Source organism: Salinicola endophyticus (genome assembly GCF_003206575.1).
GTDB lineage: Bacteria > Pseudomonadota > Gammaproteobacteria > Pseudomonadales > Halomonadaceae > Salinicola > Salinicola endophyticus.
The window spans coordinates 56837-171566 of sequence record NZ_PZJO01000005.1 but is presented as its reverse complement, the minus strand read 5'-3'; the positions used below and the strand labels follow the sequence as shown (position 1 = coordinate 171566).

Genomic DNA, 114730 nt, shown 5'->3' with positions numbered 1-114730 from the left:
GTCTGGGCCAGGGCATGGCGGCGCTGGTGGCGGCCAGGATCATCCAGGGCGGCATGACCGGGCTGATCCGTCCGGTGGCGATGCAGGCGCTGTTCGCCGCCTACCCGCCCGAGGGGCGCGGCATGGCTACTGCCATGTACGGCATGTGCCTGGGGCTGCCGCTGACCCTGGCCACGGTGATCGGCGGCTGGCTGGTGGAGCACTTCACCTGGCGCTACGTGTTCTTCGTCACCCTGCCGATCTGTCTTGCAGCGATCGCCATGGGCGCGGTCTTCCTGCCCCGGCGCGAGCACCAGGGGCCGCCCCCGCCATTCGACTGGGCCGGCGTGGTGCTGCTGTTCGTGGCCGTGTTCGCGCTGCTCGCGGCGCTCTCCAACGGCCAGCGCTGGGGCTGGTTCGACCCGCGCGTGCCGAGTCTGGTGGGGCTGGCCGCGGCCTGCGCCATCGCCTTCGTGAGCTGGCAGCGGCGCATCGCCCATCCGTTGCTCGACCTGGCGATCTTCACCCACCGGGCGTTCGTCGTCGGCACCCTGGCGATGTGCCTGTTCGGCGGCACCTTCTACGGCATCATGTATCTGCTGCCGCAGTTCGTGCAGTCGGTGCTGCACTACAGCCCGATCAGCGCCGGCCAGATCTTTCTGCCCTCGACCCTGGTGCTGGGCGTGCTGGTGCCGCTGGTGGGGTGGCTCAGCGACCGCTATCCACCGCACTGGATCACCCTTCCCGGGCTCGCCTGCGCGCTGCTCTCAGTGTGGTTGATGGCGGGCATGGACTGGAACACCTCCTTCGCCCACCTGGCGCTGGCGATGGCGATTCTCTCGATCGGCATGGCCGCCTTTCCGCCGCCGACCCTCTCCAACGCCATCACCAGCCTGCCACCACGGCTGATGGGCCACGGGTCAGGGGCGATCAACTTCTCGATGCAGCTCGGCGGCGCCCTGGGCACCGCCGGTCTGGTGATCCTGCTCGATCGCCATACCGCGATCCACGGCCAGCTGCTCAACGCCGGAGTCAACGCCGGCAACGCGCTGTCGCAGCAGGCGCTCGGCGACTACGCCCACCTCGCCGCGCGGCTGGGCATCGCGGCGCCCCAGCAGCAGGCCGTGGCCGGCTACCTGCTGGGCCGGGTCGAGGCGCTGTGGGCGTCGATCCTGGCCTATCAGGACGGTTTCTGGACCCTGATCGCCAGCCTGCTGGCGGTGGTGGTGCCGTCGCTGCTGCTGAGCCGCTGGCGGCGGCACGCGTGAAGCCGCCGTGCGTTCTCCACTCTCCGACCGAGGAAGATCCGACACCATGACTGCCGACGCCCCCGCTCGCTCCCCCCGCCTGTCGCGGCGCCTCAAGCTGGCGCTGCTCGCGCTGCTCCTGCTGTTGGGGCTGATCTGGCTGGGGCTGGCGATCGCCCACCGCCTGACCCATGTCAGCGTGCAGGATGCGCGGGTGATGGCGGATCAGGTCACCGTCAGCAGCCGCCTGGATGGCTGGGTCACCGACTTCCACCTGACCGAGGGCGATACCCTGCAACGCGGCGCTGCCGTGGCCACCCTCTACAGCAAGCCGGACCGGCGCAAGCTGGCGGCGCTGGCGGCCGGCGTCGGCACCCAGCAGGCGCGCCTCGACTACCAGCAGGCTCGCCTCGACCTGGCCCAGCGCCAGTACCAGGGCGGCCTGGATATCTCGCGTGAGGAGCTCGACGCCAGCAAGGCGGCGGAGCAGGCATCGCAGGCACGGCTGACCCAGGCCCAGCGCGACTATCAGCGCTCGGCCAAACTGCTCGAGAAGCACTCGATCTCGCAGCAGCGCCGCGATCAGGACTACTACCGCTACCGCGCGGCGGTTGCCGAGCACAAGCAGGCCAAGCAGGAGGTGGCGGTCAATCAGGCCCAGGCCGATAACGCCCGGGTCGGTTTCCTCAACGGCGTGCAGGTGCCGCTGCCCAATCCGACGATCCTGCGCCAGCAGATCCGGATCGCACGCCAGGAGCTGGCCGAGGCCCAGGCCAAGCTCGACGAGGAGCGCCTGCGCATCGCCGATCTCGAGGTCAAGAGTCCGATCTCGGGGGTGGTCAACAAGACCCTGATCGACCAGGGCGAGTATGTCAGCGCGGGCCAGCCGATCCTGATGATGCACGACCCCTCGAAGCTGTGGGTCGAGGCCAACGTCAAGGAGACCGACATCGGCCAGCTGCGCCCCGGGCAGCCGGTGGCGATCAGCGTCGACGCCTTCCCCGACCGCCACTTTTCCGGCCATGTGGCGATCATCGGCCGCGCTGCCACCAGCCAGTTCGCGCTGCTGCCGGACCCCAACCCCTCGGGCAACTTCACCAAGATCACCCAGCGCCTGCCGGTACGCATCTACATCGACAAGGGCCCGACCGAGCTGATCGGCCCGGGCATGATGGTCGAGGTGGATATCGACGTCGGGGCAGACACCGTCTCCCCCGACGTCGCCCACACCCGGAGCGAGAAGGATGCGCAGGGTAAGAGGGGCACGGCCGGCTGAGAGATCAAGATCGTTCAATCCTGACGCGCCCTCCCCAGGCTAGGCTGCCGGCGACCTCTTTCGCTCAGGAGTGCGCTGCGTGTCTCTCTCCCTTGCCCTCTCGATGGCGGCCTTCGCCCTGGCCGCCTCACTCTCGCCCGGCCCGGTCAATCTGGTCGCCTTCAACCTGGGGCTCAACCGCGGCCTGGGGCCGGCGCTGCGCCACGTCAGCGGCGCCACCTGTGGCTTCAGCGTGCTGCTGCTGACCATCGGCGGCGGCCTGCAGTGGCTGGCCCAATGGACAGCGCTGATGCATGCGATCCGCCTGGGCGGCGTACTTTTCCTGCTCTATCTGGCGTGGCGTCTGGCGGGCAGCGACGGCGCGCTCGTGCAGGAGACTCCCGGGCGCCCGCCCTCCTTCGTTGCCGGGGCGCTGATGCAGTGGCTCAATCCCAAGGCGTGGATCGCCTCGAGCGCCGGCATGGCCGCCTACACCGCCGGTGATCCGGCGCGGGTCGTCCCCTTCGCGCTGATCTTCTTCGGCATCTGCTATCTGAGCGTGGGCAGCTGGGCCCTGCTGGGTGCCAGGCTGCGCCGACGGCTGCCGAGCCCCGCTTGGGTGCGCCGGCTCAATCGCGGCATGGGGCTGGCACTGCTGGTGAGTGCGCTGATGCTGGCGACGATGCCACTGAGCGGTAGCGGTGCGGCGTGATCGCGGTCAGCCGCTTGAAGGCGCGCTGGAAGTGGGCCTGATCGGCGAATCGACACGCCAGCGCCACCTCGGCGATCGGCTCGCCGCGCTTGAGCGCGATCTGCCCCTGGCGCACCCGGCAGTCGGTCAGATAGGCGTGGGGCGTGATGCCGTAACTGCGCTTGAAGCAGCGCACCAGATGCGCCGGAGAGACCCTCGCCACCGCAGCGAGATGTTCGAGCGTCAGCGCCTCGCTGCAGTGCTCGCGGATGTACCTCACCAGATCGGCCAGCGGTGGCGTATCCACCGGGGCCTGCTGACGGAACAGCTCGCCCCGCGCCATCAGTGCGCCGAACAGCCTTTCGCACTCGCCGGCCAGGGTGGCGGGACTCGCCTCCGCGGCGAACAGGCGCCGGCTCAGCGCCACCAGCGACCCGTGCAGCGCGGGGTCGCGCCAGTGATGCCAGGCCAGCGGCCGCCACCCACCAGCGAGATCGGTAGCGTGACGACACTGCAGCGCGGCGAGCCAGTCCGGGTCGAGATAGAACATGACGTAGGACCAGGGGGCGTCACCGCACGGATTGCAGGCGTGGACCTCGCCCGGATTCATGGCCACCAGGGCACCGCGCGACACCGGCAGCGTGGTGAAGGCCTCCCCCGGCACCTGATATTCGTAGAGACTGCGCCCGCCGGTGACCGCGCCCAGCGAGACGCTGTCGTGGCTATGGCGGGCATAGCTGACCTCGCGCCCGTCGCGGGTCTCGCGCAGTTCGAGAAAGCCGAGCGCCGGATGGCGCCAGAAGCGCCGACTGTCGCGCTCGGCCGGGATCGGCTTGGCAGGCATGCTCATCTCCGCGATCGATGCTGTCTGGCGCCAGCATACACCGCCGCGAGTCTCGCCGCCGGGCCGAGGGCCCGGTCACCTCGGAGGGGGTTTACAAATTCGGCGAGCGAAGGCAAGACAAGGCAAAATCGGTCGAAAAAGCGGAGTTTACACGGGGTAAATGAGCTTTTTGAGGCCGATTTTAACGCCGTATTGCCGAACACAGACATTTTGTAAATACCCTCTCAGGGTGTGAGCGCGCGACAGTGGCGCTGCACCGATTCGGCGACCACGCGGTCCGCCTCGAGCAGAATCTCGCGTCCGGCGAAGGCCGAGTAGAGGCTATCGAACTCGAGCCGGGAGAGACGCTCACCCATCGCCGCGACACAAGTGGCATCCAGCGGCACGTTGTTGGGGTAGGACCACATGAACGAAGCCATCCGATCCGGGGTCACCAGCAGAGTGTCACCGCTCAGCAGCAGACGGCGGGCCGGCCAGTGCAGCACGCTGGCACCGGGGAAATGCCCGCCCAGGCAGTGCACCTCCAAACCCGGCAGCGGCGCGAACTGCTCCCCCTCCCAGCAGTGCAGCCGCTCGCTGGGCAGAGTGACCCAGTCACGATCCGCCGCGTGCACGTAGACCGGACAGTCGAAGGTCTCGCCCCAGGCGGCCATGGTGCTGAAGTAGTGCGGATGCGAAAGCACGATGGCATCGACCCCGCCGAGCCCGTCGAGAATGTCCCGCGTCGCCTCGTCGAGCAGCGAGAGACAGTCCCACAACAGATTGCCGTGGGGTGTGCGCAGCAGGAAGGCCCGCTGGCCGATGGCGAAGCGCGGCGTGGTACTGATCGCCAGCAGCCCCTCGGCGAGATAGCGGAAGGTATTGCTGTGCCCCGCCGCCAGGCGCCCCGGCGTGGTCCACTGCTGCCCCTCCACCGGCACGAACTGGCGCTCGTCCTCGCAGATGTCACAGTGTGCCGGCGGCGTTTCGCTGGCGGGATACTGAATGCCACAGGTGGCGCACAAGAAACCCTGGTGATGCATCGCGACCTCCTCTTCGTCTCCATGAGCGATGACGACATCCTCTTCCCTCAACTGAGGGCCTGTCGAGGCTCCCATCGCGGCCGCGACATAGTGTCATGAGGTGCAAGACAAGGCGCAGCGAGTGAAGTGTAGTGGTTCTACAGTCGCGAGCTGTAACGCCGTATTGCCACCTCATGGCCAATGGCCCTTCGGGTTGGGCCGACCGTCGCGCCATGCTGCGTTGCTCGCCTGGCATGCCGGGCGGCACCAACGCGGCTCGTGCGGGGAGTCTCGACAGGCCTCAGCTCGAGGTCAAACCCACGCCAGCCTGGATAGCGATCAGCCACCGCGGCGCGTGAGTGCCAGCCCGCCGGCACTCAGGATCGCCGCCATGCCCACCAGCGTCTGGGCATCCGGTACTTCGTCGAAGAGCCAGAAGCCCCAGCCGGCGGCGAACGGCAGATAGGCATAGTCGAAGATACCCACCAGCGCCGAAGGCGCGACCTGATAGGCCCGGGCGACCCACGTATTGACCGCGACCATCAGCAGCGCATAGAGCCCGATACGCCAGATGAGAGAGAGGTCGAGCGGTTGCCAGCCCCGGCGCAGAAAGCCATCGGTCTCGGGGGATAGCGCGATCACACCGAGCGTTCCTATGATGCCCATGAGCAGGAACCCCAGGTTGAGCCCCAGTGCCAGCAGCCACGGCGATACCGCCCGGCAGTGGTGCCGGGTCGCCACCATCGCCAGCGCGTAGCACAGGGCCGCCAGCAGGGGCAGCAGCATCGCCGGGGTGAATGACGCGCCGCCGGGGCGCAGCACGACCAGCACGCCGGCGAAGCCGAGCAGCAGCGCCACGCCCTGCCGCCACCGCAGGGCCTCGCCGCCGAGCCTGGCGAGCAGGGCGATGAACAGCGGCGTGGTGTAGATGCCGACCGCCGCCACGCTCAGCGGGATCCACGGCAGCGCCGCATAGAAGGCGATCCACATCGCCAGCAGCAGTGCGCTACGCACCCCGATCCAGCACCAGACCGGAACCTCCCGGGGCAGCCCCCACCCCTGCCGCCACCAGCCGACGCTCAGCAGGGGCAGCGACACCAGCGGTGCCATCACCAACAACTGCCACAGCGATAGCGCATGTCCCAGCGATTTGACCAGGGCGTCGGCCAGCGACAGCAGCATCACCGCGACGACGATCAGCGCCACGCCCTGGCCAGGCTTGTCTTTCTCGCCGACGTTGGGGATGGTGGCAGTGACGCTGCCGCGCGGCGCCGCTCTGCGCGCGCTCGTCTCATGTCGGGTCTGCATGGCAACGGCCTCATCTGGCGGATGAGCGGGCAGGATCACCCACGCCAGCCCCGGCCAACAGCGATCTTTACGTCACCATCCATGAGTCTGGATTATGCATGCCTTGAGCCGATCGCTACCGCCCCTGGCCGCGCTGCTGCCGTTCGAGGCCGCCGCCCGCCTGGAGAGCTTCACCCGTGCGGCCGCGGAGCTCCACCTGACCCAGGCGGCGATCAGCCGGCAGATTCGTGCGCTCGAGCGCGATCTGGGCGTAGCCCTGTTCGAACGTCGCAATCGCGGCGTCTTCCTCACGCCCGAGGGCCGCGAGCTGGCCCGCACGCTCGCCGAGAGCCTGGGGCAGATCGCCCGGCACGCCGAGACGATTCGCGGCGGCGAACGCGGCCAGCGGGTGATTCTGTTCTGCCAGCTATGCGAAGCGTTCTACTGGCTGATGCCACGCCTGGCCGACTTCCATCGGCGTCATCCAGAGATCGATCTGAAGCTGATCACCTCCACTCGCCCCCTGAGCGAACAGCGCGACCCCTTCGACGTGGCGCTGCAGACCCATGGCCGCCCCAGTGGCGGCCATGCGCTGGCATTCACCGCCAGCGACACCATCCTGCCGGTGTGCAGCCCGGACCACCCCGCCGCGCAACAGGCCCCGCTCGCCCCGGCGGAACTTGCGACTTTCGAGCTCCTGCACCATCACGTAGCGCCGGCCGAGTGGATGGGGTGGCATGACTGGTTCGAGGCCATGGGAGAGACGCCAGCGACCGATCTCGGCGGCAGGCGCTTCGACAGCTACCCACTGCTGCTGCAGGCGGCGCTCTCCGGACACGGCATCGCCCTGGGCTGGGCGCGCACCACCCAGCGGCTGATCGCGGCCGGCGACCTGGTCGCCCCGGTCGATGAGCGTTTTTTTCAGCCCGAGGCGATTGGCGTCTACGTGCACCGGAACGCCACGCAGCGCCACGCCAGCCGAGCCCTGCTCGACTGGCTGGAGGCCGCACTGCAACAGGAGGAGTGAACGGTATCCGACGCACCGTGCCCCGTTGGAGTGACTCGGTGCGACACCACGGCCGCTCAGCGGCTGTCGTTGCGCTCGCGCCAGGCCGCGACGAAGGCCTCGCTGGGCAGTGCGCGGAACAGCTCAGTGGAACGGATCGCGGCCTGGAAGTAGCGATCGCGCTCCGGCGCGAAGGTGGGCACGAAGCCCGCCCGCCGTGCCCGCCGGTGCCGCTGCGACCAGTCGGCTCGGGGCGAGAGATCGCTCATCGCATCCAGCAGCAGCGCCTTGTGCTTCTGCATCGCGGGAGAGAGTGGCCACGCCAGCGGCGTCGGCGCCGACGCAAACAGCCGTTCGATGGCGATCTCCGCCGGCGGCATCCACGCCGGCTGGAACGCCGGGCCGGGGGGAAAGGCGTCGCGATAGTGGTTGGCGTAGAGCAGCACCGTGCGCGGCCGGTGGCGGCTACCGTCGAGGGCCAGGGCGAGGGCCAGCGACGCGGCGCGGTGATCCGGATGCGGGTCGAACTCGGGATCGGTGACCAGCAGCGTGGCCGGCTTCAGGGTGTCGATCAGCTGACGCAGCGCCGCGACCACGTCATCGCGCTCGAGCCGCTCGCCGCGGCTTGGCGGCAGCGCAATACGGTTGAAGCGGCGGACATCAGACAGCGGAATGGGCAGGCGCTGGCCGATGCCATCATGCATCAGCGCCCAGCCAGCGCCGTCGGGCACCCCGACCAGGGTCGAGCGCTCCGGCGGGATGCCCGACAGCAGCGGCGTGGCAAACACGTTCCAGCGCCGCCACTCGGCCTTGCGCCGGATCGCACTGTCGAGGTCGTCGTCGAGCCCGCTCAGATACTGGCGCTTGAGCCCCTTGAGCTGCTCGCCGCAGGAGAGCGTGACCAGATGCACCGACTCGGCATGATCGGTGTAGAAACCGCCAGCGGCGATCTCGGCATCATCGGGGTGTGGGGCCAGAATCAGGATCGGCCCCTCGATCGCCGGCTGCGCGTGGCATCGCGCCTGCGGCGCCTGAGTCAGCCGGGCGCCGGAGAGCGTCAGGCTCAGCGTGATGGCAGTGGCGCAAGGCGGCAGCCGCCAGGCGATGCGCTGATCGCGACGCCGCGCCTCCAGCGAGTAGGTGAGCGTCGCCTGCCCCGCGCCGGAAAGGGTCACGCTCGGCAGACCGCGGCGCCAGCGCGACCGCGGCGCCAATGCCAGCGAGATCTCGATCAGCCGGGTCCGCGCCGGGGCGGCGGGGAGCGTCAGCGTGGCAGCTTGACGCTGCCAGTCAGTGGCCGTGATCGTCTGCTCCCTCGTCGCCTCCCCCGTCATCGACTGCCACATCAACCTCTTCCTCCCGCGTGATGATCGCACGCCCTCTCCGCGCGCTCGGGGCATGTTAAGGCAAGCACGCGCAGGGGCAAGCGCTATCCACGCTGCCGTGCCGATCCCGAACTCACACGCGGATGTCCTCGGGCCCGCGGATCTCCGCTTCGATGCGAGTGCCGGTGGCACTCTCCTCCATGGAGAAGCCGTCGAAACGCGAGAGTTCGCCGAAATCGAGCTGGGTCAGCGCCTCAATACGGGCGATGCTGCGCTGGTAGGTGCGGTACTGGCCGAACAGGAAACCGGGTCCCAGCTCGTCGAGCTCGTCGGCCTGATCGATCATGTAGGCCGTGGCCGAGGGGCGGCCATCCTCGCCGCGGAAGGCGATCACCTTCCAGTAGGCTTCGGGGATGCGTACGCCGCGATAGTGCCGATCACTGGCGCGGAAGACCGGCCCGGTGAAGATGCACAGCCGCTGGTCATCGGCGCGGGCGTGTTCGAGCAGATAGTCCTCCAGCCCCAGCCAGGTACGCTGGTTGAATGCCGCCATCTGCGGCGTGCAGTTGGTGAAGTGGAAGGTGTCGGCATTGGCCTGCTCGGCCAGCTCCCCCCAGTTGGCCGAGGTGCGCCGCACCAGATGGCCGCGATCCAGCGGATTGCGCGCATAGAGATCCTCCCCCGCCTGCAGCGCAGGGTCGATGCGCGGATCAAAGCGCCAGTTGTCGTTCTCGCGTGGCACCGAGACCAGCCGGCTGCCGTCGAGATTGAGCGCAGTGAAGATCGCCAGCCGCCGCGAACGCGACATCACCAGCGAGAAGTGGGTGTAGTCGAGACGCCCATCGTCGCGCCCTGGCACCGGGGTGACGTCCTCGGCGCGCGTGCCCACCGGCGTGGGCAGCGACACCGCGAAGTCGTTCAGGAACGTTTCCGTGAACCCCTGGCGGTCGGAGAGATCCTCGCGTGCCGTCGCCGCCGCCGGAGCCATGGCGGCCCGCCGCGCTGTCACCAGCGGGCGCATGTCGCGCAGCCCGCCTCTCGCACTCTGGCCAGGCCTGGTATCGTCGTTCATCGCTGCCTCCTATCGCAGCCGTGGCTCTACAGGCGCGCGGCCGCGGCGTCTGCCGCAGCCGCGCTCTCGTCCACTCCTTTCGTTCACACCCTCTCGCTCATTTCCAGAAGTTGTTCTTGACCAGATCGACCACATCGCTCAGGCGCCCGTTGAGTACCGCCTTGCCCGAGTAGAGGGCAGTGGAGGCGACCTGGCCCGGCTCGATCTTGGGCGGCATCACCAGCTCCATGCGGTTGACCTTGACGTCGAGCAGCGCCGGACCGTCGTGGGCCAGCCATTCGGCAATCGCCCCTTCGAGTTCGTGGCGCTTCTCGACCCGACCGCCCCACAGCCCCATCGCCTGCGCCATCTTGCCGAAGTCGGGATTGTCGAGATCGGTGTAGCTGTCGAGCAGCCCCTCGACCTTCTGTTCCAGTTCGACGAAGCCGAGCGAGCCGTTGTTGAACACCAGCACCTTGACCGGTACCCGCTCCTGCTTGAGCGTGAGCAGATCCCCCAGCAGCATGGTCATGCCGCCGTCGCCGCACATCGCGATCACCTGGCGCTCGGGGAACGCCTTCTGAATCCCGATCGCCTGGGGATAGGCGTTGGCCATGGTGCCATGGACCAGGCTGGAGAGCGTGCGCCGCTCGCCGCGGGCGCGGATATGGCGCAGCATCCACACCATCGGACTGCCACCGTCGGCGGTGAAGAAGGCGTCATCGGCGGCGGCGGTATCCAGCGCCAGCGTCAGCTCCTGGGGATGGATCAGCGTATCGTCCTGGCTCTCGGGCTCGTCGTGGGCCAGCGCCTTGTGGTACTGATCGCGGCATTTTTCCAGCCAGCGGGTGTCGCTCTGGGCATCGACGATCTGTGCCAGCGCCGCGCAGGTGTCGCGGACACTGCCGACCAGGCCGATGTCGACCGGATGGCGCTTGCCGATCTGCTGCGGGTCGATGTCGACCTGGATGATGGTCGCCTTCTCCGGATAGAACTGGGTCCAGGCGAAGCTGCAGCCGAGCAGGATCAGGGTGTCGCAATCGGCCACCGCGTGATAGCCGCCGGCCAGCCCGAAGACCCCGGTCATGCCGACCTCGAAGGGGTTGTCCGGCTCGATGAAATCCTTGGCCCGAGAGGTCCACGCCACCGGCGCATTGAGCTTGGCCGCCAGCGCCAGCACCTCGGAACGCGCGTGCTCACAGCCGAAACCGGCGTAGATCGAGATCTTGCCGCCGGCGTTGATCCGCTTCACCGCCGGCACCAGCTCCTCGGCGTTGGGGCGCACCACCGGATCGAAGCGGTGGGCGCGGTAGGGTAGATCCTGGCTCGGCGTCTGGGTGAACAGGTCGCCGTGTACCACCAGCACCGCCACGCCGTTCTTGGCCAGCGCCGTCTGTGCCGCCAGGGCCGCCATCCGGCGCGCCTGATCGGGATTGACGATGGTTTCGCAGAAGACGCTGTACTGGGCGTAGATCGGCTTGGGATCGACATCCTGGGGAAAGCCGACGCCACTGTCGCCGGTGGCCACCTGGGAGGCGATCATCACCACCGGAGAGCCGTTGCGGTGCGTCTCGAACAGGCCGTTGACGAAGTGCAGCGAGCCGGGCCCGCAGGTGCCGGCACACAGGGTCAGCTCGCGGGTCATGTAGGCCTCGCCCCCGGCAGCAAACCCACCCACCTCCTCGTGACGCACGTGGACCCACTCCAGCTCGCTGCGACGAATGGCATCGGTGAAGTGGTTGATGGTATCCCCGACCACGCCGTAGCAGCGCTTGGCACCGGCCTCGGCAAGGGTTTCGACGATGATTTCGGCGACGTTCTGACTCATGGGATCACTCCTTCGCAACGACGTGGGCGGCGCTTTCCGCCATGACGCAGGGTAAGACCCGGCTCACCGGGTGATGACGGTTCTCTGTCGCGGACGCAATAGCGCGGGCCGTTCCTTGGCACCCTGCTTAAACCGGCCCGCCTTCGGCCTGCCGGTTTAAGCGTAGTCGCTGGCCGTGCGACGGCTAGCGCTGAAGCGCGCCAGGCTCCGCCGGTGGGCCCCAGCGGCGCGTTCCGGCAGAGAGTTCCGGTGGAGAGTCCCGCGATATGCTGGAAAGGCCGCGGGCCGTCAGCCGCTCACGCCTGGATCGCCGGGTCCGGCACCCGCGGAAAGCGCGGCGGATGTGCCTGCAGATAGGCGTGGCAGGCACGCAGCACGCGGGCATCGTCGTGCTTGCCGCCGGCGAGCTGGAAGCCCACCGGCAGCCCCGACTCGGTAAAGCCGCACGGCACCGAGGCCGCCGGCTGCTGACTCAGATTGAAGGGATAGGAGAATGGCGCCCACTCCTCCCAGTCGCGCATGTCACTGCCGGGGGGGACCTCGTGATTCACCGCGAACGGCGCGATCGGTACCGTGGGGGTCATCAGCAGGTGGTAGTGCTGGTTGAAGCGCTCCAGACCCTGGGTGAGGCTGGCGCGCTCGCGCAGCGCCTGGAACAGATCGAGTGCACTGAAGCGCTCGGCCCGCTGGGCGTTGGCCGCCAGCCCCGGGTCGAGCTGTTCGCGCTGGCGCGCATCGCAGTGGTTCCAGAAGTCGAGGGAGGCGGTGAACCAGAGCTTCTGAAAGATCTCGATCGGTGATTCGAACCCGGGATCGAGCTCCTCGACCTCGGCCCCCAGCGCTTCGAGATTGTGCGCCGCCTCGCGCACCCGGGCAGCGATCTGCGGGTCGACCTCGGCATAGCCCAGTGTCGGCGAGTAGGCGATACGCAGCCCGCGCAGGTCGCCATTCAGCTCGGCGCCCCAGTCGTCGGGCTGGCCGCGGGTGGCATAGGGGTCGCGATAGTCGTAGCGGCCGATCACGTTGAGCATGCGCACCGCATCTTCGACGCTGCGCGTCAGCGGCCCGATATGCGACAGCGACGGCTCGGTCGCCGGCGGCCACTGCGGAGTCCAGCCGTAGGTGGGCTTGAAGCCGAACACCCCAGTGAAGGCGGCCGGGATACGGATCGAGCCCCCGGAGTCGCCGCCCTGGTGCAGCACGCCCAGGTTGAGCGCCGCGGCTGCCGCGGCACCGCCGGAGGAGCCGCCCGGCGTCAGTCGGGTATCCCAGGGGTTGCGGGTGGCGCCGAAGACCCGGTTGTCGGTCACCGCCTTCCAGCCGAACTCCGGCGTATTGGTCTTGCCCAGAATCACCGCCCCCGCCTCACGCAGCATGCGCGCCGGCGGGCAGTCGTGCTCGCAGAGCGCGCTGGAGGTGGTCAGCGAGCCCTCACGGGCCGGCATGCCGGCGACCTCGGCCAGGTCCTTCATCGAGACCGGAATCCCATCGATCGCGCTCAGCGGCTTGCCCTGCCCCCAGCGCCGCGCCGACGCCTTGGCCGCCGCCTCGGCGCCCTCCCGGTCGACATGGACATAGGCGTTGACGGCGTCGTTGAAACGCTCGATGCGCGCCAGCGCCGCCCGGGTCGCCTCCAGCGGCGAGGCCTCGCCGCTGGCGAACAGCCGCTGGAGGGTACCGGCATCCATATTGCCCAGGTCGCTTCCCAGATCGCTATCGTGATTCGCGCTGCTCATCCTGAACTCTCCGCTTGCGTCGGTGACATCCTGTGGACGTTCAGGCTAGCAGCGCAGCGCCGGTGGCGCCGGGTCAGAAATCGTGCTCGGCCTCGGGCGGCAACTGCGGCGCCTCGCGCAGGCGCCGGATGTGGATGTGCCGCATCAGGCGGATCACCGGCCGGATCAGCATCTCGATACTGCCGATGAAGAACAGCCAGGTCCCGTAGTAGGTCAGCGCCTCGGAGAAGAAGAACAGGCTGCCGATCACGAACCAGATGCCGATCAGAATGTCGTTGATGATACTGACGACCTCGTAGCGCTTACGGATCACCAGCTCCTCATGGCCGATCCGCAGCGTCAGTGGCGGCAGAGTTGGCGGGTTGCTCTTATGCTTGTATTGGGTCTGCGCGTCAGGCATGTCTTTCTCCTCGTGACCAGGTTCGTGTCGCCGTCGGGCCGCGGATCGCGGCGCCCGCCCTGCGGCGGTGACGGCAGCACCCCGGCGTATGACGCTGACAGCAGCGTAGTGAATTGTAAACGCCGGCGCGTCCGGCACCGCATGGAGACGACTTTCATGGCAGCATCCGCACAGCGCCAATCCCGCGACATCCCGGTCGCCGACGACACCACCCTGTTCATCTTCGGCGCCAGCGGCGACCTGGTGAAACGCCTGCTGATCCCATCGCTCTACCATCTCGACCGCGACGGCCTGCTCGACGATGCCATGCGCATCGTCGGGATCGATCTCGCCGAGCACGACGACGCCAGTTTCCGCGAGCATCTCCAGGCCTTTCTCGCCGACAAGGACGCCGCCAACCACGCCGAGGGGCGAGATGCCGATCTCGACCCCGACACCTGGGCCGCCTTTGCCCAACGTCTGCACTACCGTCAGGGCGACTTCACCCAAAGCGACATCTATGCCGAGATCGCCACGTTGATCGAGGCCGGCACCAGTGCCAACGCGGTCTTCTACTGCGCCACCGGCTCGCGCTTCTTCGGCGCTATCGCCACCCGCCTGGGCGAGGCGGGACTGCTCGCCGAGCGCGACGGCCAGTACCGCCGGCTGGTGGTGGAGAAGCCCTTCGGCCATGACCTGGAGTCGGCGCGCACGCTCAACGCCCAGCTGCTGGAGGTGATGCAGGAGCGTCAGATCTATCGGATCGATCACTTCCTGGGCAAGGAGACGGTCCAGAACATCCTGGTCGCCCGCTTCGCCAACGTGCTGTTCGAGCCGTTCTGGAACAACCACTACATCGACCACATCCAGATCACCGCCGCCGAGACCGTCGGGGTCGAGAAGCGCGCCGCCTTCTACGACCGCACCGGGGCCATGCGCGACATGGTGCCCAATCACCTGTTCCAGCTGCTGGCCATGGTCGCCATCGAGCCGCCGTCGGCGTTCGGTGCCGATGCCCTGCGCAACGAGAAATCGAAGGTGCTAGAGGCGATTCGCCCCTGGACGCCGCAAGAGGCCGCCGCCAACTCGGCGCGCGGACGCTATACGGCGGGCAGGATGGGCGACGCCGAGGTGCCCGGCTATCTCGATGAAGAGGGCGTCGATCCGGACAGCCAGACCGAGACCTATGTGGCGATGAAGGTGATGGTCGACAACTGGCGCTGGATCGGCGTGCCCTTCTATCTGCGCACGGGCAAGCGCATGAGCGCCCGCGACACCGAGATCGCGATCTGCTTCAAGCCGGCGCCCTACGCCCAGTTTCGTGACACCGATGTCGAACGCATGGCGGCCAACTGGCTGATCATCCAGATCCAGCCCAACGAGGGCATGTGGTTCGACTTCCAGGCCAAGCGACCCGGGCCGGAACTCGAGATGGACACGGTCAAGATGGGCTTCGCCTACAAGGACTTCTTCGAACTGCCCGCGGTCACCGGCTACGAGACGCTGATCTACGACTGCCTCACCGGCGACCAGATGCTGTTTCAGCGCGCCGATACCATCGAGAACGGCTGGCGCGCGGTGCAGCCGTTCCTCGACGCCTGGACCGAAACCGCCGACCTGGCGGACTACCCCGCCGGCGAGGATGGACCGCAGAGCGCGCATGACCTGATCGAGCGCGACGGGCGCCAGTGGCACCAGGTCGGCTCCCCCACCGGCCCCGGCGTGGCGCCGACACCCGGAAAGTCCTGAGTGTCTCGTCCGGGTTTCGTGCGCACCTGGAGCGCCGTTGCCGCCATGTTCTTTCTCAATGGCGGCCTGTTCGGCACCTGGGCGTCGCGCATTCCGCGGGTCACCGAGCTGCACGGTCTCGACGACGCCGGGCTCGGCCTGCTGCTGCTGGGGTTGGGGGGCGGCGCGCTGATCTCGTTTCCGCTGGCCGGGCGCGCCGCCGACCATTTCGGTGCGGTACGCACCACCCGCGCCCTGGCCGTCGCCTGCGCCCTGGCACTGGGTCTGGTCGCCGCGGCGCCTGGGGTGTGGACACTCGCCCTGGCGCTGGTGCTGTTCGGGGCCGTGCAGGGGGCCATGGACGTGACCATGAACGGCTGGGCCGGCGAGGCCGAACGTGCTCTCGCCAAGCCGGTGATGGCCTCCTTCCACGCCCTGTGGAGCCTGGGCGCCGGGGCGGGCGCGGCGCTCGGCTACCTGGCGACCCACCTGGCGCTCCCACTGCCATGGCACTTCCTCATGGCGGGCGGTCTGCTCTACGCGGTCACCGCGGTGGTGGCCACCGTGCCCTGGCCCGGCGAGCGCCGCCAGTCACCGCCCAAGGCCGCGACCCGGCGCCTGCCGTTACCGCGAGGGGCGCTGCTGTGGGTCGGCGTGGTCGCCCTGTGCGCCTCCCTCGGCGAAGGCGCCGTGGCGGACTGGAGCGCACTCTTTCTGCTCGATGCCACCTCGGCCAGCGCGGCCCAGAGCACCCTGGGCTACGCCATCTTCTCCACCGCCATGGTGATCATGCGGCTGGTCGGCGCGGGGCTGATCCTGCGTCTCGGTACCACCACGGCGACGCGCCTCGCCGGCCTCTCGGCCGCCCTGGGCGTGGTCCTGGCGGTGCTTTCCGGCACGCTATACCCCGTCCTGGCCGGCTTCTTCCTGATGGGAATCGGCTATGCCCTGGTGATGCCGCTGGCGTTCTCGCGCGCGGCCAACGACCCCGAGATGTCACCCGGCGCCGCGATCGCCAGCGTCGCCACCCTGGGCTACGGCGGCATGCTGCTGGGGCCGCCGCTGATCGGCTTCGCCGCCAGTCTGATCACGCTGCACTACGCTTTCGCCCTGCTCGGCGTGCTGTCGCTGTTCATCGTCTTGCGCGCCCGAGCGCTGGCGCCCCCCGCCGTCAGCGAGGCGGCATGACCAGCGGCCGCGCCATCAGTTTCTCCACCAGCGGCTGCGCGTCGATGGCGAAACCCTGATCGAGTTCCAGATCGCACAGGCCGCAGCGCTGGTAGAAGCGAATCGCCGGCGCATTGTCGGCGAGGACCCACAGCCCCACCTCGCGATAGCCCTGATCAAGGCACCACCTCAGGGCGGCCTGCCACAGAGCGCTGCCGACGCCCTGGCGCTGTGCCCGCGGGGCGACGTAGAAGCCGTAGAGCTCGGCCCAGCCGGGGGGGAGTGTCTGGACCTCGGGCCGCGCGCTCTCGCTCTGGCGGAAAGGCCCGACACTCACCCAGCCGAGCGGCTCACCTGCCTGGGTGTCTGTACGGATGTCCGAATGCGTGCCGACATAGACCACCGCCCCCGCCTCGAGCTGCGAGCGCCAGGCAGCGGTACGCGCGGCGACATCCAGCCCCGCCAGCGTGGCCTCGGCGATCCAGCTGCGGTAGTTGTGGCGCCAGGCGTCGACGTGGATGGTTGCGATCGCCTCGGCGTCGGCTGGGGTGGCACGGCGCACCACCACCGCACCCGCCCTGCTCACGGCGTCAGCCGAGACAGCGCAAAGCCGGCGATGGCGGTGTCCTGCACCCCGGTGCCGGTGAGGTCGCAGACGGTGATGGCGCGGGCGTCCCGGCGCGGCGACTGGCCGCTGGCGATCACCTGGCCCAGCTCATGCACCGTGAACGGCGGGCGATGGCCGGCATAGACCTTGAGTTCGCCATTGTGCTCGCTCTGGGCCTGGGTATCGGCGACGAAGACGTCGGCACGCTCCAGCACCGAGGAGTCGAGTTCGCGTTTTTCGGGGCTATCCGATCCCATCGCCGTGACATGCACGCCCTCGCGCAGGTGTTCCCCGGAGAGCAGCGGCTCGCGCGACGGCGTGGTGGTGACGATGATGTCCGCTTCGCGGCAGGCGTTGCCGATCTCGGTGTGCACCGCCACGCTCAGCCCGTAGGTCTCCTGCATCCGCGCCGCATAGGCTTCGGCCTTGGCGATGTCGCGGGCCCAGACGTCGAGCGTCTCGATGTCGCGCACCAGCCTGAGCGCGGCGACCTGCAGCTCCGCCTGCAGCCCGGCGCCGAGCACGGTGACGCGGCGGCTGTCGCGCCGCGAGAGATGCTTGGCGGCGATGGCGCCGGCCAGCGCAGTCCGTATGTCGGTGAGATAGCCTTCGTCGAACAGCACTGCCTCGACCAGCCCGGTCTTGGCCGAGAACACGATCATCAGCCCGTTGAGGCTTGGCAGACCCAGCTTGGGATTGTCGAAGAAGCCGGGGCTGACCTTGATCGCGAAGCGCGCATTGCCCTGGATATGGGCGGTCTTGACGTCGACCTCGCCGTTGGACTCTGCGATCGCCATCGACAGGATCGGCGGCTGGACCACGTTATCTTCACCCAGCGCGCGAAAACCGGCCTCGACCGCCTCCAGGGCGGCATGATCGAGCGTGACGACGTTCTCTATCTGCTCGCGATTGTAGAGCTCCATCGGGATATCTCCTGCGTCCATTCACATGAATTCGTATCAGCGCGGCGGATAGTCGATCAGGGTTCTCGCCCGCATCAGCGTCTCTGCGTCCACGCCGTTGCCCGAGACGATCAGCGCCACCTTCTGGCCGCGGATGTCGAGGGCGTGCTCCTCGATCGCGGCGAGCCCCACCACGGCAGCCCCCTCGACCAGCATCTTCTCCTGCTCGAAGAAGTGCAGCATGGCGCGGGCAATCGCCGGCTCCGAGACCCGGTAGTGATCGTCCATCACCTCGCGCACCAGCGCGAAGGTGCAGCGGTTGTCGAGCCCGATCCCGCCCCCGAGCGAGTCGGCGAGCGAGGCTTCTTCCTCGACCTCGACCGGCCTGCCCGCGGCCAGGCTATCGAGCATCGCCGCGCCTTTCTGCATGCTCACGCCGGTCACCTGGACCTCGGGGTGGATGCCTTTGACCGCGCGCCCGATACCGCCGAGCAGCCCACCACCGGAGAGCCCGATCAGCACGCGGTCGAGATCCGGCAGGTCCTCCATCAGCTCGAGCCCGATGGTGCCCTGGCCGGCCACGATCAGCGGGTCATCGAAGGGCTCGATCAGCGCCATGCCCGCCTCGGCGACCAGACGCCGCGCCTCGACGAAGGCATCGTCCTGGGAGCGCCCGATTACCCGCGCCTCCGCCCCCAACGCTTCGATGGCGGCGACCTTGTTGGCCGGCACCAGCTCGGAGAGGCAGATCACAGCCCGTGCGCCGAGTCGCCGGGCCGCCCACGCCACCGCCCGGCCATGATTGCCGGTGGAGGCCGTGGTGACACCGCGTTCGAGCTGATCCGGCGACAGCGAGGCGATCTTGTTGAGCGCGCCACGCAGCTTGAATGCGCCGCTCGGTTGCAGCGTCTCGAGTTTGAGATAGATCTCGGCATCGAAGCGCGCCGATAGGGTCTGGGAGAGGATCAGCGGCGTGCGTGCCGCCTGCCCGGCGAGTCGCTGGCGGGCCAGGTAGATATCGTGCAGGGTGACGGGGTCGGACATACAGGCTCCCGAGGCGATCATGCCAAAAGCGGCAGAGCTTTCACCCTGCCGCAGGCGCGTGCCGGTATCAATGCGCGTCGCGGTATGCCACCGCGACGCCGGGGCACATCTCTCTAGATCACCCCTTCAGCGCAGCGCTTCGGATCGGCTCTTTAGTTCACCCCTGCAGATCGCCGCTGCGCGTCAGCTCGTCGGTCACCTTGTCGATGGCACGCTTGGCGCGGGCGATCACCTCGTCGACCTGGCCGCGGTCGATCACCAGCGGCGGGGCGAAGCCAAGGATGTCGCCGTTGGGCATGGCACGGGCGATCAGGTTCTCCTCGAGTGCCGCCGCCGCGACCCGCGGGCCGACCTTGAGCGCCGGATCGAAGGGGGTGTAGGCGCCCTTCTTCGGCGCGAATTCCAGCGCCGCCATCAGCCCCTGGCCGCGCACGTCGCCCACCAGCGGGTGCTCGCCGAAGGTCTTGGCCAGCTGGGCGTTGAAGTAGGCGCCGGTCTCGGCGGCGTTGCCGACCAGATTCTCGCGCTCGATGATGTCCAGGTTGGCCATCGCCGCCGCCGCGCCCAGCGGGTGCCCGGAGTAGGTCCAGCCGTGGCCGATCGGGCCGTACTCGCCGGTGCCCTGCTCCAGCGCTTGCCAGACCCGTTCGCCGACGATCACCCCGGAAAGCGGCTGATAGGCGCTGGTCAGCCCCTTGGCAATGGTCACCAGATCCGGCTGGATGCCGTAGTGCTGGAAGCCGAACTCGCTGCCCAGGCGCCCGAAGCCGCTGACGACTTCGTCCGCAATCAGCAGGATGTCGTGGCGCTCGAGCACCGCCTGGATTGCGTCCCAGTAGCCCTCCGGCGGCGGAATGATGCCGCCGGTGCCGAGTACCGGCTCGCCGATGAAGGCGCCCACGGTCTCCGGACCCTCGCGCTGGATCAGCGCCTCCAGCTGCTTGGCGCAGTAGGCGGAGAACTCGCGTTCGCTCATCTCGCCCCGCGGCCGGCGGTAATAATACGGCGCCTCGGTGTGCAGTACGCCCTCGATCGGCAGATCGAAGTGCTGATGGAAGGCGGGCAGCCCGGTGAGCGAACCGGCGGCAATGCTGGAGCCGTGATAGCCGCGCTGGCGCGAGATGATCTTCTTCTTCTGCGGCCGGCCAGTGACATTGTGGTAGTAGCGCACCAGCTTGATCTGGGTCTCGTTGGCATCGCTGCCGGAGAGCCCGTAGTAGACCTTGTTGAGGCCGTGGCCGGCGAGCTTGGCGATACGCTCGGAGAGCGCGATCAGCGGCTCGTTGGAGTGGCCGACATAGGTGTGGTAGTAGGCGAGTTCCTTGGCCTGGGCGTAGATGGCCTCGGCGATCTCGCTGCGCCCGTAGCCGATGTTGACGCAGTAGAGACCGGCAAAGGCGTCGATCATCTCACGCCCGTCGCGGTCGACGATGGAGATCCCCTGGCCACCGGTGATGATACGCCCCGGCGCATCGCCATGGGCGTAGTCGCGCAGATGGGTGGAGGCGTGAAAGACGTGGCGACGATCGTTGTCGATCAGGCTACGCGTATCGGTCATGACGTTTTCCTTGCTGAAGGCGGAACCACCACCGCGACTGTCGATGGTGTTTGATGGTGGTTCCCGGCGGGCGCAGCGGTCACCGTGACCCTTGTGTGATACCCGCGTGATAAAGCTATGCGACGCTGATGATACGGCGCGACACCGCTCATGCGACAGCGCTTGGGCGCCAGGCGAGCCGGCGAAGCGCCGTCAGCGATTCAGCGTTGTTTCAAGAAGAACTGGCCGAGGGCATATTACCCAGACAGTAATACTTGGTGTCGAGATACTCCTCGAGCCCCTGGGCGCCGCCCTCGCGGCCGAGTCCGGACTGCTTGATGCCGCCGAAGGGGATCGGCGCGCCGGTCATCTTGACGCTGTTGACGCTGACCATGCCGTACTCCAGCCCGCGCATCAGTTTCCAGATGCGGCGCACGTCATGGGTGTAGACGTAGGCGGCGAGACCGTACTCGGTGTCGTTGGCCAGCCGGATCACCTCGTCATCGCTATCGAACACACCGATACCCGCCACCGGCGAGAAGGTCTCCTCGCGGAACACGCGCATCTCCGGGGTGATGTCGGCGAGCAGCGTGGGGACGAAGAAGTTGGCCCCCGGTGCCGAGCGCTCGCCGCCGAGCTTGCGCGCACCGCGGCGCACCCCATCCTCGACGAGGCCCTGGGCCATCTCCACCGCACGGCGATGGATCAGCGGGCCGATATCGCACTCGTCGAGCCCGTTGCCCACGCTGAGCGCTTCCATATGCGCGACGAAGCGCTCGATGAAGGCGTCGTAGATACCGCGCTGGACGAAGATGCGGTTGGCGGCGAGGCAGTCCTGCCCGGCGGTCTGGAACTTGGCCGCCACGGCTTCCTTGGCCGCGGCGTCCGGGTCCATGTCGTCGCAGACGATGAAGGGCGCGTTGCCGCCCAGCTCCAGCGACATGCGCTTGACGCTCGACGAACTCTGGCGCATCAGCAGCTTGCCCACCCGGGTCGAGCCGGTGAACGAGATGTTGCGAATGCGGTTGTCGCTGCACAGCACCTCGGAGACCGTTGCCGGGTCACCCGTGACCACGTTGAACACCCCGGCCGGAATGCCCGCACGCTCGGCCAGCTCGGCCAGCGCCAGCGCCGAGTAAGGGGTTTCGTTGGCCGGCTTGACGATCACCGGACAGCCCGCAGCCAGCGCTGCCCCGGCCTTGCGCGTGATCATCGCCAGCGGGAAGTTCCACGGCGTGAACATCGCCGACACGCCCACCGGCTCCTTGATCGTACCCAGGGCCGCATCGGGGATATGGCTGGGGATGGTCATGCCATAGGCGCGCTTGGCCTCCTCGGCGAACCACTGGATGAAACTGGCGCCATAGTCGACCTCACCGCGGGCATCCTTGAGCGGTTTGCCCTGCTCGCGGGTCATCAGATAGGCGAGGTCCTCCTTGTGCTCGTGCAGCAGGCGGTACCAGTGGTTGAGCTTCTCGGCGCGCACATTGACGTTGAGCGTCCGCCAGGCGGCGAAGGCCTCCTCGGCGGCGGTCACGGTGGCGGTGATCTGGGCGGCTTCCAGCAGTGCACAGTGGCCCAGGGTCTCGCCGGTGGCGGGGTCGACCACCGCCTCCTCGCGACCCTCGCTGCCATGGGTCCACTTGCCGTCGACATAGGCGTACTGACGGAAAAGACGCGGGTCGTTGAGTTTCATGCTGTCGCCTCCTGCGGCGCTGAGGGCGTAACGGTCAGGCGGCACCAGAGAAGAGATCCCCTCTGGCGCTGCCGAGTGCCCCCAGCTTAGGGGTTAGCGCGTGCAGAAACTTTTTGTCCCGCCGCCCTGACGCTTGCGCTTTTTTTCGAAAGCGCCGCGGTAACTTGCGGTTTTTTCGGCACGATGGGCGTGCGCCACGACGGACACCCCGCCTGTATACACGAACTCCTGATATCTACATCTTTTGGCTAAAAAACGCACAAAATCGTCGCCAAAAAGAGGGGGCAGGCGTATTCATGTATACACGCCGTGCCATTCATCCACGATTTCCGGACTGGCCACCCGCGCCCTGACCACCGCGCGAGCCGCCGACCGACGTCACGGCGTGAACCCGAGAGGAGATGACCCATGTCCAACCGTGGCTATCCGTTGAACGCCTGGTACGCCGCCGCCTGGGGCCATGAGATCCAGCACCGGCTCACGCCGCGTACGCTGTGCGAAACCGACCTGGTGCTCTATCGCAGAAGTGACGGCCAGATCGCCGCGCTGCAGGACGCCTGCTGGCACCGCCTGCTGCCGCTGTCGCTGGGCCGCCTGGATGGCGACAGCGTGGTGTGCGGCTATCACGGCCTGGCCTTCGACCCCCATGGCCGCTGTACCCACATGCCGTCGCAGGAGACGATCAACCCCGCCGCCTGCGTGCGCAGCTTCCCGGTGGCCGAGCGCCACGCCCTGGTGTGGGTGTGGATGGGAGACCCGGCCCAGGCCGACACCGCCACCATCCCCGATTTCCACTGGAACGCCGACCCCGCTCTGGCCGGCCGCGGCGGCACCTTCTACAGCCTGCAGTGCGAATACCGGCTGGTGATCGACAACCTGCTCGACCTCACCCACGAGACCTTCGTCCACGCCGGCAGTATCGGCCACGACTCGATCACCCGCGCCCCCTTCGACGTTACCCACGACGAGCGCAGTGTCACCGTCCAGCGCTGGATGCTCGACGGCGATGCCCCGCCCTTCTGGGCCCGCCAGCTGGGCCGCGACGTGCCGGTGGATCGCTGGCACAACATCCACTTCGAGGCGCCCTCGACCATCATCGGCGATGTCGGCGTGGCCGAAGCCGGCACCGGCGCGCCGCAGGGAGACCGCTCCCGCGGCGTGACCGGCTACTTCCTGGCGGCGCTGACGCCGGAGACCGCCACCAGCTGCCACTACTTCTGGAATTTCGTCCGCGATCACCATATCGACGATCCCAACTGGACCGAGTACCTGCACTACGCCCATGTCAACGACGGCCAGGGGGTCTACGACCAGGACAAGGCGGTGCTCCAGGCACAGCAGATCGCGGTCTCGAAGTACGACCGCCCGCCTTTCTACAACCTCAACATCGACGCCGGCGCGATGTGGGCGCGGCGCATCATCGATCGCCTGATCGCCGCGGAGGAGACGCCACCCGCCGGCGAGCAGACGTCGACGCCCAGCGTCTTCGCGCGCCAGGCCTGAGGACGCGACCACCATGCGCCAATCGCTGAAAGCGCTACTGACCCTGCGCAACTGGATTCTCGACGGCACCCTGAGCGCCGGCGAGCGTCTGTGGGAGCCGACGCTGGCGACTCGACTCATGGTCTCGCGCACGCCGCTGCGCGAGGCCCTGGTCCGCCTCGAACACGAGGGGCTGGTCGAGGCCGCCGAGCGCGGCGGCTATGCGGTGCGCGGCTTCTCCCCCGACTACCTCAAGCAGACGATCGAGATCCGCGGCACCCTGGAAGGGCTGGCCGCGCGTCAGGCGGCCGAGGCGCGCCACCCGGCATCACGCCTGGCCCCCCTGCACCGGCTGGTGGAGCACATCGACACCATCGTCTCCCAGGCGCAGCTCGACGAGGAGGCGCTGAATCGCTATGTCACGCTCAACGGCGAATTCCACCAGCATCTGCTCGCCCTTGCCGAGAGCATGGCGCTGAGCGAGGCGCTGGAGCGCATCGGCAATCTGCCTTTCGCCTCGCCCAGCGCCTTCGTCATGAGCTACGCCCACTCCGCCTCCGCCCACCGCATCCTGTTCATCGCCAACGATCAGCACCGCTGCCTGGTCGACGCCCTCGCCGCCGGTGAGGGCGCGCGGGCCGAGCAGATCGCCCGCGAGCACGCGCGCATCGCCCAGCGCAACCTGGACAGCGCCCTCGCCCATCCCGCCGGGCTGGATGCCGTCAGTGGCGGTGCGCTGATCCGTCAACCATGATTCCGCCGCGTGCGGCCAGGAGAGTCCCATGAACCCTCGCAGCCTGCCTTCGGTCCACACCCCGCCCCGCTGGGAGCCGGCCACCCTCGCGCGCTGTCACGATCTGGGCAGCGACGTGCGCCTGTTCGAGGTGCGCCCGGACAGCGGCGCGACCGCGCCCTACACCCCGGGTAGCCATCTGCCGCTGCAGCTCGAATTCGATGGCCACCCCCAGACCCGCCACTACTCGCTGCTCGAGGAGGCCGGCGACGCCGGCGTCTACCGCTTCGCGGTCAAGCGTCTGGTCCATAGCCGCGGTGGCAGCGAGCACCTGTGGCAGCTCGCCCCCGGTGACAAGCTGACCATCGCCGGGCCGGCCAACCACTTCCCGCTGTCGTTCGCCAACCCCGAATATCTGCTGATCGCCGGCGGTATCGGCATTACCCCGCTCTACGGCATGGCGCTGGCGCTCCACCGCGCCGGCAAGCGCCTGCGCCTGATCTATGTCTCCCGGGACAGTGCCCGCGAGCACTTCGCGACCGCGCTCTCGGCGCTGGGCGCGGCGCTGGAGGTGTACCCGGATTCGGCCAGCGCGGCCCCGGCGATCCAACGCGCGGTAGCCGCACTCGACCCGGCCGGAGAGGCCTATCTCTGCGGCCCGGCGGGCCTGCGCCGGCATGTCCGCGCGCTGTGGGAAGCCGAGGCGCGGCCGCCGTGGGCGCTGCGCTACGAAACCTTCGCCAACGGCGGCGAGCGCCCGGAGGAGACGTTCGAGGTCAGCGTGCGCAATCTCGGGATCAGCTTCGAGGTGCCGCCCCACCGTTCACTGCTGGAGTCGCTGATCGACCACGACATCGAGGCGCTCTACGACTGCCAGCGCGGCGAGTGCGGCCTGTGCGCGGTCGATGTGGTCAGCCACGAGGGCAGCATCGACCACCGCGACGTCTACTTCAGCGCCCGCCAGCACGCCGCCGACGACAAGCTGTGTACCTGCGTCTCGCGCATCGCCGGCCACGGCCGCGTGGTGATCGATACCCGCCGTCAGGGTATCCGCGACTGACGCACGCCGTTTCGCAGAAGACGTGGCGCCAAAGGCCTTCTGCCAAGGGCCTTCTGCCAAAGACGTTTTGCCAAAGGCGCGCTGAAAAGAGATAAAGAGGAGTAGGGCATGACACCGGACACCGCCGCTGACATCGACCCGCGCAAGCTGCTCGACGAAGCCCCGATGAGCCGCGCCCAGGTTCTGGCCGTGGCGACCACGGTCGCGCTCAATGCGCTGGATGGCTTCGACGTGCTGGCGATCAGTTTCGCCGCACCGGGTATCGTCGCCGAGTGGGGGATCAACCGCGCCGAGCTCGGCGTGGTGCTGGCGATGGAGCTGATCGGCATGGCCCTGGGCTCGATCCTGCTCGGCGGAGTGACCGATCGTGTCGGCCGGCGCCCGGTCAACCTCGGCTGCCTGCTGCTGATGGCGCTCGGCATGCTGATGGCAGCGCGCGCCGGCAGCGTGGCGGAGCTGGGCGCCTGGCGCGTGCTCACCGGGGTCGGCATCGGCGGCATGCTCGCCTCGATCAACGCCACCGCCGCCGAGTACGCCAACCACAAGAGCCGCAACCTGTGCGTCTCGCTGATGGCGATCGGCTATCCACTGGGCGCCATCGTCGGCGGCACCATCGCCGCTCAGCTGCTGCGGCTGTTCGACTGGCGCGCGGTGTTCTACTTCGGCGCCCTGGTGACCGCACTGATGATCCCGCTGACCGCCTGGCTGCTGCGCGAGACCGTGCCCTATCTGTGCCAGCGCCGCCCCGCCGGGGCGCTCGACAAGATCAACCGCGAACTGCGTCGTCTCGGCCACGCCACGGTGGCGCGGCTACCGGCACCGCCGGCCCGGAGCGGTGGCGACTCGCCGCTGGCGCTGTTCGGTCCCGGCTTGATCCGCGTCACCCTGCTGCTGACGCTGGCCTACTTCATGCACATCGCCACCTTCTACTTCATCCTCAAGTGGGTGCCACAGATCGTCGTCGGCATGGGGTTCGACCCCGCCAACGCCGCCGGCGTGCTGGTCTGGGCCAATATCGGCGGCGCCCTGGGCGGTGCCCTGCTGGGGCTGCTCGGGCGCCACCTGCCGATCCATCGCCTCACCATAGCCGCGCTCTGCCTGTCGGTGATCATGGTGACCCTGTTCGGCCACGGTGCCGACTCGCTGGCCGGCATCTCGCTGCTGGTCGCGGTGACCGGCTTCTGCACCAACGCCGGCGTGGTCGGCCTCTACGCGCTCTTCGCCCAGCGCTTCCCGACCGCCCAACGCGCCTCGGGCACCGGCTTCGCGATCGGCGTCGGCCGCGGCGGTGCGGCGCTGTCGCCGATCGTGGTCGGTGTGCTGTTCACCCTCGATCTCGACCTGCAGGCGGTGGCGATCGTCATGGCCCTGGGGGCCGCGATCGCCGCGGTGGCGGTGCTGCTGCTCGGCCCCGAGCCGGTTCAGACCGAGCAGCGCCGAGCCCAAGAAGAGAATACCTCCCACACCCGGCTCACGCCGGATAGCCAGAGCGGATAGACGGCCCCCCGCCGCTGTCGTCCCGGATGCTCTTACTAACGCCCAGACGCAGAAAACCCGGCATATGCCGGGTTCTTCTGATGTGAACGACACACCTGGCAAACCGGTGAGAGGGGCGAACCGGGCATCCAAACTCAGGAAGCCTTCCCCTCAGCCCTCGGGGTCGGGCAGTGCCGGCGGCCCGTGGCGCTTGACCGTCTTGGTGACGATATAGGTGAAGTAGCGCTCGATGCCGAGATCCGACACCAGCCAGGCATCGATCAACCGCTGGTAGGCGTCGATGCTCTCCAGCTCGATCTTGACCAGGTAATCCATGCCGCCGCCGATGGCGAAGCACTCGGCCACGGCGTCGCTCTCTTCGACCAGACGCTCGAAGCGCGCGAAGCTCTCGGCGTTGTGCTGCTTGAGCTCGATCTGGACCCACACCGGGGTCAGCTTGACCAGCACGTCGGTGTCGATCCGCGCACTGTAGCCGCGGATGACACCCGCCTTCTCGAGCCGCTTGACCCGCTCCCAGCAGGGGCTGACGGAGAGGTTGATCGCCTCCGCCAGGCGCGACTTGGTGATACGCCCGTCGCGGCTCAGGATCGCCAGGATCTTGAGATCGTAGCGGTCGAGTTTCACGCTCTCTCCAACGACTGCACCACCTCGGCGACCACCGCGATGGTGTCGCCCATGCCGACCTTGGCCGGGAAGCGCCGAGCGATCAGCACGCCATCGCGCTGGGCGCGATACTCGACCGGCTCGGTACCGGTGCGGGTCATGTCATAGACCCGCGCCAGCACGTCGCCCTGCTCGACCATCTCCCCCAGCGACACCGTCAGCTCGAGCAGACCGGCGTGCTCGCTCTGCACATAGCAGCTGGCATCGGGCATATCGACATAGATCATCGGCTCGTCGGAGGTCTCCAGCTCACCCTCGACCAGGCCATAGTGGATCAGGAAGTTGCGCACGCCGCGCTCGCTGATGGCCAGGCTGGTCGGGGTCGAGGTACCGCCACCGCCGAGCTCGGTAGTGACGAAGGTCTTGCCCTGGGACTCCACCGCCGTGTCGTAGAGACGGGTGGCGTCGAGCTCGAACATCATCATCGCGTAGGGCGCGCCGAAGGCCACCGCACCGCCCAGGCTGGCACGCTCCTGATCCAGATCGTCGAGGCGGTGGGCAGCCGCGAAGGGCACGATATCCAGGGTGCGGCCACCGGAGTGCAGGTCGAGCGCGACGTCGCACATCGGCACCAGCACGCGGGTGAAGTAGTCGGCGATCTGGCTGGTCACGCTGCCGTCGGGGTCGCCGGGGAAGCTGCGGTTGAGGTTGCCACCGTCCAGCGGCGAGGTCCGCTTGCCGGCTTCCGCCGCCGGCACGTTCATCATCGGCACGATGATCACCCGCCCGCGCACGTCACCCGCCTTGAGGGTGTTGGCGAGCTTCATCAGCGCGGTGATGCCTTCGTACTCGTCGCCATGGTTGCCGCCGGTGAGCAGCGCCGTCGGCCCTTCGCCGTTGGCGACCACGGTGATCGGGATCATCACCGCACCCCAGGCGGACTCGTCCACCGAGATCGGCAGCTTGAGAAAACCGTGCTGCACGCCCTGGGCGTCGAAGTCGACGCTGGCGCTGATCGGACTGGGACGCAGGGATGCGGGCATGCTAACTCTCCTCACTGAAACGGGTGGCGCGTCCTCGGCGCCTGGCCGCTGAACGCATCCTTGAAAGATGACATTTCGTACAGAACCTCAGACCGCGCCGACACGACCCTGGTTGACGAAACGCTGCCGAAGACAAGCGGTTCGGCGAAAGATCGGCGCGTCTATTTGACGAACAGCTGTCGCGGAAACTCGCACAGCGGCTCGGCGCCCTTCTCGGTGATCAGGATACTCTCGGTGATCTCCAGGCCCCAGTCGTCCATCCACATGCCCGGCATGAAGTGGAACGTCATGCCCGGCTCGAGGATCGTCTCGTCGGAGGGGCGCAGGCTCATGGTGCGCTCGCCCCAGTCCGGCGGATAGCTGATGCCGATGGGATAGCCACAGCGCGCGCCGCCGCGGTCGAAGCCGTACTTGTCCATCGCCGCGCCCAGCGCCAGCGCAATGTCGGCACAGCGATTGCCGGGCTTGGCCACGGCGAGGCCGTTCTCGATCCCCTCGAGCAGCGCCGACTCGCCGCGCAGGAACTCCTTGGGCGGCGTGCCCAGGAAGACCGTCCGCGACAGCGGCGCGTGGTAGCGTTTGTAGCAGCCGGCAATCTCGAAGAAGGTGCCCTCGCCGCGGCGGAAAGGGGTGTCGTCCCAGGTCAGGTGAGGTGCGGCGGCGTCGCTGCCGGTGGGCAGCAGCGGCACGATGGCGGGATAGTCGCCGCCATGCACCACGCCGTTGGGGTCGGTCCAGCCCTCGGTGCCGACGCGGTAGATCTCGGAGACCAACTTGCTCTTGGCCAGGCCCGGCTCGATCATCTCCAGGATGCGCGAGTGCATGCCCTCGACGATGCGTGCCGCCACGCGCATGTAGGCGACCTCCTGCGGCGACTTGATCGCACGACACCAGTTGACCAGTGCAGTGGCATCGCTCAGTTGAGCGTGGGGCAGCTCCTTGACCAGGCTGGTGTAAGCCCGCGCCGAGAAGTAGTAGTTGTCCATCTCCAGGCCGATGCTGCCGGTATGCCAGCCGTACTCCGGCAGCACCGACTGGGCCAGATACTCCATCGGATGCATGTCCGGGTTCTGCACGTAGTAGTCCGGGTAGTAGCGCACCCGCTCCTCGTGCATCCAGCAGGTACGCCAGGCGCCATTAGCATCCTGACGCCGGCCGTACCATACCGGCTCCCCCTCCAGCCCCACCAGCACGCACTGATGGACATAGAACGACCAGCCGTCGTAGCCGGTCAGCCAGGCCATGTTGGAGGGGTCGCTGACGATCAGCACATCGAGGCCACGATTGGCCATCGACACGCGCACTTTATGCAAACGGCTGGCGTACTCTTCACGCGAAAAAGGCAGGGAAACCTGGAACATGGAGCCACTCGACTAACGGGACCGAATTATCAGGACGCAGGCTGCCAGCGCGCCGAGCACCGGCCTGTCCTACCGCTTGCCGACCGGATGTGAAATTGTCATGATCAAATCTCGAAAAAATCAGGACAATTATCGGTCAATGCATCAAGGACGATAGTAGCATCGTCGCGCGTCCTGGCGTCAAAGGCTTTATTGCATCATGACAATCGACCTCACACCCTATATTTCGACCCAGGGTCCGAAGTACCTGGCCATCGCCCGCGCCCTCGCCGAGGCGCTGCGCCAAGGGGTTCTCTCCCCGGGTACCCGACTGCCCACCCACCGCGAGCTGGCAGAGACACTCGGGGTCAGCGTGCAAACCGTATCCCGGGCCTACGAGCAGGCGGAGAAGAGTGGTCTGGTGCAGGCCAGGGTCGGCAGCGGTACCTGGATCCGCGATACCGAAGGTGATGCCGAGAGCGAGTTCCTGCGCGCACCGGCCACCCTCGCCGACGACAGCCTGATCGATCTCTCGATCGCCCATCCGGTATGCCTGCCGTCGCACCATCTGCGCTTCCGCGAAGCGCTGGCAGAGCTGGCACGTACCGCCCACGCCGACGTGATCGGCGCCTGCCGTCCGATCGCCGGCTTGATCCACCAGCGCGAGCGCGCCGATGCCTGGCTCCGTGAGCGCCTAGGAGTACCCGGCGAGGTAGAGGAGCGGCTGCTCTGCAACGGTGCCGCCCACGGCCTGATGCTGGCGATCGCCACCGTGGTCCAGCACGGCGACGTGGTGCTCACCGAGTCGCTCACCGACCACGGCCTGATCTCGCTGGCGCGCACCCTCGGTTTCCAGCTGCGTGGGGTCGCCATCGACCGCCAGGGCGTGATCCCCGAAGCCCTGGAAGCAGCCATCGTGCGCCACCGCCCGCGGGCGGTATGCCTCACCCCGACCCAGCTCAACCCGACCGGCGCGACCATGGAGAACACCCGGCGTGACGCCGTCGCCCGGGTGCTCGAACGCCACGGCGTCTGGCTGATCGAGGATGACGTCCACGCCCTGCTCGAACCGCCCGGACTGACCCCGCTCACCGCGCGCCTGCCGCTGCAGAGCTTCCATGTCACCAGCCTGACCAAGGCCACCGTGCCCGGACTGCGCGCCGGCTATCTCAGCGTGCCCCGTGGGCAGATGCACCACACCCTGCCGCGCCTGCGTGCCACCAGCTGGATGGCGACACCGCTGGTGTTCGAGCTGGCCGACTACTGGCTCGCCAACGGGATGATCGACACGCTGGCCCATGAGCAGCGCCAGCTACTCGCCGAGCGCCAGTCGCTGACCGCCCGCCGCCTGGCCGGCCACACCCTCGACGCGCGCCCCAGCAGCCTGCACGCCTGGATCGCGCTGCCGTCGCCATGGCGCGCCGAGGAGCTCAAGCAGCAGGCGCGCCAGGAGGGCGTGGCGATCACCACCGCGCAGCCGTTCCTGGTCGAGCAGACACCGGCGCCGCAGCGCGTGCGTCTCAGCCTCGGCGCCGAGAGCGACCTGGGGCGGCTCGCCAACGCCCTCGATATACTCGCCCGGCTGATCGGCGAAGCGCCGCCGCCGATGCTGGAAATCGTCTACTGAACCGATTGCCGGTCGGCCTCATCCTCGGGGGGCTTTCCGATTGCCGGAATCGAGACATTGACGATCTTGATGATGCTGACTTTTATGATGTAACGGATCGTTTCCTCTACGGCCTTCGCAGCACACGCGACATGCCATCTGGGGCTGAGTGATCTTCAGCGAAGCCTGTGCGCTGATCACCGGAAGCGTCGGCGTGATCGGCTGACTCGGCACACAAGCCTGGACGCTTGGGCTTTTCAGGGAACTGAATTTTCTCAGTAACCAACTGTCACATTGTCATGTTCGGCCGGGCAACCGATACCGCGATGTGAAGTGAGGGATAGGGAGTCAGCGATGTGAAGTCAAGACATGCGCAGACGCCCAATACCCCTCAGGGAAACCGAGCTTCCCCCTGTGCCGGCTGCAACTATCAGGCCCTGTCCAATATGCCGGGGCCAGAAGGAGGAAGACATGGCCATACCAACTCAACACGCCTCCCCATCAAGCGGCGCATCAAGCTTTCGCTGGGTCATCGTTGCAATGCTCGCCGCGATCATCCTTATCAACTATATCGATCGCTCGGCAATCTCCTACGCCATCGGACCGATGTCGAAAGAGCTGAACCTCAGCGATGCGCAGCAGGGCATGATCCTGGGCGCCTTCGGGATCGGGTACGCCGTCACGACTCTCTTGGGCGGCATTCTGGTCGACCGGTTCGGTGCGCGCATCGTCCTGGCGGTCTCGGTTGTCGCCTGGGCGGTGGCAACCGCCCTGGTCGGCCTGGCCAGCAGTTTTCTTCTCATCCTTGTCGCGCGCGCTGCGCTCGGCCTGGCCGAAGGGCCGATGTTTCCCGGGCAGACCGGTGCCATTGCGAACTGGCTATCGGGACGGGAGCGCGGTCGCGCCCTCGGTTATTCGCTCGTCGCGGTGCCTATCTCGCTGGCGATCGGTGCCCCAATCGTCTCCTATCTCACCGCGATCACTGGCTGGCGCGAGATGTTCATCCTGCTAGGCGCCATCAGCCTTCTGTGGATGCCCTTGTGGTGGGTGCTGTTCCGCAACCATCCCGAAGACAGCAACAGGGTGAATGCCGGCGAAATCGCCGTCATCGCGGATCAGGAAACGCAGACGCCAGACGATAATGCCGTCGACGCCCCGCGCGAGCGCACCAGCTGGGCCAAGTTATTGACCAACGGCACGCTTCTGGCGAACAACTGGGCGTTCTTCGTGTTCGGCTACTTTCTGTTCTTCTTCATGTCATGGCTGCCGGGTTATCTGGAACACACTTTCAAACTGTCGATCACCAGCGTTGGCTGGTTCTCTGTCGCCCCCTGGCTTGCCGCTGCCTTTGCGCTGATTCTGCTCAGCAATCTGTCGGATACGCTCTTGCGGCGCACCGGTAAGCTGCGCATTGCCCGAAGCTATCTGATTGCCGCCACCCAAGGTCTTGCCGCGCTGGTGATCCTGCCGGTCGCCTTCACCGACAACCTGACACTTGCGCTGATCCTGATCACCATTGCCGTCGCCGCGTCCATGGGCGCGAACGCGGCATTTTACGCGGTCAATATCGACGTCGCCCGTGACCGTTCCGCCACGTCACTCGGCATCATGGATTTCGGCTTCGCGATCTCCGGTTTCCTGGCTCCGGCCCTGACCGGCTGGATCGTGGGGCAGAGCGGCGGCTTCGCCGAGGCGTTCATGCTGATGTCGGCTCTGGCGGCCTCTTCCGTGATCATCACGCTACTCTTCCACCGTCCAGACAAGGCATAGGGTGGGTAAAGGGACACCCCGCGCCCGACATCGGGCGCGGGACAAGAGGGAAAAAAATCAGGTCAACATGGGCTGAAAAGGTGACGACTATTGAACTGCCACCGAACGGTCAGCCAGCTGTAACCGTCGGCTTCTGTCTGGGGCGCTGACACTTATCCATCCTGCCGAGCCGCTGGGCTCACTCTTTTTCAGCATCGCTGTCGGGCGCTGCCTGTGCACGGTGCGCGCGAGCGTACGAGCTGGGCAAAATTATTGACGCTCGGCACGCTTCTGGCAGACTACTTGGCGTTATTGGTGTTCGGCTACTGCCTGGTTTTCTTCATGACGGGATTGCCGGGTTATCCGAAACGCACTGTCCCACTGTCGATCACCAGCGTCGGATGTCTTTCCGTCTCCCCCTGGCTTGCCACTGCCGCAGACCTGGTCCTGACCGGCGACCTGCGTACCCCCACTTCGCCCAGGAGGCAACATGCAGGTACTGATCTACCATCAGGATGCCGCCCAGTGGCGAGAGGTGCTCGCCAAGCGTCTACCCGAAGCCGAGTTCCACCTGGGCGCCGAGCACGGCAATCCCCAGGTCGACTATCTGGTAGCGTGGAAGCCACCGGTGACGCTGCTCGAAGAGCAGCGCGGGCTGCGCGGCATCGTCAATCTCGGTGCCGGGGTCGATGCCCTGCTCAACAACCCCGCGCTGCCGCGGGAGATTCCCATCGTCAAGCTGCGCGACGCCGGCATGGGTGAACTGATCGGCGACTACGTGCGCTACGGCGTGCTCCACTTCCAGCGCGACTTCGACCGCTACCAGCGCCAGCAGCGCTCGCGAACCTGGCGCGAGGTCACGGTGGTCGACAAGGCCGAGTGGGGCATCGGCATCCTCGGGCTGGGCGCAATCGGCACCCGTGTGGCCCAGATGCTGGCCGCCGACGGCTATCCCGTGCACGGCTGGAGTCGCTCGCCCAAGCAGCTCGAGGGCATCGTATGCCACCATGGCACTGCCGGCCTCGATGCCCTGCTCGGTCAGGTCATGACGCTGGTGACGCTGCTGCCGGATACCCCGGCTACCCGCCAGCTGATCGACCGCGACACCCTGGCCAGGCTGCCTGCGGGAGCCAGCCTGATCAACCCCGGCCGCGGTACCCTGATCGATGAAGCTGCCCTGTTCAATGCCCTCGGCAGCGGCGACGCCGACGACGACGCCCACCTGCGCGGGGCGCTGCTCGACGCCTTCCCCCAGGAGCCGCTGCCGGCGTACAGCCCGCTGTGGCGCCATCCACGGATTCTGATCACGCCACACATGGCCGGCCCCACCCCGATCGGCGCCGCCGCCGACCAGGTCGCCGAAGCGCTGGGACGCCTCTCCCGCGGTGAAGCGATCGAGACCATCGACCCCAGCGCCGGCTACTGAACGTATTCACCGACGACACCGTACACGTCGATAGCGGCGCGGATGAATCCGACCGCCGTGAGGGACTTCACGCTCGGGCGGGTCTCATCCACACTGCGGGGAGCGCCCCTCGGGCAGGCTGCGGCCGAGCCCCGATGCGCCGATCAGCCCCCCGGGCCAGACGTGGTCCACGAGCGCCAGCGAGGTGAACAAGATGAGAGAGGTCTCCAGCACCAGCTTCGCCGTTTTTGGTGCCGTGCTCATCGCCATCAGCTATGGGTTGGCACGTTTTGCCTTCGGCCTTTTCGTGCCACAGATCCGAGACGACCTGGCTCTCACGACCTATACGATCGGGATAATCGGCGCGTTGCCGCTGGTGAGTTTCCTGCTCTCCACCGGCTTCGCCCCTGTCCTGGCCAACCGCCTGGGCGCACGCTATTCGGCGATGATCTCGGCAAGCTTCGGCGTTGCCGGGCTGGCGCTCATCAGCCAGGCGGCGAGCGCCATGACCCTCGGTATCGGCGTCTTTTCCTGCGGTATCTGCACCGGGTTGATGATGCCCGCGCTGACGACCGGCATGCAGGCACTCGTCAAGCGCACCCTGCATGCACGGGTCAGCTCGTTCATGAACGCGGGCACCAGTATCGGCATCATGGTTGCCGTGCCCACGGTGATTTTCATGACCGGCGCCTGGCGCACGGCCTATCTCTCTTTCACCGCACTGGCCATCGTCGGGCTGTGTGCCACCTGGTTTTTCCTGCCCTCGGTGTCACGGCTGACGCCTGCCAACGCGGCCCCGCCGCCGCCGCTCGGTGAGCTCCCCTGGTCGCGACTGATCCGCGTCTCGCTGTTCGCGTTCTTGATGGGCTTCGTCTCATCGGCGTACTGGATCTTCGCCCCCGATCTGGTGATCACGCTCGGCGGCGTCTCGGCAGGCGCCACCGGCTGGCTCTGGTTCGCGGTGGGCGTGGCAGGCCTGGGCGGCGCCGTCGTCGCCGACCTCGCCGACCGCAACAACCCGCCGATCACCCAGGCGTTGATGCTGATGATGCTCTCCACCAGCATGCTACTGCTGGCGGCCAACCCGGCGCAGCCCGGGCTGACGCTCTTTTCGGCCCTGATCTTCGGCCTCTCCTACATGAGCTTGACCGGGCTCTATCTGATGACCGGTATCCGCCTGCTGCCGGGACGCCTGTCGGCGGGCCCGGTACTCCCCTTCATGGCCGTGGCGCTGGGCCAGGCGACGGGCTCACCGGTGATCGGGCGATTGATCGATCTGTTCGACTACACCTATGCCTTCTCGCTCATCGCCGCGCTGGGTATCGTCGTGGCGATCCTCTCGCCCTTCTACCCCGGCTATATCGCTCAGGCCCAGGAGGAGCCCGAGGAGGAGGCCGGTCTGCAGGGCGCCTACGACTATCAGCTCCAGGACGAGGAGGGCCATCCCCTGGAGGAAGCGTCGGAGGACCCGCTGGAGGAGGCCCAGCCCTCTGCGTGATCGCAGGCGCCGCGCCGGGAGCGAGCGCGGCAGCTTCGCTGCCACCTGCCTGCGGCGCGCGTGAACCTTTCGCCAAAATCGGTATCAACAGAACCTAGCCTCTAGCCTGGGTCAGACGATGCCCTATCTCACCTCGATGCTGCTGTCACTCGCACTGTTGCTGCTCAGCGCTACCACGGCGCTGGCCCAAAGTGCGCCAACGCCCTTCGTGGCCCATTACCGCCTGGCCATCAGCGGCTGGCCGGATGCCACCATCACCCACCGCTTGAGCCAGCACGGCAGCGTGTGGGAGAGCACGATGCAGGCCAGCCTCAAGATCGCCCACGGCGAGGAGCGCGGGCGCTTCGCCGTGGAGGGCGATGACGTGCAGGCCATCGACTACACCTCCGGCTACTCGCTGCTGGGGATCGGCGATGACTACCACCTGAACGCCGACCAGCTCAAGCGTCTGCCGGACCGCCAGACTGCGCTGTTCGAACTCGCGCGCACGGCCCCCGAAGCGCGCTGCCGCAGCGATCAGGTGTCGCCCTGCCAGCTCACCTATCAAGACCACAAGGGACGCGACAAGACGCTCTACTATCGGGTGACCGGCGAGGGAGAGGTCACCACGCCGGCCGGCAAGTTCCCGGGGGTCAGCGTCGATACCTGGGATGCCGACCCGGACAAGCGTGGCCGCCATCTGTTCCTGACCTTCGACCGCGACGTGCCCGGCCTGCTGCTGGCCAGCCGCTATGTGCGCGACGGCGAGCAGCGCAGCCAGCTCAGCCTGCTCGATGTCAGTTTCCCGCGCGATAAGGGAGTTGAATGACCTAGCGTATCGAATTACAGTTTCGACTCTTCAACGGGCGCCCCAACAGGGCGCCCGTTTTCATTGCTCATCTCGCCGAGGTCGCCATGCTGCTGGGCTTGCTGTGGATACTCTTGCCGCTGATCGTCGGCTACCTGATACCGGTCCGGCACGCCGGCCTGCGCCGCGGCATCGACCGCGGCGTGAGCGCCTCGGTCTACGTCATCCTGCTGCTGATGGGTATCAGCCTGGGCGGGATGGAGAACCTGCTGGGGCAGCTCTCGACCATCGGCGCCACCGCGGCCACCCTGTTCCTGGTGATCTCGCCGCTCAATCTGCTCGCCCTGTGGTGGCTGTCGCGGCGACCAATGGCACGGGTCGAGCGCATCGCCGGCGACGATGCCGCGCCACTCGGCAAGTGGCAGGCGATGAAGGGCTCGGTGCTGCTGTGCGCCGTGGTCGCCGGTGGCGTACTGCTCGGCGCGGGCATGCGCCTGCTCGGCTGGCACCCGGCAGCCCAGGCCGAGACCCTGGCCACCTGGACGCTCTACGTTCTGCTCGGCCTGATCGGCTGCCAGCTGCGCAATTCGGGGCTGGGGCTGCGACAGATCCTGCTCAACCGGCTGGGGCTGGCGATCGCCGGGGTGGTAATGGTGAGTTCGCTGCTCGCCGGACTGCTTGCGGCGCCGCTGCTGGCGCTGCCCTGGAACCAGGGCATGGCGCTGGCCGCAGGCTTCGGCTGGTACTCGCTCTCGGGGATTCTGATCGGCGACCAGATCGGCCCGGTGCTGGGCGGGGCGGCCTTCTTCAACGATCTGGCCCGGGAGCTGCTCGCCTTTCTGCTGGTGCCACTGTTCATCCGCGGCGCGGTGCCGCTGGCGATCGGCTACAGCGGCGCCACGGCGATGGACTTCACCCTGCCGGTGATTCAGAAGCACGGCGGCATCGCCTGCGTGCCGGTGGCCATCGTCAGCGGCTTTCTGCTCTCGCTGCTCTCACCGCCGCTGATCCTGCTGCTGCTCTCCTTCACCTGACGCCGCACGACCTTTCGCCTGCCAGCGTCATCCGGCACCACGGCGCCTGAAAGGCGACGCCCCGCCGATCACGATCGGCGGGGCGTCGGGTCATGCGGCCCGACGCTGACGGCGGGCTCGAGCCAGGTCGGTTGAGGTCTAGAACCACACCTCCATCTGCGTCCCGAAGGTCCACTGCCCGCCGGTGAAGTTGTCTTTACCCAGGGCGTCATCGCCGGCGAAGTTGTTGAGCTCGCTATCCCAGTCGCTGTAGCTGGCGAATACGCGGATCTCGGGGCGCTGCCAGAAACCGCCCACCTGGGGCTTGAAGGTCGGCGCCAGGGTAAAGCGGGTGTAGCCGCCCTCTACCGCGTTACGCCCCTTGTAGCCCTTGGGATCGAGATCCATCCACTGATAGCTGGCTTCGTACTGCATCTCGAAGTTCTGGGTCAGCTCGTTGGCGAAACGCAGGTTGAAGGTGGCCCAGTCGTAGCTGTCACCGTTGGCGTAGCGGTCGTCGCTGGTCTGGGCCAGCACCGCCGGAGCCACACGCCAGCGCGGTGCCACGTAGGTAGTGCCGTAGAGGCCCAGCCGGGTGGTCTTGGCGTCATCGGTCAGGTTGCCGTCGGAGCCCAACGCCTTGACCTCGGCCCCCAGTCCTTCGCCATGAATCAGCGCGGCGACGGTATTGCCCTCACTGACCCCGAAGAAGCTGTCACCGTGATAGGCGAGCATGCCATGGAAGCCATGATCCGCCGCTCTGGCGCGGCTGCCAGTGTCGCGCTCGTCGTTGTCGTTGGCGGAGAGACCGCTGAGCATCCACTGGAACGGGCCGATGTAGTTATTGGTAGAGAGAATCAGGGCATCGGTGCTACCGGTCAGATCCGGATTCTCGCTGCTGACCACCGGGAAGTCGCTGAAGCTGCGCCCGTAGAGCGTGAGGTTGGTGCTCCAGTCATCGTTGACCGCCACGTCGTAGATACCGGCACCGGTACCGGCGAGGAAGATGAAATCGGTATCGAGCCAATGGATGTCGAAGTTGTTGCGGTCGAAGCGCTTGCCGGCCCAGATCTTGGCGTTCTCGAAGGGACCGGTGAAGCTGGGCAGATCGCTGAACTCGACGAACGCCTGGCGCACGTTGAGCTGTGACTCATCGGCGGTCCAGTCGTTGCTGCTGGTGGTACCGTCCGCCAGCATCATGCGATAGAGCGACTTGGCGCCGTTGTCGAAGGTCTGGTGGTAGTTGAGCACGGTCTCGACATAAGTATCCGGCTCGTTGCCCAGCCGCCCCACGTTACCGCCCGTGGCGCCGGCCGGCGTTAGACCGGGGCGGCCGGGAGCGCTCTTGCCGTCGTCGCCGAGCAGCAGCCCGGAGCGCGCGTAGACACTCAACGAAAGACCATCGTCAGCGCTCTTGGCCGCCTCGGCGCCGCGGGTCTCGGCCTGGCTCTCGACCGCCGCAAGGCGCGTATCGAGGGACTGATCCTCGAGCGAATCGAGTTTCTGCTCGGCCAGATTGGCACGCTGTTCGGCGGTGGCCGCGCGCTGCTCGGCCGCGGCCACTCTGGCTTCGAGCGCCGCCAGGCGCGCTTCCAGGCTCTGGTTAGACTGCGCCTGCGCCGAGGAGACGGCGCCCAGTGAGGCCAGCGCCACACCGATGGCGAGCCCGGTCTTGCGAAACCCCGGTGTCGCCCGGCGCGGGCGGCATAGCCGAGAACCTTCGATCACATCGATCGCTGATCTGGACATGACATGCTCCTGTTGTGGTTGTTGTCGTCCCCTCGCCCGCCGGACGCCCCACCGCCTGCGCGTTGGGGCGTCGCGTCGCCCTCCCCCGGCCCCATCCCGAGCCCCCTGCTCTGACCACGGGATGGCGGTGTCAGCGAGTCGTGACGCAAGGCGGAACTTAAACGTTTAAGATCCGCCTGAAAACATCGACGAAAGGCGCTTTGACCAAGGTCTAACGCCCTCGTCCCGGGGCATCACGAGCGCTCGGCGCGCTTCTGCACTCAGCCCTCGCCAACGCCCTTTACAACCAAAGTCCGGGTTGAGCCGGCACGAGCAAGTGGCATAACTTGGCCAGGAACTTAAACGATTAAGATAACGGCCGGATAGCCCCCAGATGCGTCGCATCCGGTCGTGAACCTCGGGCGCACGGCGATAACCCGACGATAGTCGCCCACAACAACAACCGGCACTCCCCAGGAGCCCAGGATGAAAACACGTTCTCTGCTAATGCTGGCGACCACACTGACCGTCGCGGGCCAGGTCCAGGCCGCCGATCTCACCATCTCCTGCGGCGCGGTCGGCGCCGAGCTTACGCTGTGCAAGGAGGGCGTCGCGCGCTGGGAGGCACAGAGCGGCCACAGCGTCGAGGTGGTATCGACCCCCAACTCGGCTACCGAGCGGCTGTCGCTCTATCAGCAGATCCTCAACGCGCGCTCCGGTGACATCGACGTGTTCCAGATCGACGTGGTGTGGCCAGGCATGCTCGCGCCGCACCTGATCGACCTCAACGAATACCTGCCCAAGGGCACCACCGACGACTTCTTCGAGGCCATCGTCGACAACAACACCGTCGATGGTCGGCTGGTGGCGATGCCGTGGTTCACCGATGCCGGGGTGCTCTACTACCGCAAGGATCTGCTCGAGAAATATGGCCTTGAGGTGCCCACCACCTGGGAGCAGTTGACCGAAGAGGCGCGAACCGTCCAGGCCGGCGAGCGCCAGGCCGGGCACAAGGATTTCTGGGGTTTCGTATTCCAGGGGCGCGCCTACGAGGGGCTGACGGTGGATGCCCTGGAGTGGATCGCCAGCTATCCCGATGGCGGCACCATCGTCAACGATGCCGGCGACATCACCGTCGACAATCCGCAGGCGGCCAAGGCGCTGACCCTGGCGGCGAGCTGGATCGGCGATATCTCACCCCAAGGGGTGCTCAACTATACCGAGGAGGAGTCACGCGGGGTGTTCCAGTCGGGCAATGCGCTGTTCATGCGCAACTGGCCCTACGCCTGGGATCTGGTGCAGTCCGAGCAGAGCGATATCCGCGACAAGGTCGGCGTGGTGGCACTGCCCGCCGGTGGCGCCGATGGCCACAGCGCGGCCGTGCTCGGCGGCTGGAACCTGGCGGTCTCGCGCTACAGCGAGCACCCGCAGATGGCCGCCGATCTGGTCGCCTTTCTGACCTCTCCCGCAGAGCAGAAGCGCCGCGCCATCGAAGGCTCCTACAACCCGACCCTGCCGGCACTCTACAAGGACAAGGAGGTGCTCGCTGCGGTGCCCTTCTTCGGCACCCTCTACACCACCTTCACCTCGGCGATCCCACGCCCCTCGGCGGTGACCGGCGACAAGTATCCGCGGGTCTCCAACGCCTTCTTCAACACCGTGCATGAAGTGCTCTCCGGCAAGATCGGCGCGGCCCAAGGTCTGGCATCACTGCAGAGCGAACTCGAGCGCATCAAGCGGCGCCGCTGGTAAGCGGCCGGGAGGCAATCCATGGCAACTCGGCAACCCACAATGGCGCAGACGCCGGCCGCCCCGAGTCCGGGCGGCGCGGTGGACGCCACTCAGCCGGCGCGGCCGCGTCGCGAACGCGGCACCCGGGTACGCCGGCGCCGGGTACGCGCGGCCTGGCTGTTCCTGACCCCGATGCTGATCGGCCTGGCGCTGGTCGCAGGCTGGCCGCTGGCGCGCACCTTCTGGTTCAGCGTCACCGATGCCAGCCTGTCGAGCCTCGAGGGCGCCAACTTCATCGGGTTCGAGAACTATCTGGTCTATGACAACGGCTGGTACGGCATTCTCGCCGACCCGCTGTGGTGGCAGTCGGTGTGGAACACGCTCTACTTCGCGCTGGTCTCGGTATCGCTGGAGGCGGTGCTGGGGGTGATCGTGGCGCTGGTGCTCAACGCCCACTTCCGCGGCCGCACCCTGGTGCGCGCGGCGATGCTGATCCCGTGGGCGATCCCCACCGTGGTCTCGGCCAAGATCTGGGCGTGGATGCTCAACGACCAGTTCGGGATCATCAATCACCTGCTGATGACCCTGGGTGTGATCGATGCACCGCTGTCGTGGACCGCCGACGCCAGTCTGTCGATGTGGGCGGTCATCATGGTCGACGTGTGGAAGGCGACCCCCTTCGTCGCCCTGCTGGTGCTGGCGGCGCTGCAGATGCTGCCCTCGGATTGCTATGAAGCGGCCAAGGTCGACGGCATCCATCCGGTGCGGGTGTTCTTTCGCGTCACCCTGCCGCTGATCACCCCGGCCCTGCTGGTGGCGGTGATCTTCCGCGCCCTGGACGCACTGCGCGTGTTCGACGTCATCTACGTGCTGACCTCCAACGCCGCCTCGACCATGACGATGTCGATCTACGCCCGCCAGCAACTGGTGGAGTTCCAGGACGTGGGCTATGGCAGTGCCGCCTCGACGCTGTTGTTCATGATCATCGCGCTGGTCACGGTGGTCTATCTCTATCTCGGACGCCGCCAGCTGGGAGGTGGGTCATGACGCTGCGCAGACTGAAGAGCATCGCGCTGACAACCGGCTTCTGGATGCTGGTGGCAGTGCTGGTGCTCTATGCCATCTTCCCCTTCTACTACGCCATCGTGACCTCGCTGAAGCCGTCGAGCCAGCTGTTCGAGGTGAGCTACTGGGTCGATAGTCTGGACTTCTCCAACTATGTCACGGTGCTGTCGCAGCCGACCTTTCTGGCCGCGATCCGCAACTCGGTGGTCGTCGCCATCAGCGTGGTGATCATCGCCCTGCTGCTGGGTCTGACCGCGGCCTGGGCGCTGGGCCGAGTGCGCTTTCGCGGGCGTACCACGGTGATGATGATCGTGCTGGGGGTGTCGATGTTCCCCCAGGTGGCGGTGCTCTCGGGGCTGTTCGAGGTGATCCGTACGCTCGATCTCTACAACTCCCCCGGCGGGCTGATCCTCAGCTACACCATCTTCACCCTGCCGTTCACGGTGTGGATCCTGACCACCTTCATGCGCCAGCTCCCCGATGAACTGGAGGAGGCGGCGATCGTCGATGGCGCCTCCCCCTGGGTGACCCTGACCAAGGTGTTCATGCCGCTGTTGTGGCCGGCAATGGCCACCACCGGTCTGCTGGCCTTCATCGCTGCGTGGAACGAGTTCCTGTTCGCACTGACCTTCACCCTGACCGACTCGCAGCGCACGGTACCGGTGGCGATCGCGCTGATCTCCGGCGGCAGCCAGTACGAGCTGCCGTGGGGGCCGATCATGGCCGCCTCGGTGATCGTCACCGTGCCGCTGGTGGTGCTGGTGGTGATCTTCCAGCGGCGTATCGTTTCCGGGCTCACCGCCGGTGCCGTCAAGGGCTGAACGCCTCTGAGGCTTTCGGCCACTACTGATTTCCCCGTTCTCGGGTAGGAGAAACTATGGCTGGTCTGACGCTCGAACGAGTCAACAAGCGCTTCGGCAGCACCCAGGTGATCGACGACGTCTCGATGCAGATCGACAACGGCGAGTTCATCGTCTTCGTCGGCCCCTCGGGCTGCGGCAAGTCGACCCTGCTGCGCCTGATCGCCGGGCTCGAATCGATCACCCACGGCGACCTGATGATCGACGACCAACGGGTCAACAACCTGACACCGCCGGAGCGCGGCATCGGCATGGTGTTCCAGTCCTATGCGCTCTATCCGCACATGAGCGTCTACGACAACATCGCCTTCGGCCTGAAACTGGCCAAGCAGGAGAAGCAGACGGTGGACGAACGGGTCCGCCACACGGCCAAGCTCCTGCAGCTTGACGGCCTGCTGGAGCGCCTGCCCAAGGCGCTCTCCGGCGGCCAGCGCCAGCGCGTGGCGATCGGCCGGGCGATGGCCCGCGAGCCCAAGATCCTGCTCTTCGACGAGCCCCTCTCCAACCTCGACGCGGCCCTGCGGGTGCAGACCCGCAACGAGATCGCGCGGCTCCACGAGCGCCTGGGTTCGACCATGATCTACGTCACCCACGATCAGGTCGAGGCGATGACCCTGGCCGACCGCATCGTGGTCCTCAACGCCGGCCATGTGGAGCAGATCGGCACCCCGCGCGAGCTCTACGAACGCCCCGCGTCACGCTTCGTCGCCGGCTTCATCGGCTCGCCCAAGATGAACTTCATCCAGGTCACCGCCGAAGCCGACGCCGGGCAAGGCTGCCGCGTGGAGATTCCGGCCGTCGGCGAGCGCACCCTGCCGCTGGCCTTCAGCGCCGGCAGCGGCAGTTCCAACGAGGCGACCCTGGGCGTGCGCCCGGAGCATCTGATTCCCACCCCCAGCGAGCGCGGCGAGGGGCTGGAGATCGTCAACGTCGAGTATCTCGGCAGCGAGGCCTACCTCTATCTGGAACGCAACGACGACGAGCTGCTGGTGTGTCGCACCCAGGCGCCCAGCCCGTTCCAGCGCGGCCAGCGGGTGACGCTCGACTTCGATCCGCTGCACGGCCATCTGTTCGACCACGACGGCCGCGCGGTGCCGCCGCTCGAACGCCACGCCGCCCCCGCCGCCGCGCAGGGAGCCGCCTCATGAGCGGTGCCGACACACACCGATCCGCCGCCAGGCGAACCCGCCCCGGACCACCCGCGAACCGGTGGCGCTGGCGCGTCGCCCTGGGCCTGCTCGCACTGCTGGGTAGCGCCGGTGGGGCCCAGGCCGCCGAGATCGCCATCGCCTGCGGCGGGGGTGGCGACGGCGACTACTGCCCCACCGCAGCACGCGCCTGGGCGGCCCAGAGCGGCAATAGCGTCAAGGTGGTGACCACACCCAACGCCACCACCGAGAAGCTGGCGCTGTTCCAGCAGCTGCTCAACAGCCACTCCCAGGATGTCGACGTGATGATGCTCGATATCGCCTGGCCCGGGCTGCTGGCACCGCATCTGCTCGACCTCGGCGAGGCCGTACCGCCCGACCAGCGCGAAGCCTTCTTTCCCGCGCTGATCGAGGCCAATACCGTCGACGGCCGCCTGGTGGCGCTGCCCTGGTACACCGATGCAGGCCTGCTCTACTACCGCCAGGATCTGCTCGACAAGCACCAGCGCCCGGTACCCGAGACCTGGCAGGAGATGACCGCCACCGCGACCAGCATCCAGCAGGCCGAGCGCGCCGCCGGCGATGCCGAGATGTGGGGCTTCGTCTTCCAGGGCCGCGCCTATGAGGGCCTGACCTGCAACGCGCTGGAGTGGATCGCCGGTTACGGCGGCGGACGTATCGTCGACACCGATGGCGAGATCACGCTGGACAACCCCCAGGCCACGGCGGCGCTGACCGAGGCAGCGAGCTGGATCGGCAACATCGCCCCACGTGGCGTGCTCAACTACACCGAAGAGGAGGCGCGCGGCGTGTTCCAGAGCGGCAACGCGGTGTTCATGCGCAACTGGCCCTACGTGTGGTCGCTGGCTCAGCGTGAAGGCAGCCCAGTGCGCGGCAAGATCGGCGTCGCACCGCTGCCCCACGGCCCCGATGGCGACTCGGTGAGCACCCTGGGCGGCTGGAACTTCGCCGTCTCGCGCTACACCGAGGCGCCCGAGGCCGCGATCTCGCTGGCACGTTATATGACCAGTGCCGAGGTGCAGCGTCGGCACGCCCTCAACAACGGCATGAACCCGACCCGGATCGCGCTCTACGACGATCCCGAGGTGGTCGCGGCCACCCCCACCATGAGCGTGCTGCGCCCGGTGCTGATGAACGCCGTGGCGCGCCCCTCGGCGGTGACCGGCGAGGCCTATGCCCGGGTCTCCAATGCCATCTTCAACGATGTGCACGCGGTGCTCTCCGGCCGCGCCCAGCCGGCGGCGGTGCTCGCCGATCTCGACCAGACCTTGACCCGACTCAAGCGGCGGCAGTGGTGATCGCCACGCCGGCCCCGAGCCCCTGATTCGCCTTGTGACGAGGAGTTCCGCATGACCCAGCAGCAGTGGTGGCGCGATGCCGTCATCTATCAGATCTATCCGCGCAGTTTCATGGACGCCAACGGCGACGGCATGGGCGATCTCGCCGGTGTCACCGCACGCCTCGACTATCTCGCCGCCCTGGGGATCGATGCGCTGTGGCTATCGCCGTTCTACCGCTCGCCCCAGGCCGATGCCGGCTACGACGTCGCCGACTACTGCGACGTCGACCCGCTGTTCGGCACCCTCGACGATTTCGACCGCCTGCTGGCCGGTGCCCACGAGCGCGGCATGCGAGTAATCGTCGACCTGGTGCCCAATCACAGCTCCAGCGAACACGTCTGGTTCCAGGAGGCGCTGGCCAACCCGCCGGGCAGCCCGGCACGGGCGCGCTACATCTTTCGCGACGGGCGTGGCGAGCAGGGCGAACTGCCGCCCAACAACTGGCAGAGCATCTTCGGTGGCGCGGCCTGGACCCGGGTCGAAGACGGCCAGTGGTATCTGCACATGTTCGACAGCACCCAGCCCGATTTCGACTGGCAGAACCCCGAGGTGGGCGACGAGTTCGAGCGCGTGCTGCGCTTCTGGCTCGCCCGCGGGGTCGACGGCTTCCGCGTCGACGTGGCCCACGGCATGATCAAGCAGCCGGGCCTGCCGGACTGGGACGGCGAACAAGTGATGGTCGAGGGCGGCAACCGTGGCCCGATGTGGGATCAGGATGGCGTGCACGACATCTATCGCCGCTGGCACCGAATCCTGGCGGAGTATGGCGACGACCGCATGATGGTCGCCGAGGCCTGGCTCAAGCCGGAGCGGGTGGCGCGCTACATTCGCCCCGACGAGATGCAGCAGGCGTTCAACTTCGATTACCTGATCGCCCACTGGGATGCCGCGGAGCTGCGCACCATCATCGACCGCTCGCTCGCCGTCACCGGCGCGGTCGGCGCCACCACCACCTGGGTGATGTCCAACCACGACGGCGTGCGCCATGCCTCGCGTCTGGGGCTGTCGAATCCCGGCGCGCGGCCGCAGAAGATCGGTATCGGTGACGAGCAGCCCGACGAGGCACTGGGCCTGCGCCGAGCTCGCGCGATCATCATGCTGACCCTGGCGCTGCCCGGCTCCGCCTATCTCTACCAGGGCGAGGAGCTGGGCCTGCCGGATCACACCAGCATGCCTGACCGCTACCGCCAGGATCCGGGTTTCTTCCGGACCGGCGGCGAGGATGGCGGCCGCGACGGCTGTCGGGTGCCGTTGCCGTGGCGCGCCGACGCCCCGGCCTTCGGCTTCAACGACAGCGGCGAGCGCTGGCTGCCGCAGCCGGACAACTACGCCGACTACGCCGTCGACCGTCAGCTCGATCGGCCGGATTCGACGCTTACGCTCTATCAGCAGTTGCTCAAACTGCGCCGCGACCATAACCTTGGCCAGGGCGAACTGGCGTGGGCACCGAGCCCGCGCGAGGATGTGCTGGTGCTGACCAACGGCGACGTTAGGGTGGTGCTCAACCTGGGCGATACACCGATCGACCTGCCGGCGGCCCCGCTGCTCGCCCAGAGCCAGCCCGGTGTGGTGAACGGCACGACGCTGGCTGGCAATGCGGCGGCATGGTTGAGCGCCACCTAGGCAAAGCCCAAGGCGGGATGGCGGCCGCTGCCCTGGCCGCCATCCGATCCCCGACGAGGAGACTCACCTATGCCCCCGGCCACGGCCATCGCTACACGGCGCCAGCAGCGCACGACGCGGCATCCCATCCCACGCGTGCGACCGTGAGTCAAACCAAGCGCATGACGCTGAAGACGGTGGCTGCACGTCTTGGCGTCTCCGCCGCCACCGTCTCCAACGCCTTCAACCGCCCCGACCAGCTCTCCCAGGCCCGCCGCGAAGAGATTCTCGCCGCCGCGGCGGCGCTCGGCTACCACGGCCCCGACTCCCGCGGGCGCATGCTGCGCACCGGCCGTTCCGGCATCATCGCCATGCTGCTGGCGGAAAACCTCTTCTACAGTCTGAGCGACAGCGTCGCCAGCGAGCTGATCGCCGGTGTCGCCGCACAGCTGGATCAGCACGGCCACTCGCTGATGCTGCTGCCGGGACGCCTGGAGCAGAGCGGCGGCGGTGTCGACATGGCCGACGGTGTCATTGTCTACGGCCTGCACGGCGCCTCCTCGCGCATCCTCGACCTGATCGCGGATCGCCCCGCGGTGGCCATCGACATCGATCTGCCGGGTATCCCGGCGGTGCATGTCGACAACTACCCGGCCAGCCTCGCACTGGCTCGCCACGCCCTGCGCCATCCGCCGCAGCGAGTCGCCATCGTCGGGCTGCGCCTGACCCAGTCCCACGTGGGCCAGATCGGCCTGGAGGCGCTACTGTCGGCCGATCTCACCGTCACCCGGCGGCGTCTCGACGGGATCTTCAAGGCGCTGACGGAGGCCGCCATCGATCCCGACAGCGTGGCGCTGTGGAACGTCGACCAGAACACCTACGAAGGCTGCGTGCCGGTGGTCGCCGCGCTGCTCGACCAGCCTGCGGCGACACGCCCGGACCTCCTCATCTGTCTCTCCGATCGTATCGCCCTGACCGCCATCGACCTGGCCGAGCGACGCGGGCTGCGGGTGCCGGAGGATCTGCGCATCACCGGCTTCGACGGCATCGCCGAAGGTCAGCGGCGGCGCCCGCGACTGACCACGGTACACCAGGACAACACCGCCAAGGGCCGGCTGGCGGCGGCCATGCTGCTCGATCTCGAACCGCGTCGCTCGCGCACCCTGGATACCGAGCTGCTGATCGGCGATAGCGCCCCTTGAGCACGGGCTCTACCCCACCTCCGGCAATCCGATCGGCTACAACCATGGCCGCACAGCCAGCGCCAGGGCAGCGTGCTAGTCTGCTCGAAAGTTACCGCTAACCATCATCTTCATCGGACCCGCCTCGGGCGCGATATCCCTATCGATCGCCAGCGTCGGGCGCCGCTGCCGCGCTGGGGAGATCGTCATGCCACGCCGCGCTTCGGGACGCGTCACGCTTCAGGATATCGCCGATCGGGTCGGGGTCACCAAGATCACCGTCTCGCGCGCCCTGCGCGAGCCGCAGCGGGTCTCGCTACCGCTGCGCCAGCGTATCGAGGCGGCGATCGCCGAGCTCGGCTATATCCCCAATCACGCCGCCGGGGCGCTGGCCAGCGGCCGCAGTCACAGTGTCGCGCTGCTGATCCCGTCACTCTCCAACGCGGTGTTCTCGGATATCCAGCGCGGCATCGAGGAGGGTCTGCGCGCCGCCGGCTATCAGCTGCTGATCGGCCATACCGGCTACTCGATACTCGAGGAGGAGCGTCTGATCGACACCTATCTGGGCTATGGAGTGGATGGCCTGGTACTGTCGGGGACCCGCCATACGGAGCATGCCGAGCGGCTGCTGCGACGGGCCGGGGTGCCGGTGGTGGAGACGCTGGAGCTGACCCCGACCCCGCTCGACATCAATGTCGGGCTCGATCAGACCGCCGCCGGCCGGGCGCTGACGGAGACCTTTCTCGCCCACGGCTACCGCCGGGTCGGCTTTCTCGGTGCGCGCATGGATCACCGCGCCCAGCTGCGCATGGCAGGCTGGGAGGCGGCGCTGCGCGCCGCCGGTCTCTCCACCGAGTCCTGCCTGACCACGCCGCAGCCGTCGAGCTATCGCCTCGGCGGCGAGATGCTGGGGTCGATGCTGGAGCGCTGGCCAGCGCTGGAGGCGGTGTTCTGCTGCAACGACGACCTGGCCGCCGGCGCGCTGTTCGAGTGCCAGCGCCGGCGCCTGGCGGTGCCCGACGCCCTCGCCCTGGCCGGCTTCAATGGGCTCGACATCGTGGAAGCGACGACACCGCCACTGGCCACGGTGGTGACACCCCGCCGGCGAATCGGCGAGGTGATCGCCGAGCGCCTGCTGGCGCGCCTCGCCGGCCAGCCCTGCCGGCCGCACAGTGAGGATCTGGGGTTCGAGGTGCGCTGCGGCGGCAGTATCGGCTAGCCCACCCCGTTCTTGCCCAGCGCGCCCTCGAGCTGACTAGGAGGCCGCGCTGCCGGACTGATGGGCATAGCGCTCGGTCAGCGCCTCGGCGGCACGCTCGACCACGGTCTCGATGCTGGCATCGATATCCACCGTCACCGCCTCGTCGGCGCCGGGGGCTTCCAGCGTTGCGAGCTGGCTGTCGAGCATCGCCTCGCCCTTGAAGAAGTGATCCTCACGCGACTGGATGCGTTCGAGCAGCAGCTCGCGGCTGCCGCACAGGTAGACGAAAGTGAGCGCCGGATCGCCCTCGCGCAGCGTGTCGCGGTAGCGGCGCTTGAGCGACGAGCAGCCCACCACCAGCGTCTCGCCCGCCGCACGCGCCTCCCCCAGGATCTCGCTCAGCCGGGCGAGCCAGCCGGCGCGGTCGTCGTCGTTGAGCGGCTCGCCCCGCGACATCTTGGCCACGCTCGCCTCGGAGTGGTAATCGTCACCGTCGAGGAAGCGCCCCTCCAGACGCGCCGCCAGGCGCTGCCCGATTTCGGTCTTGCCGCAACTCGACACGCCCATGACGACGATGCGATGTCCCTGATTGGTTTTCATGCGTCGGACTCTTTTCGCTGATGAATCGTTGTGCCGATGAATCGTTCTACCGGCGGCGCTCGGCGCCGATGGCCGCCGGCAAACGGGTGATGCCCTCTCAGAGGGTGTTTACAAACCCTCTGACGAAGGGCGCCGGGGGCGGGGCAAAGCGAGGGGGCTTTGCCAGAGATGGCAAGGGTAGCGCCCAGGAAGAGGGTCACAGCCCCCTCGCAACGCCCTGCCGCCGGATAAGCCCACGTCGTCTGGCGGTTGTGAAAAGCGTTCTTAGGCGTAACCACCAGCGAGCGGCTTGTCTCTACACCTTTAGGCGCATTGTTGCCGCCGAGCTGTTACCGGTAACATCCATTTTCGCCAACTCCACACCGAAGCACAACGCCACCAAAGGCGCATAGCGTCCCGCGGGATATCGCCCCCGGCAGGTGCTGGACGCACCACGTCCGCGGCGACATCCGCCAGCGCCTCAACTGCCAGCAGGTGCTTCGCTCACAAAGGGTTTTTCATCCTCATGGACAGTCCCACCTCTCTGATCCTCGCCGCGCTGGGGAGCATCATCGTCCTTCTTTACCTGGTCATGCGTCTGCGCCTGCACGCCTTCGTGGCGCTGCTGGTGGTCAGCGGTGTCGTGGGTCTGGCGACCGGCATGGGCGTCGAGGAGCTGCTGAACACCATCGAGAAAGGCATGGGCGGCACGCTCGGCTTCGTCGCCACCGTGGTCGGTCTGGGCGCGATGTTCGGCAAGATGCTGGAGGTCTCCGGCGGAGTCGATCGCCTGGCCAGCACGCTGCTCGGCAAGTTCGGCGAGAACCGCTCGCAGTGGGCGATGGGGGTCACCGGTTTCCTCGTCGCGATTCCGGTGTTTCTCGACGTCGCCTTCATCATCCTGGTGCCGCTGATCTATGCCCTGACCCGGCGTACCGGACGCTCGCTGCTCTATTACGGCATTCCGCTACTCGCCGGGCTCGCGGTCACCCACTCGTTCATTCCGCCGACACCGGGCCCGATCGCGGTGGCCAAGCTGATCGGAGCCGACCTCGGCTACGTGATCCTGTTCGGCGCCATCTGCGGCCTGCCCGCCATGATCATCGCCGGGCCGCTGTTCGGACGCTGGATCGCCAAGCGTATCGACGCCCAGATTCCCGACTACATGGAGCTGCCCAAGGAGCCGGCCGACACCCGCGATCTGCCCAGCTTCAAGCTGATTCTGGCGATCATTCTGCTGCCGCTGGCGCTGATCGTGCTCAACACCGTCTCCGGCGTGATTCTGCCGGCGGACAGTCCGGTGCTGGCTGCACTGACCTTCCTCGGCCACCCCTTCGTGGCGCTGACCCTGGCCACCCTGCTCGCCTTCACCTGCCTGGGCACACGCCGCGGCATGACCCGAGAGCAGGTGATGGAGGTTGCCACCAAGGCCCTCGAGCCAGCCGGCATCATCATCCTGGTCACCGGGGCTGGCGGCGTGTTCAAGCAGGTGCTGATCGACTCCGGGGTCGGCGGCGTGATGGGCGACATCATGGCCGAGAGCGCGCTGCCGCCGATTCTGCTGGCGTTCCTGATCTCCACCGCCGTGCGCGTGATCCAGGGCTCCGCCACCGTGGCCATGATCACCGCTGCCGGCCTGATGGCACCGGTCATCTCGACCCTGGGCCTGTCGGGTCCGGTGCTCGGCCTGATCGTGATCGCGATCGCCTCGGGGGCCACCGTGCTGAGCCACGTCAACGACTCCGGGTTCTGGCTGGTCAACCGCTACTTCGGCCTGACCGAAGCGCAGACCCTGAAGAGCTGGACCGTGATGGAGACCATCATCGGCCTGACGGGTCTGGTGATGGCACTGATCGTGGGCCTGTTCGTCTAGACCGGCGCCACCACGTCAAACGCCCGCGGCGAGTGATCGCCGCGGGCGTTGTCGTCTGGCAGTGGGCATCCGGGAGGGGGCGCGTCTCCGAGGAGCGAGGGCTGAAGCGAGAGGGGAATGAGCGCGCGCCGAGGGTGAGGTGGCTGGCGCGAAGGCCCCTTCACCTCGCTGCCCCTTGTCTACGCCGTCTCCAGCGCCTCGCGGATGGTCTGCTCTCGCCGCCGGGCCAGCTCCTGACCCAGCTGCGGCCCACGCAGGCCCTCGTCGAGCAGCGCCTGGGGCAGGATCTGGGACGCCAGCCGCCAGGCCAGGGCGAGATCATTGGCCAGCGCCGGGGCTTCGTGGGCGATCAGCGCCAGCAGCGGATCGAGGCGTTCGGGCCGACGCCAGGCGTCGATACCGTCGAGCCAGCGCATGATCTCTCCGGCACGCGAGTCGGCATGGTCACAGCGCTGGCGTAGCTCGCGGGTGAGCGCCGCCTGGCGCATGGCGTCACGGTAGCGGTTGGGGGCCTTGACGGCGTCATTGAGCGCGCGCTGGTCATCAGCCGCGAGATGCTCACCGAGGCGCGCCCAGCGCCAGACCGCCGGCTCGGCGAGATCGTTCGGTACGCTCTCCAGCCGCGCCAGGGACGCCGCCAAGATATCGTCGGCCAGCGGCGGCATCAGCACCGCCAGCGCGCCGCACGCCTGCAGGGTCTCGAAATAAGCCTCGGGGTCGGCCTCAGCCAGGGCCTTTTCCGTCTCGGTCCAGACGCGCTCAGCGACCAGGTGCGCGATCTCGCCGCCCGCCACGAGCTGACGCATCAGCGCCAGGGTCTCGCCAGCGATGGCGAACCCCAGGTGACGATAGCGGGCGAGAAAGCGCGCCGCACGCAGCACCCGCAGCGGGTCCTCGACGAACGCCGGCGACACGTGGCGCAGCAGCCGGGCCTCGAGGTCGTCGCGCCCACCGTAGGGGTCGACCAGCTCGCCGTCGGCACCCTCGGCCATGGCATTGATGGTGAAATCCCGCCGCGCCAGATCCGCCTCCAGCGTGACATCGGGGCTGGCGTGAACCTCGAAACCGGTATAGCCGTGACCGCGCTTGCGCTCGGTGCGCGCCAGCGCGTACTCCTCATGGGTCTGCGGATGCAGGAATACCGGGAAGTCGCGCCCCACCGGCTGGAAGCCGCGCTGGCGCATCTGCTCGACGCTGGCACCGACCACCACCCAGTCGCGGTCGCCGACCGGCCAGCCCAACCGGGCATCGCGCACCGCGCCGCCGACCAGATAGACCTCGAGACCGTCGAGACAGGGATCGTTGCCAGCGTGCATGACGCCTCCTATCGGCTGACCCGTTCAGGATGGCGATGCGCCCAGTCGACGAAGCCGCCATCCAGACTGTAGACCTCGCTGAAGCCCTGACCGGCGAGCCAGGCGGCGGCCTGCTGGCTGGAGTGGCCGTGGTAGCAGACTACCACCAGCGGCTGTGCGGGGGGTGTCTGCTCGACCAGCTTGGCGGCACTGGTGTTGTCCAGATGGCGACTGCCGGGAATGTGCCCCTGGGCGAAGCTCAGCGGATCGCGGATATCGACCAGGGTCAGGGTGCGACCCTCGCCCAGCCACTGGATGAGCGTGTCGGCATCGAGATGTTCGAATGGGTGTGGCATGTACGCCCTCTGAGATGGATTCAGCGTCGCATCTGATGCGACGGTTCGGCGATACGCTCGCCGCTGTCGAGATCGAGCGCCGTGAGCGAGCCGCCCCAGACACAGCCGGTGTCCAGGGCTTCGGCGCGCACACGGGCCCCTGGCGTTTCCCCCTCCAGCGCGGCCCAGTGGCCGAACAGCAGGGTGAGATCCGCTTCGCGGGGATGCCGGCGCGGATAGGTGAACCAGGGCGCGAAGCCCGCCGGTGCGCTATCCAGCCCCTCCTTGGCGCTGAAGTCGAGGGTACCGTCGGCATCGATGAAGCGCATCCGGGTAAAGACATTGACGATGCTGCGCAGGCGGTCCAGCCCCTCCAGCGCCGGCGACCAGCGCGCCGGCCGGTTGCCGTACATCTCGGCGAGAAAGTCATCGACCGCATCACCGCCGAACACTGCCTCGGCTTCCGCCGCCAGCTCGCGAGCCTCGGCCAGCGACCACTGCGGCAACAATCCGGCATGGGTCATCACCCGATTGCGGGCCGAGTCGGCGACCAGCAGAGGTTGGGCGCACAGCCAGTCCATCAGGGCGTCGCAATCCGGCGCTGCAAGTATCTCGGCCAGGGTATCGTTGCGCTTGAGCTTGCCGTGCCCCCGCGCCACCGCCAGCAGATGCAGATCGTGGTTGCCCAGCACCGTCTCCACAGCGCCCTCCAGCGCCATCACCCGGCGCAGGCAGGCGAGCGAACCGGGTCCGCGGTTGACCAGGTCGCCGGCCAGCCACAGTCGATCACGGGAGGGCGAAAAGTCGAGCCGCGACAGCAGTGCGTCGAACTCAGCGTAGCAGCCCTGCAGGTCGCCGATGGCATAGGTGGCCATAGTCGTCGTCCTTCTCGATGGTCGGTTCTAGGCTTTGTACGAAAACTACCTGCGCTCGGCAATACGGCGTTAAAAATCAGCTCAAAATGCTCATTTACACCCCGTAAATTCCGCGTTTTCGCCGATTTTTGCCTTGTCTTGTCTTCGCTCGCTGACTTTTCGTACAAACCCTAGGTCGAGGGCTGGGGAGCCCTCCGGGATGAACGGGTCGGCACCCGGCGCAGCTCAGTGCACCTGGTTGGGGGTCGCCAGCCGGAACGGTTCGATGGTGACCTCGAAGGCCTCCTGGCTGGCGAGATCGGTGCAGCCGTAGCTGCCCTGCATCACTCCCACCGGGGAGGCCAGCACCGCGCGGCTGGTATAGCGGAAACTGTGACCCGCGGCGATCGCCGGCTGCTTGCCGACCACGCCATTGCCACGCACCTCCTGCACCTTGCCGTTGCCCTGGGTGATCTTCCAGTAGCGCGACAGCAGCTGGATCTCGCGGGTCGAGCGGTTGTGCACCGTCACCGTATAGCTGAAGACGTAGCGCGATTGCGCCGGATCCGACTCGTCGGCGCGGTAGTCGGGCTCGACCTGGACCCCGATCTGCGCAGCCAGTTCATTCATGCCTCGCGCTCCGTGACCCGGTTGGCGATGGCGACCAGCTCCGCCACCGTCAGCGTCTGCGGGCGGCGGCCGGGGTCGATCCCCAGCGCCTCGAGTTCGCTGGCCTCGACCAGCCCCTTGAGGTTGTTGCGCAGCGTTTTGCGCCGCTGGCCGAAGGCATCGCGCACGATCTCGGCGAAGCGCGCCTCGTCGTGCGCCACGACGGGCAGCTCGGCATGGGGTGTCAGGCGCACGATGGCAGAGTCGACCTTGGGCCGCGGCACGAAGGCTTCCGGCGGCACCACGAACAGCGACTCCACCTGGCAGTGGTACTGGGTCATCACCGACAGTCGCCCCCAGTCGGGCCCACCGGGCTCGGCGGCGAGACGCTCCACCACTTCTTTCTGCAGCATGAAGTGCATGTCGGCTACGGCGCCGCGCGATGCCAGCAGATGGAAGATCAGCGGCGTGGAGATGTTGTAGGGCAGGTTGCCGACCACCCGCAGCGGGCGGCCATCCTCGGCCGCCAGCGCCGGAAAATCGAACTTGAGCGCATCGCCCTCGTGGATCACGAAGTCCGGATAGGCGAAGAACTGCACCCGCAGCCCAGGGATCAGATCACGGTCGAGTTCGATCACCTCGAGCGCACCGGCGGCCTGGAGCAGCGGTTCGGTCAGAGCGCCCTGCCCCGGGCCGATCTCGACCAGGCGCTCCCCCGGACGCGGCCCGATGGCGCGCACGATGCGTGAGATCACGCCGGCATCGCGCAGGAAGTTCTGACCGAAACGTTTGCGAGCTCGCGGCAGCGCGCCACGCGGATAATCGGCTGGGTTAGCCATTGACAACGAATTCCTTCAGAGGTCGTTTACCTGAAAGCTGCACGGGACAGCGGTGTAAACACCCTCTCGGTGAGAGAGATGAGTCAGTGAGATCGATGAGTGGCCATCTCGCAGGCCACTTCCAGCGCCACCCTGAGACTGCCGACATCGGCTTGGCCACTGCCGGCAAGGTCGAGGGCGGTGCCGTGATCGACCGAGGTGCGAACGATGCCCAGGCCCAAGGTGATATTGGCCGCCTGGCCGAAGCCGGCATACTTGAGTACCGGCAACCCCTGGTCATGATACATGGCGAGCACGGCATCGGCGTCATTCAGATGGCGCGGCGTGAACAGCGTATCGGCGGGCAACGGGCCGACCAGATCGAGCCCCTCGGCGCGCAGCCGCTCGAGGGTCGGGGTGATGATCTCGAGCTCCTCACGGCCCAGATGGCCATCTTCGCCGGCGTGGGGATTGAGCCCACTCACCAGGATGCGCGGCACGGCGATGCCGAAGCGCTGGGTCAGCTCGGCGGCGAGAATCCGGGTGACCCGCGTGAGAAGCGCGGCGTCGAGCGTCTCGGCGACCCGCGCCAGCGGCAGATGGGTGGTGGCCAGGGCGACCCGCAGCGGCCTCGGCGCGCGCCTGGTGTCGAGCGTCGAGGCGATCATCGTGGCGAGCATCATCACCACCTCCTCGACGCCGCAGACGTCCCGCAGGTACTCGGTATGGCCGGTGAATCCCGGGTAGCCGCCCTCGATGATCGCCCCCTTGTGCAGCGGCGCAGTGACCATGGCCGCGGCGCGCCCGTCACGACAGGCGGCGATGGCGACATCCAGGGTCTCGAGCACGTAATCGGCGTTGCCCGGATCGAGCACGCCGGGATGCGACGGCCGCCGCAGCGCCACCGGCCACACCGGCAGATGGCCATCCCGAGCGGGCGGCACCGGCGCAGCGGGGTCGAGCGGCTCGATCTCGACCGCCCAGCCCAGCCCAGCGGCGCGTGCCGCCAGCAACTGCGGGTCGCCGATGACGACGACCCGCGCAGCCAACGCCGGCCAACGCCGCGCCAGGGCCAGCGTCAGCTCGGGGCCAATACCCGCCGGCTCGCCGCTGGTCAGCGCCAGCAGCGGTGCCTCGGCCTGTGTCGACGGCACCGGCGACTCCTTTACTGCTTGTCGAGGCGGTTGTCGACGTAGGCGCTGGCGCGAATCTCCTGCGTCCACGCCTCGAGTTCGTCGTTGACCTTGCGCTGGAAGATCGCCTGGCTCGCCTGCTCGCGGGAGATCTGCTTGCCATCACCACCGCGGCTATCGATCAGCTTGACCAGGTGGAAGCCGCTGGGGCTGCGGATCGGCTGACTCACCTCACCTTTGGTGAGATCGGGAATGACATCGGCGAAGATGGTCGGAATCTGCGCCGCCGGACGCCAGCCGAGATCGCCGCCCTTCAGCGCCTGGCCACCGTCGGACTCGGAGACCGCCAGCTTGCGGAAATCGGCGCCGCTCTTGAGCTCCTGATAGAGCTTCTCGGCCTTGGCCTGGGCCTGGCGCACCTGATCCGGGGTCGGCGACTGCGGCACCGCGACCAGGATCTGGGCCAGATGATAGGAGACGTTGCTGTTCTGGCCGGCCTGCTCCAGGAAGCGGTCGATCTCGCGATCCGACACTGTCACCTTGTTGGCGACCTCGCGCTGCTGGACCTGACGGATCAGCAGCTCGCGGCGCACCTGCTCGCGCACCTCGGCCAGCGACTGCCCCTCTTTTTCCAGGCGGTCGGCGAACTGATCCAGGGTCATGCCGTTGTTCTGGGCGATACCGCGCATGGTGGCATTGAGCTGGGTCTCGTCGACGTTCAGCTTGCCCTTCTCGGCCATCTGCAGCTCGATCTGCTCGGTGATCATGCGGTCGAGCACCTGATGCTCGAGGGTCTTCTCCGGCGGCGCGGAGATGTTGCTGGACGCGAGCTGGCTCTTGACCTGGGCGACCCGCTGCTCGAGCTGGCTGTGCATGATGGCGTCGTCGTTGACCACGGCGACGATACGGTCCAGCGGCACCACCTCGGCCATCGCCGACAGTGGCGACAGCAGCATGACCAGCGCCAGGGGAATCCACACTCTAGGACGCATGCCTACCTCTCTTGCTTGATGAAGGACAACTCTAAGGGAATACTGCACAAATGCCTGCTCGGGCGAATCGCTGCGTTGCGCGGTGCTAAGAATCCTCACATATACCCCATATGCTGCGGTTCTTGCGCTCCGGGCGCCTTACACTTCATCCCGCTCGCCTATTTGTTCAGCACTTCCCTTGCTTGATGAATCACGGATCTTGCTCGCTGCATCACGACGCTTGATCGGCTGACCTCGTATCTGGCGTCGCGACTGACGCTGGCCCGGCACCCGCCGGGCTCGGCTCAGAATTTGGTGGGTTCGTAGCCCGGCACCGCGGTGGCAAAGTAGCTATCGGCATTCTGCCCCACACCGCCGAGACCCTTGAACACGAAGCGCAGGAACAGGCCGCGATCGGTGTAGTCGTCGTCGATGGTGTAGGCGGTGTCATTGTCGTCGACCCACTCGCGCCAGACCACCTGCACCGCGCTGCAGCAGCTGTTGAACTGCACCCCGGCCAGCGTCTCCAGATCACGTTTGTTGGTGTTGTCGTAGAGATAGCGGCCGATCAGATCGAGCGACGAGGTCGCCTTGTAGGCGAACGAGACGTCGAAATCCTCGCGGTTGTAGCTCAGTTGATCGTCGGCATCGCTGGCCGGATCGAAACCTTGGAGCTGCCAACGGTAGCCAAGGTTCAATACATGGCCGGCCGGACTCAGATACTGCAGGTAGGCGGAGGCCTTTTCGGTCTGCGAGCGGTGATCGTCGTAGAACCACTCGTAGCGCGAGCGCCACTGGTCATTGATGCGCCAGTCGAGCTGGGTGATCACCGGCGAGCGGTCACGCGTGCGCCGATAATCGTCATAGCGCCGCTGCGCGGGGGTGAGATTGTCGCTGTCGTCGAGCAGGGTGACGTTGCGATCCTGGAAGTAGGCGCTCTGCCCGACCGACAGCGCCAGCCGCTCACGCCCGGTGTCATCTTCGAGGAAGCGGGTCGAGGCGCCATAGGAGAGCTTGTTGACGTCACCCACACGGTCGGCCCCGGTGAAGCGGTAGGGCGACCACAGCTGGCTCCACGAGATCGCCTGCTCGTCGGTATCGAAGACCGGATACTCGGACTGATTGCGCTCGGGCACGTAGGCGTAGTAGAGCCGCGGCTCGAAGGTCTGTTTGAAGCCCTGGTCGAACGCGGTCACATCGCGCTGGAAGATCAGCCCCGAATCCAGCGAGTAGACCGGCACCGTGCGCGACAGCGTCTCGTCGCGGTTGGTGTCACGATTGCCGTAGTCGAGCTCATAGTTGGTCTGCCACAGCTGGAAGCGCGGCTCGAGGAAGCCCCAGCTGGGCTGGGCACGCCAGCCGATGGCCGGGGTCAGATTGAGGCGCGAGCCGTTGGCCGACTCCCGCAGCGGAATGTTGCGAACCCGGTTCTCGTCCTCGTCGAACCAGTTGCCCTGGGCATCGACGCCGTGCAGATCGCGCCAGAAGTAGGAGGCGTTGGAGTTCCACTCCTGATAGAAGCCGCTATCCTGCTGCCAGCGCGCATTGGCGGTCAGACTGGGCAGGCGGTAGTAGGGGCGATCGTTCTCGTCGATCGGGTACTGCATGCGCTGGTAGCCCTGGGCGCGGGCGTCCAGATACCAGGTGGTGCCCTGGTAGGAGAGCCGCGCCAGACGCTCGAGGTACTCGGTGTCCTGCTCGGCGAAGTCACTACCGAAGTCGTCGAAGTAGCGGCCATCACTGGCGGCGCCATAGCGCAGTGCATAGTCCAGACGGTCGGTGAAGTAGCCGTAGTGACGATAGTCGACGAACCAGCGATCCTTGCCATCGAAAGCGTCATTGGCAACGTTGGGATTGTCGTTGTTGCCGCCGCGGTCGTTGGCCAGGTAGGCGCCATCGAGGGTGCCGCGATCGCTGCCGAAGAGATAGCGAAATTCGCCGCCCATGAGCAGGCCGTGATCGGTGATGACCCTGGGGGTGATGGTGGCGTCGTAGTTGGGGGCCAGATTCAGATAGTAGGGCTGGCTGTAGTCGAGCCCGTCGCTGGTAATCCCCACGGTCGGCCACAGAAAGCCGCTCTGGCGGCGGTCGTCCACCGGGAAGCGCACCCAGGGCCAGTAGAATACCGGCACATCGCCCATCTCGAGGCGCGCGTTGGTGGCGGTACCGTAGCCTTGGGCGCGGTCGATGGTGACGTCGCTGCCGACGATCCGCCATAGCCGGCTGTCCGGCGCACAGGTGGTGAAACTGGCCTCGCGCATGCGATAGCGGCCATCGTCGAGACGCTCCAGCGCCTGAGCATCGCCGCGTGCGCGCTGATCGTGGATCACGTAGTGGGCGTCGTCGATCCGCGCCGCGTCGCTGTCGAGCGAGACCTGGCCGTCGTCGCCGCGCACCAGCAGACCGGGGTAGCGGATGGTCAGGGGGCCGTCGGCGAAGGCGGTATCGCGGGCGGCGTTGACCCGCACCTGCGGCGCCTGCAGCTGGCTGTCGCCACGCCGCAGCACCACCTCGCCCCCGAGGATCGTCTCGCCGTTGTCGCCATACTCCGCGGTGGCGGAGTTGGAGAGGACCTCTTCCGGCGTCCGCCCCTCGGGCAGCAGATAGCCGGGCTGGACATAGCGCCCGCCGCACAGTTCGCCGGCCGGTGCCTGATCGCCCCAGGGTACCCAGTCCAGTTGGTCCGCCGGTAGCGGTGCCGGAGGGGCCGCCTGGGCGGTCGATGAAATCACGCCGGTGAGGGCAGTCCAGACCAGTCGCTTGCCCATGTCCTCTGTGTCCTTGCCGAGTGGAGCCGGTATTATACAGACCTCGCCGGCACTTGCCGCGGGGTCGTTCTCTGTTGTCTGGTCGCGCTCGCGTCACGATGAGTTGGCGCATCCGGCCAAAGACGGCACACTGGCGCCGCCAAGGGCAAGCAAGCCCTCTCCGCCGGCAGGGCCGCGTCCAGACGTCATCTGCCAAGTCATCGCCCAAGCCCAAGAGCGGCTTCAGCATGCGGTGACATCCGCACCCCGTCAACTCGATCCAACCTGGGAGTCTCGATGAGTCTGCGCCTTGCTCAGCTGCGCACCTGGATAGCCCGGCACCACGCCGTTGCCGCCGATACCTGCCGCTTCGAGCCCGTCGCCGGCGATGCCAGCCTGCGTGGCTACTGCCGGGTGCATCTACCCGACGGCACCACGCGCATGCTGATGGATGCCCCACCCGAGCTCGAGGATAGCCACGCCTTCGTCGCTATCGGCCGCAGCTGGCGCGCAGCCGGCCTGCCGGTGCCGGCGATCCACGCCGTCGACCTCGACCAGGGCTTCCTCGAACTCGACGATCTCGGCGACGACAGCCTGCACCACCACTTCGTCGATACCGACTCGGCGCGGCGGGGTACGGCCCAGGCCATCGATCTGCTGCTGCGCCTGCAGCGGCTGGCGTCACCGGCAGAGCTGCCGCCCTACTCCGCCGCCTTCATGGAGGAGGAGCTGGAGCGCTTCCCCGACTGGGGCCTGGGGCGCTGGCTGGATCTGGAGACGCCAAGCTGCTGGGCGACCACCAAACAGCAGTTGCTGGCGCGCATCGCGGCACTGCCCGAGGTCGCCGTGCACCGCGACTTCGATGCCATGAACCTGATGCGTGTCGATGGCGAACTGGCCCTGATCGATTTCCAGGGCGCCCTGGCGGGTCCACTGGGCTATGACCTGATCTCGCTGCTGCGCGGGCGCTACCAGCGCTGGTCGCGGGCGGAGATGGATAGCTGGATCGACGACTTCCACCGCCGCAGTCAGGCCGACCTCGGCGCCCACCTGCCGGATGCCGCGACCTTCCGGGCTGGCGTCGAGGCGATCGGCGCCCAGCGCCAGCTCAAGATCCTGGGTCAGTTCTGCCGCCTCTGCCTGCGCGACGGCAAGCCGCGCTATCTCGACTGGCTGCCGCACTTCTATGCCCAGCTCGACGCCGGCCTCGAGGCACTGCCCGAGCTGGCCGAATTCCACGCCTGGCTGCGCGAGACCTACCACCCGGCGATGCAGACGCGGCTGGCCCGGCACCATGCCGAGCAGGCACAGGAGCCTTCGAAGGGAGTCTCGACATGAAAGCGATGATCCTGGCCGCCGGGCTCGGCAGCCGCATGCGACCGCTCACCGACCACTGCCCCAAGCCGCTGCTGCCGGTGGCCGGCAAGCCGCTGATCGAACACCATCTGGAACGTCTCGCGGCGGCCGGCTTCCGCGAGGTGGTGATCAACGTGAGCTACCGGGGCGAGCAGATCGTCGCGGCCCTCGGCGATGGCCAACGCTTCGGCCTGCGCCTCTCCTTCAGCCGCGAGCCCACGCCGCTGGAGACCGCCGGCGGCCTGCGCCATGCCCTGGCGCTGCTGGGCGATGCCCCCTTCCTGCTGCTCAACGGCGACGTCTGGAGCGATATCGACCTGGCTCAGCCGACGCTGACCGCAGGCGATCTGGCCCATCTGGCGATGGTCGCCACCACCGACTTCCACCCTCGCGGCGACTTCCATCTCGACGCCGATGGGCGCCTGCACGCCGAGGGCGAGCCGCGTCTGGTCTATGCCGGGGTCGGCGTGATCCACCCGCAGCTGGTCGCCGATCTCCCCGACGGCGAGGCAGCCAAGCTGGCGCCGCTGCTGCTCGCGGCGATGCGCGCCGGGCGGGTGGGTGGCTGGCACCACCGCGGCGACTGGGTCGATGTCGGCACGCCGCAGCGCCTGGCCGACCTCGAGAGCCGGCTGCGCCGGGCGTAACCTCAGCCTGTCGGGAGTGTTATGCTGCCGCCACGTTATCCGAGTGAAGGAATCGATTGCATGAAAGCCACAGTCAAGTGGACCGACGGCCGCCAGTTCGTCACCGAATCCGGCAGCGGCCACAGCGTCGTGATCGACGGCAACCCCGACCACGGCGGGCGCAACACCGGGCCGCGACCGATGGAGCTGGTGCTGATGGGGCTCGGCGGCTGCACCTCGTTCGACGTGATCCAGATCCTGGAGAAGGCGCGCGCCGACGTCACCGACTGCGTCGCGACCCTGGAAGCCGAGCGCTTCGACGGCACGCCCAGCGTGTTCACCAAGATCCATGTGCACTTCGTGGTCACGGGCCGTGGTCTCAAGGAGGCCCAGGTCAAGCGCGCGGTCGACCTCTCCGCCGAGAAGTACTGCAGCGCCTCGCTGATGCTGGCCAAAGGGGGCGTGGAGATCACCCACGACTACGAGATCGTCGAGGCCTGAGCGCCGTCACGTCCGGCGAGCCATACGCAAAAACCGCGACTCCGGTCGCGGTTTTTGTTTGCCTTCCCGACGACTATCCGCCGCCCTCGACGGCGCCACACTCAAAGGCGATAGACACTCTTGGTCATCACCTTCGACACCAGCCGCATGCCCCACTTCACCGGCAGCGGAAAGCGACTGCCGCCGGATTCCAGCGCCATGCGCTCGTGCTGCGCCTCGTCGATACGCATCTGTTCGAGCACCGCCCGCGAGCGCTTGTCATCGATCGGCAGCTTGCGCAGATGCGCCTCCAGATGGTGCCCGACCTGCTCCTCGGTGGCGGCGACGAAGCCCAGGCTGATGCGGTCGCCGATCGCCCCGGCCAGGGCGCCGAGCCCGAAGGAGGCGGCGTAGAAGGCGGGGTTGAGATAGCTGGTACGACCATCCAGCTCCTGCAGGCGCTGGTCGCACCAGGACAGATGATCGACCTCCTCCGCTGCCGCCTCTTCCATGCGCTCGCGGGTGTCGCCCAGCTTGGCGGTCAGCCCCTGGCCCTGATAGAGCGCCTGGGCACACACCTCGCCGGTATGGTTGATGCGCATCAGCCCGGCCACGTGGCGGCGCTGCTCGTCGTCGAGCGCGCCCTCGGGCTGGGCGAGGGCCGGCGAGGGCCGACGCGGCTGCGCCGCCCCCGGCACCAACGTGCGCAGTACGCTGTCGAACTGGTGAATCAGATTGTCGCTACGCGACAGCTGGCGCGCCATGTGAGTCTCCTTACCCGTGTGCGGAAATACCCCAGACCCCGGACCTATCAGCCCGGCGGCCAGGTCAGCTTGCGCCCACCCAACAGGTGCATGTGGATATGATAGACCGACTGCCCGCCATCTTCGTTGCAGTTCATCACCACGCGGTAGCCGTCCTCGGCGAAACCGAACTGCTTGGCCAGCCTGGCCGCGGTGTACTGCAGTCGGCCGACCAGGGCCAGATCCGCCTCTTCGATGTCATTGAGGGTGGCGATCGGCTTCTTGGGAATGATCAGCACATGGGTCGGTGCCTGGGGATTGATGTCACGGAAGGCGAGCACGTGCTCGTCTTCATAGACGATGTCGGCCGGAATCTCGCGGTCGATGATCTTGCTGAACAGCGTGGGCTCCATGGGGTCTCCTTCGGATAGGAAAGGATCCGGCGTCAGCGGCTGACGCCATCGCACATCAACGAAAACGGCGCTGCGCCAGCAGCTGGCGCACCTTGGGCGCCAGGATCAGATCCATCGCCAGCGACAGCCGCGCCCCCGGCACCACCAGGGTGTTGGGACGGCTCATGAAGGCGTCATGGATCATGGTCACCAGATAGGGGAAATCCACCGCCTCCGGGTCGCGGAAGCGGATCACCACGAACGACTCGCCGTCGTTGGGCACGTCCTGCAGCTCGAACGGGTTGGAGGTGTCCACCGTCGGCACGCGCTGGAAATTGATGTGGGTGCGCGAGAGCTGGGGCTGGATGTAGCGCACGTAGTCGTGCATCCGCCCGAGAATGGTCTCGATCACCGCCTCCTGCGAATAGCCGCGCAGCTTGGTGTCACGGTCGATCTTCTGCAGCCACTCCAGATTGATGGTCGGTGCCACCCCGATCAGCATGTCGACGTGCCGCGCGATATCCACCTCGTGGGTCACCAGCCCGCCATGCAGCCCTTCGTAGAGCATCAGATCGGTACCGCTGGGAATCGGCTGCCAGTCGGTGAAGGTGCCGACCTGCCAGCCGGCCTCGATCATGCGCTTGTCTTCGGCGTGGATATAGTGGCGATAGGTGCCCTTGCCGCTGTCGCCGTACTCCTGGAACAGCGTATCCAGACGATCCAGCAGATTGGCGTTGACCGAGAAGTGCGACAGCTCCGCCTTGCGCTCCGGCTCGGTCTGCAGGATCTCGGCCAGCTCCGCCCGCGAGTAGCGGTGGAAGGCGTCGCCGTCGATGAAGGCGGCGTGGACGTCCTCCCGCGCGAACATGCGCTCGAAGGTGCGCTTGACCGTGGTGGTGCCGGCGCCGGAGGAGCCGGTGACGGCGATGATCGGGAACTCACGCGACATGCCGCGCCCCCCTGCCGAGCCGGATGGCCCTCGACACGTCCCGGGCCACCGCGGGGCGGCAGATCGCCGCGATGGCGTCGCGATATGGCTGTAGCTGCGGCATGGCGCTGGTTCCCCGATCCCGGCGCAGCTCTTGGCTGCGCGCTGGGTTGATTAGCTGCGTGACGCGACGTCCTCGCGCTCACGGGCGATCGCCCGATGGGCAATGTCGCGGCGATACTCGGCCCCCGCCCAGGTGATCTCGGCGACGCCTGCGTAGGCCCGCTCGGCGGCGGCGGCAACGCTCTCGCCCAGCGCGGTCACACATAGCACACGCCCGCCGCTGGTGACGACGCGACCATCGTCGCTCTGCGCGGTGCCGGCATGGAACACCTTGCAGCCGCACTGCTCGGCGGCGTCGAGGCCGTCGATCGCATCCCCCTTGGGATAGCTGCCGGGATAGCCGCCGGCCGCCATCACCACGCCGACCGCAGCGCGCGGGTCCCAGCTCCCCTCGGCGCGATCCAGACCCTGCGCCAGGGCAGCCTGGCACAGCCCCACCAGATCGCCCTCCAGGCGCATCAGGATCGGCTGGGTCTCGGGGTCACCGAAGCGGCAGTTGTACTCGATCACCTTGGGCGTGCCCGTGGCGTCGATCATCAGCCCGGCGTAGAGGAAACCGGTGTAGGGGTGCCCTTCCGCGGCCATGCCGGCGACGGTCGGGGTGATCACCTCGTCCATGATGCGCTGATAGACCGTCTCGGTGACCACCGGTGCCGGCGAATAGGCGCCCATGCCGCCGGTATTGGGGCCGGCGTCGCCATCGTAGGCGCGCTTGTGGTCCTGGCTGGTGGCCATCGGCCAGACGTGCTCGCCGTCGACCATGACGATGAAGCTCGCCTCCTCGCCGTCGAGGAACTCCTCGATCACCACCCGGGCGCCGGCATCGCCGAAGGCGTTGTCCTCGAGCATATCGCGGATCGCCGCCGCCGCCTCGGCGTGGGTCATCGCCACCACCACGCCCTTGCCGGCGGCAAGACCATCGGCCTTGATCACGATCGGCGCGCCCTGCTGGTCGAGATAGTCGAGCGCCGGGGCGACTTCACTGAAGGTCTGGTAGGCCGCCGAGGGGATCGCATGGCGGGCCAGGAAATCCTTGGTGAAGGCCTTGGACCCTTCCAGCTGGGCCGCCGCGGCCGAGGGGCCGAAGATCGCCAGGCCCGCCTGCTGGAAGCGGTCGACCACGCCCGCCACCAGCGGCGCCTCGGGGCCGACGATGGTGAGTTCGACATCGTTGTCGCGGGCGAAGGCGATCAGCGCGTCGAAGTCCATGGCGTCGATCGCCACGTTGGTCAGCCCCGCCTCGCGGGCAGTGCCGGCGTTGCCGGGGGCCACGAACACCGTGTCGACCTGTGGCGACTGTGCCGCCTTCCACGCCAGGGCGTGCTCGCGCCCGCCGCCTCCTAGGATCAGAACCTTCATCGCTCGCCTTTCGTTGCGCTGTCACCGAATATGGAAGAGGCATTATGTCAGAAAGGCCCGGGCCAGAAAGCCCCCGAGCGCATCGCACCTGTTCCCGGCCGCCGCCAGACCGCTGCCGTTGGCCCCGGTGCCTGCGCCTGAGGCACAATAGGCGCCCGATTCTCATCCCCGAGTGCCCCGCTGCCTGCATGAACCTGATTCTGCTCGAACCCGCCGACTGGATCGACGCCAGCCACGCCCGCGTGTGCGATCCGCGCCGCCTGACCCATCTGCGCGAGGTGCATCGCGCCGCCCCCGGCGATAGCCTGACCGTGGGCGCGCTCGACGGCGCCATCGGCCGTGGCGAGCTGCTGACGTTGACCGCCAGCGAGGCGCTGTTCCACGTGCCCGCGCTCGACCGCGAGCCCCCGGCGCCACTGCCGGTACACCTGCTGCTGGCGCTGCCACGGCCGCGCATGCTGGCACGCAGCCTCGAGCACATCGCCGCGCTGGGGGTGAAGCAGCTGACGCTGCTGCATACGCGTCGGGTCGAGAAGAGCTACTGGCAGTCCCCGGAGCTTCGCCCCGACAAGATCCATCAGCACCTGATGCTGGGGCTGGAGCAGGCGCGTGACACCCGTCTGCCCGAGGTGACCCTGGAGACGCGCTTCAAGCCGTTCGTCGAGGATCGCCTGCCGGCGCTGCTGGCGGGCCGGCGCGGGCTGATCGCCCATCCGGGCATGCCGCAGGCGTGCCCACGCGGTATCGACGAACCGACGCTGCTGGCGATCGGCCCGGAGGGCGGCTTCGTCGATTACGAGGTGACCCGCTTCGAAGAGGCGGGGTGCGAAGGGGTCCATCTGGGCGAGCGCATTCTGCGCGTGGAGACCGCGGTGACCGCGCTGCTGGCGCGGCTATTCTGAGCAGGGTGATGACAAGTCCGAGCGGGTAATGACCAGCGATCTGGGCGCAGCGGCCGGCGGTGGTCGCTGTGGCGGCGCCGGCTCAGGGTGCCAGCCAGCGACCGGGGTCGTGGCTGAGCTCGACCCCCAGAAAGCGGCGCGCGGCGACGCTCAGGTTATCCAGCCGCGACTGGCTGATCGCCGCCGACTCCAGATGCAACAGCGTCGGCAGCGGGCCGACATCCACCGCCATGCGCTTGAGCCAGCGGTAGTCGAGGGTCGCGTCCACCGGCCGGCTCTCTACCCAGAGCAGCGCGTGCCCGGGTGCTGCCCGCGCCGCCTCGGCCAGGGTCACCGGCTCCCAGCGCCGTCCGCTGCGCGCGTTCAGTGACTTCAGCAGGCTCTCCAGCGCGCCGCGTCGCGGCTCACCCAGCACCAGCAGCGGCCAGCGGTCACGCTGACGCTGCCAGGCGCGCAGCCCGGCGGCCTGATCGCTCACCGCCCGGCGTCCGTCGCCGCCCCGGCCATACCCTTGGCGCGGCGCAGGGTCTGGTGGGCGCTCAGCGCATCCATCAGCCCCTCGAGCAAGGCCTTGGGCCGACGCCCGCAGCGGCGCTGGGCGATATCCGACAGCCGTGCGCGTACGTCCGTGGCCCAGCCGGCTTCCGCCTGGGCCAGGTGCAGTGCCAGCGCGGCCAGGGCGGCAGCGAGCTGCCAGCGGTGGGCACGCTCTTCGAGCTCGGGGCGGCGTGTCTTGAGTAGCCGCTCGGCCTGCTGGGTCAGGCTGGGCAGGCCCTCCAGGGCCAGCGCCGCGGCCAGCCGCGAGCCGCTGTCGAAGCCGGTGCGGGCACTGCCGATCCAGAAGCGCCGCCCCAACTGGCGACCGTCGGCCTCGTCGTGCCAGGTCCCTTCCCAGGCGATCACCGGCAGCCCCTCGCTATCGCCGCGGCGCTTGGCCAGGGTAGTCTCGAGGCGCCTGAGATCGAGGCGCGCCTGACGCCCGCGGTGGAACATCGTGATCCCCGGCTGCGCCTCGCCCAGCGCCAGCGCCTCATCCAGGCGCAGCCACTCGCCGCTATGGCGCACGCGGCGACTGGCGCTGGTGGCGGCGAGCCAACTGCGCCGCTGCACGTCGAGACCGGCGAGCAGCTCGACATCCGGCAACTGGTTCAGCAGGTGCCACTCGGCGCCCAGCGAGTCGGCCCAGGCAAAGCGCGCGTCGTCTCCCGCCGGAAGTTCATGACGCGGCCACACCAGCGGCTGCGGCATACCCTGGGCATCCAGCGCCACCAGTGGCATCGCTTGCCCCTGGCCACGCACCGGGGTCGGCTTGGACCACCACAGCGCCCGCGGCGCCCCCTCCCCGCGCAGCCCGGCCTGACGACTCGCACTCATCATGCGCGCGGCGAAGGCGCCGCTCTCGGCGCCGTGGTTGCGCGGCCAGGCGTGCTCCAGCCAGGCCATCCCCTGCACCTGCCGGCGCAGCGTGGAGAGCGTGGCCTCCAGCGCCTCGCCCTGGCGCAGCACGCCCTGGGAGAGCGCCTGCTGGCGCGCCTGGGCCGGCGCCGCCGGAGCACTGCCGGTGACGCGCGAAAACGGCGACTCACCGCCTTGGGCGAGCGCTTCGCGCAGCAGCACATCGCGCTCCACCGGCTCCAGATCTTCCGGCACCCGCTGTCCGCGCGAGAGATAGCAGAGCTTGAGCCCGTGGCGCATCAGCACGTCCAGCACCGGCCCCAGGCGGGCAGCTTCGTCGAGCTTGGTCAGAATGCAGCCCCACAGCGGCTCGCCGGCCTCCTGCGAGGCGCGCTGCCACGCCTCGACCACCTGCTCGAGGGTATCGCCGTGGCGCGCGGCGTCGAGCACCAGCAGCCGGCGCACGCTGACCGGCGCGGCGCCGAGACGAGCGATCTCGCCCATCAGCCGCTGGTCGCGCTGACTCATGCCGACGGTGTCGATCACCATCATGCGCTTGCCGCCGGAGCGCCCCATCAGTCCGCGGCGGGGCTGGGCCAGCCGCCCCAGCAGCGCGCCCAGGTCACCCTGCTCGTCCAGTGCATGCACTTCCACGCCGAGCAGACGCGCATAGATGCGCAACTGCTCGGCGGCGCCGATACGGTAGCTGTCGGTGGTCACCAGGGCAGCCTCGCGCGGGCCGTGGCGCATCACGTAGCGCGCCGCCAGCTTGGCCGTGGTGGTGGTCTTGCCGGCGCCGGTGGGGCCGACCAGCGCGAACAGCCCGCCCGCCTCGAACAGCGCCTCCTCGCTCTCCAGCACCTCGAGCCGCGCCGCCAACTGGCGCTCGAGCCACGCCTGCCAGGCGGGCGTCTCGGCCTCCTCGGCGGACTCCTCGAGCAGCGCCGCCGGCAGCGTCTCCAGCAGCGTTTCGCAGAGTACGTGACTGAAACCGGCCTGGCTCAGTTGACGCAGGATCGCATCGCGCACCTGCTGCCCCGGGGCCGGCGCCGGGCTCGAGGTCTCGCGCAGCAGCGCGCGCATGTCCTCGAGCATGCGCCGGTTGAAGGCTTCCCAGGCCGCCGGCGACTCGGCCGCCGTGGCCTCGTCCGTCGACGCGCCATCGCCTTCGGCATCCGCCGCGGCCGGTCCGGCCAGCGCCTGGGCGTGGGCCTGCTCGGACATGGCGACGATCTCCACGCCGCCGTCGACGACGCGGTTGGATAGGATCAGAACGTCCTCGCCCAGGGCCTGGCGCACCTGACGCATGGCCTCCCGGGTATTGGCACCGGTGAATCGCTGCACTCCCATGACTCGCCTCGCGGCGCCGCGACGACCGATGCGCACTGGCATCGCGCCGCAGCGCTCTCAAAACCGATGAAAACCCCGAGTGTGACACGGGGTGGCGGGCTGCAAACAGCGGAAAAGACGCCGAATCGCGATCCATTCGGCACCCGTCACACCGACCGCGCGGGTCGAGGTGGCGGGTGCTGCCGCTGACGCAACGCTCGCTGTCAGAGCGCCTCGAGGCGCTGGATCAGCGCCTGGGTGGGATAGCCGTCCGGGGTGACGCCGATCGACCGCTGGTAGGCACGCAGCCCCGCCCGGGTGTTGGGGCCGATCCGCCCATCCGGCGTGCCGACGTCGAAGCCACGCGCGTTGAGTGCCTGCTGCATCTCACGCACCTGGGTCCGCGACAGTGCCGGCTCCGAGCGCGGCCACTGCCCCTGGATGCCGGGCCGGCCGGCGATGCGATCGGCCAGCGTGGCGACCGCCAGGGCATAGCTGGTGGAGGCGTTGTAGCGCATGATCACGCGGAAATTGGGCCCGACCAGGAACGCCGGCCCTTCGGCCCCGGCCGGCGCGATGACCGACGCTTCGGCGAAATCCGGCAGCGCCCCGCCGCCGACCCGCGCCACGCCCTGGGCCGCCCAGGCCTGACTCGAGTGGCGCACCGAGAGTTCGGTCTGGGCGTAGTCGAAACCGGCCGGCAGGCTCACTTCGGCGCCCCAGGGCTGGCCGCGCTGCCAGCCGGACTTGGCCAGGTAGTTGGCCGTCGAGGCCATGACGTCGGGAATGCTGCCCCAGATATCGCGCCGGCCGTCGCCATCACCATCCACCGCGTAGGCGAGGAAGCTCGAGGGGATGAACTGGGTGTGTCCCATGGCCCCGGCCCAGGAGCCGCGCATGTGATCGCGATCGATGTCACCGTTCTGCAGGATCTTGAGCGCGGCCATCAGCTCGCCCCGGGCGAACGCCTGGCGACGACCTTCGTAACCCAGCGTCGAGAGCGCGTCGATGGTCTCGAAGCTGCCGAAATTGCTGCCGTAGTTACTCTCGACGCCCCAGATCGCGACCACGATGCTACCGGGTACGCCGTATCGCTGCTCGATGCGCTCGGCCAGCGCTCGATGGGCGTCCAGCCGGGCGCGACCATTGGCGACACGCTGATCCGAGACCGCGCTGTCCAGATAGCTCCACACCTGGCGGGTGAACTCGGGCTGGGAGCGGTCGAGCTCGATGACCCGCGGCTGATAGGTGGCGTGGTCGAAGGCCTCGGCCAGGGTCGCCTGGTCGATGCCCTCGCTGGCGGCCTGGCGGCGGAAGTCGGCGACCCAGGTGTCGAAGCCGGCACGCGCCTGCGGCGTCACCTTGTCTTCTGCGGCAGCGTCGGGGCGGGCAGCGCTATCGGCCGCCGTCCCACTCGCGCTCCCGCTGGACGCCGACTCGGACGACTGCGCGGCAGCGGGGGCAGGACTCGCCGCCTGGGTATCGGCCACGCTCTGACAGCCGACCAGGGCAACAGCGAGGCACAGAGAGAGGGTCAGGGGGCCTTTGAAGGGAACAGAACGCGTCACGATGCACTTCCTTTATGCTGGGGTTCCTCGCGCCTGCGCCGCTGGCGGGCGTCGGCGTCAGCCCAGTGTAGCGCATCCCGTGCAATACCCGCGTGGGCTAGTAACGATCGAACCAGGAGCCCGTACTGCGCCGTGGCGGCGCCGTGGGCGTCGGCTCGAGGTGGCGCGGCGTCTCCTGGCGCAGCGCCGTGGTAGCCCCGGCCAGCTGCGCATCGGTCGCAGCGTCAGCGCGTAGGAAACTGGGCTCGCGGCCACCGGAAGGGTCGATGCACGGGGACTGGAAGCGGCTGACGTCGATCCCGTGGACCTGCTGGCGGCGCAGATATTCATGCCACAGCAGCTCGTGGCGCAGATAGCGCTGCGGGGACTCGGCGCCGGCCGGGATATCCAGGCGCTCGCACACGGCGTAGAGCTGACGCGCCGAGACACAGCCCAACGCACGCCAGCGCAGCAGCGCGCGAACATCCTCGGGCGCCCAGTCGGCCGGAGCGTCACGCAGCTGGCGCAGCCGCGCCTGGGCCGCCGGCTCGCCCCCTGAGATCGTCGCCCTCAGCGGCTCGACGTCGCCGAGCAGGCTGCCGAGGGAGGGTAGCCCGCGCGGGGCATCGTGTGGCCAGGGCGGCAGCGTGACCGGCTGCCCCGGGCTCCTCGGCGCCAGGGCGCTCCTGCCCCGGGAGAGGGCGACGAACTCACCGAAGGAGAGTTCGCGCGTGCCGGTATCGTCATGATGGGCGGGAAACAGCGGCGAGTCGGGCAGCACACAGAGCTGATCCGGCGCCAGCGCCGCCTGTACGCGGCGAGTCGTGGCGCACTCGTTGGCGCCCTCCATGGCGTGGGTGATCACCCGCTGGGCGCCGATCCGCTGGACCAGCCGCGGCAACAGCTGCTCGGGCTCGCCGACGCAGACCAGCAGATCGCTGCCTCGTGTCAGCAGGGCGCCACGCAGATCGATCAGACTCTGCCACAGCAGCGCCCATTGGGGCACCGCTGGTGGCGTGTCCTCGAGCCAGCTCGGCTCCAGCACGAAGACGCACAGCAGCGTCTCCGCGTGCGGTTCGACCGCCAGCAGATCGTTGTCGCTCAGGCGCAGATCGCGCCGAAACCAGATCAGATCGCAGGAAGATTCCATGCCGCAGCCTCCAGACTCGCGGTCGAACACGGCAGCCACCAACAGGGCCGACAACCACCTGCCGCCGCCCCTCGATAGCGGGAGGCGCCAGTGCGCCATATTTGTACAAAAGCTATCACCACATGAATACCATGTACAACGAATCCACGATCCGCTCCCTATGGCTCCCCCTCGGGCGGCGTGATACAGTCGTTAACGAGCGTCGGCTCGGCTACCAAAATATCCAATACTTTCAAGTCTTTTCGGAGCTCCACGCAGAAAGCCGCGGCGCCCCGGAATGCCCATCACCGAGCCCAGACCGTGCACGTGCGTCGTCCTGGAGAAACGTTTTGAATCGGCAGAACGTTTTTCGACCGAAGCGTTTGCAAACACTGACGCGCATCGAGCCCGAAGAGCGTTCCGCAGAGAACGCCGCAGCCCCGGCGACGCCGGGCGCGCCCCGCACGAACAGCGCTTTTCGCAGTGCGAACACAGAGGAGAGACACCATGCCGGGCCACATGCCTAGCCAGCTGTCGCTGACATGCGCGACCTGCCGTATCGGTGCCCAGACTCCGTCGTCCCACGCCGGAATGCTCACCCTGGAGGGCCGCACCCCCGCGTGGATGCTGGCACCCCGCGGTGCGCGCCGCCCCTATCTGACCGATCCGCCCCGCCTGATCTGAGTCCGCCCGCTGCCCGTCACGTCGTGCCGGGTCGCGCGCGCCAGTCGCCGCCGGCCATCGGCGGAAACCGCGCCGCTCCGGCGGCCCAGTTCATCCGACCAACGCGTATCTCGTGGTGTCCAGCGCTAGCACGCTGAGGCGCGGACGAGTCCCTGAGAGTGGGCGAGATCGCCTACACTAGGACCGCCGGGCGCCGTCACACCGGCCCCTCGACGTACGCAGAAAGTCAGTCCGAGCCGTTTGCGCTCGTCGGCTGTCCGTTCGGGTCCTTGAGAAGAGCGACAACTTCATGTCATTGCCGCTGATCGTGCTGCTGCCTCTGCTGGGCAGCCTCATACCGCTGTTGAGCTCCAATCGACAGCGCAATCTCAACGCGGGATCGACCGCGATTCTGCCCGCCATCGCGCTGGCCATCGCGCTCTACCATGCACCGAGCGTGCTCGGAGGGGAGGTCCCCCGCTTCAGCCTCAGTTGGGTGCCACAGCTGGGGCTCGACCTGGCCTTCCGGCTCGACGGGCTGTCGCTGCTGTTCGTGATGCTGATCCTCGGCATCGGCCTGCTGATCATCCTCTACTCGCGCTACTACCTGGCGCCCGAGGACAGCATGCCGCGCTTCTATGCCTATCTGATGCTGTTCATGACCTCGATGCTGGGCATCGTGATGGCCGACAACCTGCTGCTGCTGTGGGTGTTCTGGGAGCTGACCAGCCTCTCCTCGTTCCTGCTGATCGGCTACTGGTACAAGCAGAGCGAGGCGCGACGCGGTGCCCGCATGGCACTGACCGTGACCGGTATGGGGGGGCTGGCGATGCTTGCCGGCTTCCTGCTGCTCGGCCATATCGTCGGCACCTTCGACATGCAGACGGTGCTCGACAGCCGCCAACTGATCCAGGCCGACCCGCGCTACCTGCCGGCGCTACTGCTGATCCTGCTCGGCGCCTTCACCAAGTCGGCCCAGTTCCCGTTCCACTTCTGGCTGCCCCACGCGATGTCGGCCCCCACGCCGGTCTCCGCGTTCCTTCACTCGGCGACCATGGTCAAGGCCGGCGTGTTTCTGCTCGCCCGTTTGCACCCGGCGCTGGCCGGCTCCCAGCTGTGGCTCTATATCGTCACCCTGACCGGCCTGGTGACGATGATCTACGCCGCCTACTTCGCCCTGCTCAAGTACGATCTCAAGGGGGTGCTGGCCTTCTCCACCGTCAGCCACCTGGGCATGATCACCATGCTGTTCGGGCTCGACAGCAAGCTGGCGGTGATCGCGGGGCTGTTCCACATCATCAACCACGCCACCTTCAAGGCGTCGCTGTTCATGTCCTCGGGCATCATCGACCACGAGACCGGCACCCGCGACATCCGCAAGTTGAGCGGGCTGCGTCACAGCATGCCGATGACCGCGGCACTCGCCGGGCTGGCGGCTGCGTCGATGGCCGGCGTGCCGCTGCTCAACGGTTTCCTGTCCAAGGAGATGATGCTGACCGAGGCGCTCGGCAGCGGTATCCTCGGCGGCCTGGCGTGGCTGATCCCGGTACTGGCGACCCTCGGCAGCGTGCTCTCGGTGGCCTATTCGCTGCGCTACGTGCGCAACGTCTTCTTCGGCCCGCCGGCCACGGACCTGCCCAAGACCCCGCACGAGGCGCCCTTCATGATGCGCCTGCCAATGCTGCTGCTGGTGGGGCTGTGCGTGCTCATCGGGCTGCTGCCGGCGCTGATGGTGACCGGCATTCTCGAGGCCGCGGGCCAGGCGACGATACTGGCGCCGCGCCCAGAACTGCACCTGGCGATCTGGCACGGTTTCAACCTGCCCCTGCTGATGAGCGCCATCGCGCTGGCCGGCGGGGTCGCCATCTACAGCGTGCGCCGCACCCTGTTCAGCTTCCAGCGTCAGTTCCCCCAGCGCAATGCGCTGATGCTGTTCGAGTACGCCGTGCGCCAGCTGCTCGGCGCCACCCAGCGCGGCATCGATCGCCTGGAGAACGGCTCGCTGCAGCGCTACATGCTATGGCTGATCGTGGTGGTGCTGTTCCTCACCGGCAGCGGACTGCTCGATCTCACCCAACTGAAGGGCGAGCTGCCGCTCAAGCCGCTGGATGGCCTGCTGATCGTGGGTGCGGCGATCACCATTCTGGCCGGCCTCGGCACCGCCGTGCTGCATCGCCGCCGCCTGGTCTCGCTGATGATGCTCTCGGTGGTGGGGCTGATGGTATCGCTGGCGTTCGCGCGCTTCTCGGCACCGGACCTGGCGCTGACCCAGCTGGCGGTCGAGGTGGTCACGGTGATCCTGCTGATGCTGGCGCTGTTCTTCCTGCCACAACGCACGCCCAAGGAGTCGAGCGGCGCGCGCATCGTGCGCGACGTGCTGCTGGCGGCCAGCTTCGGCGGTATCGTCGCCAGCCTCAACTACGCCCTGCTGACGCGTTCGCTCGACAGCATCTCGGGCTACTTCCTGGCCAACAGCGTCAGCGGCGGCGGCGGCCACAACGTGGTCAACGTCATCCTGGTCGACTTCCGTGGCTTCGATACCCTGGGCGAGATCACGGTGCTGTGCATCGCCGCCATCGGCATCTACAAGCTGCTCAATCGCCTGCGTCTGTTCATGCCGTCGAGCGACAGCGAGGGCCGGCCGTGGTCGAAGGACCTGCATCCGATGCTGCTGGCCACGGTGTCACAGACCCTGCTGCCGCTGGCGCTGCTGGTGTCGGTGTTCATCTTCCTGCGCGGCCACAACGAGCCCGGCGGCGGCTTCATCGCCGGCCTGGTCACCGCGGTGGCGCTGATCCTGCTGTACATCGCCCGCGGCGTCGACTGGGCCCAGCAGCGTCTGACCTTCCAGTACCAGCCGATCGCCGTGGCCGGGGTGGTGATCGCCGCCCTCACCGGTGTCGGCAGCTGGTTCTTCGGCCACGACTTCCTGACCTCCGCTTTCGGCCACTTCTCGATTCCCTTTATCGGTGAAGTGGAGCTGGCCACCGCCATGCTGTTCGATCTCGGCGTCTATCTCACCGTGGTCGGCGCGACGCTGATGATCCTGGCCAATCTGGGCAAGCTGACCACGCGTCACCGGCCCAGCAAAGAGAACGACAAGGAGACCGTCTGATGGAAGCGCTCTTCGCCACCGTAACCGGCTTTCTGGCGGCCAGCGGTCTCTACCTGGCCCTGCGCGGACGCACCTTCCCCGTGGTCGTGGGGCTGACGCTGCTCTCCTACGCGGTCAACCTGTTCCTGTTCTCCACCGGCGGCCTCACCACCGATGGCGCTGCAGTGATCCAGGCGGGCAAGACCCACTACGCCGACCCGCTGCCCCAGGCGCTGGTCCTCACCGCGATCGTGATCGGCTTCGCCATGACCGCGTTCTCGGTGATCCTGGCCATGCGCGTGCGCGGCGACCAGGGTAGCGACCAGGTCAATGACCAGCGTGTCGAGGACGCCAAGGAGGAGAAGTCGTGATGCAGCATCTGATCATCCTCCCCATCCTGCTGCCGCTGTTCACCGGGCTTGCGATGCTGATCAAGCGCGACGCGACCATGCAGCCGCGGCGCACCATCAGCCTGGTGAGCACCGCACTGCTGGTAGTGATCGCCATCGCGCTGGTGATCAAGAGCAGCGAAGGCCAGATCAGCTACTACGCCCTGGGCGACTGGCAGCCGCCATTCGGCATCATCCTGGTGCTCGACCGTCTCTCGGCGCTGATGGTGTGCCTGACCAGCGTGCTCGCCCTCGGCAGCCTGGCCTACGCCTGCGCCGGCGACGACAAGAAGGGCAGCAATTTCCACGGGCTGTTCCAACTGCAGCTGATGGGCATCAACGGTGCCTTCCTCACCGGCGACATGTTCAACCTGTTCGTGTTCTTCGAGGTCCTGCTGATCGCCTCCTACTCGCTGCTGATGCACGGCGGCGGCAAGGACCGCACCCAGGCGGGCTTCCACTACGTGGCGCTCAACCTGGCCGGTTCGGCGATGTTCCTGATCGCCCTCGGCGTGCTCTACGGCACCACCGGCACGCTCAACATGGCGGACATGGGACTACGCATCGCCGAGCTCGACCCCGAGCGTCAGGGGCTGCTCAAGGCGGGCGCCTTCCTGCTGCTGGTGGTGTTCGGACTGAAGTCGGCGATCCTGCCGCTCTACTTCTGGCTGCCGCGGGCCTACGCCAGTGCACCGGCGCCGGTGGCGGCGCTGTTCGCGATCATGACCAAGGTGGGGATCTACGCCATCCTGCGCGTCTACACCCTGGTCTTCGGCGACAGTGCCGGCGACCTGGCCAACTTCGCGCAGCCGTGGCTGTGGTGGTTCGCCCTGGCGACGATCGCGCTGGGCGGCATCGGTGTGCTCTCGGCGCGGGATCTGCGCACCCAGGTCGCCTATCTGATCCTGATCTCGGTGGGCACCCTGCTGGCCGGCGTGAGCATGGACCGCGTGGCCTCGCTCTCGGCGCTGCTCTACTACATGCTGCATACCACCCTGGTCAGCGGCGGCCTGTTCCTGCTCGCCGATGCCATCGCCGATCAGCGCGGCAAGGCCGGCGCACGCATCGTGCCCGGACGCGGCGTCACTCAGCCGGCACTGCTGGGGCTCGCCTACTTCGTCGGCGCGGTCAGCGTGGTCGGCCTGCCACCGCTCTCCGGGGCGATCGGCAAGGCGCTGCTGCTCAACGCCGCGCAGCCGGGCGAGCAGCCGTGGCTATGGTCGCTGCTGCTGCTGTCGAGCCTGGCCGGGCTGGTGGCGATGGGGCGCAGCGGCTCCACCGTGTTCTGGAAGGCGGGCAAGCCCGACGCTGAAGGGCCGCGGCTCAAGCCAAGCATGCTGGCGGGTCTGATCCTGCTGCTGGGTGCATCTCCCCTGCTGTCGCTCTTCGCCGGCCCGATCACCGAGTTCACCCAGGCGAGCGCTGCGCAGTTGCTCGATCCCGGCGCCTATACCCAGGCTATTCTCGCCCCGACTGCTGGAGGTGGCTCATGATTCCTCCCCTACGCTGGCTACCAATGCCGGTCTTGTCGCTACTGCTGCTGGTGGTCTGGCTGCTGCTGCAGCAGAGCGTGGCCCTCGGCCAGTGGCTGCTGGGCGGCGCACTGGCCGTGGTGATCCCGCTGCTGTGCCGTCCGTTCTGGGAGCGCCAGCCGCGAATCAAGCGCCCGCTCAAGCTGCTGCACTACGTCGTGCGGGTGCTCAGGGACATCGTGGTGGCCAACCTCGAGGTCTCGAAGCTGATCCTCGACCCGCGTGGGCGCATGCGCCCGGCATTCGTCGAGTACCCGCTGTCGCTGACCGAGAACTTCCCCATCACCATTCTCGCCAGCACCATCACGATGACCCCGGGCACCGTCTCGGCCCACCTGCGCCTGGACGGCCGCACGCTGCTGATCCACGCCCTCGACGTCGCCGACATCGATGCGCTGATCGCCGATATTCATCAGCGTTACGAACGCCCGCTCATGGAGATCTTCGAATCATGATCGCTACCGCGCTGTGGATCGCGCTGGCACTGTTCAGCGCCGCTATCGCCCTCAACTTCTATCGCGCAGTGATCGGCCCCAGCCTGCCCGACCGGGTGCTGGCGGTCGACACCATGTACATGAATTCGATCGCGCTGATCGTGCTGTTCGGCATCTGGGTCAACAACAAGGACTATTTCGAGGCAGCACTGCTGATCGCCATGCTCGGCTTCGTCAGCACCATCGCGGTGTGCAAGTATCTGCTGCGCGGCGACATCATCGAATAGGAGCACGACACATGCTGGATATGCTGCTCGAGGGGGCAATCGCCTTCATGCTGATCGCCGGCGGGATCTTCGCCTTCATCGGCTCGCTGGGTCTGACCCACCTCAAGGACTTCTACATGCGCCTGCACGGGCCGTCGAAGACCACCACCCTGGGGGTGGGCTGCACCCTGATCGGGTCGCTGATCTTCTTCAGTCTGGAGAATGGTCCGGTGGTCCAGGAACTGCTGATCACCGTCTTCGCTTTCATCACCGCGCCGGTGTCGGCGCACATGCTGGCCAAGAGCGCGCTGCACCACAAGCTCAAGCCGGACCCGCGTACCCGCGGCAACCCGCAGGAGCTGGAGCGCGACCGGCCCAAGCATACGGTGGAAGAGGCACCCCAGGGCGACTCCCCGCTACCCTGACACACAGCGACGGCGCTCGAGCGCCGTCGCTGTGAACCGAGTGGCAGGAAGCGTTCACCAGCCCGCGGTATTCTCCGCGACCAGCTGGCTGAGCAGGTGGATATGCTCGGGGCGATCATTGAGCGCGGGGATGTAGCGATAGCGCCCGCCCCCGGCCTCCTGGAAATACTCGCGGTTCTCGGCGTCGATCTCCTCGAGGGTCTCGAGACAGTCGGCGGCGAATGCCGGGCTGATCACATCGACGCATTCGGTCTTGTCGGCGCCCCACTGCTTGAGCGTCTCGTCGGTATAGGGCTTGAGCCACTCCTCGCGACCGAAACGCGACTGATAACTCTGGAACCAGCTGCCCTCTTCGAGTTCGAGCGCCTGTGCGAGCAACTCACTGGTGCGCTGGCAGTGACGTCCGTACGGGTCGCCGTTGTCGACGTAGCGCTTGGGGATGCCGTGGTAGGACATCAGCAGCCGTCCGCGATCCCCCTGGGCCTCCCAGTGCTCGCGCACGCTGGCGGCGAGGGCGGCGATATAGTCCGGATGGTCGTGGTAGTGATTGACGAAGCGCAGCTCCGGCAGGTGCGGGCAGGGCGCCAGCGCCTTGGCCAGGCGCTGGAATACGGCGCCGGTGGTGGTACGCGAGAACTGCGGATAGAGCGGCAGCACCAGAATCTTGTCGACCCCGGCGTCGCGCAGCGCAAGCCCTGCCTGCTCCATGCTCGGTTGGCCGTAGGTCATCGCCAGCTCCACCGGCACCGCCTCGCCGGTGCGCTCGGCCAGCGCCGCCGCCAGCGCACGCTGCTGGCGCCGCCCGATCGCCAGCAGCGGCGAGCCCTCTTCCTGCCACACCGAGGCGTAGGCCTTGGCCACCTTGGGCGGGCGAATGCGCAGGATCACCCCGTGCAGAATCGGCCACCACAGCCAGCGCGGCGCATCGATCACCCGCGGATCCCCCAGGAACTCCGCCAGATACTCTCTCACCGCCTTGGCCGTGGGCGCCGCTGGCGTTCCCAGATTGACCAGCATGACTCCGTAACGGGCCGCCATATTCTCTCCTTGTCCGCTGATGCCGTTGACTAGGCACTGTCTGAAAAGTACTGCGCTCGCCCATGCGGCGTTGAGAATCGGCGCACAATGCTCATTTACAACCCGTAAACTCCGCATGTTCGCCGCTCTTTGCCTTGCCTGCCCGTCCCTCGTCGACTTTGCGGATAGCGCCTGGCGACAGTCTACCACTCCCGCCTTGCTTAACCGCGATTAACTTATACGATTAACATAATGTGTATAAGTCATGGATAACATCATGTCGCGCCCCCTGATCCTGATACTCGGAGACCAGCTCAGCGAGACGCTCGACGTCCTCGCCCAGGCGCCGGAGGAGGCAGTCATCGCCCTGTGCGAGGTCCGCGCCGAGGGCGAGTACGTGCCGCACCACCCGCAGAAGATCGTGATGCTATTATCGGCGATGCGTCACTTCGCCGACACCCTGCGCGACAAAGGGTATCAGGTGCACTACAGCACCCTCGATGACGACGACAACCGCCACGACCTGCTCGACGAGGCGGAGCGCCTGGCCGACGCCTATGCCTGCGACGAGATTCGTGTCACTCACCCCGGCGAGTGGCGGTTGTTCGAGCGCATCCAGCGTCGCGGCACCCGCTGGCGGCTCTATCCAGACAACCGCTTCTACTGTTCGATCGAGGCGTTCGGGCAGTGGCTGGCGGGGCGCAAGCGCTGTCGCATGGAGGATTTCTACCGCCATCTGCGCAAGCAGACCGGGCTGCTGATGTGCGCAGGCGAACCGGCCGGAGGCCAGTGGAACTTCGATCACGACAACCGAGCGCCGATCGCCGACGATCTCGACTTCCCCACCCCACCGCGCCACCGTATGGACGCCACCACCCGGGCGGTGGCCGAGCAGGTATCGACCCACTTCGGCGATCATTTCGGCACCCTGGAAGACTTCAACTGGGCGGTGACACGGCGCCAGGCGCTGGGCGACCTGCGCCACTTCATCGACCATGCGCTGGCCGACTTCGGCACCTATCAGGACGCCATCAGCGACAGCGAGCCGCTGCTCTACCACTCGCGCCTCGCCGCCGCCATGAACATCGGCCTGCTCTCGCCCCGGGAGGTCTGCGAGGCGGTGGCAGCGGCATGGCAGGAGGGGCACGCGCCGATCAACGCCGCCGAGGGCTTCATCCGCCAGCTTCTCGGCTGGCGCGAATACGTACGCGGCATCTACTGGCAGCGTATGCCCGGCTACAAGCAGGAGAACCGGCTCAACGCCCGACGCGGCCTGCCAGCCTTCTACTGGCACGGTGAGACCGATCTGCGCTGCCTGCAGCGGGCGATCGAGATGACCCGCGACAACGCCTATGCGCACCATATCCAGCGCCTGATGGTCACCGGCAACTTCGCCCTGCTGTGCGGTGTCTCCCCCGCCGCCCTGTGCGACTGGTACCTGGCGGTCTACGCCGACGCCTTCGAGTGGGTCGAGCTGCCCAACACCCTCGGCATGACCCTCTACGCCGACGGCGGCTATCTCGGCTCCAAACCCTACTGCGCTTCGGGCAAGTATATCGATCGCATGTCGGATCACTGCCGCCACTGCCGCTACGACGTCAAGCAGGTGACCGGCGACGACGCCTGCCCGTTCAACAGTCTCTACTGGCATTTTCTGGAGACCCACCGCGCGCAGCTCAAGGACCATCAGCGCATGAAACTGATCTATGGCAGTTGGGACAAGATGCAGCCGACACGCCAAGAGGCGATCCTGGCGCAGGCGCAGGCCTTTCTGGATCGACTGGACAGTGAGAAGCCGTATGGCCGCGGCGAGCATGCCGAGGGCTACCAGCGCCGCTGATGCAAAGGCACGACACCGCTATCAGGCAAGTCCTCGTCGACTTGCCGCGGTGTGTGGATGAAGCGTCGGTTGGTTGGGATCGAGGCGCGGATTCAGCGCCGGGGATGGCGCGAGTAAGCGCTCAGAAGACCAGCGGCATGCGTGACAGCAGCGGGTCGTGGTAGTGCGGCTCGTGGCCGACGATCTCGTCGTTGGCGACCTGCTGAACGAGATAGGCACGGTGGATACCGGCCTGCTTGAGTTCCCCGTAGACATCGTCGAGAGAGCGGAACAGCATCGGTTTGCTGCGTCGCGTCAGCACCTGGGTCGAGCCATCTTCCGGCTCCACCATCACCTGGTAAAAGCGGCTGCCGGCGTGGGCGATGACGCGAATCTCGAAGTTGTCGTGATCGCGGGAAAAGCGTTCGAGCTCCTTGAGGTCCATGGTTCCCTCCTGTTCGGGTTGCATGTGCGAATACGGCGTCCAGCCTTCCCTGCTGGACACCCGACTGGCGCGCGGCCCATCTGGACTCGCGCATCCTGACCATTAGGTCGGATCTTTGTTAAGACTATATGTCAGCGCGGGAGTTTGCAGTACAAAAGCGCCACCCCGGTCATCGCTTCGGATAGCGCTGCTCCCTCCGCAGGCTCACCACCACGCGGCCATGGGGAGCCCGTTTGGCCGCGCTCTTGAAGCGGCTCCAGAGGTCGCCGAAGCTGTCGACATGAGCATCCGTCGGTACCCGCAGCGCGATGATCGACAGCCGGGTGTGCGGGAAGAAGCGCCACTGGTCGAAGCGATCCTTGGCCTCGAAGCCGCCGGCGCGGCGCTCGGCCTCCGGCAGCAGCTTGAGACTCTCGACGCCGAAAGCCCGCTGCAGCGCGGCAAGCCGCCGATGCAGGTCGGCGCTGCTGTCGAGCAGCAGGACGAAGTCATCACCGCCGAGATGGCCGAGGAAATCCTCCTCGCCGACGAACTCGTCCAGCACCCGTGCCACGGTCAGGATCATCTGATCGCCGAGCGCGTAGCCGAAGCGGTCGTTGAACGGCTTGAAGTGATCGAGATCGAGATAGCAGGCGACGAAGGGCGTGTTCTGCCGCTGATAGTGGTCGAGGGCGGCGCGAATCGGCCGATTGCCCGGCAGTTGGGTGAGCGGATTGGCCTGACGCGCCAACTGTACCTGCTGTTCGGTAAACAGCTGCAGCAGATTGATGACATGACCGATGCCCAGATAGCGACCGGCATCGGTGATGATGAAATCCTCGTCGCGCATCGACTCGTCACGCCCGGTCACCTTGCGCGAGACCCGCTCGAGCGGTTCGCCCGCCTCCACGCACAGCGCCCGTGTCTGCATCACCGTCTCGACCGGCTGGCGCCCGTGGAGATCGAAGCCGTAGCGCCGACCCAGCAGCGCCATCAGCTGTTGGCGTCCGAGCAGGCCGAGCGGCCGTTGGCTCTCGTCGACCACGGCCAGGGCATTGGCGTCCGGATGGCGACTGAAATAGGCCGCCGCCTCGGACAAGCTCAGGTCGCGGGAGAGCGTCGGCAACGCCACGCTGAGACGGCGAATCTCGGTCACCACAGCGCCCTGACGCCGCGCCGCGGCCAGCGTATTCAGCTGCGATTCCAGCGCTGCACGCGTCGTCTGCGGCACCGGGCTGGGCCGGGCGAAGAGCCAGCCCTGGTAGAAGTCGGCGCCCAGCTCCAGCAGCGTCTCTAGCTCGCCCTCGCGCTCCACCCCCTCGGCGACCACACGACTGCCCAGGCTATGGGCGATATCGATGATCGAGCGCACCAGGCGGCGCTTGACCCGGTCGCGGTCCAGGTTGCTGACGAAGTGGCGGTCGAGCTTGACGTAGTCGGGATTGAGCTGCGACCACAGGCGCAGCCCGGCATAGCCATCGCCGAGATCGTCCAGGGCGATGGCGAAACCCATCGCCTGATAGTGCCGGGCGGCATCCGCCATCAGGTCGGGATCGACCCCTGACGACTGCTCGGTGATCTCGATCACGATCTGCGGCGGGCTCAGGCCGTGGACGGCGAGTAGCTCCACCGTCTGGCCGCTGATGTGTGAAGGGTCGACCAGGACTTCGGGCGCGACGTTGAGAAACAGCAACTCGCTGAGCCCGGTGGCGACCCACTCCTCGACCGCACGCTCACGGCAGAGCTGCTCCAGCGACGCTAGCTCGCCGGCTGCGCGTGCGGCCTGGAACAGCGGTAGGGGTGAGTCGCAGGGCGCGCCATAAGGGCCAAGGGCCAGTGCCTCATAGCCCAGCACCCGCCCCGCAGGCACGCTGACGATCGGCTGGAAGTGCATGCCCAGCTCGCGCGTCTCAAGCAGGCGTCGAAGCGCCAAAACGGCAGCATCGGTGTTGTTCATGCCGGTCAGTGTGGCAGCGGTGTCATGCCCAGCAGCGTGACAGCGACGCATGACAGTGCAATGACAACAGGCCTGCCGGCCAGCACCGCAGCCACGCCGGGCGCGCGGCGCGGCTCCGGGGGACGCTAGCGCAACACTTACTGGTAGTCGGCGGGGTCGATCGCCTTGCCCAGGGAGTTGCGGTCGATCCAGCGTCCCGCCTTGGCTTCCTTGTAGCGGAACACCACGCGGTCGCCCACCACCACCGGCAGCTCCGCATCCTCGGTCTGATAGCTGTAGAGCTCACCATCCACGGTCAGCCAGTGCCGGTAGAGATCCGGCATCCCCAGCCACTCCTTGAACGGCCCTTCGCGCTCGAGCTTTTCCAGTTGTCCGCGAACCTCGATCTTGGGGACGCGTTGACGCCGCCCGCGCTGAAAACCGCCTGCCATCGCTTTGACTCCTCAAACCTGTGATGCGTTACTCGTAATGCTGGCCGTAGCTGTCCGGGGCCAGATCCTCGAACCGCGTGTACTTGCCGATGAACGCCATGTGCACGGTCCCGATGGGACCGTTACGCTGCTTGCCGATGATCAGCTCGGCCAGCCCCTTGTTGTCGGGATTATCGCTATTGTAGACCTCGTCGCGGTAGACGAAGGCGATGACGTCGGCGTCCTGCTCGATGGCGCCGGATTCACGCAGGTCCGACATCACCGGGCGCTTGTTGGGGCGCTGCTCGAGCGAGCGGTTGAGCTGCGACAGCGACACCACCGGGCAGTTGAACTCCTTGGCCACGCCCTTGAGCGAGCGCGATATCTCGGAGATCTCCGCGGTGCGGTTCTCGGACAGCCCCGGCACCTGCATCAGCTGCAGATAGTCGATCATCACCAGACCGACATTGCCGTGCTCGCGGGCGATTCGACGCACCCGCGAACGCAGCTCGTTGGGCGACAGCGCCGGGGTGTCGTCGATGAACAGCTGCTTGTCCTTGAGCAGGTTGACCGCCGAGGTCAGTCGCGGCCAATCCTCGTCCTCGAGCTGGCCGGTCCTGACCCGGGTCTGGTCGATGCGCCCCAGCGACGACAACATACGCAGCATCAGCGACTCCGCCGGCATCTCCATCGAGAAGACGATCACCGGCTTGTCACCGGCGACCACCGCATGCTCGACCAGGTTCATGGCGAAGGTGGTCTTACCCATCGACGGGCGCCCGGCAATGATCACCAGATCCGAAGGCTGCAGCCCCGAGGTCATCTCGTCGAGGTCGCGGAAGCCGGTCGAGATGCCGGTCATCTGGCCCTTCATGTTGAACAGCTCGTCGATGCGATCGACCGCCTTGGTCAACAGCTGGCTCATGCCCTGAGGGCCGCCGAACTTGGGCCGCGACTCGCTGATCTGGAACACCAGCCGCTCGGCCTCGTTGACCAGCTCGTCAGAGGCGCGCCCATCCGGCGAGTAGGCGCTGTCGGCGATCTGCCGCGAGGCCTGGATCAATTTGCGCAGGGTGGCCCGCTCGCGCACGATATCGGCATAGGCACGAATGTTGCCCGCCGAGGGCGTATTGCGCGCCAGCTCCGCCAGATAGGCCAGGCCACCGACACTTTCGAGCTGATCGCGCCGCTCCAGCGCTTCCGACAGGGTGACCACGTCTAGCGGCTGGGTCGCCTCGGCCAGCTCTGCCATGGCGTTGTAGGTGAGCCGGTGCTCCTGACGATAGAAGTCATCCGCCACCAGCCGCTCGGAGACGGTGTCCCAGCTGGAGTTGTCGAGCATCAGCCCGCCCAGTACCGACTGCTCCGCCTCCAGCGAGTGCGGTGGCAGCTTGAGCTTGGCCGTCTCTTGATCGTTATCGACGCGTTCGTTCATGCCTGGCCATCACCCTCGACAATTCGCTGCCGTCATTTGCCGCACATTCTACCCAGCCGGCGCCGCGACTCGCCACGCTCGCCGGCGCCGCTCGGGCGTGCCGATCGTGTGGAACACGCACCCATCAAAAAAGGCACGTGGGGCCTGGGCCCCACGTGCCTTGAGCATCGCTGCGCGGGAAAACCGATTACTCGGCAACCACCACGACGCGGACGCTGGTGCTGACTTCGGCGTGCAGCTGCAGCGCGATGTCGTATTCGCCGGTCTGGCGAATCGGACCTTCCGGCATGCGCACTTCGCTCTTGGCGACGTCGAGACCGGCCTGGACCAGCGCTTCGGCCAGGTCGCGCGGACCGATGGAACCGAACAGCTTGCCTTCGTCGCCAGCTTTGGCGACCAGCGACAGTTCGATTTCGGACAGCTGTTCGGCACGGCTTTCGGCTTCCGCCTTGCGCTCGGCGGCCTGAGCTTCGAGCTCGGCACGCTGGGATTCGAACGCGGCGACGTTGTCCTTGGTGGCCGGCACGGCGAGGCCGTAGGGCACCAGGTAGTTGCGGCCGTAACCGGGCTTGACGGTGACCTTGTCACCCAGTTCGCCAAGCTTGCCGATGTTATCGAGCAGAATGACTTCCATTCTCGTGAACCTCTCGTCAATCACTGCGTGTCAGGCGACCGCGAAAATCCGCGAAGGTATCCACCAGTGCCAACAGCAGTACAATCAAAATCGTGGGCCAGGTAGTCAGCAGCAACGCATAGAAACCGACCAGCCAGAACCCGCTCATTCCCTTCAAACCGATCAAACCATGAACCAGCGCCACGCCAGCCACCAGCAGCGGTACCCAGGCCAGCAGGCTGGCGGCGGGCACCGCCAGCAGCATGCCCAGGGCAGTGGCGCCGATCAGCAGCGCCAGCTGCCCGCGCGAGAGTTTCAACGAGTGAAACTCCTCGCGGAACCCGCCGGGGTTGTAAAGCCCCGCCTGCCAGCTCCGGGCCAGGGCCAGACAGCCGATGCTCACCATCAGCACCACCAGGCCGGTGACCCCGCCGATGACCAGTGCGGCCATCTGCTGGGTGTCCACGCCCTGGGCCGAGAGCCGATCCAGCATGCTGGAGACCTCGGTCGAGCTGCGCCGCAGCTCGTCGAGCAGCGGGCCGGCACCGCCGGCGGGCACGAAGATGCCCAGATGGACCAGCACCATGCAGACCGCGGTACCGGCGAGCAGGGTATCGGTCCAGCGCAGGCGCGCCCGCAGCACGGTGGCCATCAGCGCCACCAGCAGAATGCTCGCCAGCGGCACCGAGTCGCCCTCCATCCACCACCAGCCGGCGGGGATGGCGGCGGCGACCAGCACCGGCGCGGCGCTAGTGAGGCCACGCCTCAGCGTAACCAGCCCGGCGACCGCGGCACTGAACCAGAACAGCCAGGGCACCAGCGCCGTCAGCGCTGCCACACCCACCGCCTGCGGCGTACCGCGCATGATCCAACGGGCCAGTCCCAGCATGACGCCTCGCTATGGTTATCCGGGCCGGATTATTGGTGGCTGTCGGAGTACGGCAGCAGTGCCAGGTAGCGCGCGCGCTTGATGGCGGTAGACAGCTGACGCTGGTAACGCGCATGGGTACCGGTAATACGGCTGGGAACGATCTTGCCGGTTTCGGTGACGTAGGCTTTCAGCGTATCGATGTCTTTGTAGTCGATGTACTTCACGCCTTCGGCGGTGAAGCGGCAGAACTTACGACGACGGAAAAAACGTGCCATGTGAGTCTCTCCTCAAGCGGTGATCAGTTGGCTTCGGTAGCGGTTTCGGAACGCTCGGAACGCTCACGGTCGCCACGCTCGGAGGACTTGTCGTCACGACGACGGCTGCCCTTGTCGTCGGCCGGCTTCATCATCGGCGATGCTTCGGTGACGGCTTCCTTGTTGCGCACGATCATGCTGCGGATGATGGCGTCGTTGAAGCGGAAGATGTTCTCGATCTCGTCGAGGGTCTCGCCGCTGCACTCGACATTCATCAGCACGTAGTGCGCCTTGTGGATCTTGTTGATCGGGTAGGCCAGGTGGCGACGGCCCCAATCTTCGAGACGATGCACGGTGCCGCCGTTTTCGGTGACGAGGCTGGTGTAGCGCTCGACCATGGCCGGAACCTGCTCGCTCTGGTCCGGGTGGACCATGAACACGATTTCGTAGTGACGCATGTTAGCTCCTTTCGGTTTGGCAGCTTCTGCGGGGTGATCGCGGTAACGCGCACCGCGAGAAGCAAGGAGTCGATTCCGGATCGCGCAAGCCTGCCACGCGCCGGATATTCGGACCTGTGAACGCCTCGCCGCTCCGTTGCCGGAACGCACGAGCGCGGCTCTGCGAGCAGAGCCTGCCCACAGAACCGCGTAATTGTAGAGATCGAGGCAGCCATGCGCAACCGCTGACGCCGTGGTGTCGGCAAAGATAGCGGACCGGAGATGGCACATCGAAGAGCGGGTACAGCGGCGACATGCGTACCGAGACCCGCTGGCGCAGCGGGAATCGGCCTCAACCTTGGGCGGTGTGGCGCTGGCGTACCACCTCGAACAGACACACCCCGGCGGCAACGGAGACATTGAGACTGGTCACCTGCCCCTGCATCGGCAGCTTGACCAGCCCATCGCACGCCTCCCGGGTGAGGCGCCGCATGCCCTTGCCCTCGGCGCCCATCACCAGCGCGCAGGGGCCGCTGAAATCGGCCTCGAACAGCAGCGTGTCGGCCTCGCCGGCGGTACCGGTGATCCACACCCCCTGCTGCTTGAGCTTCTCCAGGCAGCGCGCCAGGTTGGTCACCTGGAACACCGGGACGCTCTCCGCCGCGCCGCAGGCGACCTTGCGCACCGTGGCATTGAGCGGTGCCGACTTGTCCTTGGGCACGATCACTCCGTGCACGCCGGCCGCATCCGCACTGCGCAGACAGGCACCGAGGTTGTGCGGATCGGTGATGCCATCGAGGATCAGCAGCAGCGGCGGCGTCTCCTCCTGCCACTGCTCCAGCCGCCACCACAGCGCAGTCTCGTTCTCGGCCACCAGCGGCGGGCAGAAACCGACCACCCCCTGGTGCGCCGCCGGCCCCGACAGCGCATCCAGCACTTCGCGCGTCACCCGCTTCAGCTCGCAGCCGGCGGCATGCGCCTGGGCCAGCAGGTCGTCGAGGCGCTGCTCGGCGTGCCCCTGCTGGACCCACAGCACCCGCGGCGGCTGATCACGCGCGAACAGCGCGCGGACCGCGTGCACACCGTAGACCGGCTCGAGACCGTCGGGGGTGCGCGGGCGCTCCGGCGTGGGCCGCGACTTGCGCGGCCGTTCGCGCTGGGGACCCCGCGCCATCAGCGCTTACCGCGCCGCGGCCCGCGGGAGCGGCGCTGCCCGCCGCCGCTGTTGTCGTCGCCGCCCTGGCGCTCACGCTTGCCCGGGCGCTGCTTGCGCTTGCGCGCCCCCTGTTCGGCAGATGCCTCGCTGGCGCCGCCGCCCTCGGGCTTGCGCGTGCGCGGCGTCTTGCGGTGGCGCGGTGCGGCATCGGCGAGATCGAAATCGATCTTGCGGTCGTCGAGGTCGACCCGCGCCACGCGCACGGTGACGCCATCGCCCAGACGATAGGCGACGCCGCTGCGTTCACCCTTGAGGCGGTGCTTCTCCGCCTCGTAGTGGTAGTAGTCGGAGGGCAGCGAGGTGACGTGCACCAGCCCCTCGACGTAGACGTCATCGAGGCGCACGAAGATCCCGAACTGGGTCACCGAGGCAATGGTGCCCTCGTAGGTCTCGCCCACCTTGTCGGAGAGGAACTCGCACTTGAGCCAGTCGGTGACGTCGCGGGTGGCGTCGTCGGCGCGCCGCTCGGTCATCGAGCAGTGCTCGCCCAGCTCCACCATCTGCTCGAAGGTGTAGGGGCACCAGGTGGTCGGCTTCTCCACCGGTGCGCCCTCGGCGCGCATCACCGTCTGCGTCTGGCGCGGGCCACGGATCACCGAGCGGATGGCGCGGTGCACCAGCAGATCGGGGTAGCGGCGGATCGGCGAGGTGAAGTGCGCATAGGCCTGATAGGCGAGACCGAAGTGCCCCTCGTTGTGCGGCGAATAGACCGCCTGGCTCATCGAACGCAGCATCACGGTCTGGATGATGTCGGCATCGGGGCGATCCTTGATCACCTCGCGCAGCGCCTGGTAATCCTTGGGCGAAGGGTCGTCACCGCCGCCCAGGGTCAGACCCAGCTCGCCGAGGAACACCCGCAGGTTCTCCAACCGCTCGCTGGCCGGCGGCTGGTGAACGCGGTAGAGCGCCGGCAGGTCGTGCTTGTCGAGGAAGCGCGCGGTGGCCACGTTGGCCGCCAGCATGCACTCCTCGATCAGCTTGTGGGCGTCGTTACGCGTCCGCGGCACGATCTTCTCGATCTTGCGCTCGTCGTTGAAGACGATCTGGGTCTCGGTGGTCTCGAAGTCGATCGCCCCGCGCACTTCGCGGGCCTGGCGCAGCACCTTGTAGAGCGCGTGCAGGTTCTCCAGCGATGGCACCAGCTCGCGGTAGCGCTCGCGCAGCGCCTGCCCTGACTCACTGTCGCCCTCGTGCAGCATGGTGCCGACGTCGGTGTAGGTGAGTCGGGCGTGGGAGCGGATCACCGCCTCATAGAATTTGTAACGGCTGATATTGCCGCTCTGCGAGATGTTCATCTCGCACACCATGGTCAGGCGATCGACGTGCGGGTTGAGCGAGCAGAGGCCGTTGGAGAGCAGTTCCGGCAGCATCGGCACCACTTGACCGGGGAAGTAGACCGAGTTGCCACGCACGTAGGCTTCGCCATCGAGCGCGCTGCCGCCACGCACATAGTGGGAGACGTCGGCGATGGCGACGATCAGCTTCCAGCTGCCGGACTTGGTCTTCCACGCGCACACCGCGTCGTCGAAGTCCTTGGCGTCTTCACCATCGATGGTGACCAGCGGCGTATCGCGTAGATCGATGCGGGCGTGCTTGTCCTGCTCCAGGACCTCGGCCGACATGCCGGCGATCTGCTGATCCACCTCGGGCGGAAAGGTCGCCGGGATGTCATGGGTACGGATGGCGATATCGATCTCGAGGCCCGGGTCCATGCGCTCACCGAGCACCTCGACCACCTCACCCACCGGCTGCTGGCGGGTCTCCGGCTGGCGGGTGACGTTGACCGAGACGATCTGCCCGTCCTTGGCACCCCGGCTGGCGCTGTGCGGGATGATCACTTCCTGGCTGATCCGCGAGTTCTCGGGAATCAGCACCGCGAACTCAGGGGAGTTCTGGCGGAAGACACCGACCAGCGTCTGGGTGTTGCGCGCCAGCACCTCGACGATGGTGGCTTCGTCGCGCCCACGCCGATCGCGGCCGCTGACCCGGGCCAGCACCACATCGCCGTCGAAGACGCGGCGCATCTGACGCGGCGGCAGCACCAGGTCGGGCTTGCGACCATCATGGCGAATCAGAAAGCCCATGCCGTCGCGGTGGCCCTGAATACGCCCCTTGATCAGATCGAGCTTGTCGATCAACGCATAGGCACCCTTGCGGTCGCGCAGAATCTGGCCATCGCGCTCCATCGCGGCGAGACGACGACGCACCGCTTCCTGCTGGTTGTCGTCCTCGAGCCCGAGCATGGCGCTCATGTTCTCATGGGTGATCGGCTTGCCGTACTCCTCGAGCCGGGCGAGCAGGTACTCGCGGCTGGGTACGGGATTGTCATATTTTTCCGTTTCGCGAGCCGCGTGCGGATCGTCGTCCAACGTCCAATGAGTCATGCAGCCATCGTCCTTGCTTCAGGGTGGGAGTCACGCGGCGGGCGGCAATTGCCGTTATTTACTTTATGGGTCATGCGTCAAGTATAGCGGCCACGCCCCTCCGACCCAACCATCGGCAGCGTTGCAAGCGCGCGGATCTGCCGACGACAGGCCACGCCCACCGTTTCCGCTGCCCCAGAAACGCCATGACGATAAGGAGTTACGCCTCGCGCAGGGGCCAGCGCGAGATAGCGGAAGGTTTATCGACAAAGGCTTGCATTCGGCCGCAGAGTCGGTATTATACATCGCGCCTCGGCCCAGATGGCGGAATTGGTAGACGCGCTAGCTTCAGGTGCTAGTGTCCTTACGGACGTGGAGGTTCAAGTCCTCTTCTGGGCACCATCGAGGTCGTCGACGCGACGATCATCGAGGTAGACAGGGCCAGGATCGAGCCCGGATGGCGGAATTGGTAGACGCGCTAGCTTCAGGTGCTAGTGTCCTTACGGACGTGGAGGTTCAAGTCCTCTTCCGGGCACCAATCTCGATCCCGCGCAGCAAGCATGACAAGCCCAGGTGGCGGAATTGGTAGACGCGCTAGCTTCAGGTGCTAGTGTCCTTACGGACGTGGAGGTTCAAGTCCTCTCCTGGGCACCACGCTGTCATGCTTCACACGATGTGATGTTTTTGCGGGACACCCCCTGTCCTCGCTGCAATTTCCCCTAGCCTGTCCCGTGAGTCTTGGACCGAGAACTGTCTGAATCAGGCTTGGCATAGGCGTTTTTGCGTCTTTCGCTGGCGCTCTGGACGACGACGCCTCGAGCATCCATTTTCTCCTCACGCACCTCTGACTCGCACGCTCTCACCGCTCGATCCCTTCCCTTTCCGCGCCATCGCTCTCTTCTTGGGCATTGGCTCATGGCCTGCCCGCGTACTTCGTCCATCCGTTCGTTCGTTGACCCCCTCTTTTTCTCTACCCACGCCCTGCCACCACGCCCGGCTTTGCCCGCATCGTCTCGGATCGCGCGCTTCGGAGCGCTCGAATGCCCTTGCACATCCGGCCCACGCACCCCTCGGGGTCGCGCTTCGCGGCACTCTCGCTCACCCCATCGCTCACCCGCATCGCGCATCTGCCAACGCGCTCGAGACAGAGATCCTGCCTCCCCGACTCTAGTTATTAGACGTAATGATTATGGATCATAACTATTTTCTTGCGGATACTCGCCTCGCACGTCGCTGCTGCGCTGGCGGGAGAGGGTTGCGCCGGCGGCACATCCGGCCAGGTGACTCTGCCACCGGCCTCGATCCTCCATCCGCGCCCTTGCCGGAGAACAACCATGCCAAAAACAACAAGGCAAAAAACTGCTGTTCTGCGCTCCTATCGATCCACCAGCCGCTATCATGGGGAGAACGCTTCGGGCTCTACGCCGTGTCGCGCCCCACTCCCGCGCTCCGGGCGGGGCACTCGGCCGGGGTCCGGTACTGTCTCGCTCTCTCTACGCCAGGCCCGATCCCGCGCGCATGACTTCAGATGCCCCAGCTTCCCCCGACACGCTCGACCAGTCGCGCCTGACGCGTCTACTCGGGTTCCGCATCACCCGCACCGAGCTGCGCATACGCCGCCTGTTCCTGGAGTGCATGGCTCGCTTCGAGCTCAAGCCGGTGGACTATTCGCTGCTGGTACTGGTGGATGCCAACCCGGGCGTCAATCAACGCCAGCTGGCCGAGATACTGGACGTCTCACCGCCCAACCTGGCCATCGTGGTGGCGCGACTGATGAAGCGCGGGCTGCTGCGCCAGGTTCGCGGCCAGCAGGATCGGCGCATGCAGCACCTGCATCTGACCGCCGCGGGCAAGGAGCTGCTCGACGAGACCGAGCTAGCGGTACGCGAGATGGAAGCGCGGCTGCTGGAGCAGCTCGGACCGACCCACGGCGAGGCACTGCTGGCCGCACTGGCGCGGCTCGAACATCTGGCCTGAGCCGTGCCACCCGGGCACTGCTGAGCCTGGCCCTGACCCTCGCCGCGGGGCTGCTGCTCGCCCCCCAGGCCGACGCCCAGTCGATGCCGCAGACGGTGCAGCTGCGCTCCGGCCTGAACACCGGCGGCACCAGCTTCATGGATGGCTTCGGCCGCCTCGGAGAGGGCTGGACCTACATTCAGTACGCGCGCCTTTCGCACCTCGACGCGATCAAGGACGCCAACGGCGACGACTCCCCCGCCTTTCGTGATCCGCAGATCGACACCACCGCACTGATCACCCAGTTCGCCTACACCTCGCCCTATCGTCTGTGGGGTGGCTGGCTCGGCTTCACCGCCCTGGTGCCGCTGGTCAATCTGCACGCCTCCTTCGCCGACGACAGCCCAGTCACCCTGCGCGACAACGGCTTCGGGCTGGGTGACATCACCTTCGGCCCCTATCTGCAGATGGCCCCGATCCTGCGCCAGGGGCGCCCGGTGTTCTCCCAGCGCTTCGAGTTCGACGTGATCGCGCCGGTGGGCAAGTTCGATCGCGACCGCGCCCTCAACCCCGGCGATGGCTACTGGTCGCTGCTGCCCAACTGGGCCATGACCGTGCTGCCCACCCCGGCGTGGGAGATCAGCGCCCGCCTCAACTACCTCTACAACTTCGAGACCGACCGCGCCGGCGCCCCGCCCACCATCCCCGGCTTTGCGTTCCACAACGGCCAGGCCGGGGATGCCGCCTGGATCAACCTCGCCAGCTCCTACGCCGTCAACGATGCGCTGCGCCTGGGCATCAACGGCTTCTACCTGCGCCAGTTGAGCGACAACCGCACCAATGGCGAGCGCGTGGCCGATTCACGCCAGACCCTGCTCTATCTGGGGCCGGGCGGTTCCTATCGCTTCGACGCCAACAACCTGCTCAACGTCAATCTCTACTTTCCGCTGAAGGTCGAGAACGCCGCCGCCGGCAACAGCCTCAACCTGCAGTTCGTCCACAGTTTCTAAGGCGCGATCATGCCATCGCGCAGAGGAGTCTAGACATGCAACTCTACGGCAAAACCCTGGTGGTCACCGGTGTCGCCTCGGGTATCGGCAACGAAGTGGCGCGTCTGGCGCGCTTTCACGGCGCCCGGGTGATCGGGGTCGACCGCCATCCGGTCGACATGACCCTGGACGCCTTTCACCAGGCCGATCTGAGCGATCCGCAGGCGATCGACGCCCTGATCGCGGCTCTTCCCGCACGCCTCGACGGGCTGGCCAATATCGCCGGAGTACCCGGCACCGCCGATCCGGCGCTGGTGGCAAGGGTCAACTATCTGGGTCTGCGCCATCTGAGCCAGGCGCTGCTGCCGCGGCTCACCGGCGGCAGCGTGGTCAATGTCGCCTCGATCCTCGGCGCCGCCTGGGCCGAACGTCTGGCAGCCCATCGCGCCCTCGCCGACACCCCCGACTTCGCCGCCGGCGAGCAGTGGCTGACGGCCAATCCGGTGCCGGCCGAGAGCTGCTATCAGTACTTCAAGGAGGCGCTGATCGTCTGGAGCGCACGCTGCTCGCGGCCCTGGTTCGCGAGCCACGACGTGCGCGTCAACTGCGTCGCCCCCGGACCGGTGTTCACCCCCATCCTGGACGACTTCGTCACCATGCTGGGCCCCGATCGGGTGGCCGCGGATGCGGCCAAGATGAAGCGCCCGGCGTTTGCCGACGAGGTGGCCGAGGGGATCGTGTTCCTGCTCTCCGACGCTGCGCGCTGGATCAACGGCGTTAATCTACCCATCGACGGCGGCCTGGCAGCCACCGCCCTGTGACCCCTCACCCCTGTGGAGATGCGCCATGAGCGATACCCCCATCCGACTCCCCGACCCCGCGCGCTGGCACGCCAAGCTGTTCGACGGTGACTGGATCGAGGCCGACGCCACCCTGACGGTGATCGAGCCCGCCGCCGGCACGCCGCTGCATACCGTGGGCAAGGCCGATGCCGCCGCCGTCACGCGCGCCGTGACCCAGGCCCGGGAAGCCCAGCGCGCCTGGGCTGCGACCCCGCCCCGCGAACGCGCCGCGGTATTCCATCGCGCCGCCGCGCTGCTCGAAGCGCAGGCGCCCGCGGTGGCGAGCCTGATCGCCCGCGAGACGGGGGCGATCCTGCCCAAGGGCGAGCACGAGGTGCGCGAGGCGATCGTACTGCTGCAGCGCGCCGCCGCCATGCCGCTGCAGGCCACCGGTCAGGTCCTGCCGAGTCCCCCCGGACGACTGAGCCTTGCACGCCGCCTGCCGCTCGGTGTGGTCGGCGTGATCTCACCGTTCAACTTCCCGCTGGTGCTGTCGCTGCGCTCGGTGGCGCCGGCGCTGGCCGTGGGCAACGCCGTGGTGATCAAGCCCGATCCGCGCACCCCTTACGCCGGCGGCTTGGCAATCGCCGAGGTCCTCAGCGCCGCCGGCCTGCCCAAAGGGCTGCTGCACGTGCTGCCAGGGGATGCCGAGGCCGGCCAGGCGCTGGTCGAGGCGCCTGGCGTGCCGATGATCGCCTTCACCGGCTCCACCGCCGCCGGGCGTCGGATCGGCGAGCTGGCGGGGCGCCATCTCAAGAAGGTGTCGCTGGAGCTGGGCGGCAAGAACTCGCTGATCGTGCTCGACGACGCCGACCTCGACCAGGCGGTATCGGCGATCGCCTTCGGTGCCTACTTCCACCAGGGCCAGATCTGCATGGCCACCGGCCGTGTGCTGGTCCAGCGCCGCCTGGCCGCGGCGCTGACCGAGCGTCTGGCCGAGAAGGCACGCCAGCTGCCGGTGGGCGACCCGGCCAAGGACACGGTGGCGCTGGGGCCGATCATCGACCGGCGCCAGCTCGATCACGTCAAGGCGATCGTCGATGACAGCGTCGCCGCCGGTGCAGTGCTCGAAGCCGGCGGCACCCACGAGGGGCTGTTCTACGCCGCCACCGTGCTCTCCAACGTGCGCCCGGGCATGCGTGCCTTCGACGAGGAGATCTTCGGCCCAGTGGCCAACGTGATCGTCTTCGACGACGACGACGAGGCCGCGGCGCTGGCCAACTCAACCGACTACGGCCTCTCCGCGGGGATTCTCTCGGCCTCGGTGGGACGCGCCATGGCGCTGGGCGACAAGCTCCACACCGGGCTTCTACACATCAACGACCAGACCGTCGCCGACGAGGTGGTCAACCCCTTCGGCGGCACCGGCAGCTCGGGCAACGGCACCAGCGTCGGCGGCCCAGCCGACTGGGAGCAGTACACCCACTGGCAGTGGGTCACGCTCAAGGAGACGCCACCGAGCTACCCATTCTGAACGCTGCCCGCGGCGCCGCATCGGCGCCGCGGGTCGCGCCGTATCCGTCACCTTTCCGCTGCCCCCGTCGCGCCCTTTTGGCGCCACGCCGCAGCTCACTGCCCCCGACTCGCGAGGTTTTGCCATGTCAACGTCACATATCGAAGAAGAGACCGTCACCTACACCATCGACTCCGGCGTCGCCTGGGTGAAGTTCAACCGCCCGGAGAAGCGCAACGCCATGAGCCCGGCCCTCAACCGTCGCATGCTGGAGGTTCTCGACGCCCTCGAGTTCCACCCGGAGGTCGGCGTGCTGGTGCTCAGCGGCGAAGGCAGCGCCTGGACCGCCGGCATGGACCTGCAGCAGTACTTCCGCGATACCGAGGCCCACGGCCTCGCCGGCACCCGCCAGGCCCAGCGCGAGAGCTACGGCTGGTGGCGCCGCCTGCGCTGGTACGAGAAGCCGACCATCGCCATGGTCAACGGCTGGTGCTTCGGTGGCGGCTACGGCCCGCTGTTCGCCTGCGATCTGGCGTTCGCCGCCGAGGAGGCCAAGTTCGGCCTCTCCGAGATCAACTGGGGCATCCTGCCGGGTGGTGGCGCCTCCAAGGTGGCGGTGGAGCTGCTCTCGTTCCGCCGCGCGATGTACCACGCCATGACCGGTGAGCCGATCGATGGCGCCACCGCCGCCGAGTGGGGGCTGGTCAACGAGGCGCTGCCGCTGGCACAGCTGCAGGCGCGGGTCGCCGAGGTCGCGGCACTGCTGCTCGAGAAGAACCCGATCGCCCTCAAGGCGACCAAGGATGCCCTGCGCCGGGTCCGCGAGATGACCTACGACAATGCCGAGGACTACCTGGTACGCGCCCAGGAGGCCGCCAACAGCCGTGACGACAGCGGACGCCACGAAGGGCTGCGCCAGTTCCTCGACGAGAAGCGCTACAAGCCCGGTCTGGGCGCCTACGACCGCGCGCACTCCCGCGACGCCTGAGCCCAACCGAGAGGAGGCAGCATCATGTCGGACTCATCGCAGCAGGCGTCCCGGCGCCTGCCAGAGGGCGCGGTGCGGCGTCTGCTGACGCCGCGAGCGATCGCCATCGTCGGCGCCTCGGCCACCCCGGGCGCACTCGGTGCCGCGGTGCTCGGTAACCTGACCCGCAACGGCTATGCCGGCGAGATTCACCTGATCAACCCCAAACGTGCGGAGATCGCCGGCCGCCCGTGCCTGGAGAGCATCGCCGCGCTGCCCGAGGGGGTCGATGTGGCACTGCTGGCAATCCCCCAGGCGGGGGTGGTGGAAGCGGTACGCGAACTCGCCGCCCGCCGGGTCGGCGCGGTGGTGATCTTCTCCGCCGGCTTCGCCGAGGCCGGCGAGGCGGGACTGGCGCAGCAGCGCGAGATCGCGCGCATCGCCGCCGACGCCGGCATGCTGGTGCAGGGCCCCAACTGCCTGGGAGGCATCGACTACCGCCAGCGCCTGCCGCTGACCTTCATCGAAGTGGCGATCAGCGAGGACGAGGCCGAGCGTCACCGCAGCCAGCCGGCGATCGGCATTCTCTCCCAGAGCGGCGCCATGATGACGGTGCTCAACACCACCCTGGCGAGCCGCGGGCTACCGCTCGCCTGCGCCATCTCCACCGGCAACGAGGCGGCCAGCCACCTGGAGGATTATCTCGACTATCTGCTCGACGATCCGGATACCGCGGTGATCGCGATGATCGCCGAGCAGTTCCGCCAGCCGCAGCGCCTGCTGGCGCTGGCACGGCGAGCCGAAGCCCAGGGCAAGCGGCTGATTCTGCTGCATCCGGGCAGGAGCAGCGCGGCCCGCGCCGCCGCCGCCACCCACACCGGCGCCCTGGCCGGGGACCATGCGGTGATGCGCACCCTGGTCGAGCGCGCCGGGGTGGTACTGGCCGAGACCCTGGAGGAGCTCGGCGACATCGCCGAGATCGCCCTGCGCTGCCCGGCGCTCCCCTCGGCCGGTACCGCCATCGTCGGTGAGTCCGGCGCGTTCAAGGCGCTCTGCCTCGATCTGTGCGAGGCGCTCGAGCTGCCCCTGCCGACGATCGGCAGTGCCGACTCGCCGGCGCTGCGCGAGGCACTACCGCCGTTCGTCGAGGTGAGCAACCCGCTCGACCTCACCGCCCAGGGTCTGGTCGACCCGCAGCTCTACCGGCGTACGCTGGAAGCCCTGTTCGAGGACACCCGTTTCGGTACGGTGCTGGTCGGCCTGATCCAGACCGACCCGGTCACCTGCCGGATCAAGCTGCCACCGGTGCTGCAGGCGGTGCGCGAACGGCGCCCGGCACTGCCGCTGATCTGCGCCGGCCTCGACGAGGGCGCCGAAATCCCCGCGGACTATGTCAGCGAGCTGCGCGCCCTGGGCGTGCCCTACTTCCCCAGCCACGAGCGCGCGCTGCGCGCCATCGCCCGGCTGCATCCGCTGGCCACACGCGACAGCGGGCGCGTGCCGCCGGCGGCACACGGCCTGGCGCTGCCCGAGCAGGGCGGCGTGATCCCCGAGTATCGCGCCAAACAGCTGCTGGCGCCGCTCGGCGTACCCTTCGGCGCGGGCGAGCTGGCCACCTCGCTGACCGAGGCCCAGCGTATCGCCGCCCGCCTGGGTGGCGCGGTAGCCCTCAAGGCCCAGGCAGCGGCGCTGAGCCACAAGAGCGATGTCGGCGGGGTCGTACTCGGGGTCGAAGGCGAGACGGAACTGGCCCAGGCGTGGGAGCGGCTGCATCAGGACCTGGCGCGCCTGGCACCGGACACACCGCTGGATGGCATACTGGTCGAGCGCATGGGCGCCGCCGGCTGCGAGATGATCGTCGGCGCCCGCCACGACCCTCAGTGGGGGCCGGTGGTGCTGGTCGGTTTCGGCGGCGTCACTGCCGAGGTGCTGCGCGACGTGCGCCTGCTGCCGGCGGATCTGACGCCGATGGCGGTGCGACGCGAGCTGGATAAGCTGCAGGGCGCGGCGCTGCTCCATGGCCACCGCGGCAGGCCGGCCTGCGACGTGAATGCCCTGGCCGAGCTGGTGGCCGCGCTGGGCGCACTGATGCAGGCCGAGCCGCGGCTGGTCGAGATCGACCTCAACCCGGTCATGGTCTACCCCGAGGGCCAAGGGGTGCTCGCCCTGGACGCCCTGATACTGATCGCTTGACCAGGCTGCGTACGAAACCTAGCGGCCACGCCGGTGGGCGTGGCCGCCCCACTCATCTGCCGAGGAGAACGCCATGCCGGCACCGTTCGATCTTTCCCGTCTCGATTCCGAGGTCCAGACAGTCCTGGGCGAGATGGCGGCGCAGTCGCTGCCACCGCTGGAGACCCTGCCGATCACCCAGATGCGCGAGGTCTACCGCACGCTGGGCGATCACCTAGGCGGTGAGGCAAAGCCCATGCACGAGGTCCGCGATCTCTCCGCCGAGGGGCCGCTGGGCCCGATCCCGCTGCGGCTCTACCGCCCGCGCCCGGCGGACGCGGCGCCGACAGCCGCGACGATCTATCTCCACGGCGGCGGCTGGATCATTGGCGATCTCGACAGCCACGACAAGATCTGCCGGCGCCTCGCCCACGCCTCCGGCGAGGCCCTGATCGCGGTGGACTACCGCCTGGCCCCGGAGCACCCGGCGCCGGATGGCCCCGAGGACGTGCTCGCCGCGATTCGCTGGATCGCCGCCAACGCCGAATCACTGGGCCTGGATGCCTCGCGCCTGGCGGTGGCCGGCGACAGCGCCGGCGGCGGCCTCGCCGCCATGGCCTGCCAGCAGCTGCGTGACAGCGCGGTGGCGCTGCGCGCCCAGGTGCTGTTCTACCCAGGTCTCGACCTCACTCCCGAGTCGGATGCGCTGCCGTCACGCCAGCGCAACGGCCAGGTGCCACCGCTCACCACCGAGTTGATGCGCGCCATGGCCGAGCCCTTCATCGGCGGCTTCGACACCCGCGACCTGCGCGTCTCGCCGCTGCTGGCAAGCGATCTGCAGGCGCTGCCACCGGCACTGATCGTGACCGCCGAATTCGACGCCCTGCTCGATGAAGGGCGGCTTTATCGCGACAAGCTGCAGGCAGCCGGCGTGGCGGTGAGCTATGTGGAGGTGCCGCGCATGATCCACGGCTTCATCGAGATGGCCGGCGCCGTCTCCGCCGCCGTCAGCGTCCTCGACCAGGCCGCGGCGTTTCTGCGCCAGCGACTGGCGTGACCCGAGGGAGCGGCATCACACGCTAACAGCGGAGTTGACCGGTTCGGTTGGCAGCGGTGGGTCGGCCACGCGGGCCGGGCACCGAAGCGCCCCGCTCAGTGATAGCGGCCGGGGCGCCGGGAGACCGCCTCGAGGCCCCAGCCGGTGGTATCGACATGCCCTTCGAGGCGCTGCTGGACCTGCTCGCTCAACTGCGGGAAGAAGTCGAGACCGGTACGCGCCTCGATCTCGTCGATGGTCACCAGGAAACGGTCCAGCGGCTCCTTGCCGCTGACCGACTGAGGCATCAGGAAGGCGATCGCCCGCGGCGTGTTCCCCGGCACCACGATGATCTTGTAGAACGCCTGCGGGATCTGCGAGAAGCCGACCCGATGCAGCCACTGGTCGTCATAGACCGGCCCGGTCAGCACCCAGACGCTGCCGAAGCGGGGCACGAAATCGTCCATCACCGCCTCTTCCAGGCGCTGCCACAGCTGCCGATTGAGCTTCGGTCGCTGCGGTGTGATGTTGGTCATCAGAAAGCTGTCGAGCTGGGCGCTCCGCCCATGGGTGACCGCCATGGCGTAGTTGGGTGCCATATGGCCGCGGTCATAGCCGCTGCGGGTGTAGTCGCTGCTGGTGATCGGCCACAGGCTGCGCCAGTCGGGCGAGAAATGGTCGGGCCGCGGCAGGCTGTGCGGGTCATCCACCCGTGTCAGCGAATAACCCACCCACAGCGGGCCGGCACGCAGATCGGACCAGCCGAGCAGGAAGCCGTCATTGCGCAGCACCCGGTTCCAGCTGCGCCAATCGGTCCACTGCCACTCGGGCACGCCCATCCAGCTGAGCTGATCGCGTACCCCGCTTTCGTGGTAGTACCAGAGCCCGCCGATAACGACGACGAAGACGATCGAGATCTTGGAGGTGCGCCAGAGCCGCGTCAGCGCTCCGGCGGATCGACGGCGCCCCACCCCGCGCTCAGAGGCCGACCGAGAACATGGCGTCGAGGTCGTGGCGCGAGTGCACCTGCATGGCGTTGAGCGTTTCGGTCTCACGGATGCCGTCGACGCTCATCAGACGCTCGGTGACCAGGGTCGCGAGGGACTCGAAATCCGGCGTGCGCGCGATGGCGATGAGATCGTAGCGGCCGCAGGTCGAGTAGACTTCGCTGATCCCTTCGAGATCGGCGAGACGTTCGGCGACACCGCGAATCCGGCCCTTTTCGACGTTGATCAGAATGACCGCGTTCTGCATCTCTCTCTCCCACCGGCGGGTGGCCCCGGGCGGGACCACGACAATCAAGAATGAAGGCTCGGACGCGAGTATATCAGCTCTCGGACGGCGCCTGCGCTTGAGCGCCACCACTGTGGGCCGCCATACTCAGGCCACGCCCGAGGCCTCGCGGCGGCACGCCGCACCGCCCCTGCCCATCGCCCACACCGAGGAGCCTTAGCATGTCCATCGATCGCCGCCGTTTCCTGTGCCGTGGCGCCGCGCTCTCCGCCGGCCTGCTGCTGGCGCCCGGCTGGCGCGCCTGGGCCCAATCCGCTCCGATGCTCGACCCCGCCGCCAGGCAGGCGCGGGCGATGCGCTACGTCGAGCAGGCCAGCGCCGCCCAGGACGACCCCGCCTACCGCGCCGGACGGCGCTGCGCCAACTGTGATTTCTTCAGCGCCGGCCAGCGCTGCTCGCTGTTTCCCGAGCACCGCGTCTCTCCCGACGGCTGGTGTATGAGCTGGACCTCGGAATAACCCCAAGCGCTTATTTCCATACCCGCTGATGGTGGGCGCGGGGGGCAGAGCAAAGCGAGGGTCCTTTGCCATGGATGGCAAAGGTAGCGCCCAGGGAGGGGTTTACAGCGCCCTCGCGACGCCCTGCCGCCGGATAAGCCCACTTCGTTTATCGGTTGTGACAGACGTGCCAAGGCACGCACACCGGTGGGCTTCACGCCGACTCGCGCCCCGCCTCGGGGATCGGCCACTGGTAGCGGCGCACCGTATCACCGTTCTCGATCGACTCCAGCTTGACCGGGAAGCCCCACAGCTGATGCAGGTGGCGCAGCACCGGGAACAGGCTCTGCCCCAGCGGCCGGCGCCGGTCCTGCACGTGGCGCAGGGTCAGTGAGCGGTCACCGCGGATATCCGCCTCCCACACCTGGATATTGGGCTCCCGTGCCGAGAGCGCGTACTGCACGCTGAGCGCTTCGCGGATACGGCGATAGCCCCGATCATCGTGGATCGCCTCGATCTGCAGGCTGTCATCACGGTCATCGTCGACCAGGCTGAACAGCTTGAGATCGCGGATCACCTTGGGCGACAGGAACTGCTGGATGAACGACTCATCCTTGAAGTTGTGCATGGCGAAGTGCAGCGTGTCGAGCCAATCGCTGCCGGCGATCTCGGGGAACCACTCGCGATCCTCATCGGTCGGCGCCTGACAGATACGCTGGATATCGCTGAACATGGCGAACCCCAGCGCGTAAGGATTGATGCCACCGAAATAGGGGCTGTCGTAGTCCGGCTGGCTGACCACCGAGGTGTGCGACTGCAGGAACTCGAGCATGATCCCCTCGTCGATCAGGCCGTCATCGTAGAGCCGGTTCATCAGCGTGTAGTGCCAGAAGGTGGCCCAGCCCTCGTTCATCACCTGGGTCTGGCGCTGGGGATAGAAGTACTGGGCGAGCTTGCGCACGATGCGCACGATCTCGCGCTGCCACGGCTCGAGCAGCGGGGCATTCTTTTCCAGGAAGTAGAGCAGGTTCTCCTGCGGCTCGCTGGGGTAGCGGCCATGGCGATGCAGGCCGAGGGGGTCGTTCTCGCTATCCAGCAACAGACTGTCGGCGAGCGGCGCGGCGCGCTCGGGAATGGTGCTCCACAAGGTATTGACCTGGGTCTGGAGGTAGGCCTCGCGCTCCTCCTGGCGTCGCGCCTCGGCCTCGGCGGAGATCGGCGATGGCCGCTTGTAGCGGTCGACACCGTAGTTCTGCAGTGCGTGGCAGGCATCGAGCAGCTGCTCCACCGCCTCCACCCCGTGGCGCTCCTCGCACTGGGCCACGTATTTGCGCGCGAACACCAGGTAATCGACGATCGCCGAGGCGTCGGTCCAGGTCTGGAACAGGTAGTTGCCCTTGAAGAAGGAGTTGTGGCCATAGCAGGCGTGGGCGATCACCAACACCTGCATCATCAGCGAGTTCTCCTCCATCAGGTAGGCGATGCAGGGGTCGGAGTTGATCACCAGCTCGTAGGCGAGTCCCATCTGACCGCGCCGATAGGCCTGCTCCACCGACAGAAACTGCTTGCCGAACGACCAGTGGTGATAGCCGACCGGCATGCCCACGCTGGCGTAGGCGTCCATCATCTGCTCGGAGGTGATGATCTCGATCTGATTGGGGTAGGTGTCGAGCCGGTACTCCCGCGCCAGCTCGGCGATCGCCTGCTCGTAGCGCTCGAGCGTCTCGAAGTTCCAGTCCGAACCGGTGGCAATGGGCTTGCGTCGCGTCATCGGTGTCTCCTCGGTGGCCATACCGACCTCAGCTTTCGGCACGCTGACGGAAGAGCTCGCGGAAGACCGGGTAGATGTCCTCCGCCTGCACGATCTGCTCCATCGCGAAGCGCTCGGGATAGGCTGTCTTGATCGTAGCGTAAGCGTCCCACAGCGCCTGATGGGCGTGGGGTGTGATCTCGACGTAGGTGAAGTACTGCAGCTTGGCCATCAGCGACTCGTCGAGCAGCTTGAGACAGGTCGCGGAGTCGTCGTCCCAGTTGTCGCCGTCGCTGGCCTGGGCGACATAGAGATTCCACTGCTCCGGCGAGTAGCGCGCCTCGATGATGCGATCGACCAGGGTCAGGGCGCTGGAGACGATGGTGCCGCCGGTCTCGCGCGAATAGAAGAACTCCTCCTCGTCGACCTCCTTGGCCACGGTATGGTGGCGCACGAAGACCAGCTCGACCTTCTCGTAGTTGCGCTCGAGGAACAGGTAGAGCAGCAGGAAGAAGCGCTTGCCGATGTCCTTGTGCGCCTGGGTCATCGAGCCGGAGACATCCATCACGCAGAACATCACCGCCTGATTGGACGGCATCGGCTGATGGGTGAGGTGGTTGTAGCGCAGATCGTAGGTATCGAGGAACGGAATCGCGGCGATGCGCTTCTCGAGCCGCGCGATCTCGGACTTGAGTTCGTCGATCCGCGCCGGATTGCGTAGCACCGGGTCCTGACGCTCCTCTGCCGCGAGCGCCTCCTGGGCCTCGCGCAGGGCGCGCTTGAGCGGCGCGCGCATGCCGATGCGCCGGGCCTGGGCCTCACGCATCGAGCGCACGATGTTGATCCGCGCCGGCACCCCCTCCTTGGAGATCCCGGCGCGCACCGGACGCGTCTCCTCGAGCACGCGCAGCTGCTTGCGCTCGAGATGCGGCAGTGCCAGCCCGTCGAAGACGAAGTCGAGGAACTCCTCCCGCGACAGGGTGAACACGAACTCGTCGACCCCCTCGCCCTGGTTCGACGCCTGCCCCTCGCCGCTGCCACCGCCCCCTGCACCGCCGCTCGGCCGGCGCAGACGATCGCCCTCGGCGAACTGCTTGTTGCCAGGGCTGACGATGGTGCGACGCCCGCCCGGGCCGTGCTGGAAAGAAGGCTCGGAAATATCGCGGGAGGGGATCGAGACCTTCTCGCCGCGCTCCATGTCGGTGATCGAACGCCGATTGACCGACTCCTCCACCGCGCGCTTGATATGCGCCCGGTAGCGCTTGAGAAACCGCTGGCGGTTGACCGCGCTCTTGTTGCGCGCATTGGGCCGCCGGTCGATGAAATAGCTCATGGCACCTCCCGCAGACTGGCTGCGGCGGCGGCCCGCGGAGGCTGGCCGCCGCCCGTAAGACGCGCGGCGACCCGCCCCGCGCGCCCGCTGACCTCGGCGTCTGGCCGCGGTCGACCTACTGCGACTTGCGCACGCGCAGATACCATTCGGAGAGCAACCGCACCTGCTTCTCGGTATAGCCGCGCATGACCATGCGGTCGACGAAGTCCTCGTGCTTGCGCTGGTCGGAGGCCGACGCCTTGGCGTTGAACGAGATCACCGGCAAGAGCTCTTCGGTGTTGGCGAACATCTTGTGCTCGATCACCCCCTTGAGCTTCTCGTAGGACTGCCAGTTGGGGTTCATGCCGTTGTTGTGGGCCCGCGCGCGCAGCACGAAGTTGACCACCTCGTGGCGGAAATCCTTGGGATTGGAGATCCCCGCCGGCTTCTCGATCTTCTCCAGGTCCTCGTTGAGCGCCTGGCGGTCGAACAGCTCGCCGGTCTCCGGATCGCGGTACTCCTGATCCTGAATCCAGAAGTCGGCGTAGGTGACGTAGCGGTCGAAGATGTTCTGGCCGTACTCGGTGTAGGACTCCAGATAGGCGGTCTGGATCTCCTTGCCGATGAAGTCGACGTAGCGCGGCGCCAGATACTCCTTGATGAAGCGCAGATAGCGCTCGTGGGTCTCCTTGGGCAACTGCTCGCGCTCCAGCGCCTGCTCCAGCACGTAGAGCAGGTGCACCGGGTTGGCGGCGATCTCCTGGGTGTCGAAGTTGAACACCTTGGAGAGGATCTTGAAGGCGAAGCGGGTGGAGAGCCCGGTCATGCCCTCGTCGACCCCGGCGGCGTCGCGGTACTCCTGGATCGACTTGGCCTTGGGATCGGTATCCTTGAGATTCTCGCCGTCGTAGATGCGCATCTTGGAGTAGATGCTCGAATTCTCCGGCTCCTTGAGCCTCGAGAGCACCGAGAACTGGGCCAGCATGCGCAGGGTGTCGGGGGCGCAGGGTGCCGCGTCGAGGGAGGAGTGCTCGAGCAGCTTCTGGTAGATCTTGATCTCTTCGGAGACCCGCAGGCAGTAAGGCACCTTGACGATGTAGACGCGGTCGAGAAACGCCTCGTTGTTGCGGTTGTTGCGGAACTGCTGCCACTCGCTCTCGTTGGAGTGGGCCATGATGATGCCGTCGAAGGGAATCGCGCCCATCCCCTCGGTGGGGTTGTAGTTGCCCTCCTGGGTCGCGGTCAGCAGCGGATGCAGCACCTTGATCGGCGCCTTGAACATCTCGACGAACTCCATCAACCCCTGGTTGGCCCGGCACAGGCCGCCGGAGAAGCTGTAGGCGTCGGGGTCGTCCTGGGAGTAGAGCTCGAGCTGGCGGATATCGACCTTGCCCACCAGCGAGGAGATGTCCTGATTGTTCTCGTCGCCGGGCTCGGTCTTGGACAGCGCGATCTGGTTGAGCCGCGACGGGTAGAGCTTGACCACGCGGAACTGCGACAGGTCACCGCCGAACTCCTTGAGCCGCTTGGCCGCCCAGGGCGACATCGGCCCGTGCAGGTGGCGCGTCGGAATGCCGTACTCCTGGGAGAGCAGCTCGCCATCCTCCTCCGGCGAGAACAGCCCCAGGGGGGATTCGTAGACCGGCGAGTCCTTGATCGCATAGAAGGGCACGCGCTCCATCAACAGCTTCAGGCGCTCGGCCAGCGATGACTTGCCGCCGCCCACCGGGCCCAGTAGATAGAGGATCTGCTTGCGCTCCTCGAGCCCCTGGGCGGCGTGGCGGAAGTAAGCGACGATCTGCTCGATCGCCTCCTCCATGCCGTAGAACTCGGCGAAGGCGGGATAACGGCGGATCACCTTGTTGGAGAAGATCCGCGACAGGCGGGGGTCCTTGGCCGTATCGATGGTCTGCGGTTCACCGATGGCAGCGAGCAGACGTTCGGCGGCGCTGGCGTAGACGCTGGGCTCCTTTCGACACAGTTCGAGATACTCCTCCAGGCTCATCTCTTCTTTCTGAACCCGCTCGTAACGACTCTGGACGTGATCGAAGATACTCATGGAAGCCTCCTGGTCGTGACCCCCAACCGCTCAGGGCACTCACCCTGTCAGCCGGGCTAGCTGACTATCAGCATAGACAGATGCACGGAGCGCCGGGTAGACCCAAGAGTCGAGTCACAACGACGCAGCGTCGACAAGCTCGCTTTAGAACACGCTACCACGATCAGGGTTCGATGCACGGCAATTTGCGCGGAAAAAATGAAGACCCCGACCAAGGTCGGGGCAAGCACTTGAAAGCGCTGAGAAATCACGCACCTGGCGCGACCGGAAGGGGCTTCTGACGGCCCGGAAAGCGCCTGCGGCGATAGCGGGAAGCCCCGCGACGGGTCAGCGAGCGGCGTGATCCATCGCCGCACGGGCGTCGGAGAGCAGGTCGTCGAGCAGCTCGGTGGTGGTGTTCCACGAGCAGACGAAACGCGCCCCGCCGGCGCCGATGAAGGTGTAGAAGGTCCAGCCCTTGACCCGCAGCGCCTCGATCACCGGCGCCGGCAGGCTGACGAAGACACTGTTGGCCTCGGTCGGGAACATCGGCCGGACACCGGGTAGCGCCGCCAGCCCTTCGGCGAGATAGCGCGCCATGGCGTTGGCGTGGTCGGCATTGCGCCGCCAGGCGCCGGTCTCCAAAAGCCCCAGCCAGGGTGCCGCGATGAAGCGCATCTTGGAGGCGAGCTGACCGGCCTGCTTGCAGCGATAGGCGAAATCCTCGGCCAGGCCCTTGTTGAAGAACAGGATCGCCTCGCCCATCGGCAGACCGTTCTTGGTGCCGGAGAAGCACAGCACGTCGACCCCGACCTGCCAGGTGAGTTCGGCCGGCGTGGCGTCCAGGGCACTGCAGGCGTTGGCGAAGCGTGCGCCATCCATGTGCATGCGCAGATCGTACTTGTCGGCCATGGTGCGGATCGCCAGCAGCTCCTCCCGCGAATAGACGGTGCCCACCTCGGTGGCCTGGGTGATCGAGACCACCCGCGGCTTGGGGTAGTGGATATCGCTGCGGCGCACCACCAGACGCTCGATCCCCTCGGGGGTGAGCTTGCCCTCTTCGCCGGGACAGGTGAGCAGCTTGGAGCCGTTGGAGAAGAACTCCGGGCCGCCGCACTCGTCGGTCTCGATGTGTGCCAGTTCGTGACAGATCACGCTGTGATAGCTCTGGCCGAGGGCGGCCAGCGTCAACGAGTTGGCGGCGGTGCCGTTGAACACGAAAAAGACATCGCAGTCGTAGTCGAACAGCTCGCGAAAGCGGTCGGCGGCGCGGTGGGTCCAGACGTCGTTGCCGTAGGCGAGGTCGTCACTGGCGTTGGCCTGGATCAGATAATCGAGTGCTTCCGGGCAGATGCCGGAGGTGTTGTCGCTCGCCAGAAAGCGAGGAGTACAGTCAGAGGTCATTGGGCGGGTCCTTGTACGATCCCTCCCCCGCGAGCCAGGCTCGTGCGGAGGTCAGGCATGAACGCCTGAATCACGCGAAGCGCAAGCCGCGACGACAGGATCGCCATCGTCGCGGCTTGCGCTTCCTCAACCCCAGCAGTCTAACACCTGGCCGCGACGGCGGAAGCCACCCGCCATGGGCGGCACGCGCTCGTCCGCCGACGCGCTCAGAGCCGCGCCGCCAGCCGCGTGCCCTGATCGATCGCCCGCTTGGCGTCGATCTCGGCGGCCACGTCGGCGCCGCCGATGCGATGGGTACCGATGCCGGCGCGGGTGAGATCGTCGAGCAGCGCAAGCTCCGACTCCTGTCCGGCGCACACCACCACGCTGTCGACCTCGAGTACCCGCGGCTCCCCCGCCACGCGCAGGTGCAGGCCAGCGTCGTCGATGCGCACATAGTCACACTCTGCCCAGCTCTCCACCCCGCGCGCCTTGAGCGCCGCCCGGTGCACCCAGCCCGTGGTCGCCCCCAGCCCTGCCCCCGGCTTGCCCGCCTTGCGCTGCAGCAGCGTGATCTGGCGCGGGGGCAGTGGCGTCTGCCGCGGCTTGAGCCCGCCCGGCTCGGCCACGTCGAGATCCACCCCCCACTCGTCGCACCAGGCGTTCAGGTCCAGCGCCGGCTGCCCGCTGTGGGCCAGCAGCTCAGCGACGTCGAAGCCGATCCCGCCGGCTCCGATGATCGCCACCCGCCGTCCGATCCGTTCCGGATGCAGGATCGCCAGCGGATAGGGCACGACGCTGGGGTGGTCGGCGCCCTCCAGATGCAGCTCCCGCGGCTTGACCCCGGTGGCCAGCACTACCTCGTCGAACGCCAGCAGCTGCTGGGCATCGACCTGCTGATCGAGGCGCAGATCGACACCCCAGCGCACCAGCTGACGTTCGAAGTAGCGCAGCGTCTCGGCGAACTCCTCCTTGCCGGGAATCCGCCGGGCGTAGCGAAACTGACCGCCGATCTCCGGCTCACGCTCGAACAGGGTGACCCGGTGGCCGCGCTCGGCGCAGGCGATCGCCGTGGCCAGCCCCGCCGGCCCGGCGCCGACCACGGCGATCTGCTTCGGCGCAGCAGTCGGCGCGAGCACCAGCTCGGTCTCGTGACAGGCACGCGGATTGACCAGACAGCTGGTCAGCTTGCCCTGGAAAGTGTGATCGAGGCACGCCTGGTTGCAGGCAATGCAGGTGTTGATCTCGTCGTCGCGCCCCTCGGCGGCCTTCTCGACCCAGCCCGGATCGGCCAGGAAGGGGCGCGCCAGCGAGACCAGATCGGCGTGCCCTGCGGCCAGCACACGCTCCGCCACCGCCGGCATGTTGATTCGGTTGGTGGCCAGGGTGGGAATGCCGACAGCCGCGCGCACCGCCCGCGAGACGCCGACGAACGCCGCCCGCGGCACGCTGGTAACGATGGTCGGCACCCGCGCCTCGTGCCAGCCGATGCCGCAGTCCAGCGCATCCACCCCGGCCGCCTCCAGTGCCGTGGCCAGGGCCACGATCTCGGCCTGGGTACTGCCCTCCTCGACCAGATCGATCATCGACAGGCGAAAGATCAGTACGAAGTCCTCCCCGCAGCGGCGGCGAATGCCGCGCACGATCTCCAGCGCGAAGCGCTGCCGCCGCGTCGCGTCGCCCCCCCAGGCGTCATCGCGCTGATTGCTGCGCGCGCACAGGAACTGGTTGATCAGATAGCCTTCCGAGCCCATCACCTCGACGCCGTCGTAGCCGGCACGCTGGGCCAGCTCGGCGCAGCGCACGAAGTCCGCGATCTGCTGGTGCACCTCGGCATCGCTCAGGGCATGCGGGGTGAAGCGACTGATGGGCGCGGCGATGGCGGAGGGCGCGACCAGCGCCGGCGAGTAGGCGTAGCGCCCGGCGTGCAGGATCTGCAGGCAGATCGGCGTCTCTTCGGCGTGCACCGCTGCCACCACCTGACGGTGCGCCTCGCACTCCGCCGCCTCGCTCAGCTTGGCGGCATGAGCGAAGACCGCACCTTCGGCGTTGGGTGCGATACCCCCGGTCACGATCAGGCCGACCCCGCGGCGCGCCCGCTCGGCGTAGAAGGCCGCCAGGCGCTCGAAGCCACCGGGCGCCTCCTCGAGATTGGTATGCATCGAGCCCATCACGACCCGATTGCGCAGGGTCAGCGAGCCCACACGCAGCGGGCGAAAGAGATTCGGATAAGCGGTCACGGTCGACTCCACGCAGCGGTGTACGGCAGCATTCAAACGCACGTATGAACGCTAGTGTAACCCAATCCACGGCGGCGACCATTGCACCAAAGCGGCATCGCCAGGGACACACTCATCGCGCCCCAGGGCCATCGCTTCGAGCGAGCGGAGCCCCTGGCAAGCCAGGTGAGCGAAAAACACGGAAGTGTGAGCGGGAAATAGCCACGGGGAGCGCAGAAGAGAGGGCGACAGCGCGAAGGAATGCGCACTAGAGGGCGTACCAACAAAGCACGTGCAAGAAGAGAGTCCGCCAAGAGTGCGCGCGGAGGGTGCCGATCGGCAGTGGCGCAAGATCTCGGAGCCAGAAACGAAAAAACCAGCGCTTGGCTGGTTGATTCGCTCACAGCGACTGTCGTGGCGCTGCGGATACTCGATACTGTCGAGACGTCGATGGCGGACCGGACGGGACTCGAACCCGCGACCTCCGGCGTGACAGGCCGGCATTCTAACCAACTGAACTACCGGTCCGCATATATCGGTGACCATCATCCTGAGACGATGGTGGGTGGTACAGGACTCGAACCTGTGACCCCCAGCATGTGAGGCTGGTGCTCTAACCAGCTGAGCTAACCACCCAAAACGTCTGACGCTGCGCGGCACGAAGTGTGGCGGACCGGACGGGACTCGAACCCGCGACCTCCGGCGTGACAGGCCGGCATTCTAACCAACTGAACTACCGGTCCACTCGAAGCATCGGGTCTGAGTCGTGAAACACCTACCTGATACCCACTACGCGACTTGCAAATGACATCCGGAAAATTGTCGCTTCCCGAACATCGGTGGAAATGGCGGACCGGACGGGACTCGAACCCGCGACCTCCGGCGTGACAGGCCGGCATTCTAACCAACTGAACTACCGGTCCCCAGTTTCCAATACGTGATCCACAGTGCCAACGCTTGCGCGATGGTGGGTGGTACAGGGTTCGAACCTGTGACCCCCAGCTTGTAAGGCTGGTGCTCTCCCAGCTGAGCTAACCACCCGTGGTCACGTGGCGCTGCATTCTACCGGTAGCCGGTTGAAAGTCAACCGCTTTCCCGCAACGATTTATCCCTGCCGTTCATCGACTTGCGCCAGGCGCCGGCTGATCAGGGCTGCAGCGGTATCGATCAGTTCAGCCTGACTCACGCCGAGGCGCCGGGGCGGCTGCCAGTCATGGTCGCCGCCGTCGAGAAAATGGCACTCGAGCTGCGCCGGCAGCGCATACCCTTCGACCTCCGCACGGGTCCCGAATGCATCCCGCGTGCCCTGCAAAAGCAGCAGCGGACACTCGAGCTCAGGCCAGTGATCGAGGCGCAGGCGCTCAGGCTTGCCCGGCGGATGGAAGGGATAGCCGCACAGCACCAGCCCCGGCAGCGGCTCCCGCGCCGCCAGCAGGCTGGCCACCCGCCCACCCATCGACTTGCCGCCCAGCCACGCCGGCGCTTGGCCGTCAGCGTCGATGGCCCGGCGCCAGGCGCTCAGCTCCGCCACCAGCCCCTCGACCCGCGGCGGTGGCCGTCGCCGACCCTCGCGCCGCGTGCGCGCCATGTAGGCGAACTCCACCGCGATCACCTGCACGCCGCCAGCGGCCAGCGCGTGGCGCAGACGGCTCAGGAAGGGAGAGTCGTGCCCCGCCCCGGCACCGTGGCTCAGCAGCAGCCGCGGCCTCTGCTGCACCCCGCACACCCGTACCCCGCC

98 protein-coding genes and 8 tRNA genes (2 of these 106 cut by a window edge) are annotated in these 114730 nt (G+C 67.3%); 48 read left to right on the top strand and 58 right to left on the bottom strand.

All coding sequences use genetic code 11. The features are described from left to right. From DOM66_RS13030 to DOM66_RS13020, 3 genes are all read left to right on the top strand, one after another. Window positions 1–1247 carry the 3' portion of a DHA2 family efflux MFS transporter permease subunit gene (locus DOM66_RS13030; protein ID WP_110690466.1) on the top strand. Its footprint begins 301 nt before the window's first position, so 1247 of the gene's 1548 nt are visible here — the last part of the coding sequence; its start codon lies off the left edge, out of view; its stop codon occupies window positions 1245–1247. A gap of 46 nt (window positions 1248–1293) precedes the next feature. Next, complete coding sequence (locus tag DOM66_RS13025; RefSeq protein ID WP_110690464.1) at window positions 1294–2502, top strand: HlyD family secretion protein; 1209 nt, start codon at window positions 1294–1296, stop codon at window positions 2500–2502. A gap of 79 nt (window positions 2503–2581) precedes the next feature. Next, window positions 2582–3193 (top strand): LysE family translocator, encoded by a 612-nt coding sequence (locus tag DOM66_RS13020; protein ID WP_245392435.1) that lies wholly within the window; start codon window positions 2582–2584, stop codon window positions 3191–3193. Here the strand turns inward: DOM66_RS13020 and DOM66_RS13015 are convergent. The 3 genes from DOM66_RS13015 to DOM66_RS13005 form a co-directional block, all read right to left on the bottom strand. Further along, on the bottom strand, window positions 3111–4016 hold the full coding sequence (locus DOM66_RS13015) for an AraC family transcriptional regulator (protein WP_188115186.1): 906 nt from the start codon (window positions 4014–4016) through the stop codon (window positions 3111–3113). The two genes, DOM66_RS13020 and DOM66_RS13015, sit on opposite strands and share 83 nt — an antisense overlap. A 224-nt stretch (window positions 4017–4240) precedes the next feature. Continuing rightward, window positions 4241–5038 carry an MBL fold metallo-hydrolase gene (locus DOM66_RS13010; RefSeq protein ID WP_110690458.1) on the bottom strand — a complete coding sequence of 266 codons (798 nt, stop codon included), beginning with the start codon at window positions 5036–5038 and terminating at the stop codon, window positions 4241–4243. A 318-nt stretch (window positions 5039–5356) separates the two neighbouring features. Then, window positions 5357–6325 (bottom strand): DMT family transporter, encoded by a 969-nt coding sequence (locus DOM66_RS13005; RefSeq protein ID WP_110690456.1) that lies wholly within the window; start codon window positions 6323–6325, stop codon window positions 5357–5359. A gap of 94 nt (window positions 6326–6419) precedes the next feature. Here DOM66_RS13005 and DOM66_RS13000 point away from each other — a divergent pair, with 94 nt between their 5' ends. After that, window positions 6420–7331, top strand: coding sequence for a LysR substrate-binding domain-containing protein (locus tag DOM66_RS13000; RefSeq protein ID WP_110690454.1), 912 nt, complete (start codon window positions 6420–6422; stop codon window positions 7329–7331). Window positions 7332–7387: 56 nt separating this feature from the next. Here DOM66_RS13000 and DOM66_RS12995 read toward each other — a convergent pair whose 3' ends face one another. The 5 genes from DOM66_RS12995 to DOM66_RS12975 all read right to left on the bottom strand — a co-directional run bounded on the left by DOM66_RS12995 (window position 7388) and on the right by DOM66_RS12975 (window position 13650). Next, a complete protein-coding gene (locus DOM66_RS12995) occupies window positions 7388–8656 on the bottom strand; it encodes a PIG-L deacetylase family protein (protein ID WP_157959044.1) in 1269 nt (422 codons plus the stop codon). 112 nt (window positions 8657–8768) lie between these two features. Continuing rightward, a complete protein-coding gene (locus DOM66_RS12990) occupies window positions 8769–9707 on the bottom strand; it encodes a DNA/RNA non-specific endonuclease (RefSeq protein ID WP_110690448.1) in 939 nt (312 codons plus the stop codon). A 97-nt stretch (window positions 9708–9804) separates the two neighbouring features. Next, the gene (locus DOM66_RS12985; RefSeq protein WP_110674644.1) at window positions 9805–11514 is read right to left on the bottom strand and encodes a thiamine pyrophosphate-dependent enzyme; all 1710 of its coding nucleotides are present in this window, start codon (window positions 11512–11514) and stop codon (window positions 9805–9807) included. A gap of 296 nt (window positions 11515–11810) precedes the next feature. Beyond that, window positions 11811–13250: an amidase gene (locus tag DOM66_RS12980; protein ID WP_110674645.1), complete on the bottom strand. Its 1440-nt coding sequence runs from the start codon at window positions 13248–13250 to the stop codon at window positions 11811–11813. A 73-nt stretch (window positions 13251–13323) separates the two neighbouring features. Further along, window positions 13324–13650, bottom strand: a complete 327-nt coding sequence (locus DOM66_RS12975; RefSeq protein ID WP_110674646.1) for a YrhK family protein — start codon at window positions 13648–13650, stop codon at window positions 13324–13326. A gap of 156 nt (window positions 13651–13806) precedes the next feature. Between DOM66_RS12975 and zwf the strand changes: the two genes are divergently transcribed. Next, window positions 13807–15378, top strand: a complete 1572-nt coding sequence (zwf, locus tag DOM66_RS12970; protein ID WP_110690446.1) for a glucose-6-phosphate dehydrogenase — start codon at window positions 13807–13809, stop codon at window positions 15376–15378. Further along, window positions 15379–16545, top strand: a complete 1167-nt coding sequence (locus tag DOM66_RS12965; RefSeq protein WP_223161980.1) for an MFS transporter — start codon at window positions 15379–15381, stop codon at window positions 16543–16545. Here the strand turns inward: DOM66_RS12965 and DOM66_RS12960 are convergent. From DOM66_RS12960 to DOM66_RS12940, 5 genes are all read right to left on the bottom strand, one after another. Beyond that, entirely contained in the window at window positions 16529–17110 is a 582-nt protein-coding gene (locus tag DOM66_RS12960; protein WP_157959043.1) for a GNAT family N-acetyltransferase, read from the bottom strand. The genes DOM66_RS12965 and DOM66_RS12960 overlap by 17 nt on opposite strands. Further along, window positions 17107–18054, bottom strand: a complete 948-nt coding sequence (locus tag DOM66_RS12955; protein ID WP_110690439.1) for a cyclodeaminase — start codon at window positions 18052–18054, stop codon at window positions 17107–17109. Before DOM66_RS12955 ends, DOM66_RS12960 begins: the two co-directional genes overlap by 4 nt. 36 nt (window positions 18055–18090) lie before the next feature. Then, entirely contained in the window at window positions 18091–19077 is a 987-nt protein-coding gene (gene eutB, locus DOM66_RS12950; protein WP_110674652.1) for a hydroxyectoine utilization dehydratase EutB, read from the bottom strand. Between the two features lie 157 nt (window positions 19078–19234). Then, on the bottom strand, window positions 19235–20635 hold the full coding sequence (locus tag DOM66_RS12945) for an aminotransferase (protein WP_110690437.1): 1401 nt from the start codon (window positions 20633–20635) through the stop codon (window positions 19235–19237). A 211-nt stretch (window positions 20636–20846) separates the two neighbouring features. After that, window positions 20847–22310 carry an NAD-dependent succinate-semialdehyde dehydrogenase gene (locus DOM66_RS12940; protein ID WP_110690435.1) on the bottom strand — a complete coding sequence of 488 codons (1464 nt, stop codon included), beginning with the start codon at window positions 22308–22310 and terminating at the stop codon, window positions 20847–20849. Window positions 22311–22718: 408 nt separating this feature from the next. Here DOM66_RS12940 and DOM66_RS12935 point away from each other — a divergent pair, with 408 nt between their 5' ends. From DOM66_RS12935 to DOM66_RS12920, 4 genes are all read left to right on the top strand, one after another. Beyond that, entirely contained in the window at window positions 22719–23813 is a 1095-nt protein-coding gene (locus tag DOM66_RS12935; RefSeq protein WP_110674655.1) for an aromatic ring-hydroxylating dioxygenase subunit alpha, read from the top strand. A gap of 13 nt (window positions 23814–23826) precedes the next feature. Then, window positions 23827–24546 (top strand): GntR family transcriptional regulator, encoded by a 720-nt coding sequence (locus DOM66_RS12930; RefSeq protein ID WP_110674656.1) that lies wholly within the window; start codon window positions 23827–23829, stop codon window positions 24544–24546. A 28-nt stretch (window positions 24547–24574) separates the two neighbouring features. Next, on the top strand, window positions 24575–25585 hold the full coding sequence (locus tag DOM66_RS12925; RefSeq protein ID WP_110690433.1) for a PDR/VanB family oxidoreductase: 1011 nt from the start codon (window positions 24575–24577) through the stop codon (window positions 25583–25585). Window positions 25586–25693: 108 nt separating this feature from the next. Further along, complete coding sequence (locus DOM66_RS12920) at window positions 25694–27082, top strand: MFS transporter (protein ID WP_110690431.1); 1389 nt, start codon at window positions 25694–25696, stop codon at window positions 27080–27082. 150 nt (window positions 27083–27232) lie between these two features. On the opposite strand, the gene DOM66_RS12915 is transcribed toward DOM66_RS12920, so the two are convergent. The 3 genes from DOM66_RS12915 to doeA form a co-directional block, all read right to left on the bottom strand. Beyond that, a complete protein-coding gene (locus tag DOM66_RS12915) occupies window positions 27233–27706 on the bottom strand; it encodes an Lrp/AsnC family transcriptional regulator (protein WP_110690429.1) in 474 nt (157 codons plus the stop codon). Next, complete coding sequence (gene doeB / locus DOM66_RS12910) at window positions 27703–28728, bottom strand: N(2)-acetyl-L-2,4-diaminobutanoate deacetylase DoeB (protein WP_110690427.1); 1026 nt, start codon at window positions 28726–28728, stop codon at window positions 27703–27705. The genes DOM66_RS12915 and doeB overlap by 4 nt, the downstream gene beginning before the upstream one ends. A gap of 161 nt (window positions 28729–28889) precedes the next feature. Beyond that, complete coding sequence (doeA, locus tag DOM66_RS12905) at window positions 28890–30089, bottom strand: ectoine hydrolase DoeA (RefSeq protein WP_110674661.1); 1200 nt, start codon at window positions 30087–30089, stop codon at window positions 28890–28892. Between the two features lie 199 nt (window positions 30090–30288). Between doeA and ehuR the strand changes: the two genes are divergently transcribed. From ehuR to DOM66_RS12875, 6 genes are all read left to right on the top strand, one after another. Then, on the top strand, window positions 30289–31695 hold the full coding sequence (gene ehuR / locus DOM66_RS12900; protein WP_110690425.1) for a MocR-like ectoine utilization transcription factor EhuR: 1407 nt from the start codon (window positions 30289–30291) through the stop codon (window positions 31693–31695). A gap of 450 nt (window positions 31696–32145) precedes the next feature. Next, window positions 32146–33444 (top strand): MFS transporter, encoded by a 1299-nt coding sequence (locus tag DOM66_RS12895; protein ID WP_110690422.1) that lies wholly within the window; start codon window positions 32146–32148, stop codon window positions 33442–33444. Between the two features lie 469 nt (window positions 33445–33913). Then, on the top strand, window positions 33914–34849 hold the full coding sequence (locus DOM66_RS12890; RefSeq protein ID WP_110690420.1) for a 2-hydroxyacid dehydrogenase: 936 nt from the start codon (window positions 33914–33916) through the stop codon (window positions 34847–34849). 193 nt (window positions 34850–35042) lie between these two features. Continuing rightward, complete coding sequence (locus DOM66_RS12885) at window positions 35043–36326, top strand: MFS transporter (protein WP_110690418.1); 1284 nt, start codon at window positions 35043–35045, stop codon at window positions 36324–36326. A 118-nt stretch (window positions 36327–36444) separates the two neighbouring features. Further along, a complete protein-coding gene (locus DOM66_RS12880; RefSeq protein WP_110690417.1) occupies window positions 36445–37134 on the top strand; it encodes a hypothetical protein in 690 nt (229 codons plus the stop codon). A gap of 86 nt (window positions 37135–37220) precedes the next feature. Continuing rightward, on the top strand, window positions 37221–38147 hold the full coding sequence (locus DOM66_RS12875; RefSeq protein WP_110690415.1) for a lysine exporter LysO family protein: 927 nt from the start codon (window positions 37221–37223) through the stop codon (window positions 38145–38147). 138 nt (window positions 38148–38285) lie between these two features. On the opposite strand, the gene DOM66_RS12870 is transcribed toward DOM66_RS12875, so the two are convergent. Further along, window positions 38286–39875 carry a carbohydrate porin gene (locus tag DOM66_RS12870; protein ID WP_110690413.1) on the bottom strand — a complete coding sequence of 530 codons (1590 nt, stop codon included), beginning with the start codon at window positions 39873–39875 and terminating at the stop codon, window positions 38286–38288. 465 nt (window positions 39876–40340) lie between these two features. On the opposite strand from DOM66_RS12870, the gene DOM66_RS12865 reads away from it, so the two are divergent. The 8 genes from DOM66_RS12865 to DOM66_RS12830 all read left to right on the top strand — a co-directional run bounded on the left by DOM66_RS12865 (window position 40341) and on the right by DOM66_RS12830 (window position 50021). Further along, a complete protein-coding gene (locus DOM66_RS12865) occupies window positions 40341–41606 on the top strand; it encodes an ABC transporter substrate-binding protein (RefSeq protein ID WP_110674668.1) in 1266 nt (421 codons plus the stop codon). Between the two features lie 18 nt (window positions 41607–41624). Next, window positions 41625–42632 (top strand): carbohydrate ABC transporter permease, encoded by a 1008-nt coding sequence (locus DOM66_RS12860; protein ID WP_407071988.1) that lies wholly within the window; start codon window positions 41625–41627, stop codon window positions 42630–42632. Continuing rightward, entirely contained in the window at window positions 42629–43471 is an 843-nt protein-coding gene (locus DOM66_RS12855) for a carbohydrate ABC transporter permease (RefSeq protein WP_110690409.1), read from the top strand. Before DOM66_RS12860 ends, DOM66_RS12855 begins: the two co-directional genes overlap by 4 nt. A gap of 56 nt (window positions 43472–43527) precedes the next feature. After that, window positions 43528–44658, top strand: coding sequence for an ABC transporter ATP-binding protein (locus DOM66_RS12850; RefSeq protein ID WP_110690406.1), 1131 nt, complete (start codon window positions 43528–43530; stop codon window positions 44656–44658). Then, window positions 44655–45977 carry an ABC transporter substrate-binding protein gene (locus DOM66_RS12845; protein ID WP_110690405.1) on the top strand — a complete coding sequence of 441 codons (1323 nt, stop codon included), beginning with the start codon at window positions 44655–44657 and terminating at the stop codon, window positions 45975–45977. Before DOM66_RS12850 ends, DOM66_RS12845 begins: the two co-directional genes overlap by 4 nt. 51 nt (window positions 45978–46028) lie before the next feature. Further along, on the top strand, window positions 46029–47642 hold the full coding sequence (locus tag DOM66_RS12840) for a glycoside hydrolase family 13 protein (protein WP_110674673.1): 1614 nt from the start codon (window positions 46029–46031) through the stop codon (window positions 47640–47642). Window positions 47643–47785: 143 nt separating this feature from the next. Continuing rightward, complete coding sequence (locus DOM66_RS12835; protein ID WP_232825148.1) at window positions 47786–48823, top strand: LacI family DNA-binding transcriptional regulator; 1038 nt, start codon at window positions 47786–47788, stop codon at window positions 48821–48823. A gap of 187 nt (window positions 48824–49010) precedes the next feature. Next, complete coding sequence (locus tag DOM66_RS12830; protein WP_110674675.1) at window positions 49011–50021, top strand: LacI family DNA-binding transcriptional regulator; 1011 nt, start codon at window positions 49011–49013, stop codon at window positions 50019–50021. 36 nt (window positions 50022–50057) lie between these two features. Here DOM66_RS12830 and DOM66_RS12825 read toward each other — a convergent pair whose 3' ends face one another. Further along, window positions 50058–50603 (bottom strand): gluconokinase, encoded by a 546-nt coding sequence (locus DOM66_RS12825; protein ID WP_110674676.1) that lies wholly within the window; start codon window positions 50601–50603, stop codon window positions 50058–50060. 505 nt (window positions 50604–51108) lie between these two features. Between DOM66_RS12825 and DOM66_RS12820 the strand changes: the two genes are divergently transcribed. Beyond that, window positions 51109–52455, top strand: coding sequence for a GntT/GntP/DsdX family permease (locus DOM66_RS12820; protein ID WP_110674677.1), 1347 nt, complete (start codon window positions 51109–51111; stop codon window positions 52453–52455). Between the two features lie 179 nt (window positions 52456–52634). Here the strand turns inward: DOM66_RS12820 and DOM66_RS12815 are convergent, their stop codons facing one another. The 8 genes from DOM66_RS12815 to DOM66_RS12780 form a co-directional block, all read right to left on the bottom strand. After that, complete coding sequence (locus DOM66_RS12815) at window positions 52635–53771, bottom strand: polynucleotide adenylyltransferase (protein WP_110690403.1); 1137 nt, start codon at window positions 53769–53771, stop codon at window positions 52635–52637. Window positions 53772–53779: 8 nt separating this feature from the next. Next, window positions 53780–54106: a thiosulfate sulfurtransferase GlpE gene (gene glpE / locus DOM66_RS12810; protein ID WP_110690401.1), complete on the bottom strand. Its 327-nt coding sequence runs from the start codon at window positions 54104–54106 to the stop codon at window positions 53780–53782. 20 nt (window positions 54107–54126) lie between these two features. Next, window positions 54127–54960, bottom strand: coding sequence for a symmetrical bis(5'-nucleosyl)-tetraphosphatase (locus DOM66_RS12805; RefSeq protein ID WP_110690400.1), 834 nt, complete (start codon window positions 54958–54960; stop codon window positions 54127–54129). 225 nt (window positions 54961–55185) lie between these two features. Further along, window positions 55186–55569 (bottom strand): Co2+/Mg2+ efflux protein ApaG, encoded by a 384-nt coding sequence (apaG, locus tag DOM66_RS12800; protein WP_110690398.1) that lies wholly within the window; start codon window positions 55567–55569, stop codon window positions 55186–55188. Next, window positions 55566–56387, bottom strand: coding sequence for a 16S rRNA (adenine(1518)-N(6)/adenine(1519)-N(6))-dimethyltransferase RsmA (gene rsmA, locus DOM66_RS12795; RefSeq protein WP_110690396.1), 822 nt, complete (start codon window positions 56385–56387; stop codon window positions 55566–55568). Before rsmA ends, apaG begins: the two co-directional genes overlap by 4 nt. Before the next feature lie 83 nt (window positions 56388–56470). Then, window positions 56471–57520: a 4-hydroxythreonine-4-phosphate dehydrogenase PdxA gene (pdxA, locus tag DOM66_RS12790; protein ID WP_110690395.1), complete on the bottom strand. Its 1050-nt coding sequence runs from the start codon at window positions 57518–57520 to the stop codon at window positions 56471–56473. Between the two features lie 11 nt (window positions 57521–57531). Then, window positions 57532–58491 carry a peptidylprolyl isomerase gene (locus DOM66_RS12785; protein ID WP_110690393.1) on the bottom strand — a complete coding sequence of 320 codons (960 nt, stop codon included), beginning with the start codon at window positions 58489–58491 and terminating at the stop codon, window positions 57532–57534. A gap of 284 nt (window positions 58492–58775) precedes the next feature. Further along, window positions 58776–61238 carry an LPS-assembly protein LptD gene (locus tag DOM66_RS12780; RefSeq protein WP_110690389.1) on the bottom strand — a complete coding sequence of 821 codons (2463 nt, stop codon included), beginning with the start codon at window positions 61236–61238 and terminating at the stop codon, window positions 58776–58778. A gap of 276 nt (window positions 61239–61514) precedes the next feature. Here DOM66_RS12780 and DOM66_RS12775 point away from each other — a divergent pair, with 276 nt between their 5' ends. Genes DOM66_RS12775 through DOM66_RS12765 form a run of 3 tightly spaced genes read left to right on the top strand, consistent with a single transcriptional unit; the run spans window position 61515 to window position 63700 of the window. Next, a complete protein-coding gene (locus DOM66_RS12775) occupies window positions 61515–62555 on the top strand; it encodes an aminoglycoside phosphotransferase family protein (RefSeq protein WP_110690387.1) in 1041 nt (346 codons plus the stop codon). Continuing rightward, complete coding sequence (gene murU / locus DOM66_RS12770) at window positions 62552–63220, top strand: N-acetylmuramate alpha-1-phosphate uridylyltransferase MurU (RefSeq protein ID WP_110674687.1); 669 nt, start codon at window positions 62552–62554, stop codon at window positions 63218–63220. The genes DOM66_RS12775 and murU overlap by 4 nt, the downstream gene beginning before the upstream one ends. Before the next feature lie 60 nt (window positions 63221–63280). Next, complete coding sequence (locus tag DOM66_RS12765) at window positions 63281–63700, top strand: OsmC family protein (protein WP_106418540.1); 420 nt, start codon at window positions 63281–63283, stop codon at window positions 63698–63700. Between the two features lie 101 nt (window positions 63701–63801). On the opposite strand, the gene coq7 is transcribed toward DOM66_RS12765, so the two are convergent. The 4 genes from coq7 to purD all read right to left on the bottom strand — a co-directional run bounded on the left by coq7 (window position 63802) and on the right by purD (window position 67224). Beyond that, window positions 63802–64443 (bottom strand): 2-polyprenyl-3-methyl-6-methoxy-1,4-benzoquinone monooxygenase, encoded by a 642-nt coding sequence (gene coq7, locus DOM66_RS12760; RefSeq protein ID WP_110674688.1) that lies wholly within the window; start codon window positions 64441–64443, stop codon window positions 63802–63804. A gap of 47 nt (window positions 64444–64490) precedes the next feature. Further along, window positions 64491–64835 (bottom strand): histidine triad nucleotide-binding protein, encoded by a 345-nt coding sequence (locus DOM66_RS12755; protein WP_110674689.1) that lies wholly within the window; start codon window positions 64833–64835, stop codon window positions 64491–64493. Between the two features lie 55 nt (window positions 64836–64890). Next, window positions 64891–65763 (bottom strand): phosphoribulokinase, encoded by an 873-nt coding sequence (locus DOM66_RS12750; RefSeq protein WP_035472335.1) that lies wholly within the window; start codon window positions 65761–65763, stop codon window positions 64891–64893. Window positions 65764–65916: 153 nt separating this feature from the next. Continuing rightward, entirely contained in the window at window positions 65917–67224 is a 1308-nt protein-coding gene (gene purD, locus DOM66_RS12745; RefSeq protein WP_110674690.1) for a phosphoribosylamine--glycine ligase, read from the bottom strand. 188 nt (window positions 67225–67412) lie between these two features. Here purD and DOM66_RS12740 point away from each other — a divergent pair, with 188 nt between their 5' ends. Beyond that, complete coding sequence (locus DOM66_RS12740) at window positions 67413–68126, top strand: 16S rRNA (uracil(1498)-N(3))-methyltransferase (protein ID WP_110674691.1); 714 nt, start codon at window positions 67413–67415, stop codon at window positions 68124–68126. Window positions 68127–68208: 82 nt separating this feature from the next. Here the strand turns inward: DOM66_RS12740 and DOM66_RS12735 are convergent, their stop codons facing one another. The 4 genes from DOM66_RS12735 to DOM66_RS12720 form a co-directional block, all read right to left on the bottom strand. Then, window positions 68209–68604, bottom strand: a complete 396-nt coding sequence (locus tag DOM66_RS12735; protein WP_110674692.1) for a hypothetical protein — start codon at window positions 68602–68604, stop codon at window positions 68209–68211. Then, the gene (gene flhF / locus DOM66_RS12730; protein ID WP_188115185.1) at window positions 68601–70871 is read right to left on the bottom strand and encodes a flagellar biosynthesis protein FlhF; all 2271 of its coding nucleotides are present in this window, start codon (window positions 70869–70871) and stop codon (window positions 68601–68603) included. The genes DOM66_RS12735 and flhF overlap by 4 nt, the downstream gene beginning before the upstream one ends. Before the next feature lie 203 nt (window positions 70872–71074). After that, entirely contained in the window at window positions 71075–72340 is a 1266-nt protein-coding gene (locus tag DOM66_RS12725) for a lytic murein transglycosylase (protein WP_188115187.1), read from the bottom strand. 175 nt (window positions 72341–72515) lie between these two features. Then, window positions 72516–73547 (bottom strand): deoxyribodipyrimidine photo-lyase, encoded by a 1032-nt coding sequence (locus DOM66_RS12720; RefSeq protein WP_157958796.1) that lies wholly within the window; start codon window positions 73545–73547, stop codon window positions 72516–72518. A 486-nt stretch (window positions 73548–74033) separates the two neighbouring features. Here DOM66_RS12720 and DOM66_RS19590 point away from each other — a divergent pair, with 486 nt between their 5' ends. The 7 genes from DOM66_RS19590 (at window position 74034) to DOM66_RS12690 (ending at window position 80329) form a co-directional block, all read left to right on the top strand. After that, window positions 74034–74210, top strand: a complete 177-nt coding sequence (locus DOM66_RS19590) for a hypothetical protein (RefSeq protein WP_157958797.1) — start codon at window positions 74034–74036, stop codon at window positions 74208–74210. A 289-nt stretch (window positions 74211–74499) separates the two neighbouring features. Then, the gene (locus DOM66_RS12715) at window positions 74500–77304 is read left to right on the top strand and encodes a monovalent cation/H+ antiporter subunit A (RefSeq protein ID WP_110690385.1); all 2805 of its coding nucleotides are present in this window, start codon (window positions 74500–74502) and stop codon (window positions 77302–77304) included. Then, complete coding sequence (locus DOM66_RS12710) at window positions 77304–77654, top strand: Na+/H+ antiporter subunit C (RefSeq protein ID WP_110674696.1); 351 nt, start codon at window positions 77304–77306, stop codon at window positions 77652–77654. The genes DOM66_RS12715 and DOM66_RS12710 overlap by 1 nt, the downstream gene beginning before the upstream one ends. Beyond that, window positions 77651–79165: a monovalent cation/H+ antiporter subunit D gene (locus DOM66_RS12705; RefSeq protein ID WP_110674697.1), complete on the top strand. Its 1515-nt coding sequence runs from the start codon at window positions 77651–77653 to the stop codon at window positions 79163–79165. The genes DOM66_RS12710 and DOM66_RS12705 overlap by 4 nt, the downstream gene beginning before the upstream one ends. Further along, a complete protein-coding gene (locus DOM66_RS12700) occupies window positions 79162–79659 on the top strand; it encodes a Na+/H+ antiporter subunit E (protein ID WP_110674698.1) in 498 nt (165 codons plus the stop codon). The genes DOM66_RS12705 and DOM66_RS12700 overlap by 4 nt, the downstream gene beginning before the upstream one ends. Further along, window positions 79656–79925 carry a K+/H+ antiporter subunit F gene (locus DOM66_RS12695; RefSeq protein WP_035472357.1) on the top strand — a complete coding sequence of 90 codons (270 nt, stop codon included), beginning with the start codon at window positions 79656–79658 and terminating at the stop codon, window positions 79923–79925. The genes DOM66_RS12700 and DOM66_RS12695 overlap by 4 nt, the downstream gene beginning before the upstream one ends. An 11-nt stretch (window positions 79926–79936) precedes the next feature. Then, window positions 79937–80329: a Na+/H+ antiporter subunit G gene (locus DOM66_RS12690; protein WP_188115184.1), complete on the top strand. Its 393-nt coding sequence runs from the start codon at window positions 79937–79939 to the stop codon at window positions 80327–80329. A gap of 54 nt (window positions 80330–80383) precedes the next feature. Here the strand turns inward: DOM66_RS12690 and hemH are convergent, their stop codons facing one another. Continuing rightward, entirely contained in the window at window positions 80384–81367 is a 984-nt protein-coding gene (hemH, locus tag DOM66_RS12685; protein WP_110690383.1) for a ferrochelatase, read from the bottom strand. Window positions 81368–81623: 256 nt separating this feature from the next. On the opposite strand from hemH, the gene DOM66_RS12680 reads away from it, so the two are divergent. After that, window positions 81624–83186, top strand: a complete 1563-nt coding sequence (locus DOM66_RS12680) for a cryptochrome/photolyase family protein (protein WP_110690381.1) — start codon at window positions 81624–81626, stop codon at window positions 83184–83186. Between the two features lie 121 nt (window positions 83187–83307). Here DOM66_RS12680 and DOM66_RS12675 read toward each other — a convergent pair whose 3' ends face one another. The 10 genes from DOM66_RS12675 to rnr all read right to left on the bottom strand — a co-directional run bounded on the left by DOM66_RS12675 (window position 83308) and on the right by rnr (window position 93166). Then, window positions 83308–83610: a DUF6482 family protein gene (locus DOM66_RS12675; protein WP_110674701.1), complete on the bottom strand. Its 303-nt coding sequence runs from the start codon at window positions 83608–83610 to the stop codon at window positions 83308–83310. Window positions 83611–83779: 169 nt separating this feature from the next. Continuing rightward, the gene (locus DOM66_RS12670; protein WP_110690380.1) at window positions 83780–85546 is read right to left on the bottom strand and encodes a bifunctional diguanylate cyclase/phosphodiesterase; all 1767 of its coding nucleotides are present in this window, start codon (window positions 85544–85546) and stop codon (window positions 83780–83782) included. Window positions 85547–85683: 137 nt separating this feature from the next. After that, complete coding sequence (locus tag DOM66_RS12665; protein ID WP_110674703.1) at window positions 85684–85977, bottom strand: hypothetical protein; 294 nt, start codon at window positions 85975–85977, stop codon at window positions 85684–85686. Window positions 85978–86005: 28 nt separating this feature from the next. Further along, window positions 86006–87391 (bottom strand): replicative DNA helicase, encoded by a 1386-nt coding sequence (gene dnaB, locus DOM66_RS12660; RefSeq protein ID WP_110674704.1) that lies wholly within the window; start codon window positions 87389–87391, stop codon window positions 86006–86008. A 187-nt stretch (window positions 87392–87578) separates the two neighbouring features. Beyond that, window positions 87579–88025, bottom strand: a complete 447-nt coding sequence (gene rplI, locus DOM66_RS12655) for a 50S ribosomal protein L9 (RefSeq protein ID WP_110674705.1) — start codon at window positions 88023–88025, stop codon at window positions 87579–87581. A gap of 16 nt (window positions 88026–88041) precedes the next feature. Next, complete coding sequence (locus DOM66_RS12650) at window positions 88042–88893, bottom strand: hypothetical protein (RefSeq protein WP_110674706.1); 852 nt, start codon at window positions 88891–88893, stop codon at window positions 88042–88044. Between the two features lie 29 nt (window positions 88894–88922). Further along, window positions 88923–89150 carry a 30S ribosomal protein S18 gene (rpsR, locus tag DOM66_RS12645; RefSeq protein WP_110674707.1) on the bottom strand — a complete coding sequence of 76 codons (228 nt, stop codon included), beginning with the start codon at window positions 89148–89150 and terminating at the stop codon, window positions 88923–88925. Between the two features lie 23 nt (window positions 89151–89173). Continuing rightward, window positions 89174–89587 (bottom strand): 30S ribosomal protein S6, encoded by a 414-nt coding sequence (rpsF, locus tag DOM66_RS12640; protein ID WP_110674708.1) that lies wholly within the window; start codon window positions 89585–89587, stop codon window positions 89174–89176. Between the two features lie 331 nt (window positions 89588–89918). Beyond that, on the bottom strand, window positions 89919–90740 hold the full coding sequence (gene rlmB / locus DOM66_RS12635) for a 23S rRNA (guanosine(2251)-2'-O)-methyltransferase RlmB (RefSeq protein ID WP_110690378.1): 822 nt from the start codon (window positions 90738–90740) through the stop codon (window positions 89919–89921). Further along, window positions 90740–93166 carry a ribonuclease R gene (gene rnr / locus DOM66_RS12630; protein WP_110690377.1) on the bottom strand — a complete coding sequence of 809 codons (2427 nt, stop codon included), beginning with the start codon at window positions 93164–93166 and terminating at the stop codon, window positions 90740–90742. Before rnr ends, rlmB begins: the two co-directional genes overlap by 1 nt. Before the next feature lie 294 nt (window positions 93167–93460). On the opposite strand from rnr, the gene DOM66_RS12625 reads away from it, so the two are divergent. The 10 genes from DOM66_RS12625 to DOM66_RS12580 all read left to right on the top strand — a co-directional run bounded on the left by DOM66_RS12625 (window position 93461) and on the right by DOM66_RS12580 (window position 102581). Next, window positions 93461–93547 (top strand) — tRNA-Leu (locus tag DOM66_RS12625). A gap of 49 nt (window positions 93548–93596) precedes the next feature. Beyond that, window positions 93597–93683, top strand: a tRNA-Leu gene (locus DOM66_RS12620). 29 nt (window positions 93684–93712) lie between these two features. Beyond that, window positions 93713–93799, top strand: a tRNA-Leu gene (locus DOM66_RS12615). An 864-nt stretch (window positions 93800–94663) separates the two neighbouring features. Continuing rightward, complete coding sequence (locus DOM66_RS12610; RefSeq protein WP_110674711.1) at window positions 94664–95122, top strand: MarR family winged helix-turn-helix transcriptional regulator; 459 nt, start codon at window positions 94664–94666, stop codon at window positions 95120–95122. A gap of 83 nt (window positions 95123–95205) precedes the next feature. Continuing rightward, window positions 95206–96111, top strand: a complete 906-nt coding sequence (locus tag DOM66_RS12605; protein ID WP_110690375.1) for a SphA family protein — start codon at window positions 95206–95208, stop codon at window positions 96109–96111. 35 nt (window positions 96112–96146) lie between these two features. Then, window positions 96147–96911 carry a coniferyl-alcohol dehydrogenase gene (locus DOM66_RS12600; RefSeq protein ID WP_110690373.1) on the top strand — a complete coding sequence of 255 codons (765 nt, stop codon included), beginning with the start codon at window positions 96147–96149 and terminating at the stop codon, window positions 96909–96911. A 25-nt stretch (window positions 96912–96936) separates the two neighbouring features. After that, entirely contained in the window at window positions 96937–98406 is a 1470-nt protein-coding gene (locus tag DOM66_RS12595) for a benzaldehyde dehydrogenase (protein WP_110690371.1), read from the top strand. A gap of 124 nt (window positions 98407–98530) precedes the next feature. Further along, on the top strand, window positions 98531–99373 hold the full coding sequence (locus DOM66_RS12590) for a p-hydroxycinnamoyl CoA hydratase/lyase (protein ID WP_110674715.1): 843 nt from the start codon (window positions 98531–98533) through the stop codon (window positions 99371–99373). Window positions 99374–99397: 24 nt separating this feature from the next. Beyond that, window positions 99398–101545, top strand: coding sequence for an acetate--CoA ligase family protein (locus DOM66_RS12585; protein WP_110690369.1), 2148 nt, complete (start codon window positions 99398–99400; stop codon window positions 101543–101545). Between the two features lie 73 nt (window positions 101546–101618). Beyond that, window positions 101619–102581 (top strand): alpha/beta hydrolase, encoded by a 963-nt coding sequence (locus DOM66_RS12580; RefSeq protein ID WP_110690367.1) that lies wholly within the window; start codon window positions 101619–101621, stop codon window positions 102579–102581. A gap of 95 nt (window positions 102582–102676) precedes the next feature. On the opposite strand, the gene DOM66_RS12575 is transcribed toward DOM66_RS12580, so the two are convergent. Together DOM66_RS12575 and DOM66_RS12570 are read right to left on the bottom strand one after the other, a co-directional pair. Further along, a complete protein-coding gene (locus DOM66_RS12575) occupies window positions 102677–103531 on the bottom strand; it encodes a DNA/RNA non-specific endonuclease (protein ID WP_232825150.1) in 855 nt (284 codons plus the stop codon). 7 nt (window positions 103532–103538) lie between these two features. Next, window positions 103539–103814, bottom strand: a complete 276-nt coding sequence (locus DOM66_RS12570) for an Lrp/AsnC family transcriptional regulator (protein WP_110674718.1) — start codon at window positions 103812–103814, stop codon at window positions 103539–103541. Window positions 103815–104014: 200 nt separating this feature from the next. Between DOM66_RS12570 and DOM66_RS12565 the strand changes: the two genes are divergently transcribed. Continuing rightward, window positions 104015–104311: a high-potential iron-sulfur protein gene (locus tag DOM66_RS12565; RefSeq protein WP_110690366.1), complete on the top strand. Its 297-nt coding sequence runs from the start codon at window positions 104015–104017 to the stop codon at window positions 104309–104311. A 193-nt stretch (window positions 104312–104504) separates the two neighbouring features. Here DOM66_RS12565 and DOM66_RS12560 read toward each other — a convergent pair whose 3' ends face one another. From DOM66_RS12560 to DOM66_RS12510, 11 genes are all read right to left on the bottom strand, one after another. Further along, a complete protein-coding gene (locus DOM66_RS12560) occupies window positions 104505–106061 on the bottom strand; it encodes a SpoVR family protein (protein WP_110674720.1) in 1557 nt (518 codons plus the stop codon). Between the two features lie 28 nt (window positions 106062–106089). Beyond that, on the bottom strand, window positions 106090–107373 hold the full coding sequence (locus tag DOM66_RS12555) for a YeaH/YhbH family protein (RefSeq protein WP_110674721.1): 1284 nt from the start codon (window positions 107371–107373) through the stop codon (window positions 106090–106092). A 115-nt stretch (window positions 107374–107488) separates the two neighbouring features. Further along, the gene (locus DOM66_RS12550; RefSeq protein WP_110674722.1) at window positions 107489–109411 is read right to left on the bottom strand and encodes a PrkA family serine protein kinase; all 1923 of its coding nucleotides are present in this window, start codon (window positions 109409–109411) and stop codon (window positions 107489–107491) included. A 327-nt stretch (window positions 109412–109738) separates the two neighbouring features. Next, on the bottom strand, window positions 109739–110794 hold the full coding sequence (locus tag DOM66_RS12545) for a threonine aldolase family protein (protein WP_110690364.1): 1056 nt from the start codon (window positions 110792–110794) through the stop codon (window positions 109739–109741). Between the two features lie 206 nt (window positions 110795–111000). Further along, window positions 111001–113013, bottom strand: coding sequence for an NADPH-dependent 2,4-dienoyl-CoA reductase (locus DOM66_RS12540; RefSeq protein ID WP_110690363.1), 2013 nt, complete (start codon window positions 113011–113013; stop codon window positions 111001–111003). Between the two features lie 430 nt (window positions 113014–113443). Beyond that, a tRNA-Asp gene (locus tag DOM66_RS12535) sits at window positions 113444–113520 on the bottom strand. Between the two features lie 31 nt (window positions 113521–113551). Then, window positions 113552–113628, bottom strand: a tRNA-Val gene (locus DOM66_RS12530). Window positions 113629–113658: 30 nt separating this feature from the next. After that, window positions 113659–113735, bottom strand: a tRNA-Asp gene (locus tag DOM66_RS12525). Window positions 113736–113838: 103 nt separating this feature from the next. After that, window positions 113839–113915, bottom strand: a tRNA-Asp gene (locus DOM66_RS12520). A gap of 42 nt (window positions 113916–113957) precedes the next feature. Further along, window positions 113958–114033 (bottom strand) — tRNA-Val (locus DOM66_RS12515). Window positions 114034–114097: 64 nt separating this feature from the next. Beyond that, window positions 114098–114730, bottom strand: partial view of an alpha/beta family hydrolase gene (locus DOM66_RS12510; RefSeq protein WP_245392433.1) — the 3' portion only. The gene runs 105 nt beyond the window's last position; only the last 633 of its 738 coding nucleotides appear in the window; the start codon falls outside the window, past its right edge; the stop codon is at window positions 114098–114100.

Excerpts from the sequence above, each read along its gene's own strand:
- DOM66_RS13025 (WP_110690464.1), top strand. The coding sequence starts at position 1,294 with ATGACTGCCGACGCCCCCGCTCGCTCCCCCCGCCTGTCGCGGCGCCTC.
- DOM66_RS13015 (WP_188115186.1), bottom strand. The coding sequence starts at position 4,016 with ATGCCTGCCAAGCCGATCCCGGCCGAGCGCGACAGTCGGCGCTTCTGG.
- DOM66_RS13010 (WP_110690458.1), bottom strand. The coding sequence starts at position 5,038 with ATGCATCACCAGGGTTTCTTGTGCGCCACCTGTGGCATTCAGTATCCC.
- DOM66_RS13005 (WP_110690456.1), bottom strand. The coding sequence starts at position 6,325 with ATGCAGACCCGACATGAGACGAGCGCGCGCAGAGCGGCGCCGCGCGGC.
- DOM66_RS13000 (WP_110690454.1), top strand. The coding sequence starts at position 6,420 with ATGCATGCCTTGAGCCGATCGCTACCGCCCCTGGCCGCGCTGCTGCCG.
- DOM66_RS12995 (WP_157959044.1), bottom strand. The coding sequence starts at position 8,656 with ATGTGGCAGTCGATGACGGGGGAGGCGACGAGGGAGCAGACGATCACG.
- DOM66_RS12990 (WP_110690448.1), bottom strand. The coding sequence starts at position 9,707 with ATGAACGACGATACCAGGCCTGGCCAGAGTGCGAGAGGCGGGCTGCGC.
- DOM66_RS12985 (WP_110674644.1), bottom strand. The coding sequence starts at position 11,514 with ATGAGTCAGAACGTCGCCGAAATCATCGTCGAAACCCTTGCCGAGGCC.
- DOM66_RS12980 (WP_110674645.1), bottom strand. The coding sequence starts at position 13,250 with ATGAGCAGCGCGAATCACGATAGCGATCTGGGAAGCGACCTGGGCAAT.
- DOM66_RS12975 (WP_110674646.1), bottom strand. The coding sequence starts at position 13,650 with ATGCCTGACGCGCAGACCCAATACAAGCATAAGAGCAACCCGCCAACT.
- zwf (WP_110690446.1), top strand. The coding sequence starts at position 13,807 with ATGGCAGCATCCGCACAGCGCCAATCCCGCGACATCCCGGTCGCCGAC.
- DOM66_RS12955 (WP_110690439.1), bottom strand. The coding sequence starts at position 18,054 with ATGGAGCTCTACAATCGCGAGCAGATAGAGAACGTCGTCACGCTCGAT.
- eutB (WP_110674652.1), bottom strand. The coding sequence starts at position 19,077 with ATGTCCGACCCCGTCACCCTGCACGATATCTACCTGGCCCGCCAGCGA.
- DOM66_RS12945 (WP_110690437.1), bottom strand. The coding sequence starts at position 20,635 with ATGACCGATACGCGTAGCCTGATCGACAACGATCGTCGCCACGTCTTT.
- DOM66_RS12940 (WP_110690435.1), bottom strand. The coding sequence starts at position 22,310 with ATGAAACTCAACGACCCGCGTCTTTTCCGTCAGTACGCCTATGTCGAC.
- DOM66_RS12935 (WP_110674655.1), top strand. The coding sequence starts at position 22,719 with ATGTCCAACCGTGGCTATCCGTTGAACGCCTGGTACGCCGCCGCCTGG.
- DOM66_RS12930 (WP_110674656.1), top strand. The coding sequence starts at position 23,827 with ATGCGCCAATCGCTGAAAGCGCTACTGACCCTGCGCAACTGGATTCTC.
- DOM66_RS12925 (WP_110690433.1), top strand. The coding sequence starts at position 24,575 with ATGAACCCTCGCAGCCTGCCTTCGGTCCACACCCCGCCCCGCTGGGAG.
- DOM66_RS12920 (WP_110690431.1), top strand. The coding sequence starts at position 25,694 with ATGACACCGGACACCGCCGCTGACATCGACCCGCGCAAGCTGCTCGAC.
- doeB (WP_110690427.1), bottom strand. The coding sequence starts at position 28,728 with ATGCCCGCATCCCTGCGTCCCAGTCCGATCAGCGCCAGCGTCGACTTC.
- doeA (WP_110674661.1), bottom strand. The coding sequence starts at position 30,089 with ATGTTCCAGGTTTCCCTGCCTTTTTCGCGTGAAGAGTACGCCAGCCGT.
- ehuR (WP_110690425.1), top strand. The coding sequence starts at position 30,289 with ATGACAATCGACCTCACACCCTATATTTCGACCCAGGGTCCGAAGTAC.
- DOM66_RS12895 (WP_110690422.1), top strand. The coding sequence starts at position 32,146 with ATGGCCATACCAACTCAACACGCCTCCCCATCAAGCGGCGCATCAAGC.
- DOM66_RS12890 (WP_110690420.1), top strand. The coding sequence starts at position 33,914 with ATGCAGGTACTGATCTACCATCAGGATGCCGCCCAGTGGCGAGAGGTG.
- DOM66_RS12885 (WP_110690418.1), top strand. The coding sequence starts at position 35,043 with ATGAGAGAGGTCTCCAGCACCAGCTTCGCCGTTTTTGGTGCCGTGCTC.
- DOM66_RS12880 (WP_110690417.1), top strand. The coding sequence starts at position 36,445 with ATGCCCTATCTCACCTCGATGCTGCTGTCACTCGCACTGTTGCTGCTC.
- DOM66_RS12875 (WP_110690415.1), top strand. The coding sequence starts at position 37,221 with ATGCTGCTGGGCTTGCTGTGGATACTCTTGCCGCTGATCGTCGGCTAC.
- DOM66_RS12870 (WP_110690413.1), bottom strand. The coding sequence starts at position 39,875 with ATGTCCAGATCAGCGATCGATGTGATCGAAGGTTCTCGGCTATGCCGC.
- DOM66_RS12865 (WP_110674668.1), top strand. The coding sequence starts at position 40,341 with ATGAAAACACGTTCTCTGCTAATGCTGGCGACCACACTGACCGTCGCG.
- DOM66_RS12860 (WP_407071988.1), top strand. The coding sequence starts at position 41,625 with ATGGCAACTCGGCAACCCACAATGGCGCAGACGCCGGCCGCCCCGAGT.
- DOM66_RS12855 (WP_110690409.1), top strand. The coding sequence starts at position 42,629 with ATGACGCTGCGCAGACTGAAGAGCATCGCGCTGACAACCGGCTTCTGG.
- DOM66_RS12850 (WP_110690406.1), top strand. The coding sequence starts at position 43,528 with ATGGCTGGTCTGACGCTCGAACGAGTCAACAAGCGCTTCGGCAGCACC.
- DOM66_RS12845 (WP_110690405.1), top strand. The coding sequence starts at position 44,655 with ATGAGCGGTGCCGACACACACCGATCCGCCGCCAGGCGAACCCGCCCC.
- DOM66_RS12840 (WP_110674673.1), top strand. The coding sequence starts at position 46,029 with ATGACCCAGCAGCAGTGGTGGCGCGATGCCGTCATCTATCAGATCTAT.
- DOM66_RS12830 (WP_110674675.1), top strand. The coding sequence starts at position 49,011 with ATGCCACGCCGCGCTTCGGGACGCGTCACGCTTCAGGATATCGCCGAT.
- DOM66_RS12825 (WP_110674676.1), bottom strand. The coding sequence starts at position 50,603 with ATGAAAACCAATCAGGGACATCGCATCGTCGTCATGGGCGTGTCGAGT.
- DOM66_RS12820 (WP_110674677.1), top strand. The coding sequence starts at position 51,109 with ATGGACAGTCCCACCTCTCTGATCCTCGCCGCGCTGGGGAGCATCATC.
- DOM66_RS12815 (WP_110690403.1), bottom strand. The coding sequence starts at position 53,771 with ATGCACGCTGGCAACGATCCCTGTCTCGACGGTCTCGAGGTCTATCTG.
- glpE (WP_110690401.1), bottom strand. The coding sequence starts at position 54,106 with ATGCCACACCCATTCGAACATCTCGATGCCGACACGCTCATCCAGTGG.
- DOM66_RS12805 (WP_110690400.1), bottom strand. The coding sequence starts at position 54,960 with ATGGCCACCTATGCCATCGGCGACCTGCAGGGCTGCTACGCTGAGTTC.
- apaG (WP_110690398.1), bottom strand. The coding sequence starts at position 55,569 with ATGAATGAACTGGCTGCGCAGATCGGGGTCCAGGTCGAGCCCGACTAC.
- rsmA (WP_110690396.1), bottom strand. The coding sequence starts at position 56,387 with ATGGCTAACCCAGCCGATTATCCGCGTGGCGCGCTGCCGCGAGCTCGC.
- DOM66_RS12785 (WP_110690393.1), bottom strand. The coding sequence starts at position 58,491 with ATGCGTCCTAGAGTGTGGATTCCCCTGGCGCTGGTCATGCTGCTGTCG.
- DOM66_RS12780 (WP_110690389.1), bottom strand. The coding sequence starts at position 61,238 with ATGGGCAAGCGACTGGTCTGGACTGCCCTCACCGGCGTGATTTCATCG.
- DOM66_RS12775 (WP_110690387.1), top strand. The coding sequence starts at position 61,515 with ATGAGTCTGCGCCTTGCTCAGCTGCGCACCTGGATAGCCCGGCACCAC.
- murU (WP_110674687.1), top strand. The coding sequence starts at position 62,552 with ATGAAAGCGATGATCCTGGCCGCCGGGCTCGGCAGCCGCATGCGACCG.
- DOM66_RS12765 (WP_106418540.1), top strand. The coding sequence starts at position 63,281 with ATGAAAGCCACAGTCAAGTGGACCGACGGCCGCCAGTTCGTCACCGAA.
- coq7 (WP_110674688.1), bottom strand. The coding sequence starts at position 64,443 with ATGGCGCGCCAGCTGTCGCGTAGCGACAATCTGATTCACCAGTTCGAC.
- DOM66_RS12755 (WP_110674689.1), bottom strand. The coding sequence starts at position 64,835 with ATGGAGCCCACGCTGTTCAGCAAGATCATCGACCGCGAGATTCCGGCC.
- DOM66_RS12750 (WP_035472335.1), bottom strand. The coding sequence starts at position 65,763 with ATGTCGCGTGAGTTCCCGATCATCGCCGTCACCGGCTCCTCCGGCGCC.
- purD (WP_110674690.1), bottom strand. The coding sequence starts at position 67,224 with ATGAAGGTTCTGATCCTAGGAGGCGGCGGGCGCGAGCACGCCCTGGCG.
- DOM66_RS12740 (WP_110674691.1), top strand. The coding sequence starts at position 67,413 with ATGAACCTGATTCTGCTCGAACCCGCCGACTGGATCGACGCCAGCCAC.
- flhF (WP_188115185.1), bottom strand. The coding sequence starts at position 70,871 with ATGGGAGTGCAGCGATTCACCGGTGCCAATACCCGGGAGGCCATGCGT.
- DOM66_RS12720 (WP_157958796.1), bottom strand. The coding sequence starts at position 73,547 with ATGGAATCTTCCTGCGATCTGATCTGGTTTCGGCGCGATCTGCGCCTG.
- DOM66_RS19590 (WP_157958797.1), top strand. The coding sequence starts at position 74,034 with ATGCCGGGCCACATGCCTAGCCAGCTGTCGCTGACATGCGCGACCTGC.
- DOM66_RS12715 (WP_110690385.1), top strand. The coding sequence starts at position 74,500 with ATGTCATTGCCGCTGATCGTGCTGCTGCCTCTGCTGGGCAGCCTCATA.
- DOM66_RS12710 (WP_110674696.1), top strand. The coding sequence starts at position 77,304 with ATGGAAGCGCTCTTCGCCACCGTAACCGGCTTTCTGGCGGCCAGCGGT.
- DOM66_RS12700 (WP_110674698.1), top strand. The coding sequence starts at position 79,162 with ATGATTCCTCCCCTACGCTGGCTACCAATGCCGGTCTTGTCGCTACTG.
- DOM66_RS12695 (WP_035472357.1), top strand. The coding sequence starts at position 79,656 with ATGATCGCTACCGCGCTGTGGATCGCGCTGGCACTGTTCAGCGCCGCT.
- DOM66_RS12690 (WP_188115184.1), top strand. The coding sequence starts at position 79,937 with ATGCTGGATATGCTGCTCGAGGGGGCAATCGCCTTCATGCTGATCGCC.
- hemH (WP_110690383.1), bottom strand. The coding sequence starts at position 81,367 with ATGGCGGCCCGTTACGGAGTCATGCTGGTCAATCTGGGAACGCCAGCG.
- DOM66_RS12680 (WP_110690381.1), top strand. The coding sequence starts at position 81,624 with ATGTCGCGCCCCCTGATCCTGATACTCGGAGACCAGCTCAGCGAGACG.
- DOM66_RS12675 (WP_110674701.1), bottom strand. The coding sequence starts at position 83,610 with ATGGACCTCAAGGAGCTCGAACGCTTTTCCCGCGATCACGACAACTTC.
- DOM66_RS12670 (WP_110690380.1), bottom strand. The coding sequence starts at position 85,546 with ATGAACAACACCGATGCTGCCGTTTTGGCGCTTCGACGCCTGCTTGAG.
- DOM66_RS12665 (WP_110674703.1), bottom strand. The coding sequence starts at position 85,977 with ATGGCAGGCGGTTTTCAGCGCGGGCGGCGTCAACGCGTCCCCAAGATC.
- dnaB (WP_110674704.1), bottom strand. The coding sequence starts at position 87,391 with ATGAACGAACGCGTCGATAACGATCAAGAGACGGCCAAGCTCAAGCTG.
- rplI (WP_110674705.1), bottom strand. The coding sequence starts at position 88,025 with ATGGAAGTCATTCTGCTCGATAACATCGGCAAGCTTGGCGAACTGGGT.
- DOM66_RS12650 (WP_110674706.1), bottom strand. The coding sequence starts at position 88,893 with ATGCTGGGACTGGCCCGTTGGATCATGCGCGGTACGCCGCAGGCGGTG.
- rpsR (WP_110674707.1), bottom strand. The coding sequence starts at position 89,150 with ATGGCACGTTTTTTCCGTCGTCGTAAGTTCTGCCGCTTCACCGCCGAA.
- rpsF (WP_110674708.1), bottom strand. The coding sequence starts at position 89,587 with ATGCGTCACTACGAAATCGTGTTCATGGTCCACCCGGACCAGAGCGAG.
- rlmB (WP_110690378.1), bottom strand. The coding sequence starts at position 90,740 with ATGGCGCGGGGTCCCCAGCGCGAACGGCCGCGCAAGTCGCGGCCCACG.
- rnr (WP_110690377.1), bottom strand. The coding sequence starts at position 93,166 with ATGACTCATTGGACGTTGGACGACGATCCGCACGCGGCTCGCGAAACG.
- DOM66_RS12610 (WP_110674711.1), top strand. The coding sequence starts at position 94,664 with ATGACTTCAGATGCCCCAGCTTCCCCCGACACGCTCGACCAGTCGCGC.
- DOM66_RS12605 (WP_110690375.1), top strand. The coding sequence starts at position 95,206 with ATGCCGCAGACGGTGCAGCTGCGCTCCGGCCTGAACACCGGCGGCACC.
- DOM66_RS12600 (WP_110690373.1), top strand. The coding sequence starts at position 96,147 with ATGCAACTCTACGGCAAAACCCTGGTGGTCACCGGTGTCGCCTCGGGT.
- DOM66_RS12595 (WP_110690371.1), top strand. The coding sequence starts at position 96,937 with ATGAGCGATACCCCCATCCGACTCCCCGACCCCGCGCGCTGGCACGCC.
- DOM66_RS12590 (WP_110674715.1), top strand. The coding sequence starts at position 98,531 with ATGTCAACGTCACATATCGAAGAAGAGACCGTCACCTACACCATCGAC.
- DOM66_RS12585 (WP_110690369.1), top strand. The coding sequence starts at position 99,398 with ATGTCGGACTCATCGCAGCAGGCGTCCCGGCGCCTGCCAGAGGGCGCG.
- DOM66_RS12580 (WP_110690367.1), top strand. The coding sequence starts at position 101,619 with ATGCCGGCACCGTTCGATCTTTCCCGTCTCGATTCCGAGGTCCAGACA.
- DOM66_RS12570 (WP_110674718.1), bottom strand. The coding sequence starts at position 103,814 with ATGCAGAACGCGGTCATTCTGATCAACGTCGAAAAGGGCCGGATTCGC.
- DOM66_RS12565 (WP_110690366.1), top strand. The coding sequence starts at position 104,015 with ATGTCCATCGATCGCCGCCGTTTCCTGTGCCGTGGCGCCGCGCTCTCC.
- DOM66_RS12560 (WP_110674720.1), bottom strand. The coding sequence starts at position 106,061 with ATGACGCGACGCAAGCCCATTGCCACCGGTTCGGACTGGAACTTCGAG.
- DOM66_RS12555 (WP_110674721.1), bottom strand. The coding sequence starts at position 107,373 with ATGAGCTATTTCATCGACCGGCGGCCCAATGCGCGCAACAAGAGCGCG.
- DOM66_RS12550 (WP_110674722.1), bottom strand. The coding sequence starts at position 109,411 with ATGAGTATCTTCGATCACGTCCAGAGTCGTTACGAGCGGGTTCAGAAA.
- DOM66_RS12545 (WP_110690364.1), bottom strand. The coding sequence starts at position 110,794 with ATGACCTCTGACTGTACTCCTCGCTTTCTGGCGAGCGACAACACCTCC.